Annotated in this window: 108 protein-coding genes, 4 tRNA genes, 1 other RNA gene and 1 pseudogene (2 of these 114 cut by a window edge); 48 read left to right on the forward strand and 66 right to left on the reverse strand. The window is 70.6% G+C overall.

Annotated elements, in window-relative coordinates:
* Positions 1–1095, reverse strand: partial view of a bifunctional polysaccharide deacetylase/glycosyltransferase family 2 protein gene (locus tag GH740_RS08530; RefSeq protein WP_367641179.1) — the 5' portion only. 1059 nt of this gene lie to the left of the window's left edge; 1095 of the gene's 2154 nt are visible here — the first part of the coding sequence; its start codon is at positions 1093–1095; its stop codon lies beyond the left edge, outside the window.
* A gap of 102 nt (positions 1096–1197) precedes the next feature.
* Here GH740_RS08530 and GH740_RS08535 point away from each other — a divergent pair, with 102 nt between their 5' ends.
* Positions 1198–1452, forward strand: coding sequence for a hypothetical protein (locus GH740_RS08535; protein WP_153745689.1), 255 nt, complete (start codon positions 1198–1200; stop codon positions 1450–1452).
* A 202-nt stretch (positions 1453–1654) separates the two neighbouring features.
* Here the strand turns inward: GH740_RS08535 and GH740_RS08540 are convergent, their stop codons facing one another.
* The 3 genes from GH740_RS08540 to GH740_RS08550 form a co-directional block, all read right to left on the reverse strand.
* Complete coding sequence (locus GH740_RS08540) at positions 1655–2152, reverse strand: HNH endonuclease (protein ID WP_153745690.1); 498 nt, start codon at positions 2150–2152, stop codon at positions 1655–1657.
* A 300-nt stretch (positions 2153–2452) separates the two neighbouring features.
* Positions 2453–3349 (reverse strand): M23 family metallopeptidase, encoded by an 897-nt coding sequence (locus tag GH740_RS08545; protein ID WP_153745691.1) that lies wholly within the window; start codon positions 3347–3349, stop codon positions 2453–2455.
* A 225-nt stretch (positions 3350–3574) separates the two neighbouring features.
* Positions 3575–4273, reverse strand: coding sequence for a metal-dependent transcriptional regulator (locus tag GH740_RS08550; RefSeq protein ID WP_153745692.1), 699 nt, complete (start codon positions 4271–4273; stop codon positions 3575–3577).
* A gap of 139 nt (positions 4274–4412) precedes the next feature.
* On the opposite strand from GH740_RS08550, the gene serC reads away from it, so the two are divergent.
* Complete coding sequence (serC, locus tag GH740_RS08555) at positions 4413–5531, forward strand: phosphoserine transaminase (protein ID WP_153745693.1); 1119 nt, start codon at positions 4413–4415, stop codon at positions 5529–5531.
* Positions 5532–5540: 9 nt separating this feature from the next.
* Here serC and GH740_RS08560 read toward each other — a convergent pair whose 3' ends face one another.
* A complete protein-coding gene (locus GH740_RS08560) occupies positions 5541–6296 on the reverse strand; it encodes a DUF3027 domain-containing protein (protein ID WP_153745694.1) in 756 nt (251 codons plus the stop codon).
* Positions 6280–6660 carry a cold-shock protein gene (locus GH740_RS08565; RefSeq protein WP_153745695.1) on the reverse strand — a complete coding sequence of 127 codons (381 nt, stop codon included), beginning with the start codon at positions 6658–6660 and terminating at the stop codon, positions 6280–6282. The genes GH740_RS08560 and GH740_RS08565 overlap by 17 nt, the downstream gene beginning before the upstream one ends.
* Before the next feature lie 121 nt (positions 6661–6781).
* Here GH740_RS08565 and GH740_RS08570 point away from each other — a divergent pair, with 121 nt between their 5' ends.
* Genes GH740_RS08570 through GH740_RS08580 form a run of 3 tightly spaced genes read left to right on the forward strand, consistent with a single transcriptional unit; the run spans position 6782 to position 10455 of the window.
* Positions 6782–7060, forward strand: a complete 279-nt coding sequence (locus tag GH740_RS08570; protein ID WP_153745696.1) for a multidrug ABC transporter ATPase — start codon at positions 6782–6784, stop codon at positions 7058–7060.
* Positions 7061–8803: a helicase-associated domain-containing protein gene (locus GH740_RS08575; RefSeq protein WP_367641184.1), complete on the forward strand. Its 1743-nt coding sequence runs from the start codon at positions 7061–7063 to the stop codon at positions 8801–8803.
* Between the two features lie 11 nt (positions 8804–8814).
* Complete coding sequence (locus GH740_RS08580) at positions 8815–10455, forward strand: DNA repair helicase XPB (protein ID WP_153745697.1); 1641 nt, start codon at positions 8815–8817, stop codon at positions 10453–10455.
* Between the two features lie 181 nt (positions 10456–10636).
* Here GH740_RS08580 and GH740_RS08585 read toward each other — a convergent pair whose 3' ends face one another.
* The 6 genes from GH740_RS08585 to folE all read right to left on the reverse strand — a co-directional run bounded on the left by GH740_RS08585 (position 10637) and on the right by folE (position 16249).
* Entirely contained in the window at positions 10637–12478 is a 1842-nt protein-coding gene (locus GH740_RS08585) for a bifunctional UDP-sugar hydrolase/5'-nucleotidase (protein WP_367641186.1), read from the reverse strand.
* Positions 12479–12618: 140 nt separating this feature from the next.
* Entirely contained in the window at positions 12619–12786 is a 168-nt protein-coding gene (locus GH740_RS08590; protein WP_153745698.1) for a helix-turn-helix transcriptional regulator, read from the reverse strand.
* A gap of 20 nt (positions 12787–12806) precedes the next feature.
* Entirely contained in the window at positions 12807–13511 is a 705-nt protein-coding gene (locus tag GH740_RS08595) for a pyrimidine reductase family protein (RefSeq protein ID WP_153745699.1), read from the reverse strand.
* On the reverse strand, positions 13511–14326 hold the full coding sequence (gene folP, locus GH740_RS08600) for a dihydropteroate synthase (RefSeq protein ID WP_153745799.1): 816 nt from the start codon (positions 14324–14326) through the stop codon (positions 13511–13513). The genes GH740_RS08595 and folP overlap by 1 nt, the downstream gene beginning before the upstream one ends.
* A gap of 77 nt (positions 14327–14403) precedes the next feature.
* Positions 14404–15627 (reverse strand): NAD(P)/FAD-dependent oxidoreductase, encoded by a 1224-nt coding sequence (locus GH740_RS08605; protein WP_153745700.1) that lies wholly within the window; start codon positions 15625–15627, stop codon positions 14404–14406.
* Positions 15628–15649: 22 nt separating this feature from the next.
* The gene (gene folE / locus GH740_RS08610) at positions 15650–16249 is read right to left on the reverse strand and encodes a GTP cyclohydrolase I (protein ID WP_153745701.1); all 600 of its coding nucleotides are present in this window, start codon (positions 16247–16249) and stop codon (positions 15650–15652) included.
* 102 nt (positions 16250–16351) lie between these two features.
* Between folE and GH740_RS08615 the strand changes: the two genes are divergently transcribed.
* From GH740_RS08615 to GH740_RS08630, 4 genes are all read left to right on the forward strand, one after another.
* Positions 16352–17053, forward strand: a complete 702-nt coding sequence (locus GH740_RS08615; RefSeq protein WP_153745702.1) for a metalloregulator ArsR/SmtB family transcription factor — start codon at positions 16352–16354, stop codon at positions 17051–17053.
* 13 nt (positions 17054–17066) lie between these two features.
* Positions 17067–17759, forward strand: coding sequence for a response regulator transcription factor (locus GH740_RS08620; RefSeq protein WP_153745703.1), 693 nt, complete (start codon positions 17067–17069; stop codon positions 17757–17759).
* A gap of 97 nt (positions 17760–17856) precedes the next feature.
* Positions 17857–19515: a sensor histidine kinase gene (locus GH740_RS08625; protein ID WP_367641190.1), complete on the forward strand. Its 1659-nt coding sequence runs from the start codon at positions 17857–17859 to the stop codon at positions 19513–19515.
* A 117-nt stretch (positions 19516–19632) separates the two neighbouring features.
* Positions 19633–19920, forward strand: a complete 288-nt coding sequence (locus GH740_RS08630; RefSeq protein WP_153745704.1) for a WXG100 family type VII secretion target — start codon at positions 19633–19635, stop codon at positions 19918–19920.
* A 53-nt stretch (positions 19921–19973) separates the two neighbouring features.
* Here the strand turns inward: GH740_RS08630 and groL are convergent, their stop codons facing one another.
* The 4 genes from groL to GH740_RS08650 all read right to left on the reverse strand — a co-directional run bounded on the left by groL (position 19974) and on the right by GH740_RS08650 (position 23630).
* The gene (gene groL / locus GH740_RS08635; RefSeq protein WP_153745705.1) at positions 19974–21593 is read right to left on the reverse strand and encodes a chaperonin GroEL; all 1620 of its coding nucleotides are present in this window, start codon (positions 21591–21593) and stop codon (positions 19974–19976) included.
* Between the two features lie 112 nt (positions 21594–21705).
* A complete protein-coding gene (locus GH740_RS14320) occupies positions 21706–22275 on the reverse strand; it encodes a LytR C-terminal domain-containing protein (protein WP_367641193.1) in 570 nt (189 codons plus the stop codon).
* A gap of 68 nt (positions 22276–22343) precedes the next feature.
* Entirely contained in the window at positions 22344–22592 is a 249-nt protein-coding gene (locus GH740_RS08645) for a DUF3263 domain-containing protein (protein WP_367641195.1), read from the reverse strand.
* A 9-nt stretch (positions 22593–22601) separates the two neighbouring features.
* Positions 22602–23630 carry a DUF2332 domain-containing protein gene (locus tag GH740_RS08650; protein ID WP_153745706.1) on the reverse strand — a complete coding sequence of 343 codons (1029 nt, stop codon included), beginning with the start codon at positions 23628–23630 and terminating at the stop codon, positions 22602–22604.
* A 62-nt stretch (positions 23631–23692) separates the two neighbouring features.
* Between GH740_RS08650 and msrB the strand changes: the two genes are divergently transcribed.
* From msrB to GH740_RS08685, 7 genes are all read left to right on the forward strand, one after another.
* Positions 23693–24100 (forward strand): peptide-methionine (R)-S-oxide reductase MsrB, encoded by a 408-nt coding sequence (msrB, locus tag GH740_RS08655; RefSeq protein WP_153745707.1) that lies wholly within the window; start codon positions 23693–23695, stop codon positions 24098–24100.
* Positions 24097–24639 (forward strand): nitroreductase family protein, encoded by a 543-nt coding sequence (locus GH740_RS08660; RefSeq protein WP_367641198.1) that lies wholly within the window; start codon positions 24097–24099, stop codon positions 24637–24639. The genes msrB and GH740_RS08660 overlap by 4 nt, the downstream gene beginning before the upstream one ends.
* Positions 24640–24748: 109 nt before the next feature.
* Positions 24749–25534, forward strand: a complete 786-nt coding sequence (locus GH740_RS08665) for a hypothetical protein (protein ID WP_153745708.1) — start codon at positions 24749–24751, stop codon at positions 25532–25534.
* Positions 25512–25925, forward strand: a complete 414-nt coding sequence (locus GH740_RS08670) for a phage holin family protein (protein ID WP_153745709.1) — start codon at positions 25512–25514, stop codon at positions 25923–25925. Before GH740_RS08665 ends, GH740_RS08670 begins: the two co-directional genes overlap by 23 nt.
* Complete coding sequence (locus tag GH740_RS08675) at positions 25922–26485, forward strand: DUF3618 domain-containing protein (protein WP_153745710.1); 564 nt, start codon at positions 25922–25924, stop codon at positions 26483–26485. The genes GH740_RS08670 and GH740_RS08675 overlap by 4 nt, the downstream gene beginning before the upstream one ends.
* Before the next feature lie 145 nt (positions 26486–26630).
* On the forward strand, positions 26631–27986 hold the full coding sequence (locus GH740_RS08680) for an aminomethyl transferase family protein (RefSeq protein ID WP_216644928.1): 1356 nt from the start codon (positions 26631–26633) through the stop codon (positions 27984–27986).
* Positions 27987–28026: 40 nt separating this feature from the next.
* A complete protein-coding gene (locus GH740_RS08685; protein WP_153745711.1) occupies positions 28027–28860 on the forward strand; it encodes a UbiA family prenyltransferase in 834 nt (277 codons plus the stop codon).
* Here GH740_RS08685 and GH740_RS08690 read toward each other — a convergent pair.
* Genes GH740_RS08690 through GH740_RS08700 form a run of 3 tightly spaced genes read right to left on the reverse strand, consistent with a single transcriptional unit; the run spans position 28802 to position 31826 of the window.
* A complete protein-coding gene (locus GH740_RS08690; protein WP_153745712.1) occupies positions 28802–30013 on the reverse strand; it encodes an NAD(P)/FAD-dependent oxidoreductase in 1212 nt (403 codons plus the stop codon). The two genes, GH740_RS08685 and GH740_RS08690, sit on opposite strands and share 59 nt — an antisense overlap.
* Positions 30010–30708: a methyltransferase domain-containing protein gene (locus GH740_RS08695; RefSeq protein WP_367641202.1), complete on the reverse strand. Its 699-nt coding sequence runs from the start codon at positions 30706–30708 to the stop codon at positions 30010–30012. The genes GH740_RS08690 and GH740_RS08695 overlap by 4 nt, the downstream gene beginning before the upstream one ends.
* Positions 30705–31826, reverse strand: a complete 1122-nt coding sequence (locus GH740_RS08700; protein WP_153745713.1) for a type III polyketide synthase — start codon at positions 31824–31826, stop codon at positions 30705–30707. Before GH740_RS08700 ends, GH740_RS08695 begins: the two co-directional genes overlap by 4 nt.
* A gap of 163 nt (positions 31827–31989) precedes the next feature.
* On the opposite strand from GH740_RS08700, the gene GH740_RS08705 reads away from it, so the two are divergent.
* Positions 31990–32517: a GNAT family N-acetyltransferase gene (locus GH740_RS08705; protein ID WP_153745714.1), complete on the forward strand. Its 528-nt coding sequence runs from the start codon at positions 31990–31992 to the stop codon at positions 32515–32517.
* Positions 32518–32587: 70 nt separating this feature from the next.
* On the opposite strand, the gene GH740_RS08710 is transcribed toward GH740_RS08705, so the two are convergent.
* Both GH740_RS08710 and GH740_RS08715 read right to left on the reverse strand, forming a co-directional pair.
* Positions 32588–32663 (reverse strand) — tRNA-Thr (locus GH740_RS08710).
* Between the two features lie 995 nt (positions 32664–33658).
* Complete coding sequence (locus GH740_RS08715) at positions 33659–34645, reverse strand: thioredoxin domain-containing protein (protein WP_153745715.1); 987 nt, start codon at positions 34643–34645, stop codon at positions 33659–33661.
* 213 nt (positions 34646–34858) lie between these two features.
* Between GH740_RS08715 and GH740_RS08720 the strand changes: the two genes are divergently transcribed.
* Positions 34859–35962, forward strand: a complete 1104-nt coding sequence (locus GH740_RS08720; RefSeq protein WP_153745716.1) for an ABC transporter ATP-binding protein — start codon at positions 34859–34861, stop codon at positions 35960–35962.
* A gap of 75 nt (positions 35963–36037) precedes the next feature.
* Entirely contained in the window at positions 36038–37333 is a 1296-nt protein-coding gene (locus GH740_RS08725) for a DUF4032 domain-containing protein (RefSeq protein WP_153745717.1), read from the forward strand.
* Between the two features lie 12 nt (positions 37334–37345).
* Here the strand turns inward: GH740_RS08725 and GH740_RS08730 are convergent, their stop codons facing one another.
* The 6 genes and pseudogenes from GH740_RS08730 to GH740_RS08760 all read right to left on the reverse strand — a co-directional run bounded on the left by GH740_RS08730 (position 37346) and on the right by GH740_RS08760 (position 43570).
* On the reverse strand, positions 37346–37987 hold the full coding sequence (locus tag GH740_RS08730; protein WP_153745718.1) for an NAD(P)-dependent oxidoreductase: 642 nt from the start codon (positions 37985–37987) through the stop codon (positions 37346–37348).
* 55 nt (positions 37988–38042) lie between these two features.
* Positions 38043–39041, reverse strand: coding sequence for a 23S rRNA (guanosine(2251)-2'-O)-methyltransferase RlmB (gene rlmB / locus GH740_RS08735; RefSeq protein ID WP_153745719.1), 999 nt, complete (start codon positions 39039–39041; stop codon positions 38043–38045).
* Complete coding sequence (cysS, locus tag GH740_RS08740) at positions 39034–40434, reverse strand: cysteine--tRNA ligase (protein ID WP_367641205.1); 1401 nt, start codon at positions 40432–40434, stop codon at positions 39034–39036. The genes rlmB and cysS overlap by 8 nt, the downstream gene beginning before the upstream one ends.
* Positions 40435–40465: 31 nt before the next feature.
* A complete protein-coding gene (locus GH740_RS14325; protein WP_216644929.1) occupies positions 40466–42544 on the reverse strand; it encodes an RNA polymerase sigma-70 factor in 2079 nt (692 codons plus the stop codon).
* A 61-nt stretch (positions 42545–42605) separates the two neighbouring features.
* A pseudogene (gene ispF, locus GH740_RS08755) lies at positions 42606–43022 on the reverse strand (2-C-methyl-D-erythritol 2,4-cyclodiphosphate synthase); the annotation flags it as partial.
* A gap of 65 nt (positions 43023–43087) precedes the next feature.
* Positions 43088–43570 (reverse strand): CarD family transcriptional regulator, encoded by a 483-nt coding sequence (locus GH740_RS08760; protein ID WP_153745721.1) that lies wholly within the window; start codon positions 43568–43570, stop codon positions 43088–43090.
* A 148-nt stretch (positions 43571–43718) separates the two neighbouring features.
* Between GH740_RS08760 and GH740_RS08765 the strand changes: the two genes are divergently transcribed.
* Positions 43719–44213, forward strand: a complete 495-nt coding sequence (locus tag GH740_RS08765) for a DNA modification methylase (protein WP_367641208.1) — start codon at positions 43719–43721, stop codon at positions 44211–44213.
* Positions 44214–44216: 3 nt separating this feature from the next.
* Here the strand turns inward: GH740_RS08765 and GH740_RS08770 are convergent, their stop codons facing one another.
* The gene (locus tag GH740_RS08770; RefSeq protein ID WP_153745722.1) at positions 44217–44900 is read right to left on the reverse strand and encodes a response regulator transcription factor; all 684 of its coding nucleotides are present in this window, start codon (positions 44898–44900) and stop codon (positions 44217–44219) included.
* Positions 44897–46093, reverse strand: a complete 1197-nt coding sequence (locus tag GH740_RS08775) for a cell wall metabolism sensor histidine kinase WalK (RefSeq protein WP_153745723.1) — start codon at positions 46091–46093, stop codon at positions 44897–44899. Before GH740_RS08775 ends, GH740_RS08770 begins: the two co-directional genes overlap by 4 nt.
* Before the next feature lie 175 nt (positions 46094–46268).
* Between GH740_RS08775 and phoU the strand changes: the two genes are divergently transcribed.
* Positions 46269–46925, forward strand: coding sequence for a phosphate signaling complex protein PhoU (gene phoU / locus GH740_RS08780; protein ID WP_153745724.1), 657 nt, complete (start codon positions 46269–46271; stop codon positions 46923–46925).
* A 117-nt stretch (positions 46926–47042) separates the two neighbouring features.
* On the opposite strand, the gene GH740_RS08785 is transcribed toward phoU, so the two are convergent.
* The 4 genes from GH740_RS08785 to GH740_RS08800 form a co-directional block, all read right to left on the reverse strand.
* Complete coding sequence (locus GH740_RS08785) at positions 47043–47783, reverse strand: phosphoglyceromutase (protein ID WP_153745725.1); 741 nt, start codon at positions 47781–47783, stop codon at positions 47043–47045.
* Between the two features lie 50 nt (positions 47784–47833).
* Positions 47834–48928, reverse strand: a complete 1095-nt coding sequence (locus GH740_RS08790) for a folate-binding protein YgfZ (protein ID WP_153745726.1) — start codon at positions 48926–48928, stop codon at positions 47834–47836.
* On the reverse strand, positions 48928–49527 hold the full coding sequence (locus tag GH740_RS08795) for an FABP family protein (RefSeq protein ID WP_367641211.1): 600 nt from the start codon (positions 49525–49527) through the stop codon (positions 48928–48930). Before GH740_RS08795 ends, GH740_RS08790 begins: the two co-directional genes overlap by 1 nt.
* A 138-nt stretch (positions 49528–49665) precedes the next feature.
* Positions 49666–49956: a hypothetical protein gene (locus GH740_RS08800; RefSeq protein WP_153745727.1), complete on the reverse strand. Its 291-nt coding sequence runs from the start codon at positions 49954–49956 to the stop codon at positions 49666–49668.
* A gap of 79 nt (positions 49957–50035) precedes the next feature.
* Between GH740_RS08800 and GH740_RS08805 the strand changes: the two genes are divergently transcribed.
* From GH740_RS08805 to pstB, 7 genes are all read left to right on the forward strand, one after another.
* The gene (locus GH740_RS08805) at positions 50036–50716 is read left to right on the forward strand and encodes a response regulator transcription factor (protein ID WP_172978338.1); all 681 of its coding nucleotides are present in this window, start codon (positions 50036–50038) and stop codon (positions 50714–50716) included.
* A gap of 60 nt (positions 50717–50776) precedes the next feature.
* Positions 50777–52942, forward strand: a complete 2166-nt coding sequence (locus tag GH740_RS08810) for an RNA degradosome polyphosphate kinase (protein ID WP_153745810.1) — start codon at positions 50777–50779, stop codon at positions 52940–52942.
* Positions 52939–53877, forward strand: coding sequence for an NUDIX hydrolase (locus tag GH740_RS08815; protein WP_153745729.1), 939 nt, complete (start codon positions 52939–52941; stop codon positions 53875–53877). Before GH740_RS08810 ends, GH740_RS08815 begins: the two co-directional genes overlap by 4 nt.
* Before the next feature lie 121 nt (positions 53878–53998).
* Positions 53999–55108, forward strand: coding sequence for a phosphate ABC transporter substrate-binding protein PstS (gene pstS, locus GH740_RS08820; RefSeq protein ID WP_367641214.1), 1110 nt, complete (start codon positions 53999–54001; stop codon positions 55106–55108).
* 75 nt (positions 55109–55183) lie between these two features.
* Positions 55184–56137 (forward strand): phosphate ABC transporter permease subunit PstC, encoded by a 954-nt coding sequence (gene pstC, locus GH740_RS08825; protein ID WP_153745730.1) that lies wholly within the window; start codon positions 55184–55186, stop codon positions 56135–56137.
* The gene (pstA, locus tag GH740_RS08830) at positions 56134–57231 is read left to right on the forward strand and encodes a phosphate ABC transporter permease PstA (RefSeq protein WP_153745731.1); all 1098 of its coding nucleotides are present in this window, start codon (positions 56134–56136) and stop codon (positions 57229–57231) included. The genes pstC and pstA overlap by 4 nt, the downstream gene beginning before the upstream one ends.
* Before the next feature lie 23 nt (positions 57232–57254).
* Positions 57255–58034 carry a phosphate ABC transporter ATP-binding protein PstB gene (pstB, locus tag GH740_RS08835; RefSeq protein ID WP_367641217.1) on the forward strand — a complete coding sequence of 260 codons (780 nt, stop codon included), beginning with the start codon at positions 57255–57257 and terminating at the stop codon, positions 58032–58034.
* Positions 58035–58040: 6 nt separating this feature from the next.
* Here the strand turns inward: pstB and GH740_RS08840 are convergent, their stop codons facing one another.
* The 4 genes from GH740_RS08840 to GH740_RS08855 all read right to left on the reverse strand — a co-directional run bounded on the left by GH740_RS08840 (position 58041) and on the right by GH740_RS08855 (position 60665).
* On the reverse strand, positions 58041–58925 hold the full coding sequence (locus tag GH740_RS08840) for an aminodeoxychorismate lyase (RefSeq protein ID WP_153745732.1): 885 nt from the start codon (positions 58923–58925) through the stop codon (positions 58041–58043).
* A gap of 254 nt (positions 58926–59179) precedes the next feature.
* Positions 59180–59818, reverse strand: a complete 639-nt coding sequence (locus tag GH740_RS08845; RefSeq protein ID WP_367641219.1) for a DNA-directed RNA polymerase subunit beta — start codon at positions 59816–59818, stop codon at positions 59180–59182.
* Between the two features lie 9 nt (positions 59819–59827).
* Entirely contained in the window at positions 59828–60247 is a 420-nt protein-coding gene (locus tag GH740_RS08850; RefSeq protein ID WP_153745733.1) for a VOC family protein, read from the reverse strand.
* Between the two features lie 70 nt (positions 60248–60317).
* Positions 60318–60665, reverse strand: a complete 348-nt coding sequence (locus tag GH740_RS08855) for a helix-turn-helix transcriptional regulator (protein WP_153745814.1) — start codon at positions 60663–60665, stop codon at positions 60318–60320.
* A gap of 97 nt (positions 60666–60762) precedes the next feature.
* On the opposite strand from GH740_RS08855, the gene GH740_RS13955 reads away from it, so the two are divergent.
* From GH740_RS13955 to GH740_RS08870, 3 genes are all read left to right on the forward strand, one after another.
* The gene (locus tag GH740_RS13955) at positions 60763–61989 is read left to right on the forward strand and encodes an NAD(P)H-binding protein (RefSeq protein ID WP_153745734.1); all 1227 of its coding nucleotides are present in this window, start codon (positions 60763–60765) and stop codon (positions 61987–61989) included.
* 38 nt (positions 61990–62027) lie between these two features.
* Positions 62028–62100, forward strand: a tRNA-Lys gene (locus tag GH740_RS08865).
* Positions 62101–62163: 63 nt separating this feature from the next.
* A complete protein-coding gene (locus GH740_RS08870; protein WP_153745735.1) occupies positions 62164–63462 on the forward strand; it encodes an NAD(P)/FAD-dependent oxidoreductase in 1299 nt (432 codons plus the stop codon).
* An 18-nt stretch (positions 63463–63480) separates the two neighbouring features.
* Here the strand turns inward: GH740_RS08870 and GH740_RS08875 are convergent, their stop codons facing one another.
* Positions 63481–64059, reverse strand: coding sequence for an isochorismatase family protein (locus GH740_RS08875; protein ID WP_153745736.1), 579 nt, complete (start codon positions 64057–64059; stop codon positions 63481–63483).
* A gap of 18 nt (positions 64060–64077) precedes the next feature.
* Positions 64078–66312 carry an efflux RND transporter permease subunit gene (locus GH740_RS08880; RefSeq protein ID WP_153745737.1) on the reverse strand — a complete coding sequence of 745 codons (2235 nt, stop codon included), beginning with the start codon at positions 66310–66312 and terminating at the stop codon, positions 64078–64080.
* 52 nt (positions 66313–66364) lie between these two features.
* Between GH740_RS08880 and GH740_RS08885 the strand changes: the two genes are divergently transcribed.
* The 3 genes from GH740_RS08885 (at position 66365) to GH740_RS08895 (ending at position 69314) form a co-directional block, all read left to right on the forward strand.
* Positions 66365–67327 carry an EamA family transporter gene (locus tag GH740_RS08885; RefSeq protein WP_153745738.1) on the forward strand — a complete coding sequence of 321 codons (963 nt, stop codon included), beginning with the start codon at positions 66365–66367 and terminating at the stop codon, positions 67325–67327.
* 515 nt (positions 67328–67842) lie between these two features.
* Positions 67843–68046 (forward strand): cold-shock protein, encoded by a 204-nt coding sequence (locus GH740_RS08890; RefSeq protein WP_153745815.1) that lies wholly within the window; start codon positions 67843–67845, stop codon positions 68044–68046.
* A 161-nt stretch (positions 68047–68207) separates the two neighbouring features.
* Positions 68208–69314: a fatty acid desaturase gene (locus GH740_RS08895; protein ID WP_367641259.1), complete on the forward strand. Its 1107-nt coding sequence runs from the start codon at positions 68208–68210 to the stop codon at positions 69312–69314.
* Between the two features lie 52 nt (positions 69315–69366).
* Here GH740_RS08895 and GH740_RS08900 read toward each other — a convergent pair.
* The 3 genes from GH740_RS08900 to GH740_RS08910 form a co-directional block, all read right to left on the reverse strand.
* A tRNA-Thr gene (locus GH740_RS08900) sits at positions 69367–69442 on the reverse strand.
* 296 nt (positions 69443–69738) lie between these two features.
* Positions 69739–71286, reverse strand: coding sequence for an alpha/beta hydrolase (locus tag GH740_RS08905; RefSeq protein WP_367641223.1), 1548 nt, complete (start codon positions 71284–71286; stop codon positions 69739–69741).
* Entirely contained in the window at positions 71283–72473 is a 1191-nt protein-coding gene (locus tag GH740_RS08910; RefSeq protein WP_153745740.1) for a DNA polymerase III subunit delta', read from the reverse strand. Before GH740_RS08910 ends, GH740_RS08905 begins: the two co-directional genes overlap by 4 nt.
* A gap of 102 nt (positions 72474–72575) precedes the next feature.
* Here GH740_RS08910 and GH740_RS08915 point away from each other — a divergent pair, with 102 nt between their 5' ends.
* From GH740_RS08915 to GH740_RS08935, 5 genes are read left to right on the forward strand one after another with little or no spacing between them, the layout of a single operon-like run.
* Positions 72576–73049, forward strand: a complete 474-nt coding sequence (locus tag GH740_RS08915) for a hypothetical protein (RefSeq protein WP_153745741.1) — start codon at positions 72576–72578, stop codon at positions 73047–73049.
* A 32-nt stretch (positions 73050–73081) separates the two neighbouring features.
* Positions 73082–73759, forward strand: coding sequence for a hypothetical protein (locus tag GH740_RS08920; protein WP_153745742.1), 678 nt, complete (start codon positions 73082–73084; stop codon positions 73757–73759).
* Complete coding sequence (locus GH740_RS08925) at positions 73752–74048, forward strand: transcriptional regulator (protein WP_153745743.1); 297 nt, start codon at positions 73752–73754, stop codon at positions 74046–74048. The genes GH740_RS08920 and GH740_RS08925 overlap by 8 nt, the downstream gene beginning before the upstream one ends.
* Complete coding sequence (locus GH740_RS08930) at positions 74045–75031, forward strand: ABC transporter ATP-binding protein (RefSeq protein ID WP_153745744.1); 987 nt, start codon at positions 74045–74047, stop codon at positions 75029–75031. Before GH740_RS08925 ends, GH740_RS08930 begins: the two co-directional genes overlap by 4 nt.
* Positions 75031–75783, forward strand: coding sequence for an ABC transporter permease (locus tag GH740_RS08935; protein ID WP_153745745.1), 753 nt, complete (start codon positions 75031–75033; stop codon positions 75781–75783). Before GH740_RS08930 ends, GH740_RS08935 begins: the two co-directional genes overlap by 1 nt.
* 6 nt (positions 75784–75789) lie before the next feature.
* Here the strand turns inward: GH740_RS08935 and tmk are convergent, their stop codons facing one another.
* Positions 75790–76410 carry a dTMP kinase gene (gene tmk, locus GH740_RS08940; RefSeq protein WP_367641227.1) on the reverse strand — a complete coding sequence of 207 codons (621 nt, stop codon included), beginning with the start codon at positions 76408–76410 and terminating at the stop codon, positions 75790–75792.
* A complete protein-coding gene (gene topA, locus GH740_RS08945) occupies positions 76407–79163 on the reverse strand; it encodes a type I DNA topoisomerase (protein WP_153745746.1) in 2757 nt (918 codons plus the stop codon). Before topA ends, tmk begins: the two co-directional genes overlap by 4 nt.
* A 209-nt stretch (positions 79164–79372) precedes the next feature.
* On the opposite strand from topA, the gene GH740_RS08950 reads away from it, so the two are divergent.
* A complete protein-coding gene (locus GH740_RS08950; protein ID WP_153745747.1) occupies positions 79373–79921 on the forward strand; it encodes a type 1 glutamine amidotransferase domain-containing protein in 549 nt (182 codons plus the stop codon).
* Positions 79922–80035: 114 nt separating this feature from the next.
* Here GH740_RS08950 and GH740_RS08955 read toward each other — a convergent pair whose 3' ends face one another.
* The 5 genes from GH740_RS08955 to GH740_RS08975 all read right to left on the reverse strand — a co-directional run bounded on the left by GH740_RS08955 (position 80036) and on the right by GH740_RS08975 (position 82910).
* Entirely contained in the window at positions 80036–80287 is a 252-nt protein-coding gene (locus GH740_RS08955; RefSeq protein ID WP_253941329.1) for a hypothetical protein, read from the reverse strand.
* Positions 80288–80297: 10 nt separating this feature from the next.
* Positions 80298–80630 (reverse strand): TadE family type IV pilus minor pilin, encoded by a 333-nt coding sequence (locus GH740_RS08960; RefSeq protein ID WP_153745748.1) that lies wholly within the window; start codon positions 80628–80630, stop codon positions 80298–80300.
* Positions 80627–80830 (reverse strand): DUF4244 domain-containing protein, encoded by a 204-nt coding sequence (locus GH740_RS08965; protein ID WP_153745749.1) that lies wholly within the window; start codon positions 80828–80830, stop codon positions 80627–80629. The genes GH740_RS08960 and GH740_RS08965 overlap by 4 nt, the downstream gene beginning before the upstream one ends.
* Before the next feature lie 41 nt (positions 80831–80871).
* On the reverse strand, positions 80872–81705 hold the full coding sequence (locus GH740_RS08970; protein ID WP_367641231.1) for a type II secretion system F family protein: 834 nt from the start codon (positions 81703–81705) through the stop codon (positions 80872–80874).
* Positions 81706–81875: 170 nt separating this feature from the next.
* Positions 81876–82910, reverse strand: a complete 1035-nt coding sequence (locus GH740_RS08975) for a TadA family conjugal transfer-associated ATPase (RefSeq protein WP_153745750.1) — start codon at positions 82908–82910, stop codon at positions 81876–81878.
* A 418-nt stretch (positions 82911–83328) separates the two neighbouring features.
* Here GH740_RS08975 and acs point away from each other — a divergent pair, with 418 nt between their 5' ends.
* Positions 83329–85296: an acetate--CoA ligase gene (gene acs, locus GH740_RS08980; RefSeq protein WP_153745751.1), complete on the forward strand. Its 1968-nt coding sequence runs from the start codon at positions 83329–83331 to the stop codon at positions 85294–85296.
* Positions 85297–85538: 242 nt separating this feature from the next.
* Here the strand turns inward: acs and GH740_RS08985 are convergent, their stop codons facing one another.
* Positions 85539–86000 carry a RidA family protein gene (locus GH740_RS08985; protein WP_153745752.1) on the reverse strand — a complete coding sequence of 154 codons (462 nt, stop codon included), beginning with the start codon at positions 85998–86000 and terminating at the stop codon, positions 85539–85541.
* A 1-nt stretch (position 86001) separates the two neighbouring features.
* Positions 86002–86217 (reverse strand): hypothetical protein, encoded by a 216-nt coding sequence (locus tag GH740_RS08990; RefSeq protein ID WP_153745819.1) that lies wholly within the window; start codon positions 86215–86217, stop codon positions 86002–86004.
* A 98-nt stretch (positions 86218–86315) separates the two neighbouring features.
* On the opposite strand from GH740_RS08990, the gene GH740_RS08995 reads away from it, so the two are divergent.
* The 5 genes from GH740_RS08995 to GH740_RS09015 all read left to right on the forward strand — a co-directional run bounded on the left by GH740_RS08995 (position 86316) and on the right by GH740_RS09015 (position 93267).
* The gene (locus GH740_RS08995; RefSeq protein WP_153745753.1) at positions 86316–88946 is read left to right on the forward strand and encodes a transglycosylase domain-containing protein; all 2631 of its coding nucleotides are present in this window, start codon (positions 86316–86318) and stop codon (positions 88944–88946) included.
* Positions 88943–89875: a metallophosphoesterase gene (locus GH740_RS09000; RefSeq protein ID WP_153745754.1), complete on the forward strand. Its 933-nt coding sequence runs from the start codon at positions 88943–88945 to the stop codon at positions 89873–89875. Before GH740_RS08995 ends, GH740_RS09000 begins: the two co-directional genes overlap by 4 nt.
* A 98-nt stretch (positions 89876–89973) precedes the next feature.
* On the forward strand, positions 89974–92322 hold the full coding sequence (locus GH740_RS14220; protein WP_153745755.1) for a transglycosylase domain-containing protein: 2349 nt from the start codon (positions 89974–89976) through the stop codon (positions 92320–92322).
* A gap of 64 nt (positions 92323–92386) precedes the next feature.
* Positions 92387–92460 (forward strand) — tRNA-Pro (locus tag GH740_RS09010).
* 51 nt (positions 92461–92511) lie between these two features.
* Positions 92512–93267 carry an HAD-IIB family hydrolase gene (locus tag GH740_RS09015; protein ID WP_153745756.1) on the forward strand — a complete coding sequence of 252 codons (756 nt, stop codon included), beginning with the start codon at positions 92512–92514 and terminating at the stop codon, positions 93265–93267.
* Positions 93268–93373: 106 nt separating this feature from the next.
* Here the strand turns inward: GH740_RS09015 and GH740_RS09020 are convergent, their stop codons facing one another.
* From GH740_RS09020 to GH740_RS09085, 14 genes are all read right to left on the reverse strand, one after another.
* Entirely contained in the window at positions 93374–94633 is a 1260-nt protein-coding gene (locus GH740_RS09020; protein WP_153745757.1) for an alpha-hydroxy acid oxidase, read from the reverse strand.
* A complete protein-coding gene (locus tag GH740_RS09025) occupies positions 94633–95394 on the reverse strand; it encodes a FadR/GntR family transcriptional regulator (protein WP_367641235.1) in 762 nt (253 codons plus the stop codon). The genes GH740_RS09020 and GH740_RS09025 overlap by 1 nt, the downstream gene beginning before the upstream one ends.
* Before the next feature lie 179 nt (positions 95395–95573).
* Positions 95574–96209 carry a thymidine kinase gene (locus GH740_RS09030; RefSeq protein WP_367641237.1) on the reverse strand — a complete coding sequence of 212 codons (636 nt, stop codon included), beginning with the start codon at positions 96207–96209 and terminating at the stop codon, positions 95574–95576.
* 20 nt (positions 96210–96229) lie between these two features.
* A complete protein-coding gene (gene mqo / locus GH740_RS09035; protein WP_367641239.1) occupies positions 96230–97690 on the reverse strand; it encodes a malate dehydrogenase (quinone) in 1461 nt (486 codons plus the stop codon).
* A 53-nt stretch (positions 97691–97743) separates the two neighbouring features.
* Entirely contained in the window at positions 97744–98811 is a 1068-nt protein-coding gene (locus tag GH740_RS09040; protein WP_153745759.1) for an aspartate-semialdehyde dehydrogenase, read from the reverse strand.
* A gap of 133 nt (positions 98812–98944) precedes the next feature.
* Positions 98945–100246 (reverse strand): aspartate kinase, encoded by a 1302-nt coding sequence (locus GH740_RS09045; protein ID WP_367641241.1) that lies wholly within the window; start codon positions 100244–100246, stop codon positions 98945–98947.
* Between the two features lie 92 nt (positions 100247–100338).
* Entirely contained in the window at positions 100339–101322 is a 984-nt protein-coding gene (locus GH740_RS09050) for a DMT family transporter (RefSeq protein ID WP_153745760.1), read from the reverse strand.
* 10 nt (positions 101323–101332) lie between these two features.
* Positions 101333–101926, reverse strand: coding sequence for a recombination mediator RecR (gene recR / locus GH740_RS09055; RefSeq protein ID WP_153745761.1), 594 nt, complete (start codon positions 101924–101926; stop codon positions 101333–101335).
* Between the two features lie 3 nt (positions 101927–101929).
* Positions 101930–104080: a DNA polymerase III subunit gamma and tau gene (locus GH740_RS09060; RefSeq protein WP_367641244.1), complete on the reverse strand. Its 2151-nt coding sequence runs from the start codon at positions 104078–104080 to the stop codon at positions 101930–101932.
* Positions 104081–104163: 83 nt separating this feature from the next.
* Positions 104164–106698 carry a glycoside hydrolase family 65 protein gene (locus tag GH740_RS09065; protein ID WP_153745762.1) on the reverse strand — a complete coding sequence of 845 codons (2535 nt, stop codon included), beginning with the start codon at positions 106696–106698 and terminating at the stop codon, positions 104164–104166.
* Between the two features lie 34 nt (positions 106699–106732).
* Positions 106733–107467, reverse strand: coding sequence for an HAD family hydrolase (locus GH740_RS09070; RefSeq protein WP_367641246.1), 735 nt, complete (start codon positions 107465–107467; stop codon positions 106733–106735).
* 375 nt (positions 107468–107842) lie between these two features.
* Positions 107843–109075, reverse strand: a complete 1233-nt coding sequence (locus GH740_RS09075) for an acetate/propionate family kinase (RefSeq protein WP_367641249.1) — start codon at positions 109073–109075, stop codon at positions 107843–107845.
* Entirely contained in the window at positions 109072–111231 is a 2160-nt protein-coding gene (gene pta, locus GH740_RS09080; protein WP_367641250.1) for a phosphate acetyltransferase, read from the reverse strand. Before pta ends, GH740_RS09075 begins: the two co-directional genes overlap by 4 nt.
* Before the next feature lie 36 nt (positions 111232–111267).
* Positions 111268–112458 carry a RimK family alpha-L-glutamate ligase gene (locus GH740_RS09085; protein ID WP_153745764.1) on the reverse strand — a complete coding sequence of 397 codons (1191 nt, stop codon included), beginning with the start codon at positions 112456–112458 and terminating at the stop codon, positions 111268–111270.
* Between the two features lie 23 nt (positions 112459–112481).
* Between GH740_RS09085 and GH740_RS09090 the strand changes: the two genes are divergently transcribed.
* The gene (locus GH740_RS09090; protein WP_153745765.1) at positions 112482–112964 is read left to right on the forward strand and encodes a RimK/LysX family protein; all 483 of its coding nucleotides are present in this window, start codon (positions 112482–112484) and stop codon (positions 112962–112964) included.
* Between the two features lie 129 nt (positions 112965–113093).
* On the opposite strand, the gene ffs is transcribed toward GH740_RS09090, so the two are convergent.
* Positions 113094–113190: signal recognition particle sRNA small type (gene ffs, locus GH740_RS09095), an RNA gene on the reverse strand.
* A gap of 163 nt (positions 113191–113353) precedes the next feature.
* Between ffs and GH740_RS09100 the strand changes: the two genes are divergently transcribed.
* A protein-coding gene (locus GH740_RS09100) for a MoxR family ATPase (RefSeq protein WP_153745824.1) crosses the window boundary here: on the forward strand, positions 113354–113948 show its 5' portion. It continues 371 nt past the right edge of the window; the window shows 595 of its 966 coding nt (coding positions 1–595); its start codon is at positions 113354–113356; the stop codon falls past the right edge of the window.

Genomic DNA, 113948 nt, shown 5'->3' on the forward strand with positions numbered 1-113948 from the left:
GGGGATGATCACGGTGACCGGCTCGCGTGTCACCGCCGGACGCCACCGCCGCCGCTCCCGCGCCGACGCACGCGCGTGGCGGACGGCCGTGGTCATCACGAGGATGACGCGCACGAGCGTGATGGCGCCGCTGATGAGCAGCGCCCATGCCAGGACGGTGACCAGGATGTCGCTGACCCGCACGGCGGTCAGGAGCGCGCCCGCCGCTATCCGCTCCCCGGGGTCGGCCATGCGCATCGTGTCCCGGACCCCGATCGCGTCGCCCACGGTGGTGACGCGGTACCGGTCGGCGGACCACTGCGTGAGTAGGCCGTCGAGGGCGGCGACCGTCTCGGAGCGGTCACCTCCGCCGTCGTGCATGAGCACCACGGCGCCCCTCGCACTGTACGGAAGCACGTTCGCCTCGATCGCGGCGGCGCCCGGACGCTGCCAGTCCTCACTGTCCAAGGTGGACAGCACCGTGAGGTAGCCCTCGGCCGAGGATGCGGCGATCGCCGCCCACGACGCGGGGGTCACCGCACTGTTGGTCGAGCTGTACGGCGGGCGCAGCAGGGACGTCGTCCGTCCGGTCGCGGCGATCACCGCCTGCTGCGCGCCTTGCAATTCGATCGTGCGCTGCCAGGCGGAGACCGCTCCGAGATCGGTGTGGGTCAGGGTGTGGATACCCACCTCGTTGCCGTCCGCGACGATCGCGCGCACGACGTCGGGATGCTTCATCACCTCGTTGCCGACCACGAAGAACGTGGCGTGCACCCCGTGCCGGCGCAGCACCTCGAGAATCTTGGGGGTCCACACCGGGTCGGGTCCGTCATCGAATGTCAGCGCGATGGTGCGCCGGGGCGGTCCGCTGGTGCGCACATCGATCGTGCGCGCATCGATCACGGCCTTTCCGTCGAGCACGGCACTGGGGACGTGACCGATCCCTGATGCCCCCGCTGCGCTGTCGTCGGTGATGCCGGCGTGATGGCGCAGGTAGCCCTGCAGCGTGAGGGCGACCGCGACGAGGACCATCAGGGTGCCCAGGACGATCCAGTGCGCGCGCACCCGGCGGTGGCGGGCACGCGCTCTCCTGTGCGGGCCGGAACGGGTCGTCACGGGCGCGAAGGCGGCGTTGGCTTGCGGGTCTGACCCGGCGCGGACCCGCTCTTGCCGGGGGGATCGGGCGATCGGCCGGGAGCACTGGCCTGCGGTGACGGTGTGGGTTCGGAAGCGGGCACCGCACCGGGTGCCGGTGCGGTGGTGGACGGCGACGGCGTCGCAGCAGGCGGGGAGGCGACCGGAGCCGGGACCGACGTGGTGCGCCTGGGCGCCGGGGACGTCTTCCGAGTCGTGGAGGCGGTCGGCTGCGGCGACGGCGAGGTGGCCTTCTCCGCCGCGACCGGCGGCTGCGGCAGGAAGGGCGCCTCGATGGTCGGACCACCCACCAGGGCGCTCACCAGCAGCACGACGTAGGACAGCACCGTCGTCAGTGTGATGCCGGCGGCCACGCGCACGCCGCGCAGCCTGCGCCCGCTCGCGTCGACGAAGACGGGCGTGTGCTGTGCGGATTCGCGAATGCCGCGACGAGTGCCCGCAGAGTCGGTCATGCCACCTCCGTGCGCCGAGTCTACCGGCGGCCCCATCCACGCGTCCTGCGAGCGGTCCGGGCGGTGCCTCAGGCGGCGAGCGCCAGATACGGCTCCCAGCGCGGGTCGGTGCGCTCGACGCCGCGCACCATCCACTGCGGGCCATGCGGCGGCCGGGGCACGACCTGCAGGTCCCAGGACATCTCCTGCGGCGTCCGGTCGCCCTTCTTGTTGTTGCAGCGCTGACAGCACGCCACGAGGTTCTCCCACGTGTCGGCACCGCCGCGTGACCGGGGCAGCACATGGTCGATAGTGGCGGCGTGCCCGCCGCAGTATGCGCAGTGGAAGCCGTCGCGCCGCAGCACGCCGCGCCGCGTCACCGGCACCCGCCGGGAGTTGGGCAGCCGCACGTACCGGGTGAGGATGATCACCGCGGGTCTGTCGTACGCGCCGCGCGCGGCGAGCACCGGCTCGTCCTCGACGCGCTCGATGATCGTCGCCTTCTCGTTCATCACCAGGACGAGGGCCCGACGGAACGAGACCACAGCGAGCGGCTCGTATCCTGCGTTCAGCACCAGTGTGCGCATGTGTCATCCTCACGAACGGTCCGAGACGGCTTCCCGGACGATCGACTCGAAGACGCGTCGCCTCACACAGGGTATGAAAAAAGGCGCCGCCTCACGGGCGACGCCTTGGTCGCCGCACGCGCGGTGCGGCATCCCGTCTCATGATGCCGGAGGACGAGCAGGCCGAGCGCATCCATGGTGCGGATGCGTGGTGTGCTGCCCATCGGCGTCCCTTTCGCTTGACTCAGCGTCCGGGATTAGAGTAGCCCCAATGACGCACCGCCCGCCGAGGGGGCGGGCGGTGTGTCGAGACGGGATGCCTCAGCCGGCGTTGGCGCGCAGCCATGCGAGCGGGTCGACATGGGTGCCGTTGATCATCACCTCGAAGTGGAGGTGATTCGCGGTGGAGCGGCCGGTGCTGCCGACCAGGCCGATGACCTGCCCCACCTGCACCTTCTGCCCGGACGCGACCTGGCGGCTGCCGTAGCGCATGTGGCCGTACAGCGTCGTGACCTTCTGGCCGCCGATGACGGTGTCGATCGTGACCGCGACGCCGTATCCGAAGTACGACTCGCTGGACACGTTCACGGTCCCCGACGTCGCGGCGAAGATCGGCGTGCCGCCGGCGTCGAGCAGGTCCACGCCCTGGTGCTCGCCGCCGCGCGCCCCGAACCCGTCGCCGATATGGTCGACCTTCGCGAGCGGCCAGCGGATGGCGCCGGTTCCGGGGCCGGTCAGGTTCAGGTTGATCTTCGCAGAGGAGTAGCTGGCGGCGGCAGCAGCGGCCGCAGCGGCTTTACGCGCACGGGCGGCGGCGGCGGCTTGCGCCTCCCGCTTCGAGATCTCCCCCGACGTCGTGGCGGAGTAGCTGCTGCGCGACAGGCTCGCCGGCTGGTCATGGGATGCCACGACCAGTGACTGCGCGTCGTCGAACGCCGCCTGCTGGATGGTGCGGGTCTCCGGGCCCGACGTCGCCGCGGCGAACGCGGGGATCGACACCGTGCCGACCAGCGCGACGATCACACCGACGACGGCGAACCGGCGGGCCGGCGACTTGCGTTTCGCGGCCGGCGCGGAGCGCCGCCCGCCGCGACGCGTCTGCGGGCGAGCCGGCGCCTGGGAGCGGGTGGATGCGGTGCGCAGGCCGCGTCGGGTGGGAATGACCCCTCTCCCGGACTCGTCGGGCACGAGTTCGGTCGAGTCGTTCTCTTCAGCCAAGCTGACCTCCGTAGCCTCCGGGCCCGGCACGCGGCCGACCTCGGGCTCGTCGGATAGCTTCTCGGCACACAGTCGGGACAATGTGCGATTCGACTGCACGGACGACGAGCCTGTGAGGCGATCCGTACAGCATCCGTCGGCGGGCTTCTCGCCTGTGGACCGTTCGAGGCTACCCGAATATAACGAATATGTCACGCGGGGTGACCGGGAATCGCCCGAATGGACTCACGCCTCGTCGACGAGGAACACGTGCGAGGCGACCTCGACAGGCAGTTCGAGCCCTTCGTCGGAGCCGTCCATCTGCACGAGGACGTAGCCCTCGCTGTAGCGGTACTCCCCGGTGGCGCCGGGGACGACGCCGGCGCCGCGCAGCTGCTCGAGCAGCTCGGGGTCGACCTGGGCGGGCTCCGCCAGGCGCCGCACCGTGCCGCGCAACGGCCCGCCGACGGCATCGAGCTTGCGGACAAGACCCACCACGCCCTGCTCGAACTGGATCGACGCCGTCCCGCCCAGCTGGTCGAGCCCGGGGATCGGGTTGCCGTACGGGGATTCGGTCGGGTGGCCCAGCAGCTCGACCAGGCGCCGCTCCACCTGCTCGCTCATGACGTGCTCCCACCGGCACGCCTCTTCGTGCACGTAGGCCCAGTCCAGTCCGATGACGTCCGAGAGCAGGCGCTCGGCGAGGCGGTGCTTGCGCATCACGTCGACGGCTTTCTGCCGCCCGGCATCGGTCAGTTCCAGGCGACGGTCGTCGGAGACCACCACGAGCCCGTCGCGCTCCATCCGGCCGACCGTCTGCGAGACCGTCGGCCCGGAGTGCCCGAGCCGCTCCGAGATGCGCGCGCGCAGCGGGACGATGTTCTCCTCTTCGAGTTCGAGGATCGTGCGCAGGTACATCTCGGTGGTGTCGATCAGGTCAACCATGGTGCGTCTGTGCCCTCCGCGTCGCAGCCGGCGCGTCGCCGTGCGCTCTCCAGCCTAGTCGGCGGGACGACGCCGGACCCGGTCGCCGCCGGCCGTCATCCGGCGGGGACGCGGCATCGGCCGCACCTAGAATCGACCCATGACCAACGTCGCCCTGCCTGCCGACCTTCTCCCCTCCGACGGCCGCTTCGGGTGCGGCCCGTCGAAGGTCCGCTCGGAGCAGGTACTGGCACTGGCGGGGCCGGGCGCGTCGATCCTGGGCACGTCGCACCGCCAGGCGCCGGTGAAGAACCTGGTGGGCAGTGTGCGCGAAGGGCTGGCGGAGCTGTTCCGCCTCCCGGACGGATACGAGATCGTCCTCGCCAACGGCGGGTCGACGGCGTTCTGGGATGCCGCGGCCTTCGGCCTCATCGACGCACGCGCGCAGAACCTCGTGTTCGGCGAGTTCGGCGGGAAGTTCGCCGCCGCCGCCGCAGCGCCCTGGCTGCAGGCGCCGGACGTGCGCCGCGCCGAGCCGGGGACGCGCGCGGCCGCCCAGCCGGTCGCCGGTGTGGACGTGTACGCGTGGCCGCACAACGAGACCTCGACCGGCGTCGCCGCTCCCGTCGAGCGGGTGCGCGGCGATGACGGCGCGCTCACCGTGATCGACGCCACCAGCGCCGCGGGCGGCATCGACGTCGACATCGCGCAGACGGACGTCTACTACTTCGCGCCGCAGAAGAACTTCGCCGCCGACGGCGGCCTGTGGTTCGCGGCGGTCTCCCCCGCCGCGATCGAGCGCATCGAGCGGATAGCGGCATCCGACCGCTACATCCCCGCATTCCTGAACCTGAAGACGGCGGTGGACAACTCGCGGCTGAACCAGACGCTGAACACGCCCGCGCTGTCGACGCTCCTGCTCATGGACGAGCAGGTCCGCTGGATCAACGGCAGCGGCGGGCTCGCCTGGGCCGCAGGCCGTACCCGGGAATCGTCGGAGGCCCTGTACGCGTGGGCCGAGGCATCCGCGTTCGCGACGCCGTTCGCCGCCGACCCCGCCGACCGCTCCCCGGTCGTGGTGACGATCGACTTCGACGAGACGGTGGATGCCGCGGCCGTCGCGAAGAGCCTGCGCGCGAACGGCATCGTCGACACCGAGCCGTACCGCAAGCTCGGCCGCAACCAGCTGCGCATAGCGACATTCGTGGCGATCGAGCCCGACGATGTGCGCCAGCTCATCCGCTGCATCGACTACACGGTCGAGCACCTCGCGCAGTAGCGCGGCAGGTCACTCCTCGTCGTCGTCTGACTGGTCCTCGTCGTCATCCGAGTCGTCCTCGTCGTCATCCGAGTCGTCCTCGTCGTCATCCGAGTCGTCCTCCTCGTCGTCTGACTCGTCCTCGTCGTCGTCCGAGTCGTCCTCGTCGTCGTCATCCGAGTCGTCGTCTGACTCGTCCTCGTCGTCCTCGGCGGACGGGTCGAGCTCGTCGATGTCGACGCCGTCGAGGTCGCCGGCGTGCAGGATCGGCGAGTCGTCCGCGTCGAAATCGACCGCGTCCTCGTCGTCGTCGGCGTCCTCATCGAGGTCGTCATCGTCGTCATCGAAGCCCCCGTCTGCGGCGTCGACATCCTCGTCCAGCTCGTCCGCGGTGTCGTCGGATGTCTCACCCGCGACGGCCGCGGCGGCAGCCTGCTGCGCCTGGTACTCGGCGAGGCGGACCGCCCACGGCACCCATTCGGGGGCCAAGAGCGCTGTCTCACCCGGCAGCAGCTCGGTCTCCAAGACCGTCGGCTCGGCATCCGGGACGACCGCGAGGCTCACCGTCCAGAACCAGCCCGGGTATCCCGGCATCCGGTTCTCGAACAGCAGCGAGACGATCCCGTCACCCTCGACGCGGTAGCCGGCCGGGTCTCCGACGGTCTCCGGGCGGGTGATCTCGTGCAACGCGCGCAGAGCCAGATCATGCGCGGCCAGCAGCCGCTCATCGGGCAGTTCCTCGGTGGGCGCCGGGACGGCGTCGGGCTGCTCAGGCGTCGAAGTCATCGGCGACCTTACGCAGCAGTGCGGCGACCTTCTTCGCGTGCGCGCCGGACGGGTAGCGCCCGCGGCGCAGATCTCCGCCGATGCCATCGAGCAGCTTCACGAGGTCCTCGACGATCACGGCCATGTCGTCGGCGGGTTTGCGGGACCGCTTGGCCAGGCTCACCGGCGCCTCCAGCACCCGCACCGACAGGGCCTGCGGTCCGCGGCGGCCGTCGGCGATGCCGAACTCGACGCGCGATCCGGCCTTGACGACCGCCCCGGCGGGCAGCGCCGTGGCGTGCAGGAAGACGTCCTGGCCGTCTTCCGAGGAGATGAAGCCGAAGCCCTTCTCCTCGTCGTAGAACCTGACCTTGCCGGTGGGCATGAGTACCTCGCTGGAACGGGGCGCGCGCCCGCAGGCGTGCAGACGTGCATGGGAGTGGAAAGGACCCGAAGGTCCTGTCGTCCAGCCTACGGCACCTGCGCGCGGCGGTAGGCTGGAAAGGATGAGCGCTCCCACTCCGTCCGGGGATGTCCCGGTCCGCCGGATCGACCGGATCCTGTCCTTCAGCGCACTCGGGCTGCTGGTGCTGTCGGTCGTCTGCTTCTTCGCGATCATGATCGGCACGGCGACGCACGCGGAGTTCAACCAGGGGATCTGGCCGGTGATCGGCATCATCGTCTACATCGCCCCGATCGTCGCGTTCGTGATGATCATGGCAGTCGTCATCATGAGCTTCGTGCGCAGGTCCCGGGCGAACAGGGCCACCGGCCGGGCGCGCTGAGTGTCCGACACCTCTGACGAGCGCGCGCTGGCGAGAAGGCTGGCGCAGCTGGCCGCGGACGGGCTCGCCGAGCTCCTGCACGTGCGGGGCGTCTCCGCGGGAGCCGCGTGGCGCGACTGCTTCGACGCCGCCGAGGCGCTCCTGGAGGCGTCCTCGATCGACCAGGCGCTCGCAGTGCTGCCCCGGCCGCAGCTGCAGGCGCTCGCCGAGGCGACGGCCGACGACGCGCCGGTGGATGCCGCGGCCCAGCCGGCCCTGGATGCCGTGGCGCTCCTGCATGCTGACGGGCGCCCCCTGGCCGCCGTGGCACAGCGCCTTGTCGCCGTGCTCGACGAGCGACCCGACGCCGTGGCCGCCGTGCCCGCGGTGGGCGACCCCGCCCCGGCCGACGACGACGTCACCGCGGCCTGCGCGGAGCGGGCGACGTCCGCCGTCCGCGCGCTCACCGACCTCGTCGCGCACGCTGCCGACCAGCCCGTGCCCGTCACCGGCGCCGGCGCGGTGACCGCCGTCGAGCGGCGGGCCCTGATCGAGCACCGGATCGTCGCCGACGGGGCCGAGCTCGACGATCTCCTGGCGCTCGCATCCGCTGCCGGGCTGCTGACGCTCGCCGACCGCGCGTGGCGGCTCACCGAGACCGGAGCCGCCTGGCTGCCGGGCGCGGTCGTGGGACGCTGGGCCGCCGTCGCGACCGGCTGGCGCAATGCCCTGCCGGCGGTGCTGCGCACGCGGACCGGTGGCTACCTTCCGCCCGCCGCGTGGGCGGCGGTGGTCCCCCTGGACCCGCAGTGGCCCGCGCTCGTGTCGACGCTGCAGGAGTGCGCCGCGCGCTGGGCTCTGATCGCCGCGGACGGGTCGGAGCCGGCCTGGGCCGCGGCGCTGCGCCGCGGCGACGCCCCCGACGTCGCCGCTCTCACCGCGCTCCTGCCTCGAGAGATCGACCGGATCTACCTGCAGGCCGACCTCACCGCCATCGCCCCGGGGCCGCTGCGATCCGCACTGGACCTGCGGTTGCGGACCATGGCGCTGCGCGAGTCGCAGGCGCAGGCATCCACCTACCGCTTCACCGCCGACACGCTCGCGGCGGCGGTGGCGGGCGGCGAGGATGCCGCGTCGGTGCGTGCATTCCTGTCCGACCTGTCACTGACCGGCATCCCGCAGCCGCTGGACTATCTGATCGAGCAGGCGGCGGCCCGGCACGGCCTGGTCAGGGTGGGGACGGATGCCACCACCGGCCGCACGCGCGTGGTGAGCGCCGACGCGCACCTGCTGCGCACGATCGCCGTGGACCAGTCGCTGCGCTCGGTGGGCCTGGCCCGTGACGGCGACGCCCTGGTCTCCCGCGTGTCACGCGACGCCGTGTTCTGGTCGCTCGCCGACGCCCGCTACCCGGTCGTCGCGGTGGATGCCGCGGGTCTGCCGGAGCCGCTGCGCCGAGGACGCGCGCCGCATCCGACGGCACCCGAATCGGACGGTTTCACCGCGCTGCTGCCGCTGGCCCTGCAGCTGCTCGCCAACAGCGCGGAGGACGCGGACGCCGCCTGGCTCGAGCGCGAGCTGGAGCAGGCCGTGCGCACCCGCAGCGAGATCGACGTCACGGTCCGGATGCCCGACGGCAGCGAGCGCCTCTTCACGATGGAGGCGACCGGGCTCGGCGGCGGCCGGCTGCGCGGCCGCGACCGCGCCGCTGACATCGAGCGCACGGTGCCGGTGGCGAGCATCGTGGGCGTGAAGGCCCGGTAGACTGGACGGTCATGTCCGACGGCCCCCTCATCGTCCAGAGCGATCGCACTGTTCTGCTGGAAGTCGCGCATCCGGACGCCGAGACGGCCCGCCATGAGCTGGCGATCTTCGCCGAGCTGGAGCGGGCTCCCGAACATGTCCACACCTACCGGATCACCCGGCTCGGACTGTGGAACGCGCGCGCGGCGGGCCACGAGGCGCAGGACATGCTGGCCACTCTCGACCGGTGGTCGAAGTTCCCGGTGCCCTCGTCTGTGTCGGTCGACATCCGCGAGACGGTGAACCGGTACGGACGCCTCGTGATCGACCGGGACGAGGCGGGCACGCTCGTGCTGCGCTCGACGGATCCCGCGGTGCTGGTCGAGGTGTCCAAGAACAAGCGCATCCAGCCGCTGCTCATCGGCCACCCCGCCCCGGACGTCTACGTCGTCGACGCGTGGGCCCGCGGCGCTATCAAGCAGGAACTCCTGAAGATCGGCTGGCCGGCGGAGGACCGCGCGGGGTACACGCCCGGCACGCCGCATCCCATCGCCCTGCGCGAGGACGGCTGGCACCTGCGGCCGTACCAGCACACCGCCGTGGACAAGTTCACGGCGGGGGGCTCGGGCGTGGTCGTCCTCCCCTGCGGCGCCGGGAAGACGCTCGTGGGCGCGGCGGCGATGGCCCAGACGAAGACCACGACGCTGATCCTCGTGACGAACACCGTCAGCGCACGGCAGTGGCGCGATGAGCTGCTGCGGCGCACGAGCCTCACCGAGGCGGAGATCGGCGAGTACTCCGGTCAGATGAAGGAGATCAAGCCGGTCACCATCGCGACATACCAGATCCTGACGGCGAAGCGGAAGGGCCAGTATGCGCACCTCGCGCTGCTGGACGCGCTGGACTGGGGCCTTATCGTGTACGACGAGGTGCACCTGCTGCCGGCGCCCGTGTTCAAGCTGACCGCGGACCTCCAGGCCCGGCGTCGGCTGGGTCTGACGGCCACGCTCGTGCGCGAGGACGGCCGGGAGGGCGACGTGTTCAGCCTCATCGGGCCCAAGCGCTTCGACGCGCCGTGGAAGCAGATCGAGGCGCAGGGATTCATCTCCCCCGCCGTCTGCTACGAGGTGCGCGTGGACCTGCCCGACGACGACCGGCTGGAGTACGCGGCCTCCGCCGACGAGGAGCGGTATCACCTCGCGGCCACCGCGCCAGCCAAGATCGGCGTCGTGAAGGAGCTCGTCGCCAAGCACCGCGGCGAGCGGATCCTCGTGATCGGCCAGTATCTCGACCAGATCGACGTGCTGGCCGAGGCGCTGAACGCGCCGAAGATCACGGGCGCCACGCCCGTGGACGAGCGCGAGCGGCTGTATCAGGCGTTCCGCGAGGGCACCATCGACCTGCTCGTGGTGTCGAAGGTCGCCAATTTCTCGATCGACCTGCCCGAGGCATCCGTCGCGATCCAGGTGTCCGGCACATTCGGCTCTCGCCAGGAGGAGGCGCAGCGGCTGGGGCGGCTGCTGCGGCCGAAGGAGTCCGGCCGCACCGCGAGCTTCTACACCCTGATCGCGCGCGACACCGTCGACCAGGACTTCGCGCAGAACCGGCAGCGCTTCCTCGCCGAGCAGGGCTACAGCTACACGATCCTCGACGCCGACCGGCTCGCCGCCTGACGCTCCTCCGCGGCGACCGCCCGTGCGCGGCGTCGGAGACTCTGCCCGCCACGCCGTGCTCCACGCCCCGGCCACCGCGTGTCGCTCACGGTCTCCTGCAGTGGGCACGGGATGCCGCGGGCAGCCGCGGGCACGGAACGGCCGGTGACTCCCCACCGGCCGTCCGCGTCGAACCCGCCTCCTATTGCATCGTGATCCGCTGCAGCGCACCCGGGGTGTACGGGCTGTGCGCGGTCAGGTACGCGGCGAACGCGTCGATGTCCAGCCCGCCGTAGTAGACGTTCTGCGCACCGAGGAACGTCCCGAACCCGTCACCGCCGCCCGCGAGGAAGTTGTTCGTCACCACCCTGTAGGTTGTGGCATCCTGCAGCGGCTGACCGTTCAGCGTCACCGCGCCCAGGGTCGTCCCCGAGTACGTGTACGCGAAGCCCGCGCTCACCTGCAGGATCTTACGACCCGACCCGGCGTTCACACCGCTCCACTGCTCGGTCAGCAGCTGCTTGATCTGCGCTCCGGTCAGGTCGAGTGAGACGAGGTAGTTGTTGAACGGCTGGACCGTGAACGCCTCCTCGAACGTGACATCCCCCGGCGCCTCGCCCCACGACGAGGCGTTGTAGGTGAGGTCGGCACGGATGCCGCCCGGGTTCATCAGCGCGATCACCGGCGTCGCGTACGGACCCACGACACTCGGGTCGGCCAGCTGCGCGTCCGCGATCAGGTCGCCGAGCGCGGATTCGCCCGCGGCGTTCTGCGTGCGCGTCACGTCGCCGGAGATCTGGCCGATCACCCGGCTGGCGATCGGCTTGACCAGCTCCTTGTAGTGGGCGATGATCGCGGTCTCCGCCGGGTCCTTCGCGACATCCCGCGTCACGAGCATGTTCGCGCTGTGCACCGAGGTGCGCACGATGTCCTGCGTGCGGCGGTCATACGTGAGCGTCGTGTCGGTGAACAGGCGCCCGAACGAGGAGGCCGACGTCACCATGCGGTCGTTGCCGGCCGGGTCCTTGATGTCGCACACGTACGGCTGGTGCGTGTGGCCGGAGACGATCATGTCGATCGCGGGATCCAGGTTCTTCGCGATCGGGATGATCGGGCTGGTCGGGTCGAGCTGCGCGCCGTTGGCGCACGCGGCGTCGTACGACGGGTTCACCGTGTACGCAGTGCCGTCGTGGTACCAGGTCTGCTGCCCGGGCACGCCGCCCTGGTGGATCAGCACGACGATGGCGTTCACGCCCTGCTTCTTCAGGACCGGCACGAGCGCGTTCGCCGTGGCGACCTCATCCTTGAACTCGAGGCCGGCGACACCGGAAGCCGTCACTATCGTGGGCGTGTCCTTCAGCGTCATCCCGATGAACCCGATCTTGACGCCCTTGATGTTCTTCACCACGTAGGCGGGCAGGATCGTCTGGTTCGTCCCCTGCTTGACGACGTTCGCGGCGAGGTAGTCGAAGCTCGCACCGGGGAACGTGCCGTCGGGGCACGAGTTCTGGTTGTTCGCGCCGTCTCCGTCGTCGATGCAGCCGCCATCGGCCATCCGCTGCAGCTCCTGGTAGCCCTCGTCGAATTCGTGGTTGCCCACCGCTGACACGTCGAGCTTGAGGGCGTTCATCGCGAGGATCGACGGTTCGTCGTGGAACGCGCCGGACAGCAGCGGCGAAGCGCCGATGAGGTCGCCCGCGGCCACGGTCAGGGAGTACGGATGTCCCTCTCGGGCCTGCGCGAGGTGGGTAGCGAGGTACTCCACACCGCCGACGTCCTTCGTGACATCCGTCGGCTTCGTCGCTCCGGCGGGAAGCGTGTGGTCCACGATCAGCCGGCCGCTGGAGCCGCCGGGCGCCTCGAGGTTGCCATGGAAGTCGTTGAACGACAGCAGCTGGATGTCGACGGTGGGCCCGTTCGGCGGGTGCGGCTTGTTCGGTGCGGCCTGCGCCGGGCCGCCCATCGCGATGGCGAGGGCTGCCGTGAGGGCTATCGCGGCGGCTCCTGCCAGCCGCGGGCCGGAGGGGATCTTGCGAGTTTCCACGGTTGTCTCCGTTCATTCACTCCGCGCGCCGACGGGTTCTGCCGTGCACGATGGGAGCGAAACTAGCGCAGACCGGAGTCCAACTGAACCCTCCAGATGAATTCCCCCAGAACGGGCTGAGTCCTTTTGCCGACGCCGCGTCAGTCGGCGACGTACTGCAGCAGGTCGCCGGGCTGGCAGTCCAGGGCGCGGCAGGTCGCCTCGAGCGTCGTGACGCGCGCCGTGCCGTATGCAGGAGATCGTCCACGCCACGCCGGGAGCATCGGCTGGCACGCGGCGCGTCGGGCACAGTCTCCGACGCCGGGCACGCGCGGGATGCCGACGGCGACTACCGCGCGTAGCGCAGGAACACGAACCCGTCGTCGTCGTGCAGGATGCTGCGCAGGGCGTAGCCGCGGTCGCCCTCGGTCGCCCCCTGGGCGATCCTGCCGGCTCCGCCGCCGACGACGCGGGGCGCCAGGGTCAGGCACAGCTCGTCGACGACATCCGCGTCCAGCAGTGACCCGAACAGGTGCGGGCCGCCCTCGCTGAGCACCTGCGTCATCCCCTGCGCGGCGAACTCCGCGACCATCAGCCCCAGATCCACCGTCGCGTCTCCGCAGACCAGCACATCCGCGACCTCCGCCAGCGCCTCCCGGCGCTCGTGCGGCGCGGACGCGCGGGTCACCACGATCGGCCGGCTGGTCGCATCGGCGAACACCGAGTCGTCCGGCGACAGGTCGAGCCGGCCGCTGACGACCGCCAGGCGGGGCGCCGGCGAGAGCCCGTGCGTGCGCCGCCACGCGGCATCCTCCGCCGTCGGCTGCACGCCGCCGTACCCCTCGACGCGGACGGTCCCGGCGCCGACGAGGATCACGTCGGCCATCGCCCGCAGCACCTCCATGAGCGCACGGTCGGTCTGCCCGCCCAGCGTGCCGCTGCGACCGTGCAGCGAGACCGCGCCGTCGACGCTGGCGACGAAGTTCATCCGCAGGCTCGGGATGCCGCGGTCGCCGAGCGCATACGCGGCGAACAGGTCGTCCCGTGTCGGCATCAGTCGTTGCCCTCCGGCCTCGTGTTGTGCAGCATGTACACCGGCTCGCGCCAGCCGAGGATCGTCTCGACCATCCGCAGCGCGTCCACACTCTCCCGCACATTGTGCACGCGGACAAGCCGGGCGCCCTGCGTCGCGCAGAACACGGCCGCCGCAAGGGATCCGGCCAGCCGCTCGTCCCGGTCCCGGTCCAGCGTCTCGCCGATGAAGTCCTTGTTCGACAGCGCCACAAGCAGCGGCAGGCCAAACACCGCCAGCTCCCCCAGCCGCCGCGTCAACTCGAGCGAGTGCCGCGTGTTCTTGTTCAGGTCGTGCCCGGGATCGATGATGATCCGCTCCAGCGGCACCCCACGCGCCACAGCCAGGTCGACCCGGGCGCGCAGGAACGCCGCGATGTCGCCGATGACGTCCTCATACCGCGGCTGCGGCAGCTGGGTGCGCGGGACGGCGAGGCTGTGCGCGACCACGAGCGTCGCGTCCGAGTCCGCCACGACATCCGCCATCGCCGGGTCGTGCACGCCGGTGGTGTCGTTTATCACGGCAGCCCCTGCGGCGATGGCGGCCTCCGCGACCCGGGGCTCGAACGTGTCGACGCTGACCGGGCCGAACGGCGCGAGCTCACGCACGACCGGGATGACCCTCTCGATCTCCTCGTCCACGGGCAGCGCCGGGCCAGGCGCGAACTTCACGCCGCCGACGTCGACGAGGTCGGCACCGGCGGCGAACGCCGAGCGCCCCGCCGCGACGGCCGCGTCCAGCGCGTACGTCGTCCCGTGGTCGTAGAACGAGTCCGGCGTGCGATTGACGATCGCCATCACCGCGAATCGGCGCGAGAAGTCGATCTCTCGATCGCCGATCCGGCGTGCCGGATGCTCCAGACGGGGAGCGACGATCACGCGGTGACCAGAGCGTCCAGGGCGACCTCCGGGTCGGCCAGCGCGTCCAGATCCACGTCCTCGCCCGAGGCGATCAGCTTCTGCACGGTCTCGTTGACGTCCCAGATGTTGACGTTCATGCCCGCGACCACGCGCCGGCCCTGCACCCAGAACGCGACGAACTCGCGCGCGTCCACGTCGCCGCGGATCACCATCTGCGCGTCCTTCATGAGCGGCGGGTAGCCGCTGAGCTCCATGCCCAGGTCGAACTGGTCGGTGTAGAAGTACGGGATCATGTCGTGCACGGCATCCTTGCCGAGCATGGCGCGCGCGGCGACCGGGCCGGCGTTCAGCGCGTTGGCCCAGTGCTCGCTGCGCAGGCGCTGGTTCAACACTGGGTGCATCGCATTGGCGACATCCCCCGCGGCGAACACGTCCGCCGCGCTCGTGCGCAGCGACGCGTCGGTGAGGATGCCGCGCTCGACCTGAAGCCCGGCGGCCTCGGCGAGACTCGTGTTGGGGATCGCGCCGATGCCGATCAGGACGAGGTCTGCCGGGACGGTCTGCCCGTCCACGAGGACGCCGGTCGCGCGGTCGGTGCCCTCGATCCGCTCGACGTTGACGGATGTGCGCAGGTCGACCCCCTGCTCTTCGTGCAGGCGCCGGAAGACGTTGCCCATCGTCTCGCCGAGCGCTATCGCCAGCGGCACCGCGTCCCGCTCGAGGATCGTGACCTCGTTGCCGAGCTGGCGGGCGGTCGCGGCGACCTCCATGCCGATCCAGCCGGAGCCGATCAGCACGAGCTTCTTGCCGCCGGCGGACAGCTGTGACTTCAGCTGCTCGGAGTCGGACAGGCGGCGCAGCATGTGCACGCCGGGCAGATCGTGGCCGGGGATCGGCAGCACGCGCGGCGACGATCCGGTCGCCAGCAGCAGCTTGTCGTAGGAGAGCGTCGAGCCGTCGGAGAGGGTGACGGTGTGCGCGGCGGGGTCGATGGCGGTGGCCGCGGTCGAGGTGCGCACGTCGATGCGCTGCTCGCGGTACCAGTCGTCGGGGTGCAGGACAACAGCATCCAGGCCCTCGTCGCCCTTCAGGAAGCCCTTGGACAGCGGCGGCCGCTGATAGGGCGTCTGCGCCTCGTCGGCGACGACGGTCACATCGCCGTCGTAGCCCTCCTCGCGCAGCGTCTGGACCGCCGAGCCGGCAGCCAGTCCTCCTCCGATGATGACCATTCCCGCCATGGCGTTTCCTCTCGTCCTTCGTCTAGTGTGCCGTGGGCGCGAAGCGCGCACGCAGCTGGTCGTCGTCGCGCAGCGCGCCGCGGAACGCGCTGGTCACGGTGGTGGTGCCCGCGGAGCGCACACCGCGCAGGGACATGCACATGTGCTCCGCCTGCAGCACCACGCCCACGCCGCGGGGCGCGAGGTGATGCATGAGGTGGTCGGCGATCTGCGCAGTCAGGGTCTCCTGCACCTGCAGGTCGTGGGCGAACAGCTCCACGACGCGGGCGAGCTTGGACAGCCCGACGATGCGCTCCCCGGGGAGGTAGCCGACGTGGGCGACGCCGCGGAACGGCAGTAAATGGTGTTCGCAGACGGAGGTGAACGGGATGTCGCGGACCAGCACGAGGTCCTCGTAGCCGCTGTCGTTGGGGAACGTGGTGAGCATGAACCCGTCGGGCTCGGTCATCTCCCGCAGTGCTGCCACGACGCGGCGCGGCGTCTCGGCCAGGTGCGGATCGGTCACGTCGCGGCCGAGGGCCCGCAGCAGGTCGGCGACGGCGCGCTCGGCGGCGACGACGTCGACCCCCGTCTGTTCGTCCGGGTCTTCGACGGCCGCCAGCGGCGCGGCTGTTGTGGACATGCGCTTCTCCTCCGGGCCCGGTGCGACACGGGGCTCGGTTTCGAGATTAGGACCGCAAAATTCTTTTGTCAAGAAGTGCACTTTTAGAGTATGCTCTCGGGCATGGGCGTCATCTCCGACAACCGCACAGCAGCCCTCGGCGCGCTCGGGGACCCCGTGCGCCGACGCATCTATGACGTCGTCGCCGGGGCACAGGATGCCGTCGGCAGAGACGCTGCCGCGGCCGCCGCGGACATCCCCAGGTCCACGGCGGCCTTCCACCTCGACCGCCTCGTCGAGGCGGGGCTGCTCACCGTCGAATACCGGCGCCTGTCCGGCCGCAGCGGCCCCGGCGCCGGCCGGCCCGCGAAGCTGTACCGGGCGACGTCCGGTGAACTGATGGGCTCGATCCCGGAGCGCCACTACGAGCTGGCCGGCGAGCTTCTCGCCGCCGCCGCGGAGCGCGCCGACCGCGAGGCCGTGCCGATGCGCGAGGCCGTGCCGGCCCAGGCCCGCGAGCTGGGCGCGCAGATCGGCGCGGACTGCGAGAGCGTCGAGGCCGCACTCACCGCCTGCGGATACCAGCCGGATACGGGCGAGGACGGGGCGGTGCGACTGGAGAACTGCCCGTTCCACGCATTGGCCGCCCGGCACACCGAGCTGGTCTGCGGCGCGAACCTCGCTCTCGTGCAGGGCATCATCGACGGCACCGGCGACGCGCGCACCCCGCATCTCGTCCCCCGCGACGGGCACTGCTGCGTGGAGGTGAGGGCTCTCACCGAAGCCGCTCGCCGCGAACATCCCACATCCGCGGCGGGCGGATAAGCATAATGGGCACATGACCGCACCGCGCATCCTTGTCGTCGACGACGAACCGAACATCCGCGATCTGCTCATCACGAGCCTGAGATTCGCGGGCTTCCAGGTGCGGGCCGTCGCCAACGGCGCGCAGACGATCTCAGCCGTCCTCGAGGAGGAGCCGGACCTCATCGTGCTGGATGTGATGCTGCCCGACATGAACGGCTTCAGTGTCACGAAGCGCCTGCGCGGCGCCGGGTACACCGCGCCGATCCTGTTCTTGACCGCGAAGGACGAGACCGAGGACAAGATCGAGGGCCTGAACGCGGGCGGCGACGACTACGTCACCAAGCCGTTCAGCCTCGACGAGATAGTGGCGCGGATCCAGGCCATTCTGCGGCGCACGATGCAGACTGACGAGGAGTCGGTGATCCGCGCCGGCGAGCTGACGATGGACCAGGACACCCACGACGTGTTCGTGGCCGACACGCAGATCGAGCTCAGCCCCACCGAGTTCAAGCTGCTGCGGTACCTGATGCTGAACCCGAACCGGGTGCTGAGCAAGGCCCAGATCCTCGACCACGTGTGGGAATACGACTTCAACGGGGACGCGGGGATCGTGGAGAGCTACATCTCGTACCTGCGCCGCAAGATCGACCCGCACTCGTCCGAGTCGCTCATCCAGACCAAGCGCGGCTTCGGCTACATGCTGAAGGCCGGCAAGTCTGCCTGACGCGCACGCGCCCCCGGGAGCGGAACTGTCCAGACAGAAGCCCGACGCCGTCACCGGGTGGTGGCGGAGCCTGAGCCTGCGCGCGAAGGTCACCGGCGTGACGGTGGCGGTGCTCGCTATCGGACTGTTCACGGTGGGTACCGGCACGATGATCTTCCTGCGCGGGGCGCTGGATGCCAACCTCGACGCGCAGGTGCAGCAGCTGGGCAGCGCCGACCCCGCCAAGAGCGTGTTCGACATCACCGACGGCGCCGCCGGCACGCTCGTTTTCACGCCGAAGCCGTCCGCGTCGCTGGACGTCACCGGCGTGTTCGTCGCGGTGTACGGCGCCGACGGACGGCTGCTGGCCTCGGCGGGGCCGCGGGCCGAGAACACCCCCGTGTTCCCGACCACGGTGACCCTCGCGCAGGCGAACATCCGCGGCACCGCCCCGTACGACATTCCGGGCACCACGGGCGTCGATTTCCGCGCGAGCGTCTCGCCACTGCTGTTGAACACCCGTCCCGACCTGCTGACCCAGCTGGTCGCGCTGCCGACATCCTCGGTGAACCGGATCGTGGGCACGTTCCTCGGCATCTACAGCATCCTCGCCCTCCTGACGATCCTGATCGGCGCGCTCGGGACCCGGCTGCTGGTGACCCTCGCGTTCCGCAGTCTGGGGCAGGTGGAGGCGACCGCGATGTCGATAGCGGCGGGCGACTTCAGTCAGCGGATGACGAAGATCGAGCCCGAGCACACCGAGGTCGGGCGGCTGAAGATCGCGATCAACGCGATGCTGGCGCGGCTGGACGGCGCGCTCGGTGAGCGCGACTCGGCGGTGCGGCAGATGCGGCGGTTCGTCGGCGACGCCAGTCACGAGCTGCGCACGCCGCTGGTCACGGTCCGCGGCTACGCAGAGCTGTACCGGATGGGCGCCATCCGCGGCGACGAGGACGTGAGCCTGGCGTTCGAGCGGATCGAGAAGGAGGCGATCCGGATGGGCGCGCTGGTCGAGGACCTTCTCGCGCTCACGCGCCTGGACGAGCGGCACGAGCAGCTGCAGATCACCCCCGTCGACCTGCGCCCGATAGCCCGGGATGCCGCCCTCGACATCCGCGCCGCCTCGCCGCGGCGGGTGGTGTCCGTGAACGACACCACGACGGCGGTGGCCGATCAACTGCCGGCCCTGCGCCTGCCCACCGAGCCGATAACGGCGGCGACCGGCACCGCCCCGGCGAGGCGGCGCGGCGTGCCCAGTCCGCGCAGCCTGCTGCGGCGCCGGCCCCGGTCGCATCCGGCCCCGGAGCTCGCCGGGCACCTGTCCACGCCGCCGGAGGTCGCCGCGGCGCTCGGAGTGCCGGAGCCGGTGGTGCTCGGCGAGGAGAACCGCATCCGCCAGGTGGTCGCGAATCTGCTCGCGAACGTCCGCCGGTACACGCCCGACGACTCCCCGATCGATCTCGCGGTAGGGGTGGATGCCGCAGCCGGCATGGGCTGGATCGCCATCGCCGACCATGGCGAGGGGATCCCCGTGCAGATCCGCAAGCAGATCTTCCAGCGGTTCTGGCGCGCCGACAACTCACGGACCCGCGAGACCGGGGGGTCGGGCCTGGGGCTGTCGATCGTCGCGTCGATCGTGGACCTGCTGCACGGGACGGTGGATGTCACGGACACGCCGGGCGGGGGTGCCACGTTCCGCGTCTCGCTGCCGCTGGCCGACGGGGGCGCCGCGGAAGACCGGCAGCCGGCGCGCCGGCCCGACGACCCGGCCGACTGAGCGTCGCCTCCTCCCCAGCCGGGACGCGGAGGCACGTTGTCCACGGATGCGCTGCCCGGGCGTCCGCGCGTGCGCGGCGGCCGTAGCGTGGGGCGAAACCCAGCGAAGGGAGCCCTCATGGCCGTGTACTCCGTCGACAGCGACGCCGTCATCGCCACCACCGCCGCGGTTCGCGGCTGTGCCGACCGCCTGCAGGGCGAGACGCAGGCGATGCTCGCTCAGCTCACAAGCCTGCAGGGATCCTGGACGGGTGCGGCCGCCGCGGCGTTCGCGGGCGTCGTCGACCAGTGGCGGGCGACACAGGTACAGGTCGAGCAGACGCTCGCCGCCATCAATACGGCCCTCGCCGCGGCCGGCCGACAGTACGCCGAGGCCGAGCAGTTCAGCGCATCGCTGTTCCGGTGAAACGCGAAGCGCCCCTCCCGGAGGAGGGGCGCTTCGTTCCTGGAACCTGCGACTCAGAAGTCCATGCCGCCGGTCGGGTCGGCCGGGCCGGCGACAGCCTTCTCAGGCTTGTCTGCGACGACCACCTCGGTGGTCAGGAACAGGCCGGCGATGGACGCCGCGTTCTGCAGAGCCGAGCGGGTGACCTTCGTCGGGTCGATGATGCCCTGCGCGAACAGGTCACCGTACTCTCCGGTGGCCGCGTTCAGGCCGTGGCCCGCCGGCAGTCCCGACACCTTGTGCGCGACGACACCCGGCTCCAAACCCGCGTTCTGCGCGATCTGCTTGAGCGGGGCCTCGATTGCGACCTTGACGATGTTCGCCCCGGTCGCCTCGTCGCCCTCGAGCGCGAGCGTCTCGAACGCCTTGGCACCGGCCTGGATCAGCGCGACGCCACCACCGGCGACGACACCCTCCTCGACGGCGGCCTTCGCGTTGCGGACGGCGTCCTCGATGCGGTGCTTGCGCTCCTTGAGCTCGACCTCGGTGGCCGCGCCCGCCTTGATGACGGCCACGCCGCCGGCGAGCTTGGCGAGGCGCTCCTGCAGCTTCTCGCGGTCGTAGTCGCTGTCGGTGTTCTCGATCTCGCGACGGATCTGGGTCACGCGACCCTCGATCTGCGCCGAGTCGCCGGCACCCTCGACGATAGTGGTCTCGTCCTTCGTGACGATCACCTTGCGGGCGCGGCCGAGAAGGTCGAGCGTGGTGTTCTCCAGCTTCAGGCCCACCTCCTCGGTGATGACCTGGCCGCCGGTGAGGATCGCGATGTCCTGCAGCTGCGCCTTGCGACGGTCGCCGAAGCCGGGGGCCTTGACGGCGACCGACTTGAAGATGCCGCGGATCTTGTTCAGCACCAGCGTGGCCAGCGCCTCGCCCTCGACGTCCTCGGCGATGATGACGAGCTCCTTGCCGTCCTGGATCACCTTGTCGACGACGGGCAGCAGGTCCTTGATGTTGCCGATCTTCTGGTTCGCGATGAGGATGTACGGGTCCTCGAACACCGCCTCCTGGCGGTCGGGGTCCGTGACGAAGTAGGGGTTGATGAAGCCCTTGTCGAAGCGCATGCCCTCGGTGAGCTCGAGCTCGGTGCCGAACGTCTGCGACTCCTCGACGGTGACCACACCCTCCTTGCCCACCTTGTCGATGGCCTCGGCGATAAGGTCGCCGATGGTCGTGTCGGCGGCGGAGATCGACGCGGTCGCGGCGATCTGCTCCTTGGACTCGACCTCCTTGGCGGCGGCGTGCAGCTGGTCGATGACGGCCGCGACGGCCTTCTCGATGCCGCGCTTGAGCGAGATCGGGTCGGCACCGGCCGCGACGTTGCGCAGGCCCTCGCGCACGAGCGCCTGGGCGAGCACCGTGGCGGTGGTGGTTCCGTCACCGGCGACGTCGTCGGTCTTCTTGGCGACCTCCTTGACGAGCTCGGCGCCGATCTTCTCGTACGGGTCGTCGAGTTCGATCTCCTTGGCGATCGAGACGCCGTCGTTCGTAATGGTGGGGGCGCCCCACTTCTTCTCGAGCACGACGTTGCGACCGCGGGGACCCAGGGTCACCTTGACGGCGTCGGCCAGCGTGTTCAGGCCGCGCTCGAGGCCGCGGCGGGCCTCCTCGTCGAAAGCGATGATCTTTGCCATGTGTGTGTCGTCCCTCCCGGACGTTGGCTGACGGTCTTTAGCACTCACTCAACGCGAGTGCTAATCCCATTCTGGCACTCGCCCCTACCGAGTGCAAGCCGGACTGAGGCGGCTAGGGCGTGGTCGTCGGCGCGGGCGACGATGCGCGATCGGTGCCGAGGACGAGCGTGAGCTGCTGCGCCTCGGGGTCGCCTGCGGGCTGGTACTCGTCGTTCTGCGCGATGGCGGCGCCGCCGACGGCCTTCGCCAGCCCCGCCGCGGCGGCGGCATCCTCGGGCAGCGCGTAGTAGACGGTGGTGGTCGGGTACGTGGATCCGGCCTCGCCGGGCGAGATCTGCCCCGGCTTGTATCCCGCGCGCACGAGCTGGTCCTTGGCGAGGGTCGCCTTGTCGGGCTCTCCGGTCGCGTTCAGCACGAGCACGGTGTACGACGTGTCCAGGACCGGGGTCACCGTGGACGTCGGCGCAGCGGTCGGCGCCGAGCTCGGCGTGCCGCCCAGCCGTCCGGACACCCACAGGGTGCCGACAGCCCCGAGCCCGATCAGCAGGACCGTCGCGAGCGCCGCCCACGCAAGGAGGACGCCCACCCGCAGACGCGGGTTCTCCGATCGGTGGGCGCCGACCCGCTCGCCGTGGGCGGGCACGTCGTCGAACGCGTCCCGCGGGTAGGTCGGTCTCGGCACGTCACGATGCTATCGGGCGGGATTCTGCGGGCAACCAGGGCGCGCACAGATTTCCGCAGGGTCGGCGGTCAGCGATCGCCGGATGCGCGGGCGAGGCGCTCCCGCGCACGCAGATCGCGGATCCGCCGCAGTCGCTTGACGAGCATCGGGTCGTGCTCGAGCGCGTCGGCGGTGTCGATCAGCCGGCCGAGCAGCTGGTAGTAGCGCGCCGGAGCGAGCTCGAGCTCGAGCCGGATGGCCTCCTCCTTCGCGCCGACGTGCCGGGTCCACCGCGACTCGAAATCCAGGATGGCGCGGGCACGATCGTCGAGGGGCACCCGCTCACGCTACTGCCGCGAGGGCGCGGATCCGGGATGCCACTCCCAGTCGGCGCCGATCGGCCGCACTATGGCGCCCAGCGGGTCGACGGCCGCCATCACCCGCCCGTCGATGGCGAGCGCGAAAGCCCCGTTCGGCCATTCGCCGGCGGCGGCCTGCGGCGCCCACGCACCGGCGACCGCGGCGTGCAGGCCGGGTGCATCCAGCGTGACCCAGCGGCCGAGTCCGCGTGCGGTGGCGGCGATCCGCTCACGCCGGGCGCGCGGCACGTGCGCGAGCACCCCCGGAGTCGTCACCACGAGCGTGGCGCCCCGAGGCGCACGGGCGGCGAGCTCCGGCAGCGCCGTCGCGGCATCCCCGGCCACCAGCAGCGGCGGGTCGGCGGCGGCGACATCCAGCGCCGCCTCGACGCGGGCCGCGCGCCCATCCTCCCCCGGCCACACGAGTCCGGTGAGCCAGGCACGGTCCGCGGCCTCGCGGGCGTCACGCGGCTGCAGGTCGATGCCCGCACGCCAGATGATGTCGGGCATCCGGAGGCGCGGGGCCGGTCCCCGCCACTGCGCCGCGAGCACGACCCGGCTCGGCCCGTCGACCGGGTCGATGGCGACGACGCCGTCGTCGCTGCGGTACCGGTAGGAATAGCGGTCCGGGTACAGGCACAGGCCGGCGCTGGCTCCTACCTCGATCACCGCGAGCGGCCCGGGGATGGCCGCCAGGGCCGGCAGCATCGCCGCACAGCGCAGCGGCTCGTTCGTCTGCACACCTCGGGCGCGGCACTCGGCCACGACGGCATCGGCGTGCGCGTCCAGCCACGCCGCCCACGCCGGGTACGCGACGAGGCCTGATCCCAGCATCCGGGTCACCGCGAAGACGAGGGGTGGCTGCCGGTGCTCGGGCGGGATGCGGGCGAGGATGCCGGCGGACCGCGGATCCCCGGCGACACCGGCCGCCCACCGCGCGTACAGCGGTGATCGGTGCGGCGCTTCGACGCGGGCGAAGCGCGCGTACCGCTCCTGCACGGCGGCTATATCTGACATCCGCCCCATTCTGTCGGAACAGGAGGGCGCGACGTCGGGTTGAATGGTGGTGGAGGATTCCCATGAGTTACACCGTGAACAAGACCGATGACCAGTGGCGCACCGAGTTGGACCCGGACCAGTACGCCGTGCTGCGTCAGGCGGCGACCGAGCGCCCCTGGACGGGCGAGCTGCTGGACGAGCATCGCGCCGGGCTGTACACCTGCGCGGCGTGCGGCGCGGAGCTGTTCCGCAGCGGCACGAAGTTCGAGTCGCACTGCGGGTGGCCGAGCTTCTACGAGTCGATCCGCCCCGAGGCCGTCGTCCTGCGCGAGGACCCGAGCCTGGGCATGGAGCGCACCGAGGTGCTGTGCGCGGCGTGCGGGTCGCACCTGGGACACGTGTTCCCGGACGGGTTCGGCACCCCCACCGGCGACCGGTACTGCATGAACTCGATTTCGCTGCAGTTCAGTCCCGAAGACGACGAGTGACCGCATTCGACGCCGTTCGCGCGCGCCGGTCCTGGTCGAAGGTGACGGATGCCGCGCCCACGCATGACGAGCTGCTGCCACTCGTCGCCGCCGCCGGCCGGGTCGCCGACCATTCGTCGCTGCGCCCGTGGCGACTGATCGAGCTGCGCGGCGAGGATCGCGAGCGGCTGGGCCGGGCCATCAACCGGTCCGCCGGCGAGAAGGGCGCCTCGTCCAAGCCCCTGCGGGCGCCCCTGCTGATCGCCGTCGTGGTCAGCTACCGGCCGAGCGAGAAGGTGCCGCGGTGGGAGCAGGTGGCCGCCGCCGCGGGCGTGGCGCACACGCTGAGCCTGCTGCTGGACGAGGCCGGATGGGGCGTCATCTGGCGCACCGGCCGCTGGACCCGCACCGACGCGGTCGCCGCGCTCCACGGCCTGCGCGACAACGAGCGGCTGCTGGGATGGCTGTATGTCGGCGGAAAGCCCGACGGCAAGTTGGGGGGTACTCGCAAGGAACTGGACGCCGAGCGCTACCTGTCCGCGCTGCCGGCGCCGCGCTGAACCCACGCACATTCTCCGCGGGATGGCAACCCCCACTTCCCATTCTCCCTCCCGGCCTTACAACTGAAGGCCGGCCGACGCGAAACGTCGGCGGACGAGAGGAGAGGCGATGTCAGATGGATTCACAACGGTGCGCGCGGGCGGGACGAGCGGTCCCGTCGAAGGCGGCACCGGAACGATGGACCCGGCCGGACACGGGGTAGGTCAGGTCACCGATACGGCCACCGGCGCCGCCAAGGACGTGGCGCAGGTCGCGAAGGACGAGGGCGCATCGGTGGTCCGCGAGGCGAAGGTCCAGTTGCAGGATCTCTACGCCCAGACGCGGGATGAGCTGGGCGATCAGGCCGCGAAGCAGCAGGATCGCCTCGCGCACGGCCTGCGGTCCTTCAGCGACGATCTCCGGTCGATGGCGCACAACGGGGACGGCAGCACAATGGCGACCGATCTCGTGCGGAGCGCATCGGAACGGGCGGGAGCAGCGGCCACCTGGATCGGGAACCGTGATCCCGCAGACGTCCTGGACGAGGTGAAGAGATTCGCCCGGCGGCGTCCCGGGATGTTCATCACGGTCGCGGCCACGGCCGGCGTCCTCGTCGGTCGACTCACCCGGGCGCTGGCACAGGGGGCAGCCGAATCCGCCCAGCGCACGCAGACCGCCGGAAGCACGACGCCGGGGGTCGGTGGGCGGACCGGCGACGTCACCATGGGTTCCGGCATGCGCACTCCCGGCGCAGCGGGATACGACGGGGTGCCGGCGACGGGCAGGATGCCGGTGACGGATCCCAGCGAGGCGCCGGTCTACTCGGAGACGGCCACCCGGTTCGCCGACGAGCATCCCGAGGGAACACGCGTCGAGGATACGGAGGGTACTCATGAGCGACGCGACACCCTCTGAGCAGCACGCCGCCAACGCGTCACTGGGCGAGCTCGTCAGCGAGGTCATGCGGGACGTGTCGACCCTGATCCGTCAGGAGATGGCACTGGCCAAGGCCGAGCTGAAGGAGTCCGCCGTCACCACGGCCAAGGGCGCCGGAATGCTCGGCGGTGCGGGGTACGCCGCGTCGATGACGGTGCTGTTCCTGTCCCTCGCGCTGTGGGCGGCCCTGGCGACCCTGATCGGCTGGGGATGGTCGGGCGTGGTGGTGGCGGTCGTATGGGCCATCATCGCCGCCATCCTCTTTGCGGTCGGCCGACGGCGCCTGGCCGAGGTCAAGGGGGCCCCGCAGACGGTGGAAACTCTGCAGGAGATCCCCGGAACACTGAGAAGGAATGAGGAGAACCGATGACTGATTCACCAGATGTGCTCCGGGCGGAAACCGAGCGCACGCGCGTGGAACTGGGCCGCGACGTCGACGCTCTCGCCGACAAGGTGACTCCGTCGAAGATCATGGACCGTCAGACCACGAGGGTCCGCCGCGCATTCGCGTCCATGCGCGACACCGTGATGGGTGCCGCGCACGACACGGAGCAGTCCGCGTCGGCGATGGCATCGGATGTCGCCGAAGGCGCGCGCCAGACGGTGCGCAAGGCACAAGGCAACCCGATGGCGGTCGGCTTGATCGCGTTCGGGGCAGGGCTGCTGGCGGCGTCGCTCATCCCGGCATCCGAGAAGGAGAAGGAGCTCGCCCGGTCGGCGAAGGAGCAGGCGCAGCCCCTGGTGGACGAGGTGAGCAACGTCGCCCGGGATGTCGCGTCCGACCTGAAGGAGCCGGCTCAGGATGCGATGGCGGCGGTGAAGGAGGAGGCCGCCGACGCCGTCGAGCACGTGAAGGAAGAGGCGTCCGACGGGGCCCAGGAGGTCAAGGAGCGCGCCCAGCAGGCGCGTGCGGACACCGTCGACCGGTGACGCGAACGGGGCGAGGAGGATCCGAGGGGATCCTCCTCGCCTGCGTGGTACGACGGGTATACGGTGAAACCGGCCGCTGAGCCACCGCACGACATTTCCGACGACGGACCCAGGGGCAGACGTCCAGTTCGCGGAAGAGGTGTCTGTGTCCGAGTCCACTCTCGAAGAACGAATCCAGCGCTATGGCAGCGCCGTCAGGATGCTGCGCAGTGCGCCGGCGCTGAAATTCCCCTTCCTGTACCCACCGGAGTACTCCTCGTGGCATGACGAGCAGCGGGCGTGGAAGACGACATCCGTCCTGTTCGACCAGTCGCATCACATGGCCGACATCCGGGTGAGCGGACCGGACGTGCGCAGGCTCTTCTCGGACGTCGGGGTGAACAGCATGGCCACGTTCGGGAAGGACCGCGCCAAGCAGTTCATCGCCTGCAGCCCCGACGGCCGCTTCATCGGCGACGGCATCCTGTTCGGACTCGACGACGACCAGTACAGCCTGGTCGGCGGACCGCTGGCGTTCAACTGGGTCGCCTACCAGGCCGAGACCGGCGGATACGACGTGGAGGTCGTGAAGGATCCGCCGACCGCGTTCAACCCGGGCCGCCGGCAGATGTACCGCTACGAGCTGAACGGGCCGCGCTCGGGCGAGATCCTGGAGAAGGCGCAGGGGGCGCCGGTCCCGCAGATGGGGTTCTTCCGCATGGGCGAGCTCACCATCGCCGGCAGGCGCGTGCGCGTCCTGAACCACACGATGGCAGGCGCGCCGGGGGCGGACAACACCGGCCTGGAGCTGATGGGACCCGTCGAGGACGGCCCCGCGGTGCTGGAGGCCATCGTCGCCGCCGGTGCGGACTTCGGCCTGCGCCGTGGCGGGTCGCGCGCGTACCTCACGACCGCCCGCGAGTCCGGGTGGATCCCGCTCGTCGTCCCCGCGATCTACACCGGCGAGGAGATGAAGCCGTACCGCGAATGGCTGAACCCGCGAGGGCTGGAGGGGCAGGCATCCCTCGAGGGCAGCTTCGACTCGGACAACATCGAGGACTACTACGCGACGCCCTGGGACCTCGGCTACGGAACCATCATCCGGTACGACCACGACTTCATCGGCCGGGACGCCCTCGAGCGCCTGGCCGATCAGCCGCACCGCCGGAAGGTGTGGCTGGTGTGGGACAGCAGCGACGTGATGGGCGTGTTCGAGCGGAGCCTTTTCGGCGAGGGCACGCAGCCGCGGATCCTGGATCTTCCGAACACCGAGTACGGCACCCTGATCTTCGACAAGGTCCTCGCCGGCGACAGCCTCGTCGGCGTGTCCACCTGGGCCGGGTACACCGCGAACGCGCGGAGCTTCATGTCGCTGGCGATGATCGACGAGGAGGCCGCGCGGGACGGCGCCGCCGTCACCGTCGTGTGGGGACAGCCCGACGGCGGGCAGTCGACGCCGTTCCTCGTCCCGCACGTGCAGGCCGAGATCCGCGCCACCGTCCGCCTGCAGCCGCCGGCCTGAAGCCCCCGGCCCCGGCCCTCTCGGCCGCTACCATCGGCGCATGCGTACGGCAGCCGTCCTGTGGCGCTCGGCCCATCCGGGACCGACGCTCGTGGTGTCGGCGATCGTCGCGGCGCTCGGTGTCGCTGCGGGCCTGGATGCCGCGCGCCTGGCGGTGCTGACGGCGGCGGTGCTGTGCGGGCAGCTGTCGATCGGCCTGTCCAACGACGCCATCGACGCGCCCCGGGACCGTGCGAACAGCCGGCGCGACAAGCCGCTGGCCCGTCCCGGCGCGCCGATCCGGGCGGCGTGGACGGCGGCATTCGCGACCGCGGGGCTGGCCGTCGTCCTGTCCGCGGTGCTGGGCTGGCCGGTGACGGCCGCGCACATCGTGTTCATCGGCTGCGGCTGGGCGTACAACGCGGCGCTGAAGTCCACGCCGTGGTCGGTCGCGTGCTTCGTGGTGGGGTTCGGGGTGGTGCCCTCGCTGGCACCGCTCGCCCTTCCCGACCCCGCGGTCGCGCCGGCGTGGGCCTGGATCGCCGGCGCGGCACTCGGCGTCGCCGTGCACTTCTCCAACGTGCTGCCGGATCTCGAGGATGACGCGCGCACGGGTGTGCGGGGACTGCCGCATCGGCTCGGCCGTCGCCTGTCGACCGTGATGGCGTTCGCGACGCTGCTCCTGGGCGCCGGGGCGGCGCTCGTCGGCAGCGCGGTTCAGGAGGGCAGGGTCGCGCCGGTGACGTGGACGGTCGCCGGAGCCGTGGCCATCCTCGTGGTCGGCGGCGCCGGCGCCGCCTTGGTGCGCGCGCCGGACCGGATGTCGTTCCGGATCGTCATGCTGGCGGGGCTGCTGCTGGCCGTCCAGCTCGTGATCGGGACGTGGGCGCGCTGATCCCGCGGTCGAAGCCCATCGCGTAGGCGCGGGCGAGCACCGGCGCTGCGGGACCGGCCAGGGCACCGCGCAGCAGCGCGGCCATCCCCGCGTGCACGACCGTGGGGTGTGCGCGACCGAGTGCCGTGTTGAGACTGGCGATCCGGGCCGCGGTGCGGGCGGACGCGAGCCGGTCGCACTCCCACCGGGCGAGCGCCTCGGCCGCGCGGCCGCCGCGCACGGCGTCGGCGAGCAGGGGCGCGAGCGCGGCGGCGTCCAGCAGCCCGAGGTTCATCCCCTGCCCGCCGATGGGGCTGATCTCGTGGGCGGTGTCGCCGATCAGCAGGATCCGGCCCACGCGCATCCGCCGGGCGAGCGCACGCCGGATGCCGAACGCCGAGACGCGGGCGATCCGCGCCGCCAGGTCCGGCGCGCCGCGCGCGCTCACGGCGTCCTGCAGCCGGCGCGCCGGGTCCGAGGTCGTCGTCTCCGGATCGGCACCCGGCGGCATCCGACCCACCCATGCGACGAGCCGGCGGCCCCCGCCGGGCAGCGGAAATGACTCGAGCACCCCGTCCGGGTCAAGAGTGACGGTCGCCACGTCGTCGGGTTCGGCGACCGGACCGGCGACGTCCGCCATCAGGTACCGGTCGGCGTACGTCTTGTCGGTGATGGACACGGCGGGCACGAGCATCCGTCCCGCGCGGCCCGCGGCGACCACGACCATCCGTGCGGTGAGGATGCCGGCGAGGCCGTCGGCGGCGATCTCGACGCGGTCGCCGCGATCGCGCAGCGCCTTCACGCGGGCTCCGCGGCGGGGGGCGGGTCCGCCGTGGGCGATGGCGGCCTCGGTCACGGCCTGCGGCACGGCGGCGACGAACGGGAACCGGACCGGCAGCAGGTCGAAGCGGACGTCGCCGAGGATGCGGTCGAGCGTGCGGGCGCGACCGCGGGGGATGCGGACCGCGCCGGTCAGGAGGCGCTCGGTGGCGCCGGAGGGCTCGAGCGCCGCGAGCGTGGGCGGATGCACCCCGATCGCGCGGGTCCCCGGTGCGGCGTCCGTGCGGGCCTCGAGCAGCACCGTGTCGACGCCGAGGCGCTGCAGGAGGGCCGCGAGGAACAGGCCGGCGGGGCCGGCGCCCACCACGACCACGTCGTGCGCGGGGACGGTCATGGGGTCGCCGGCCGGTGGATCGCCAGGACTCGAAACGGCCGTGCCCGCTCGGCGGTCCAGCCGTCCGGGAGCACCGCGGCCAGCTCCGCGGGGGTGTAGGAGCGGCGGATGCTGCGCAGGCCGTCGGTGCGCAGCAGCGAGCCGGGGGCGAGCGGCGTGATGACGATCGCGTAGGCCGCGTACGCGGCACGGCTGCGCGCTATGTCGGCGTGGACGACGAGACGCGTCGCGAGGCGCTCGCTGGCGGCGAGCACGTCCGCGCGGGCGTCCGCCGTGAGGTGGTGGAGGAGGTGGTTGGAGATCACGACGTCGAAGCGGCGCCCCTCGGACGCGAGCCGGCTGCTGTCCGTGTGCCGGTAGCTCACGCCGGGCATCTCCACCGCGGCCTGCGCGGCACGGATGGCCCGGGCGTCAGGGTCGATGCCCAGCCCGGCGACGGTGAGCCCGTCGCGGCGGGCGAGGTGCACGATCCGTCGCAGCACGTCTCCGCCGCCGCAGCCGATGTCGAGGATGCGGGCGGGACCGCCGGCCGCGCGGAGCGCGGGGCGGAGGTGTGTGTGGTAGACGGCATCCCATCCGGCGACGAGGCGGTTCACGAGGCGGAAGCGGTCCAACGTGCGGCGCAGCCGGACCGGGTTGCATGCCGGGTCGTCCATCAACTCGGTGAGCCGGGTGTCGCGTGTCGCGAGGCTCACGCGGCCTCCGCGCGGCGGACGAACGCCGCGGACTCGACGGTCAATCCCGGGCCGAACGCTATCCCGAGGACGCGGGCGCGGTCGCCGAGGATGCTGTCGGCGAGGATCCGCTGCAGGATGAACAGGACCGTGGCGCTGGACATGTTCCCGTAGTCGCGCAGCACGCTGCGGGAGGGCGTCATCGCCGGATCGTCAAGTCCGAGCCCGGTCTGGACCCGGTCGAGGATGCTGCGTCCCCCCGGGTGGACCGCCCATGCATCGACGGCGTCGATGCCGTCCGCGCCGGCGATGCCCGCGACGGCGGCGCGGATTTCGCGTCCCACGATCCGGGGCACCGCGCCGGTGAGGACCATCTCGAATCCCGCGTCGCCGATCGTCCAGTCCATATCCTTCTCGCCGTCGGCGGTGACCGCGGTGGAGAAGCCGCTCAGCTCGAGTGCCGGGCCGGCGGCATCCCGTGCCGGCTCACCGGAGGCGATCACCGCCGCGGCCGCGCCGTCGGCGAACACGGCGGAGGCCACAATCTGCTCGGGGTCGTGCGAGGCGCGCAGGTGGATCGAGCACAGCTCCGCACACACGACGAGCACGACGGCGTGCAGCTGGGCGGCGCAGATGCGGGCCGCCATGCGCAAGGCCGGCAGTGCCGCGGCGCATCCCATGAAGCCGAGGTGGTATCGCTCGGCGTCCGCGGGGATGCCGAGGTCGCGGACGAGACGGAAGTCGGGCCCGGGCGCGAAGAATCCCGTGCAGGAGACCGTGATGATGTGCGTGACGGCCGACGCCGGCATCCCGGCGCGGGTCAGGGCGTCCCGGGCCGCTGCCGCGAACAGCGTCGGCGCCTCGCGCCGGTACACGGCATTGCGGGTGCCGGTCGTCGGGGTGAGAATGCGCCCGGCATCGTCGAGGAACACTCCCCCGCCGCCGGTGTCGCCGAGTTCGGCGAGCACGGTGTGACGGTGCTCGATCGCGGCACCGTCGAATGCCGCGCGAATGACCCGTTCGGTGAGACGGTCGGTGTGGTCCTGCGCGACGAACAGGTCGCGGATCGTTGACTGCGTGAGGCGGGTGCCGGGCACGGCGGTGCCGATGGCGAGGATGCTCGCGTTCGTCGACGCCATGCGCCACCTCCCACGGCTCATGCCTGGACGTCACGATAGGCGCTCGGCGGTGCGGGGAGAAGGGCTTGACATGCAGCGGGAACCGTCGGACGTCGTCACGCGCGCTTAGAATCGGTGACCGGCGACCGACGGCCGCCCGTCATGGAAGTGAGGAAGGTCGGGGATGGCGCACACGTCGCTGCGGATGCTGGAACTCGGCGATGTCCCGGAACTGACCGCCCTCCTGCAGGCGAATCGCGACCACCTGCGGCCGTGGGAGCCGACCCGGAGCGACGACTTCTTCACCGAGGCCGAGCAGGAGCGGCGCGCGCGGGCCGCACTCGCGGATGCGGACGCGAAGACGTCGGTGCCGTTCCTCGTCACCGCGGGCGGCGACATCCTGGGCCGGGTGACGCTGAGCGGCGTCGTGCGCGGCGCCCTGCAGTCGTGCGCGATCGGCTACTGGATCAGGGCGGACCGGCTCGGCGAGGGGCATGCGACCCGGGCGGTTGGCCTCGCGGTGGCGCACGCGTTCGAGAAGCTGGGACTGCATCGTGTGCAGGCCGAGACGGTCCCGGAGAACGTCGCATCGCAGACCGTGCTGCGCCGCAACGGCTTCACCGAGTACGGCGTCGCGCCCCGATACCTGAAGATCGACGGACAGTGGCGGGACCACCGGATGTTCCAACTGCTGTGCGACGACGCGGCATAGCGCGCGCCGCGTGATGGGTTCCGGCGCTCGCTGATCGAGCGTGATGCGGAATGTCAGGCTGTCGATTTCGTGGTGCCGGCTACAGGACTTGAACCTGCAACCCCCGTATTACAAGTACGGTGCGCTACCAATTGCGCCAAGCCGGCAAGCCCCGGAAATCCGCGGCTCTCGAGGTCCTCGCGCGAGTTCGGTGGTAGCCAACCCCGCACAAACCCCGCACATTCGTTTCCGCCGAACGTGCATCACCGAGTCTAGGGCGTCCGCCGCCCCGCGGCCGTGTTGCGCCTGTCCCGGAGCCTGCCGAACGGGTCGGAAGCAGCGGTCCAAGCGGGTGAAAGCTCCGCATCCCATCCAAGAACAGCGCTTGGCGACCCTGCGGGGTGCTCGTGGTCCGAGACGAGCATGCACGGATGCCGGCCGAGTCGACGGCCCGAGTATCGGCTGAGCACGCACCGCACGTACAGAGACTCCACCTGGGGGGTATATCGGGCAGCGGACGCGACGGTTAGCATCACTCCTTACGGGGGGTGTAGGGTAGCGGTTCCGCTCGCATTCGGGGGATGCTTGAGCGGGGCCGCTATTTCGCGTGCGAGAAGGTGCGCGGGGCGTTCCTCCAGGCGCATGGCCCGCAGGGCGGCGCGCTCGGACATTGGGTGAGAGTAGCCACCCCTATCTTTGAAGTGACCTCGGGGAGTAATCTGACCCCTGATCGGCACTTCCGACCCGTCGGCTCCCCAGTTTCGACGAGCGCCCGTTCCCCAGACGGTGCCAGAGTCGTGAGTGTGATCGGCCGGTGGGGTGTCGTGAACGATTGGATCCGGTCAGCGACACCCCATCGGGGTTTCCGCGTGGTGCTGGAACATGCGGGCACCCACCGGACGACACTCCCCAGCGAATCACCCGGCGCGCGGGTGCCCCCGCTCTCCCGCCCCCAGCGACGTTCGAGCGGTCCCACCATATCGGTCATGTCCCCCATTTGGGGGACATATTTCAGAGTCTTGAGGCAATCCTGAGGGTCACCGGTCAAGAGTCCCCAACTACGACGAAGCGCCCCGCGCAGCATCCTGTGAAGGATGCGCGCGGGGCGTTTGAACGTGGCCTGATGAAATGCAACCCCGAGGGCGTGGCTCTCGCCGGGCGCTCACTTCGCCTTGGTCGCGGACGGCGCCGGCGTGGGGGTCACCGTCGGGGTCGGCGCGCTCGACTTGTAGTACGCGTCGCTGGAGAGCGTCAGCACGAACTGGGCGAACTCCTTCGGGTCGTCCAGCGCGCCCGCGTACGGCATGCCGTTGACGAGGACCATCGGGGTGCCGGTCAGGGCCACGCCCTTCGTGTCGGGGATGCCCTCCAGCGCCCGCTCGGTCGCCGACTTCACCCAGGTGGCGTAGTCCTCGCCCTCGATGCAGTCGCGCACGACCTTCGGCTTGTCCGCGCCGGACGCTATCGCCAGGTCGGCGAGCTGCGCATCGGTGAACCCGTCGCTGCCCTGCTCGGGCTGCTTCGTCAGCAGCGCATTGTTGTATGCGAAGAAAGCGTCCGGGGAGTGCGTCGCCACGCACGCGGACGCGCTCGCGGCGCGCAGCGAGTACTTCGTGCCGTTGGACTTCGGCGTGAGCATCGCGACCGGGTAATAGCTCAGATTCGCGGCATCCTGGCTCACCCAGCGCGTGAGCTGCTGCGCGTTCGCCACCTGGAACTGCTTGGCCCCGGGCGCGTAGTAGTCCACATAAACGCGGATGTCGACGGCGCCGGCCGCACTCGCGGTCGCCGACGGGTCGGGAGTCGCGGTCTTCCCCGCCGTCGTGGGCGCTCCGGTCGCGACCGGCGTGGGCGTGCCTGCGACCGGCCGCGCCGGGCCTTCGGCCGCGAAACCGCTGATGCTCGTGACCGCGAAACCGCCGTCGATGAGGTTCGACGGCGCGAGATCGGGCCGTGTCGCCTGCGAGGCGACGGCCATCGTGACCCCCGCCGCGACCACGCCCACGACCGCTACCGCGCCCACGGTCAGCCCGGTGCGCCGGATCATCCGTGCGCGCCGCTGCTGGGCGTGCACCAGCTGCGCCTTCTCGCGCACGGCGCTGCGGCGACCGTTCGGATCGGGAACGTTCGATGAATCGTCGTTCGACATGGGACCTCTTGACAGACTGCGGGCCGGGTGCTCCCGGCATGGCGCGTGGGTGTCGCGACCGGTTCGATGCTAGCCAGGCAGCCTGGGAAATACCCACAGAGCGGCGTCTGGCATACTGAGGAAGCGCCCGATGAAGGGCGTGCGGGTCGCAAGGTCCGCTTCCTATCACTACGGATCGTCCGGCACGTACCTGCCGGTGAAGGAGAAGAATCAATGGCGTCCGTCACTTTCGACAACGCGACCCGCCTCTACCCCGGCGGCACCCGCCCGGCTGTCGACAAGATCACCCTCGAGGTCGCCGATGGCGAGTTCCTCGTCCTGGTCGGCCCCTCCGGCTGCGGAAAGTCCACTACGCTGCGCATGCTCGCGGGTCTGGAAGAGGTCAACTCCGGCCGCATCCTCATCGGCGACCGGGATGTCACCGACGTGCCCCCCAAGGACCGCGACATCGCGATGGTGTTCCAGAACTATGCCCTGTACCCGCACATGACCGTGGCCGAGAACATGGGCTTCGCTCTGAAGATCGCGGGAGTGAAGAAGGAGGAGCGCGCCGCGCGCGTGCTCGAGGCCGCGAAGCTGCTCGACCTCGAGGAGTATCTCAGCCGCAAGCCGAAGGCGCTCTCCGGTGGCCAGCGTCAGCGCGTCGCCATGGGCCGCGCCATCGTCCGCCAGCCGCAGGTGTTCCTCATGGACGAGCCGCTGTCGAACCTCGACGCCAAGCTGCGTGTGCAGACCCGCACCCAGATCGCGTCGCTGCAGCGCCGCCTCGGGGTCACCACGGTGTACGTCACGCACGACCAGACCGAGGCGCTGACGATGGGCGACCGCATCGCGGTGCTCAAGGACGGTGTCCTGCAGCAGGTGGGAACCCCGCGCGACCTGTACGAGCAGCCGACGAACGTGTTCGTCGCCGGCTTCATCGGCTCCCCCGCGATGAACCTGTTCCCGGTGGATCTCGCCGAGGGCGGCGTCCGCTTCGGCAACACGATAGTGCCGGTCGAGGCATCCACCCTGTCCAAGGTCAACGGCTCCAGCGTCACCGTCGGCGTCCGTCCCGAGGACATCCAGGTCGGCCCCGCCGGCGGCCACGGCCTCTCGGTCGCGGTCGACCTCGTCGAGGAACTCGGCGCGGACGGCTACCTGTACGGTCACTCCGAGATCGACGGCACGCGTACCGACATCGTGGCGCGGGTCGACGGTCGCAACCACCCGAACGCCGGCGAGACGGTGGTGCTGACCCCCATCCACGACCACGTGCACGTGTTCGACACCGCCAGCGGCGAGCGCCTCACCGACAAGGCCATAGCGTCGGCGTAACGACGGCATCCTGACGGCGCGGGTTCGGTTCTCCGGGCCCGCGCCGTCTCGCTCGGCGGCAGGGAAGGAGTCGGGATGAGCGAGGCGCTGTCGATCACCGCGAGCGCGGTGGATCCGGGACTGCTCGCCCTCCCCTGGTCGACGCCGCTGGCCGGCTGGTCCAGCCGCGAGATCGTCTACCTGCCCAAGGGCATCTCCCGCCACCTGGTGCGGTTCGCGAGCCTGTCCGGGCACGTGGTCGCGATCAAGGAGACCACGCGCGAGATGGCCCGCCGCGAGTACGACATGCTCGGCAGCCTCGCCCGGCTCGACATCCCGTGCGTGGAACGCGTCGCGGTGATCGCGGGGCGGACGGATGCCGCGGGCAAGGCGCTGCCGGCGGCGCTGGTCACCGCGCACTTGAAGTTCTCGCTGCCCTACCGGGCCCTGTTCACCCAGGTGCTGCGTCCGGACACCGCGGGCCGGCTCGTGGACGCGCTCGCCGTGCTGCTCGTGCGCCTGCACAACGCCGGGTTCTTCTGGGGCGACGTGTCACTGTCGAACACGCTGTTCCGGCGGGATGCCGGGGCATTCGCCGCCTACCTCGTGGACGCGGAGACCGGCGAGCTGCACGAGGGCGGGCTCACGCCCGGCCAACGCGAGCACGACCTCGAGATAGCGCACACGAACATCGCCGGCGAGATCCTGGACCTTGCCGCGAGCGGGCGCCTGGAGGGCGGCGTGGACGCCGTGCAGGTGGCCGACGGCATCATCTCGTCGTACCGGTCGCTGTGGGCCGCGCTCACCGACCGGGAGACGTTCGCGGCGAACGAGTCATGGCGCATCACCGAGCGGGTGCAGCGGCTGAACCGGCTCGGGTTCGACATCGGCGAGATGTCAATCCAGACCGCCCCCGATGGCACGCGCGTGTCGATCCAGCCGAAGGTCGTGGATGCCGGTCACCACCCGCGTCGGCTGCTGCGCCTGACCGGGCTGGACGTCGAGGAGAACCAGGCGCGGCGCCTGCTGAACGACCTCGACGAGTACCGGGCCCGCTCGGGCCGGCTCGACGAGGACGAGGAGGTGCTCGCGCACGAGTGGCTCACTCGCGTGTTCGAGCCGATCGTCCGCGCCATCCCGTTCGAGCTGCGCGCCAAGCTCGAACCGGCCGAGGTGTTCCACCAGGTGCTCGAGCACCGCTGGTACATGTCGCAGGCGCGCGGCGTCTCGGCGCCGCTGGCCGAGGTGCTCACCAGCTACATCGACGACGTCCTGCGCCACCGCCGCGACGAGGCCACGATCATGGGGCCCGCCACCGAAACGATGACTGTCCCGATCGGGCTTGCCGAGGCATCCGGCGACGACGAGGTCGACTGGCGCGACCTGGTCTGAGCCGGCCCCTCGTCAGTAGCCGACGGTGAAACGCGCGCGGCGGTGAGCGGGGTTCTCGATTTCGTCGACGACCGCGATGGCGAAGTCCGCGCCGGAGATGTACGACGAGCCGTCCTCCGCCTTCACGACCACGTCGCCGCCGGTCCGGTAGCGGCCGGTGCGCTCGCCCGGCTCCCACGCCCCGAACACGATCGGCGGGTGCACGAAGAACCAGTCCAGCCCCGCCGGGGACGCCTCGAGCAGTTCCAGCGAGTCGATGCCCACCTTCGCCTCATGCGCGTACTCCGGCGGCACGCCGAGGTCCCATAGGCGCGGACCGCCGGGAGCGCTCAGGCTGCCCATCGCGCCGCCGATCACCCCGAGCCGCGACGGCGTTCCCGCCAGCCGCGCTATCACGCCCTGCAGCGCCTCCTCGACCCGGTCGGTCATGTCGCCCCGGGGCGAGAGCGCACAGACGACGGCGTCGGCGTCGTCGAACACGTCGCCGAGACCGTCCAGATCGAGCACCGACCCCTGCACGTAGGAGACATCCCGGGCCGGCGTCTGCGGGGCCGTGCGCGAGACGGCGACGACGTCGTGCCCGCGTGCGGCGGCCTCTGCGACGATGTGCGCGCCGGCGTAGCCGGTGCCTCCGATGACGACGATCCGTGCCATGAGTGTCCCTTTCGCGTGAATGAATCCTCCCGGTGCAATCACGGTGCAGCGGGATTCATTCCGCCGCGGCCGACCCCGCACGCATCGTCGCGACCTGATACAGCGCCACGGACGTGGCGATGCCGGCGTTCAGCGACTCGGTGGCCGCGGAGATCGGGATCGACACGATCTGGTCGCACGTCTCGGTGACCAGCCGGGAGAGCCCCTTGCCCTCGGAGCCGCAGACGATCACGATCGGCCGATCGGCGAGTTCGAGCGTGGGCAGCGACACGTCCCCGGCGCCGTCGAGCCCGAGCACGAACACGCCCTGCTTCTTGAACTCCTTGAGCGTGGAGGTCAGGTTCGCGGCGAGCGCGACAGGGATGCGTGCGGCCGCTCCCGCGCTCGTCTTCCAGGCGGCGGCGTTGACGCTCGCGGAGCGGCGCTGCGGCAGGATGACGCCCTGTCCACCGAACGCGGCGGTGGATCGGATGATGGCGCCGAGGTTGCGCGGGTCGGTGATCCCGTCCAGCGCCACCAGCAGCGGGGTGCCGCCGTCGGCGAAGATCTCCTCGAGCAGGTCCTGCGGATGCGCATACGCGTACGGCGGAACCTTCAGCGCGACCCCCTGATGCACGCCGTCGAACCCGGCCATCCGGTCCAGCTCCGGGCGGGTCACCTCGAGCATGGGGATCTGGCGGTGCGTGGCGATGGCGAGCATCTCCTTGACGCGGTCGTCCATCTCCACGCGCTGCGCGATGTACAGCGCGATCGCGGGGATCTTCGCCCGCAACGCCTCGAGCACGCTGTTGCGTCCGGTGACGGTCTCGGTGTCGTCACTCTGCTTGGCCCGTGCCGCCCGGTTCATGTCCGTCGGGCGCGGCTTCGCCTTGCCGCCGGCGGCGACGAACCGCTCCTGGGCGGCCTTGCGCTTGCCGGCCACGTGCCAGCCGCGGTCCTCCGCCTTCGGGGTCGGGCCCTTGCCCTCGAGCGACTTGCGGCCGTGCCCGCCGGTGCCCTTCTGCGGACCCTTCTTCCTACTGTTGCCTCTGCCTGTTCCGCCCGGCTTAGCCATGCTGCACACTCCAATGGGTCCCGTCGGGGCCGTCCTCGAGGACGATCCCCGCCGCCGCGATGGCGTCGCGGATCCGATCCGCGCCCGCCCAGTCTTTGTTCCCGCGCGCCTGTGCGCGCTGGTCGATCATGGTCCGCACGAGAGCGTCGAGCGCGGATGCCGCAGCGGGGTCGCCCCGACCCTGCCAGCGCGGATCGAGCGGGTTGACGCCGAGGATGTCGGTCATCGCCGTCACTGCGGTGAAAGCGTCGAACGCGGCATCCCGATCACCGGCGTCCAGGGCCGCGTTGCCCGCCCGCACCGTCTCGTGCAGCACGCCGAGCGCCTGCGGCACGCCGAGGTCGTCGTCCATCGCGGCCGCGAACGCCGTCGGCAGGCCGGCCGATACCACGCCCACGTCACCGCGCGCCCGCAGCACCCGTTCCAGGAACGTGCGGATGCGCTCGAGTGCGGCTTCGGCTTCGTCGAGCGTCTTGGCCGACACGTCGAGGCTCGACCGGTAGTGCGCGGCGGCGAGGGCGTAGCGCACGGTGAGCGGGTCGCGTTCGGCCAGCAGGTCGGCGGCGAGCACGAAATTGCCGAGCGACTTGGACATCTTCTGCCCCTCGACGGTGACCAGACCGTTGTGCACCCAGTACCGGGCGAACCCGTCGCCGGCCGCGGTGGACTGGGCGAGCTCGTTCTCGTGGTGCGGGAAGCGCAAGTCGAGGCCGCCGCCGTGGATGTCGAACGTGTCACCGAGGTAGCGGCGCGCCATCGCCGAGCACTCGATGTGCCAGCCCGGCCGGCCTCGGCCCCACGGCGCGTCCCACGCGGCATCCGCCGGTTCGTCCGGCTTGATGCCCTTCCACAGCGCGAAGTCGTGCGGGTCGCGCTTGCTGCGCGGGTCGGCGTCCTCGGCGGGCTCCATCGCGTCCAGCGCCTGGTGCGTGAGGTCTCCGTAGGCGGCCCAGGACCGCACGTCGAAGTACACGTCGCCGCCGGCGGCGTACGCGTGGCCGACGTCGATGAGCTGCGCGATCAGCTCGATCATCTGCGGGATGTGCCCGGTGGCGCGCGGCTCGTACGTCGGCGGGCGGATGCCGATGGCGGCATATGCCGCGGTGAACTCGAGCTCCATCCGGTAGGCCAGCGCCCACCACGGCTCGGCGTCGGTGGCGTTCGCGAGCACTTTGTCGTCGATGTCGGTGACGTTGCGCACGAGCGTCACCCGCGCGAACCGGTGCTGCAGCCAGCGGGCGAGGATGTCGAAGCTGAGCGCGCCGCGCAGGTGGCCGATGTGAGGCCCGGACTGCACGGTGGGTCCGCACACGTACATCGTGACGTTCTCCGGGTGCAGGGGCGCGAAATCGCGCAGCGCCTGGGCGCGGGTGTCGTACAGCCGGAGAGTCACCCGACAAGACTACCGGCGGGGTCGGCGCGGCTCAGGACAGCGCCAGCGTCACCGGCTCCTCCAGGTGGAGCTTTCGCGGGTTGCGCATGTAGTACAGCCCGGTGACGCGGGATGCCTCGACGCGCGCGGTCACGATGCCGTCCACCTCGCCACCCACCCAGACCACGAGCGCCGGCTGCCCGTTCACGACAGCGGGACGTGTGACCGGCTCGCCGTCGCGGTACGCCACGCCGGCCAGCCAGCGCAGCACCTTCTCGGCGCCCACGATCGGGCGCAGCGCCGCCTTGCGGATGCCGCCGCCGTCGGCGATGAGGATGACATCCGGGTCCAGTACCTCGAGCAGGGACTTGAGGTCACCGGTGTCCACCGCCCGCTGGAACGACGTCATGATCGATCGGATCTCGGCCGCCGGCACCTGCTCGCGGGGACGCCGGGCGGCGACGTGCTGCCGGGCGCGGTGCGCTATCTGACGGACGGCCGCCGGGGTCTTGTCGAGAATCCGGGCGAGCTCATCGAACCCGACATCGAAGACCTCGCGCAGGATGAAGACGACCCGCTCGAGCGGTGCGAGCGTCTCGAGCACGACCATCATGGCCATCGACACGCTCTCGGCAAGCTCGGCTTGGTCGGCGACGTCGGCCGTGGTCAGCAGCGGCTCCGGCAGCCACGTGCCGACGTACGTCTCCTTCCGGCGCCCGAGGGTCCGCAGCCGCGTGAGCGCCAGCCGCGACGCTATCCGCACAAGGTACGCGCGCCGATCGCGCACCGGCGCGACATCCACGTCCGACCATCGCAGCCACGTCTCCTGGAGCACGTCCTCGGTGTCGGCAGCCGAGCCGAGGATCTCGTAGACGATCGTGAATAGGAGGTTCCGGTGCACGACGAACGTGCGCGTCGCCGGGTCCGAGATGGATTCGCCCATCGCAGTCTCCCATCCTGCCGCGACCGGAGCCGGTGTCTGGTCCACCCGCCGGGCCCGGCTGCGATCCCCGATCCAGTGCGTGGACCCGGGCCGGCGCGCCTCGTGCATCATCGTCGACACGGTCTGTCGGCAGATCGACTCCTTGATTCTCGCCCCGGTCCAGCCGGCCAGCCGCATCCTGGTTGCCGTGTCGTCGGAACGTGCGATCTGGAACAGGCCCGCGGCGCGGCCGATGCTCACGCACTGCGCGAAGTACCCCACGGTGACCGGCCGCGGCCGGTCGCCGCGGATCCGCGCGAGCACCGTGTCGGCGGCCGCCGCCCCCAGCGGCAGCGCGGCCTGACACGACATCCGCAGCGGCACGTGCGAGGCGACCATCGCGTCCCCCGCGGCGACGATGTGCTCGTCGTCCACGCTTGTGAGCGTCTCGTCCGTGCGTAGGCGCCCGGCGGCATCTGTCGACAGCCCGCTGCGGCGGGCCAGGTCCGGCACCCCGAACCCGGCGGCCCAGACGACGATGTCGCCGAGCACGGTCCGTCCGTCCTTGAGACGCAAGCCGTCGGCGGTCACCTCGACGACGCCGGCATCCGGTCCGTCCAGGACAGCGACCCCCAGCCGTGCCAGGCCGCGCGAGACGACGCGGCGGCCGGACGCGTGCAGGGCGGGGGCGAGGATGCCGCGGCTGACGAGCGTGACGCGGTAGCCGGCCTCGGCGAGCTCCGCGGCCGTCTCCATGCCGCTGGATCCGCCGCCGACGACGGTGATCCGGGCGTCCGGCCGCGCGCGCACGGCGTCGCGGACCCGGTCCGCCTCTTCGAGGCTCGAGATCGGCAGGGCGAACTGTGTCGCTCCCGGGATCCGCGACGGCTCGGTGCGGCTGCCTACCGCGTACACGAGGTGGTCGTACGCCAGGTCGCCGGCGTCGGCCAGCGCCACCGTCCGGCGGTCGGCGTCGATGCGCTGCGCGGTGTCGACGACGAGCCGGACCCGGTCGGACAGGACGTCACGGTACTCGGCGACCGCGTCGTGGGATCCGCACAGCCGCTGGTGCAACCTGATCCGCTCCACGAAGGCCGGACGCGGATTGACGAGGGTCACCCGTACCCTGTCGTCCTTCGTCAGGCGGTTGGCCGCCATCACGCCTGCATACCCGCCGCCGATCACGACGACATCCACTGGCTTGTCCACGGTGCCTCCCCGGCTCTCTGCCCATACGACGCCGCCGGGGCGTCGGATGTGACAGGCCGGGTCAGGCCGGGACGATCAGGGCGACGGCGTGCGCGACGACACCCTCGCCGCGGCCGGTGAAACCCAGGCCGTCGGTCGTGGTGGCCGACACGGCGACCGGGGCGCCGCCGAGGGCCGCCGACAGCACGGCTTCCGCCTCGGCACGGCGGACCGCCAGCCGCGGCCGGACCGCCTGCACCTGCACTGCGACGTTGCCGATCGCGAACCCCGCCTCGCGCAGCAGGGCGTGCGTCCGGTTCAGGAAGACGTCGGCGTGCGCCCCTGCGTACGCGGGGTCCGCGGTGCCGAAGCGGGTGCCGATGTCGCCGAGGCCGGATGCCGACAGCAGCGCGTCCACTATCGCGTGCGCGACGGCGTCGCCGTCGGAGTGGCCGACCAGTCCCGGCTCCCCCGGCCATTCCAGACCGGCGAGCCACAGCACGCCGTCACCGCCGAAACGGTGGGCGTCGGTGCCGACGCCCACGCGGGGCAGCGCCTGCGGGGTCAGGAGGCGAGCACCTCGTCGAGCAGACCGCTGGCCTTCTCCTCGTCCGTCTTCTCGGCCAGCGCGAGCTCCGAGATGAGAATCTGACGGGCCTTGGCCAGCATCCGCTTCTCACCGGCGGACAGGCCACGGTCCTGATCGCGGCGCCACAGGTCGCGGACGACCTCGCTGACCTTGATCACGTCGCCGGAGGCGAGCTTCTCGAGGTTCGCCTTGTAGCGGCGCGACCAGTTCGTCGGCTCTTCGGTAAACGGCGCACGCAGCACCTCGAAGACCTTTTCCAGCCCCTCCTTGCCGATGACATCCCGAACCCCCACGAGGTCGATGTTGTCCGCCGGAACCTCGATGACCAGGTCGCCTTGAGTGACGCGGAGCTTCAGATAGACCTTCTCTTCGCCCTTGATGACGCGGGTCTTCACTTCGGAGATCGTCGCCGCACCGTGGTGGGGATAAACGACCGTCTCGCCAACCTCAAAAAGCATGCAGTTATATCCTTTCGGCAACCTCAAGACTACCACAGCGGGTATGCACTAAGGTTTGCCCAGCACTTCGCCGCGCGCGGCCGTGACGCGCACTGCATGGGAGACCCCGTAGACTGCAGGAGCACATCGCAAGCCCCCTGGAGGAACCGTGAAATCCCGCCTGCTCGCATCCGTGGCGGTCTGTGCCGCCGTCGTCCTCGGCGCGACGGGATGCGCGATGATCTCACCGCAGGGCACCACGATCGCCTACTCCCCGAGCGACGGCATCAACGTCGCCGACGCGCCCGGTGCGCCGCTTCAGGTGCGCAACGCGCTGGTCGTCGCGAACGACGCCGGCACGGTCGGCAACCTGGTGGCGGGGATCGTCAACACGACCGACGCGTCGCAGACGCTCAGTGTGCAGGTCGGCACGGGGTCCACCGCCATCACGAAGACCGTGCAGGTACCCGCGCACTCGGTCGTCAGCCTCGGTCAGAGCGAACAGCCGCTGCGGCTGGACGGCATCGACGCGAAGCCCGGAAGCATCCTGCCCGTGTACTTCCAATCCGGGACCGTCGAGGGCGCGCTGGCGAACCTGCCGGTGATGGGCAACGGCGAGGCGTACCTGCAGACCCTCGTCCCCACCGACACCGTCACCCCGTAGCGCTCATCCCTCGAAGCGGTAGCCCAGTCCGCGGATGGTGACAAGCATGACCGGGTCGCGCGGGTTCTGCTCGATACGGGAGCGGATCCGCTTGATGTGCACATCGAGCGTCTTCGTGTCGCCGAAGTAGTCGCTGCCCCACACCCGGTCGATCAGCTGACCGCGGGTGAGCACGCGACCGGCATTGCGCATCAGCACTTCGAGCAGCTCGAATTCCCTCAGCGGCATGCTGATCTCGCGGCCGTCCACCGCCACCGTGTGCCGGTCGATGTCCAACCTCACCCGGCCCCCGGTGAGCACGCGATCGTCGAGATCCGCCTCAGCGGCCGCGCTGCGGCGCAGCACCGCCCGCATCCGGGCCAGCAGCTCCCGGCTCGAGTAGGGCTTCGTCACGTAGTCGTCCGCACCGAGCTCGAGCCCCACGACGATGTCGACCTCGCCGTCCTTCGCCGTGAGCATGATCACCGGCACGGCGCTCGTGGTGCGGATCTGCCGGCACACCTCGGTCCCCGGCATCCCGGGCAGCATAAGGTCCAGGAGCACGATGTCGGCGCCACGGGCGTGGAACGCGTCCAGTGCCGACGGCCCGTCCGACGCTATCTCCACCTCGAACCCTTCCCGGCGCAGCAGGTACGCCAGGGGGTCGGCGAGATCCGGCTCGTCCTCGACGATCAGCACCCTCGTCATGCGACGCTGTCCTTCCGTGCGGTGTCGGCGGTCTTCTTCGGGTTCTTCCTGGCCTTCTTCGACCGGCCGCGGGGCGCGGCCCGCGGCTCGGCGCGCGGCAGCCGGATCGTGAACGTGGAGCCCTGGCCCAGGCGCGACCACAGGCGGACCTCGCCGCCGTGCCGCTGCACGGCGTGCTTGACGATCGCCAGGCCCAGGCCGGTGCCGCCGGTGCGCCGGGAACGGGCCTGATCGGCGCGATAGAAGCGTTCGAAGACGCGCTCCTGGTCGGCTTCGGCGATGCCGACGCCCTGGTCCGACACCGCCAGCTCGACGACGCGGTCGACGACCCGGACCCCGATGCCGACGTGCGATCCGCGCGGCGAGTACGCGATGGCGTTCGCGAGGAGATTGCCGACGGCCTCGCCGAGCACTTGCGGGTCGCCGTGCACGTACGCGCCGCGTTCTCCGCCGCGGCGGATCTCCACACCGGCGGAGTCGGCCTGCGTGGCGTGGGCGGCGATCGCGGCGACGACCAGCTCGTCGACGGCGACATCCCGCATCGCCGCGGGCTGCTCGGACTGCAGGCGGGACAGGCTCATGATGCGGGTGGTCAGGGTGCCCAGCCGCGTCGCCTCGGCGAGCAGCCGCTTGGCGAAAGCGCGGACCTGCGCGGGATCGTCGGCGGCGGAGTCGATGGCCTCCGCGAGCAGGCTCACCGCCCCCACCGGGGTCTTCAGCTCGTGGCTCGTGTTCGCGACGAAGTCGCGGCGCATCTGCTCGACCCGCTCCTGCTCGGTGACATCCCGCAGCACCACGAGGACGAGCCGCGACGTGATCGGCCGGGCCCGCACCGACACGACGCGCTCCTCCCCCGCGCGCGGCAGGCGCAGAGTCGCCGCATCCGTCGCGGTGCCCACGCGGGCGGCGTTGGCGAGCAGGAGCACGTCGTCGCTCGGCGGCACCGCCCCCTCGGCGAAGCCGTATGCCGCGGCGGGAATGGATGCCGCGAGCACCGTCCCGGACGGGTTCAGCACTACCGCGGGGTCGTCCATGCCGGCCAGCACGTCGCGCACGCCGTCGGGCACCTCGGTCGACCCGTGCTCGATGGCCCGGTCGCGGGCCCGGTACGCGGCGATCACGACCAGGGCGACCGAGCCGCCGAGGATCACGCCGATGAGCAGCGCGAGCAGGGCGAGCTGCGCGGTGTCCATGTCACCAGCGTAGGGTGCCGACGGTGCGGCGACCGCACGGATCCGACCTGCGGCGTGTGCGGCGGCAGGAGTTCACCCGCGCGGCACCGTCCGTTAACCTTCGATGACGAAGATCACTGTGACCGGGATGCGCGAGCCGTCGACATCCCCCGACCCGCAGGAACGGTGAAGACCCATGCGCGAAGTGTTCCACCAGTCGCTCGAGGACGTGCAGGAGCGTCTCGTCGAGATCGCCGAATTGGTCACCTCCGCGATGGAGAAGGCCACCGCGGCGTTCGGCACGAGTGACGTGATGCTCGCCGAGGAGGTCATCGACGCCGACAATGTGATCGACGAGAAGGCGGTGGCCCTCGACGAGCTGGCGATCCAGATCCTCGCCCGCCAGCAGCCGGTCGCTCGCGATCTGCGCATCGTTGTGATGAGCCTGCGGGTGAGCGCGTCGCTGGAGCGGATGGGTGACATCGCCGAACACATCGCGCAGCTCACCCGGATGCGGTTCCCGGAGCGGGCGATCCCGAAGGGCCTGCGCTCGACGTTCACGAAGATGGGGGCGCTGGATGTCGAGGTGGCGCGCATGCTCACCGAGTTGCTGCGCACGGAGGACCTGGCCCTCGCCGAGCGGATCCGCAACCTCGACGACGACGTCGACGGCCTGCACATCGCCGTGTTCGAGAAGGTCCTCAGCGACAGCTGGCAGGGCGAGGCATCCGCGACCGTCGACGCGACCCTCGCCAGCCGCTACCACGAGCGGTTCGCCGACCACGCCGTGTCGGTCGCCAAGAAGGTGGTCTACCTCGCGACCGGCGACTGGACCGGCGACGAGGACGACTGAACCCCGCCGACTCCCGTCGGAAGAACAGGCGATGGGGCGAGAACAGGCTGATTCGAGCGGCATCCTGCCTGTCCTGGCCGCACCGCCTGTTCTCGCGACGCCCGCGGCGTCTGAGCGCTAGCGACCCTGGCTGGCCACGGCGGCGGCACCCGCGGCGGCGGCCTCCGGGTCCAGGTACTCCCCGGCCCCCAGCGGGGCGAGGTTCTCGTCGAGCCGGTACACCAGGGGGATGCCGGTGGGGATGTTGAGCTCGGCGATGTCCGCGTCGCTGATCCCGTCCAGGTGCTTCACGAGCGCCCGCAGCGAATTGCCGTGCGCGGCGACCAGCACCGTCTTGCCGGCCAGCAGGTCGGGGACGATCTCGGCGTGCCAGTACGGCAGCATCCGGTCGATGACGAGCTTGAGCGACTCGGTGCGTGGCACGTCGATGCCGGCGTAGCGCGGGTCGCCGACCTGACTGTACGTGTCGTCGTCGGCGAGCGCGGGCGGCGGCACGTCGAACGAGCGGCGCCAGAGCATGAACTGCTCCTGCCCGAACTCGGCCAGCGTCTGCGCCTTGTCCTTGCCCTGCAGCGCGCCGTAGTGGCGCTCGTTCAGACGCCACGACCGCTTCACCGGGATCCACAGCCGGTCCGCGGTGTCCAGCGCGATGTCGGCGGTCTGGATCGCACGGCTGAGCACCGACGTGTGCACGACGTCCGGCAGCAGCCCGGCCTCGGCGAGCAACTCGCCGCCGCGCGCCGCCTCGGCCTCGCCCTGCTCGGTGAGGCGGACGTCGACCCAGCCGGTGAACTGGTTCGACTTGTTCCACTCGCTCTGGCCGTGGCGGAGCAGGATCAGCGTGTAGGGCGCGGTCATGCCTGCCAGTTTACCGAGGCTCCCCACCCCCTCCTTCCACCCGCGGGGGGTCAGCGGCGGCGGCCGAGGCGCGGGATGCGGGGGACGGATGCCGTCGCCCCGGCCTCCGGCGGCACGATGACCTCCTGCGCGGCGGCCACCGCCCCCTCCGCCGTGTCGACCACCAGATCTGTGCCGACGGGGGTGTTGCGGCGCACGAGGGCCAGCGCGATCGGCCCCTGCTCGAAGTGCTGCGCGGCGGCGACCACGGCGCCGACCACCGTGTCGCCCGCGCGCACCGCGTCGCCCGCACGCGCCTCGGCCCCGTCCAGCTGCAGCGCCACCAGGCGCCGCGGCGGATGGCCGAGGTTGTGCACCTTCGCGACGGTCTCCTGGCCGCGGTAGCAGCCCTTGTCCAGGTGCACGGCGCTGCGCATCCAGTCGACCTCGTGCGGCAGCAGCCGCTCGTCGGCGTCGCTCATCCGCGGTCGCCACGCGGCGATCCGCAGCGCCTCGACAGCGAGGCTGCCCGCCAGCCGGATGCCGCCGGCCGCGGCGTTCCGCGCCAGCCGCTCCGCCTCGTCCGGTGCCACGAGCGCCTCCGCCCAGTCCCGGTCGGCCCCGGGATGCGGCTCCGCCGTGCTGTATGCCCAGCCGCCGACGGTGACACCCGGCCACGGGTCGCGCCAGACCAGCGGCACACCGTTCGGTGCCGCCGCGTGCACGGCCCCCAGCGCGGCGACGGTGCCGCCGACCACGGCGAGTTCGCCCGACGCGTCCCGCGGGTCGACCCGGAGCCGGAACCGCATCCGTTTCAGCCATGCCAGCAGCGGCTCGGCGTCGGCCCGGTCCACGATCAGCCACGCCGTCTGCCCGTCGTCGACGACGGATGCCGCGTGCTCCACGTGCCCGTTCGGGTCCAGGATCAACAGCTCCGCGCCATCCCCCGGCGCCAGCACGCTGACCCGCTGCGTGGAGATCGACTCGAGCCAGGTCAGCCGGTCCTCCCCCGGCACCGCGAGCACGGTCCGGTCCCCGAGCGGCGCGATCGCCGCGCCCCGGGCGAGCTCCCGCTGCTCCGCGAGCGGACTCCCCAGGTGCTGCAGGACGCCGTCCGCGACGATGGCGCCGCCTCCCGCCGTCAGCAGTCGTGCGAACGCGTCCATCACTGCACCTTCGCCAATCGTGCCGAGGCGTGCGAAGCCAGCTCGCCGCCGAGGGCCGCGATGTCCCACGCCCACAGCAGGTGTCCCTCGACGAGCCCGTACATGCGGGATGCCGCAGTGTACGCCTTCGCGCCGGCGGGCCGCACCACGGCATCCGTGGCGATGTCGATGCGCGGGCCCTGGATCCGGCCGAGGTACAGCTCGGTGATGCCGTCCGAGTGGACGAGCGACACCTCGATGTCGAACCCGCCCTCGGGGGTGCGCAGCGTCTCCACGTCCTCGGGGGTGCGGGCGGCTCCGGCGGTGCGGGCCGGCAGCAGCCCGGGGCCGGCCTCCGCGTCCGTCTGCGCACGCGACAGGCGCCAGTACCCGATCTCCGACACGAGCGCCGTGCGGGCGTCGCCCTCGCCGGTCCACGCGTCGGCCGAGTAGTTCAAGAACGCGCCGCCGTCGTGGCTGAAGCTGACCCGCTGCCCGAACTCGCCGGAGAACCGGTGCTCACCGGCGGTGTAGTCGATGACGCCGGACCCCTCCCAGACGCCGAGCAGCCACGCGAACGGCGTGAGATCAGCGGGAAGGCCGGCGGGGATCTCGATCACGTGTCAACGCTGGCCGCGATACAGGTTCTTTATCACGACCACCGAGATGAAAAGGATCGCCAGCGAAGCAAGGCCCAGCAGCCCCACGAAGAAGAGTTCCAGCGCCATGAGGTCCATGGCATCCACTCTAGACCGGATCTATCCGGTGATCAGAGCGGCAAGTCCGATGCCGGCGCTGATCACGCCGAGCACGAGGAGCGAGCCGCACATGCCCGCCGCGACCCGGGAGGTGAACCGGCGGGGGCGCCCGTATCCCAGCTGCACGGCGAACGACAGCACTATGCAGCCGGCGAGACCTGCACCCATCCACACGGCCCGCTGATCGACGGGCGTGAACACGGCGATCGCGATGCCGATGAGCGCGGCCACCACCCAGACGGCGACGACCCCCGCGAACGTCCCGCGTGGGGCCAGCTCAGGCGTCGACATGAGGCCATTGTCGCATGCCGCATAAGATGGGCTCGCGGCGCTGCGAGGGCCGCGCCCCTCCACTCCGCTCGGAGGACCTTTGGCACAGCTTCTCGTCATGAGCTCGGCGAGCGATCCCGCCCTGCCGTCGCTCGAGCTGCTCGCGCACCGGGTCCGCACGATCCCGGCCGACCCGGCCGAACTCGTGTCCGCACCGCCCGCGGACCTGCTGGTCCTGGACGCACGCACCGACCTCGTCGCCGCGAAGTCGCTGTGCCGGGTGCTCACCGCCACCGGGTTGGAGGCGCCGCTGCTGCTCGTGGTCACCGAGGGCGGGATGGCGGCGGTGGGCGCCGACTGGGGCATCAGCGACGTCCTGCTCACGACGGCAGGCCCGGCCGAGACCGAGGCGCGCATCCGCCTCGCGGTCGGGCGCGGGATCGGCGGCGCGCCGGAGCCGGTCCGGGTGCAGACATCCGGGCTCACCATCGACGAGTCCTCCTATTCCGCGCGGCTGCGCGGGCGGCCCCTGGACCTCACGTATAAGGAGTTCCAGCTGCTGCACTTCCTGGCCACGCACCCGTCCCGCGTGTTCACCCGCGAGCAGCTGCTCAGCGAAGTGTGGGGGTACGACTACTTCGGGGGTACCCGCACCGTCGACGTGCACGTGCGGCGGCTGCGCGCGAAGCTCGGCGAATCGGAGCAGCTGATCGGCACCGTGCGGAACGTGGGATACCGGTTCAACGTCGCCGAGGACGAGAGCGAGACCGTCCCGTCGTAGCCGCGGCGGCGGCATCCGACTCGTCGCCCGCATGCCACATCACCCTGCAATGATGTGATGATGATCGAACACCAGATCCTCGACACCGGGCTCGACGACGGCGAGGACGACGACTTCGATCTCGACGAGGTCTACGATTCCGAGTTGCCCGAGGGGCGCTATCTCGACCGCGAACTGAGCTGGCTGGCGTTCAACCAGCGGGTGCTGGAACTCGCCGAGGACCCGTCGTTGCCGGTCCTGGAGCGGGCGAACTTCCTGGCGATCTTCGGCAGCAACCTGGACGAGTTCTTCATGGTGCGGGTCGCGGGCCTGCGCCGCCGCATCGTCACCGGTCTCGCGGTGCCCACGAACGTGGGCCGCGCCCCGCAGGACGTGCTCGCCGACATCTCCGACGAGGCGCACCGCCTGCAGCTGCGCCACGCCGCCGTGTGGACCACCCAGGTCAAGCCCGCCCTCGCCGACGCCGGCATCGACTTCCTCTCGTGGGCGGATGTCAGCGAGCAGGAGCGCGCCGACCTGTACCGGTACTTCCAGGAGCAGGTCTTCCCGGTGCTCACGCCGCTGGCCGTCGACCCCGCGCACCCGTTCCCGTACATCTCCGGCCTGTCCCTGAACCTCGCTATCCGCATCCGCAACGCGCGCACCGGCCGGCAGGAGTTCGCCCGGCTCAAGGTGCCGCCGATGCTCCCCCGGTTCGTGCGCGTGGACGACGGGTCCGGGCGGTTTCGGTTCCTGCCGCTGGAGGACTTGATCGCGAACAACCTCGCGGACCTTTTCCCCGGTATGGAGATCCTCGACCATCACACATTCCGGCTCACCCGCAATGAGGACATGGAAATCGAGGAGGACGAGACCGAGAACCTCATCCAGGCGCTGGAGGCCGAACTGCTCCGGCGCCGCTTCGGGCCGCCGATCCGCCTGGAGGTCACCGAGGACATCGACGACGTCACCCTCGACCTGCTCATCGACGAACTCGCGATCAACGAGCAGCAGGTCCACCGTCTGCCCGGCCCGCTGGATCTGCGCGGGCTGTTCGACCTGAACCGGATCGACCGCCCCGAGCTGCGGTATCCCGCGCACGTCCCGGTCACGGCCCTCGCGTTCCAGCCGGCGGACCAGAACGGCCGGGCGGACCTTTTCGCCGCGATCCGCAAGGGCGACGTGCTCGTGCACCACCCGTACGAGCCGTTCGCGACAAGCGTGCAGGCGTTCCTCGAGCAGGCCGCGAAGGACCCGCACGTTCTGGCCATCAAGCAGACGCTGTACCGCACCTCCGGCGACAGTCCCATCGTGCAGGCGCTGATCGACGCGGCCGAGGCCGGCAAGCAGGTGCTCGCCCTGGTCGAGGTGAAGGCCCGCTTCGACGAGGCCAACAACATCACCTGGGCCCGCAAGCTCGAGAAGGTCGGCGTGCACGTCGTGTACGGACTGGTGGGTCTGAAGACGCACGCGAAGCTCGCCCTGGTGATCCGGGAAGAGGACGGGATGCTGCGCAGCTACGCGCACATCGGCACCGGCAACTACAACCCCAAGACGAGCCGCATCTACGAGGACCTCGGCCTTTTCACCATCGACGAGCAGGTGGGCCGCGACCTCATCCGCCTGTTCAACGAGCTCAGCGGCTACGCGATCGAGAAGAAGTTCAAGCGTCTGCTGGTCGCCCCGCGGCACCTGCGCAAGGGCCTGCTGCGGCTCATCGACAAGGAGCGCCGCAACGCGCTGGCGGGGGTGCCGGCGCGCATCCGGATCAAGGCGAACTCGATGGTCGACGAGCAGATCATCGACGCCCTGTACCGGGCCAGTCAGGCCGGGGTGATCATCGACGTGTGGGTGCGCGGCATCTGCAGCCTGAAGCCGGGCGTGCCCGGGATGAGCGAGAACATCACCGTGCGCAGCATCCTCGGCCGCTACCTCGAGCACTCCCGGATCTTCACGTTCGCCGGTGGCGGGAACCCGCAGGTGTACATCGGCAGCGCCGACATGATGCACCGTAACCTCGACCGCCGGATCGAGGCGCTCGTGCGGGTCGGCTCTCCCGCGCACATCAAGGCCCTCGAAGACCTTTTCACACTCGCGATGAGCGACGGCACCAGCTCGTGGCATCTGCAGTCCGACGGCGAGTGGGTGCGGCACAGCGTCGGCGAGAACGGCCGCCCCCTCATCGATCTGCAGGACCGGACGATGCAGAACGTGCAGCGGCGGCGGCGTGCCAGGGCGGTGCGATGAGCGAGACCGCCGTGTACGCCGGCGGCGGCGTGGTGTGGCGTCTTGTCGACGACAAGCTGAAGGTGCTGGTGATCCACCGCACCGCGTACGCCGACATCACGCTGCCCAAGGGCAAGGTCGACCCGGGCGAGATGCTGGCGGAGACAGCGGTGCGGGAGGTGTTCGAGGAGACCGGGATCCGGGTGAACCTCGGCGTGCCGGTCGGGGTGTCCCGCTACACGCTGCCCAGCGGGCGCACGAAGATCGTGCACTACTGGTCGGCGTTCGCCAGCGACGACGCCATCCGCGCCTCCGGGTTCGTGCCCAACAAGGAGATCGCCGCGCTCGAGTGGGTCTCGCCGAAGAAGGCGCGCGCACGACTGAGCTACCCCGTGGATGTCGAGATCCTGGACAACTTCCTCAGGCTCGTGGATGACGGCATCCTGTACACGTTCCCGGTGATCGTGCTGCGGCACGCGAAGGCCGCCCCGCGCGGGGACTGGAACGGCGAGGACGCGCTGCGGCCGCTGACAGTGCGCGGGACGAAGCAGGCGCAGACCCTCACCGGTCCCCTGCGTGCGTTCGGAGCCCGCAAGATCATCACGTCGGATGCCGTGCGCTGCGTCGCGACGGTGACCCCGTTCGCCGCGGCCGCCGGCCGGCAGGTGCACGGCACCCCCGCCATCTCGCAGGACGCGTGGGAAGAGGGCACGGCCGACGTGCGCGCCGTCGTCGGCCGGCGCGTGCGCTCAGGCAAGCCCGCGGTCGTCTGCAGTCACGGGCCGGTCCTGCCCGACATCCTGCGCGAACTCGCGCTGGCCACCGGAACGGTCCGCGGCTCGTATCTGGATGACGCGGCGGCGCTGCCGGTCGGCGCATTCTCCGTCGTGCACCTGTCCTCGACGAATCCGGGCTCCGGGATCATCGCGATCGAGACGCACGAGCCCAAGGCCTGACCCGCCGCCCTGTTCACCTTCCGTTCACCCGTACAGCGCATCCTGGTCACCAACGCGCTCTACGGTCATGCCGAGCCCCGCACCAGGGGCCGACAACCCTGACACGTGAAGGATTCACACAGTGAAGCTCACCCGCATCGCACCCCTCGGCGTCCTGGCCCTGGCCGGCGCTCTCGTCCTCGCCGGCTGCGCCTCGAACGAGACCGCCGCCGACGGGGGCAGCAGCACCGCACCCTCCGGCGACAGCACGGCGAAGCTGTCGGGCACGATCAACGGCATCGGCTCGTCGGCGCAGGGCACCGCACAGCAGACGTGGATCGCGGGCCTGCAGACGGCGAACCCCTCGCTGAACATCAACTACGACCCGCAGGGCTCGGGCGCGGGCCGCAAGAGCTTCATCTCGGGCGCGGCGGACTTCGCCGGCTCGGACGCGGCGCTGAAGGACTCCGAACTGGCCGGCACTTTCGCGCTGTGCGTGGACGGCACCAAGGCCATCGACCTGCCGGTCTACATCTCCCCGATCGCGATCGCGTACAACGTCGAGGGCCTGAACGACCTGAAGCTTGATGCCGCGACCATCGCCGGCATCTTCTCCGGCAAGATCACGAAGTGGAACGACGCGAAGATCGCCGCGCTGAATGCGGGCGCCGCACTGCCGGACGCGGCGATCACCGTGGTGCGCCGGTCGGACGACTCGGGCACCACGCAGAACTTCACGGAGTACCTGGCCGCGAACGCGAAGGACGTCTGGACCGAGCCGTCGGGGCAGACCTTCCCGTATCAGATCGGGGATGCCGCGAAGGGCACCTCGGGTGTCGCCGAGGCCACGAAGAACGCGAAGAACTCGATCACGTACATCGACGAGTCCGGGTCGGCGGGTCTGTCGATCGCGCAGCTGAAGGTCGGCGACGCGTTCGTGAAGCTGTCCGCCGAGGGGGCGGCCGCGGTGGTCGCCGACTCGCCGCTGGTGTCCGGCCGCGCCGAGAACGACCTGGCCGTGAACATCAACCGCACCGACACGCAGGCGAACGCCTGGCCGCTGGTGCTGGTGTCGTACATCGTCGCCTGCCAGCAGTACCAGGATGCCGCGAAGGGCGCCCTGGTCAGCAACTACATCCAGTACCTCGCCAGCGCCTCCGCCCAGCAGGCGGCCGCGCAGCAGGCGGGCTCGGCGCCGCTGTCGGCGGAACTGTCGGCGAAGGTGATCGCCGCCGCGAAGTCGATCAAGTGACCGACCGGTCCGGTCCGGGGCCCGCCCCCGGACCGGACCGTCTGCCGTTTCGCACAGCACCAGGAAGAGAGCAGGATGACCGCAGCCACCGCCACCGGCCCGGCACGTCCCAAAGCCAGGGTCCGGGTAGGGGATCGCGTGTTCGCGACCACCACGATCGTCGCCGGGTCCCTGATCCTGGCGACGCTGGCCGCCGTCGCCATCTTCCTCGTCATCCAGAGCATCCCTGCCCTGGTGGCCGGCGCCGGCGAGCTGCCGAACGACGCGACGAACTTCTGGCAGTACGTGTGGCCGCTCGTGTTCGGCACGGTGTGGGCGGCGTTCCTCGCCCTCGTGTTCGCCACCCCGCTGTCGATCGGGATAGCACTGTTCATCACGCACTACGCGCCGCGGCGGGTCTCGCAGATGCTCGGCTACATCATCGACCTGCTGGCCGCAGTGCCGTCGGTCGTGTTCGGACTGTGGGGCATCGTCGCGCTGGCACCGTTCGTGCAGCCGTTCTACCAGTGGCTCGGTGAGAACCTCGGCTGGTTCCCCCTGTTCACCCCGCCGGTGTCCGGCACCGGCCGCACCATCCTCACGGCGGCGATAGTGCTCGCTGTCATGGTCATCCCGATCATGACCGCCATCTGCCGCGAGGTGTTCCTCCAGGCACCCCGGCTGCACGAGGAGGCGGCGCTGGCTCTCGGCGCCACGCGCTGGGAGATGGTGAAGATGGCGGTGCTGCCGTTCGCGCGCAGCGGCATCGTCTCCGCGATCATGCTGGGCCTGGGCCGCGCCCTGGGCGAGACGTTCGCGGTCGCGATGGTGCTCTCCCCCGCGTTCGTCGTCAAGTTCGCGGTCCTGCAGTCCCAGAACCCGAACACGATCGCCGCGAACATCGCGCTGCAGTTCCCGGAGGCCACCGGCGTCTCCGTGAACGCCCTCGTGGCATCCGGTCTCGTGCTGTTCGCCGTCACCCTGATCGTCAACGTCCTCGCCCGGTGGATCATCGCCCGCCGCGCGGCCTTCTCGGGAGCCAACGGATGACCCTCACCGCACCCCCGGCGCTGCGCACCATCCGGGTCACCAACACTCTCGCGTCGGGACGACTCCCGCGCGGCACCGCGTGGATGGTGCTCGCCGGATCGTTGGCGGTGTCCGTCGCTTTCTTCGCGCTGCTGGCGATCGCCGGGGCCACCGAGGGCTTCACGATCGTCGGCGCAGTGTTCGCGGGCACCGTGCTGTTCGACATCGTCCTCTACGTGCTCTCGCGCATCGTCGAGGGCGGCCGCCGCGCCGTCGACCGGCTCGTGACATCCCTCGTGTCCACCGCGTTCGTGATAGCGCTGCTGCCCCTGATCTCCCTGGTCTGGACGGTCATCGTCGGGGGCCTGGGGCGCCTGGATGTCGCGTTCTTCACGCAGTCGATGCGCAACATCGTGGGCGAGGGCGGGGGCGCCCTGCACGCCATCATCGGGACGCTGCTGATCACGCTGATGGCCGCGGTGATCTCGGTGCCGATCGGGCTGCTGACCTCGATCTACCTTGTCGAATACGGGCGGGGGCCCCTGGCGAAGGCGATCACCTTCCTCGTCGACGTGATGACCGGCATCCCCTCGATCGTGGCGGGCCTTTTCACGTTCGCACTGTTCGCCCTGATCCTCGGGCCGGCGGTGCGCAACGGCTTCATGGGAGCGATAGCACTGTCGGTGCTGATGATCCCGGTCGTGGTGCGCTCCAGCGAGGAGATCCTACGCCTGGTGCCCAACGAGCTGCGCGAGGCGTCCTACGCGCTGGGCGTGCCGAAGTGGCTGACGATCCTGCGGATAGTGCTGCCGACGTCGCTGGCGGGCATCGTGACCGGCGTGATGCTGGCGATAGCGCGCGTGATCGGCGAGACGGCGCCGCTGCTGCTGGTGACCGGGTTCACGTTCAGCATGAACTACAACCTGTTCCAGGACCGCATGATGACCCTGCCGGTGTTCGTGTACACGCAGTACACGCAGGCGGCGGGAGTGCACGCGCAGGAGTCCATCGACCGGGCGTGGACGGCCGCGCTGACCCTCATCCTCATCGTGATGGCGCTGAACCTCGTCGGCCGGCTCATCGCCAAGATCTTCGCGCCCAAGCGCGGCTTCTAGAATTCTGCAAACGAAGGAACCCTGTGTCCAAGAGCATCGATGTCACCGACCTGAACGTGTACTACGGCGACTTCCTCGCCGTGGAGGGCGTCTCGCTGCACATCCCGCCGCGCAGCGTGACGGCGTTCATCGGCCCGTCCGGCTGCGGCAAGTCCACGTTCCTGCGCACCCTGAACCGGATGCACGAGGTGATCCCGGGGGCGCGCGTGGAGGGCCAGGTGATGCTGGACGGCGACGACCTGTACGCCGCGGGCGTCGACCCGGTCGCGGTGCGCCGCAGCGTGGGCATGGTGTTCCAGCGCCCGAACCCGTTCCCGACGATGTCGATCAAGGAGAACGTGCTGGCGGGGGTGCGCCTGAACAACAAGCGCATGTCGCGGTCGGACGCCGACGCGCTCGTGGAGAAGTCGCTGCGCGGCGCGAACCTGTGGAACGAGGTCAAGGACCGGCTCGACAAGCCGGGGTCGGGGCTGTCCGGCGGCCAGCAGCAGCGCCTGTGCATAGCGCGGGCCATCGCCATCGAGCCGCAGGTGCTCCTGATGGACGAGCCGTGCTCGGCGCTGGACCCCATCTCGACGTACGCGATCGAGGAGCTCATCGCGCGGCTGAAGACCGAATACACGATAGTGATCGTCACGCACAACATGCAGCAGGCGTCCCGGGTCAGCGAACGGACCGCGTTCTTCAACATCGCCGGCACCGGCAAGCCCGGCAAGCTCATCGAGTACGACGACACCGCGACGATCTTCACCACGCCCACCGAGCAGGCCACCGAGGACTACGTCTCCGGCCGCTTCGGGTAGACGGGGTCAGTCGCGCGGGCTCAGCAGGTACCGGTTGATGGATGCCGTGAGCTCGCCGTCCACGGCGAACGCGGCGCCGTCGACAGCGGCGATGGGCGCGGCCAGTCGCACGCTCGAGACGAGCCATGCGGCATCCGCCCGCACGAGCGCGCTCACCGGCACCGTCTCGTAGGCGACATCGTGCCCGGCGCCGCGCAGGTGCTCGAAAAGGCTCATCTGCGTGGTGCCGTGCAGGATCCCGCTCCCCGTCGCCGGGGTGACGAAGCGGTCGCCGATCCGCAGCACGACGGAGGAGGTCGGCCCCTCCAGCACAATGCCGTCGCTCGTGACGAAGATGGCGTCGTCGGCGCCGCGCCGGTGCGCCTCGCGCAGCGCCGCCATGTTCGTCGCGTACGAGAGCGTCTTCGCGCCCAGCAGCAGCCACGGCGCACGCTCGGACGCGCCGCTGTCGATCCCGCGGTCCAGGGTGACCACCCGCACCCCGCCGGTGCGCGGGCCGGAGTTGTCGGGGGCGGCGGATGCCGTGGCCCACGCCGTCGGCGCCGGCCCGTGCTCGACGCCGCGGCTGAGGATGAGCTTGACGGCGCTCTCCCCCGGTCCGCACTCGGCCGCGACGCGGGCGACCGCCTGCCGCCACTGGCCGGCATGAGGGGCGGGCAGGTCGCACAGCGCCGCGGAGTGCGCCAGCCGCTCGAGGTGCGCGCCCACCTCCTGTGGGTGGCCGTCGACGACCCCGATCGTCTCGAAGATGCCGTCGCCGCGCTGCGTGCTGAGCTCCCCGACGCTCAGGGCCGGCGCCGACGGGTCCACCGGCGCGAAAGTGCTCATGTAGTCATCCCGCACGTCGTCGGCGGGGACGGGGGCGATGAGCAGGGCGAAGTGGGCGGCCATGGTCCGAGCTTAGGGCGCCCCGGGCCGCCGTTCAGGTCGCAGGAACTCTTGGCTTCCACGCCCGTGGCCGGCCCGGGACGGCCGGATTCCGCGCGATCGTCCTGCGAGCCGGACACCGCCGGGCGCGAGGGAATACCGGCCGGATGCCGTCGGTTACACTTGATCGGCCGGGCCGCGGTAACCCCGGGCTCCATCTTCTGCCGCCGCGAGCGGCCACGCGCCGAGAGGCGTTCTGCGGCCCGGCACTTCTTCGCTCAGCTGAGGGCATCCAGCCGCCACAGCGCCGCGCAGCCGGACAGGTCGCCGGCGAACGTCGACAGGCGCAGTGCTCGGCGGGTCAGGGTCGTCGCGCGCTCCGGCTCCGTGCCCTCGTAGTCGTCCGCGAGGTGCGTGGAGCCGGATGCCTGGACCCGGCAGAACGCCGCGGCGCGCTCGAGCGCCACGGCGAAGTCACCCTCGAACACGCCCCGCAGGATGCGGTCGATCAGCGCCACCAGCTCGTCCGGGCCGGCGGGGACGGGGGCGCCGGCCACCACGGGGTCCACCGAGTGGATCTCGACCCGACCGCGCTCGTACAGGAGAGCCGAGGTCTGCGGGTCGTCGTGGATCATCAGCTGCACCAGGTACAGCCGCCACAGCGCCCCGGGCAGCGACCGCGCCGGCGCCTGCGACCACAACTCGGCGAGATCGTCGATGCCGTGGCGGCGCGTGAATTCGACGAGCCGGTCCACGGTCGCGGCATCCGGGTCCTCGGCCACCCGGGACAGCAGCGCGGCGGCGGTGGAATGCGCCACCCGCGCGGCCTCGGCCGGATCGTGCGCACCGAACAGGCGATCCATCCGCCCGGACGGTCGGCGCACCGGCTTGTGGAAGTCCCTGCGTGGGTCCGTCACCCGTCCAGGCTACGCCGTCGCCGCGACCCCGTTGATCCGGACGTGGTTGCCGGCCGGGTCGCGGAACGCGCAGTCACGCGGCCCCCACGGCTGGTCCATCGGCTCCTGCAGCACCTCGGCGCCGGTCGCGCGGATGCGCTCGAACGTCCCGTCCAGGTCGTCGGTGGCGAACACTATCGGCCCCGGGCCGGCGCCCTTCGCCACGAGCCGGTGCAGGGTGTCTGCGTCATCGGGCGAGCGCCCCGCCTGCGGCGCTGACAGGACGAGCGCGACGCCCGGCTGGCCCGGGGTGCCCATGCTCAGCCAGCGCCAGCCGTTTCCGGTCACGTCGTTGAGCACGGTGAGCCCGACCGCGTCGCGGTAGAACTCGAGCGCGGTGTCGACGTCGTCCACGGTGAGGGGGAAGAATCCGAACCTGATCTCTGTCATGCGTCAACGGTAGGCCGATGCCGCGGGCCGGCGCTTCTCCGATCCTGCTCCGTTCGACCTTCGCCGGGTTTCACGGATAGCGCGTCGGCCGCGTCAGTAACCGGGCGAAGCACTCCGGCAGCGCCTCCGCGTCGTCGTGCGGCCGCGCCCGATACGCGCTCGGGGTTTCGCCGACGATGTCGGTGAACGTCGAGCTGAACGACCCCAGGGATGTCGCGCCGACGGCCGTGCACGCGTCGGTGACGCTCGCCCCCGCACGCAGCAGCGCCATGGCCCGCTCGATACGGCGTGTCATCAGATACGCGTACGGGGTCTCGCCGTACGCCGTCTTGAACTCACGGGAGAAGTGCGCCGGCGACATGAACGCGCGGGCGGCCATCGTGGGCACGTCCAAGGGCCGCGCGTACTCGCGGTCCATCAGGTCGCGGGCGCGGCGCAGGTGCGCGAGCGTCTGCGGCGACTGCGGGGTGGATGCCACGCGTCGAGGCTACCGGGTCGCACAGTACGCTCGGACCATGGCCACGAGGATCGCTGTCGCGGGCGGGACGGGCACCGTCGGCCGGCTCGTCACCGAGTTTGTCCGGCAGCGCGGCCATGACGCGGTCGTGCTGTCGCGCTCGACCGGGATCGACCTCGTCACCGGCGCGGGGCTGGACACGGTGCTGGCCGGCGTGGACGCCGTGATCGACGTGAGCAACACCCTGTCGATGTCGGCTGCGGCATCCGTCCGCCACTTCGAGACGACGGCGCGGGTCCTCGCCACCGCGGAGCTGCGCGCCGGAGTGCGGCATCACGTGCTGCTGTCGATCGTCGGCGTCGACGCGCCGCACACCTCCGGCTACGGCTACTACCGCGGGAAGCTCGCGCAGGAGCGTGCGGTCGCCGCCGCCGGCGTGCCGTGGACGCTGCTGCGGGCGACCCAGTTCCACGAGTTCGCGCAGCAGTTGTTCCAGCGGACGCGGTTCGGGCCGTTCGTGCTGGTGCCGGCGATGCGCGCGCAGCCGGTGGCGGCGCGCGAGGTGGCCGCGCAGCTGGTGGAGCTGGCCGAGGGCGCACCCGCCGGGCGGGTCTCGGACGTCGCGGGCCCGCGGGTGGAGCGGATCGCCGAACTGGCCCGCCGGTACGCGCGCGCGGCGGGCGCGTCCGGCGTGGTGGTCGAGCTGCCGCTGCCGGGCGCCGTGGGACGGGCGATGCGTCAGGGCGGCCTGCTCCCCGCGCCCGATGCCGACGTGCGCGGCCCCGCCTACGCGGACTGGCTGTTCGAGCAGACCGGGTCGGACGGGGTGGCGAGGATGCCCCGGACCGTCGGCATCGCCGGCATCCCGATCATGCGCTCGCCGCTGCCCGCCCCGCCGGAGCCGTCGCTGTCCAACGCGCGGGAGCTGGTCGCGCGGCTGCGGACCGCGGGGATGCCGATCGCCCTCACGGTGCACGGCGACGAGCGGCGCCTTCCCGCCGCCGTGGACCAGGCAGCGTTCCGCGCGCTGCAGGAGGCCGTGTCGCTCGTGCTGATGCGGACCCGCGGGGTGGAAGCCGATGCCGTCGTGCGCTATCTGCCGCACGCGGTCGAGATCGAGGTGACGCACGGCGCGGCGCGGCTGACGCCGCAGGCGAGCCGGTCGGAGACGCTGAACCGGTCTCGCGCCCAGGTGCGCCGGCTCGGCGGGGCGGTCTCGTCGGGGCCGACCACCGAGGGCGGCTTCCGGCTGGCGGCGACGATCCCGATCCCGACACCGACGTGATGCCACAGGCGCGACAGGCCCAGTAGTCTTGAATCCAGGGGCCTGTAGCTCAGTTGGCAGAGCATCGGACTTTTAATCCGCGGGTCGAGGGTTCGAGCCCCTCCGGGCCCACTCCGCTGCGGATGCGCGTGCAACCCCCTTGTCGCCCGCGGGAAGCGACCTACACTGCCGATCATGGACGAGCACACGTATGACGTCGTGGTTGTCGGAGGTGGATTCGCGGGTGTGGCGGCGGCGCGCACCGCAGCGCAGCGCGGCCTGCACGTGCTGCTGATCGACAGCAACCCGTTCCACCAGTTCCAGCCGCTGCTGTACCAGGTGGCGACCTCGCAGCTGTCGGTTGCGGCGGTCGCACGTCCCCTGCGTTCGATCTTCCGTCGCCGGCCACGGGTGCAGCTGAGGATCGCGCGGGTGACGGCCATCGACCTGACCGATCACGCGGTGACCACCTCGGACGGCGCCATGTTCCGCGGCCGCAGCCTTGTCGTGGCGGTGGGCGCCGAACCCAACTTCTTCGACACCCCCGGCGCGAAACAGCACGCCTATCCGCTGTATTCGGTCGCCGACGCGACGGCCCTGGCCTCGCGCCTGCTCGGGCTCATCGACGGGGCGACCAGCGGTGAGACGGCGCAGCCGTTCGACATCGTCGTCGTGGGCGGGGGCCCCACCGGCGTCGAGACCGCCGGGGCGATCGCGGAGAACCTGGACTACGTGGTCTCCCGCTACGTCTCGCCGGACTTCGCAGCGTCGTGCACGGTCCACCTGGTGGACATGGTCGACCAGGTGCTGACGCCCTTCTCGGTGCCCTCCCAGCAGTACGCGCAGCGCCGTCTGAAGAAGGTCGGGGTGAACCTGAAGCTGGGCAGCGGCGTCACCGCAGTCACCGAGCACGGGGTCTCCCTGGCGGACGGCACCACCATCGACACGCCCGTGGTGGTATGGGCGGGGGGACTGAAGGGAAGCGCGCTGCTGGCCGAATCGGGTCTGCCGGTCGGCCGTGGCGGACGCGTGGACGTGGCACCCGACCTGTCCGTGCCCGGGTTCCAGCGCGTCTACGCGCTGGGCGATGCCGCCAACATCCCCGGACCCGACGGCACGCCGCTGCCTCAGCTGGGCTCGGTCGCGCAGCAGTCCGGCGCGTGGGCGGGCCGCAACGTCCACGCCGAGCTGTCCGGAGCGCAGCCCACACCATTCGCCTATCGCGACAAGGGCATCATGGCGATGATCGGACGCGGCGCCGCCGTGGCTGAGCTGGGCCGCCGGCATCGTGGGCTGCGCGGACCGCTCGCGTTCGCCGCCTGGCTCGTGGTGCATGTGATGCTGCTGTCCGGCATTCCGCAGCGGGTGAGCGCGATCGTCTCGTGGGCGTGGGACTACTTCACCCACCGACGGCCGCACGTCGTCGTGTATCGACCGGAGGAGTACGCCCGCGGCCACCTCGCCACGGCGAGATCCGCGGACGGCACCGGCTGACGCTCGGCGGCCGAACCGTCATTGCGCGGACACGAGCTCCGCTCCGGCGTGCGCGAGCTCGGCCAGCGCCGCGTCGCTCGAACCGGCATCCACCCCGGCGACCAGATCGGTGAACACGCGCACATGCCGGCCCCGCGCGATCGCGTCCAGCGCCGACGCGCGCACGCAGTAGTCGGTCGCGATGCCGGTCACATCGATGTCGACGATGCCGTACCGGTCGAGCAGCTCTTCGACGGTCGTTCCGTCGTCCGTGGTGCCTTCGAACAGCGAGTACGCAGGGCTTCCCTGCCCCTTCTTCACGTGGTGGGTGACGGATGCCACGTCCAAGCCGGGGTCGTAGTCGGCCCCCGCGCTGCCGGCGACGCAGTGCACGGGCCACGTCTGCACGTGATCGGGCTCCCCGCGCGCGAAGTGCCCGCCGTTGTCGCTGTCGGGATCGTGCCAGTCACGGGACGCCACGATGATGTCGTAGTCGGCCGCGTGCGCCAACAGCATCCGAGAGATTCCTTGCGCGACGGCATCCCCGCCCTCGACGCCGAGAGCCCCACCCTCGGTGAAGTCGTTCTGCACGTCGACGATGAACAGTGCGGTGCCCATGCATCGAGGGTACGCAGTTCAGCGGCGCGTAGGGCCGTCGACGTCCCGCCGCCACAGCCGCGACGGCCACCAGATGGCGCGCCCGATGTCGTACGACAGCGCGGGCACCAGCAGCGATCGCACGAGGAACGTGTCCACGAGCACGCCGAACGCGACGATGAACGCTATCTGCGCGAGGAACAGCACCGGGATGACACCCAGCGCCGCGAACGTCGCCGCCAGCACCAGGCCGGCGGAAGTGATGACCCCGCCGGTGGCGACCAGTCCACGCAGGATGCCGGACCGCGTGCCATGCGCCCGCGACTCCTCGCGAACGCGGGTCATCAGGAAGATGTTGTAATCGACGCCCAGCGCGACGAGGAACACGAAGCCGTACAGCGGCACCGCCGGGTCCGCGCCGGGGAAGCGCAGCAGGTTGTTGAACACGAGCGCCGCGACGCCCATCGCCGCGGCGAACGACACTATCACCGAGCCGATCAGCAGCAGCGGCGCGAGCACCGCGCGCAGCAGCAGCATGAGGATCACGAAGATCACCGCGAGCACGATGGGGATGATCAGCGTCCGGTCGCGGATCGACGTGTCGTTCGTGTCGATGTCGGTGGCGGTGACGCCGCCGACGACGGCATCCGGCGCCGCATCCGCAAGGGCTGCCCGCAGGTCCCGGACGGTGTGCTCGGCGGCGAGGGAGTCCGCCGGCTGCGACAGGGTGCCGGTGAGCAGCACATCGCCGTCGGAGACGGTCGGGGTCGGCGCCGGCGCGCCGGGAGGGCCGGGCGCGCTGAACACCGGTGCGCCGTCGGTCAACGTGATGGCCGCCTGGCCCGATGGGGAGTCGGCGGATGCCGCGGCGAGCGATTCGATGCCGTCGGCGGCATCCATCGCCCCCGCCGCCGGGGCGAGTTGACCCTCCGGGACCAGCACGTACACGGGGCTGCCGCTGCCGGCGTCGAAGTGCGCGCCGAGGACCGCCTGGCCGTCGCGCGCCTCGGAGTGGCCGAGCACGAGATCGCTGGAGGGCACGCCGTCCGCCTTCAGCTGCAGGATGCCGGTGCCCGCCGCCAGCAGGACGACCAGACACACGATCCACACCGGGCGCGACCGGCGGGCGACCAGGCGCGCCTGACGCTGCCAGAACCCGGTCACGGGCCGGCTGAGGTCGTCGGGGATCATCTCGATCGGCCGGTGCGGGATGAAGGGCCAGAACGCCGCGCGACCGAACAGCGCGAGCAGTGCCGGCAGGAACGTGAGGGCCGAGAGCATGGCGAACGCTATCCCGATCGCCGCGATCGGGCCGAGCGCCCGATTCGTGGCGAGGTCGCTGAGCAGCAGACACAGCAGCCCGGCGATCACGGTGCCGCCCGATGCGAGGATCGGCTCGAACGCGCCCCGCCATCCCCGCGTCGCCGCGTCCCACCGCGTGCGTCCCTCGCCGATCGCCTCGCGGAACCGGGCCACGTACAGCAGCGCATAGTCGGTGGCCGCGCCGATGACGAGGATGAACAGGATGCCCTGCACCTGGCCGTTCAGCAGCACTACCCCGGTCTTCGCGAGCCACCAGACCACGAGCAGCGCCACGCACAGGGCGAAGGATGCCGTGGCCAGCACGAGAATCGGCAGCAGCGGCGACCGGTACACGATCACGAGGATGAGGAACACGGCGACGAGGGCCACCCCGAGCAGCAGCCCGTCGATGCCGAGGAACCCCGCGACGAGGTCGGCCGTGAATCCCGCCGGGCCGGTGATCCATGCCGAGACACCGGCGGGGAGACCCTGGTCGAGAGCCGCGCGCAGTGCGCTGACGCTGTCGGCCACCTGTCCGCTGCGCAGCGGGACGAACAGCTGCGCCGCCTCACCGTCGTCCGAGACGATCGGGGGCGAGACCGCACCGTTGACGCCGTCGACGTTGCCGAGCGCATCGGAGAGGGTGCGCAGCGACGCGACCTGCGCGTCGCCGAGCGTCGCGCCGCCGTCCGCGGCGACCACGACCACGGCGGGGATGCTGTCGCTGCCGGCGAAGTCGGCCAGCCGGTTCTGGACGACCGTGGATGCCGCGGAGCTCGGCAGGTACGCGGACTGCGTGTTGGTCGAGACCTCATCGACCTTGCCGAAGTACGGGCCGCCGACGGCGCCTGCCACGAGCCAGACGAGCACGAGCAGGACCGGGATGCCCACGCGCAGCCACCGCGTGGGCTGCGCGTGCGCGGACGGGCGGCGACGCTGTCGCCGCGCGGGCCCAGACGATCGGGTCATCATGACGTGGCCCAATCTACCGATACCGGAAGCGCCGAAGCCATAGGCTGACCAGATGCCCGCCGCCGCCATCGCCCTCGTCGGTGCTCTGGTGTTCGGGTCGGCCGACTTCCTCGGCGGGCTGTCCGCCAAGCGTCTGAGATCGATCGTCGTGACCGCTGTCGCGGCCGGGTCGGGACTGGTCCTGCTGGTGGTGCTGTACCCGCTGCTGGGCGGTGTCTGGTCGCTTGCGGATGTCGGGTGGGGCGCTCTGACCGGGATCACCGGCGCCATCGCCATCGCGCTGTTGTACGCGTGCCTGGCAATCGGTCCGATGAGCATCCTGTCGCCACTGACGGCAATCGTCTCGGCGATAGCCCCGATGCTGTGGGGCCTGCTCGTCGACGGCGAGCAGCTCAGCGCGATCGGCTACACCGGACTCGGTATCGCCCTCGTGGCGGTGATCCTGGTGGGATTCATCCCGGGGGAGAAGGTGGTGCGCCCGGCTCCGCGGGGACTGGCGATGGCGCTGGGCGCCGGGTTGGCGATCGGCGCGTTCATGATCATCCTCGACCAGACCTCGCCGGGCAGTGGCATCGTCCCGCTGATAGTGAACCGTGGCGCGAATGCCCTGATCACCGCGTCGCTCGTCCTGATGCTGCTGCTGCTGGCGCGCAGTCGCGGAACGGCTCCGTCGCGAGTGCTGGCGGTGCAGGGGCCGATGCTGGGTGCGACGCCGACCGGACACGCCGACCTCGAACACGCGGTCGAGAATCCGCCGGCTGCACCGGTCGTACGGGTTCCCGCGAGCGCGTGGTGGCTGGCGATAGCGTGCGGCGCCGTCGACGCCGGGGCCAATGCGATAATGCTCGTCGCGCTGCGAATGGGTGATCTGTCGATAGTGTCGGCGCTGACGGCGATGTATCCCGCCGGCACTATCCTGCTGGCCGCGGTCGTGCTGCGCGAGCGCATCGCGGGGTTGCAATGGGTCGGACTGGGCCTCGCCTTGGCGGCCGGCGCGATGTTGGCAGTGTCGTGACACCAACCTGTGCTACGCTTATGCGTCCCCTTCCGGGACTCCTCGTACGTCGTGAAAAGCCGCCTCGCCCTCGCCGCAGAGCAGCAGTGTGCCGCATCGGCAGCAACCCCACGACCTTTCCTGGCCAACATCGCCACTTCCGTTTCTCTTGTTCGCGCACATCTTCGTCCGCGCTCCGCATCTCTAAGGCTCCCGTGCTCACCCCCGATCTCCTGTCCATCCCGGCCGTCGACTGGCGGCAGGCCGCCGACGACGTGTACGTCGCCGGCCGCGCCGGCGAGTACGCCGGCTTCGTCGGCGTCACCGACCGCGGCTATGAAGCCCGCGGAGGGCGCGGCGAAGATCTCGGGCTCCACGCGAGCCGCGATGCGGCGATGGCCGCGGTCGCGGCATCCGTGTGCCCCTCCCCCGAACTCCCGGCGCGTGAACGCCGCCGGTCCCACCGTCCGCGCCGGAGTCTTCGGCGCGGCACCCCTGGTCGCTCCGGCGGCCCGAACAACAGAAGGAAAGACACGATGGCCACTGGCACCGTGAAATGGTTCAACTCCGAAAAGGGCTACGGCTTCATCGCGCCGGACGACGGCTCGGCTGACCTGTTCGCGCACTTCAGCGCGATCGAGGGCAACGGGTTCAAGGAGCTGCGCGAAGCGCAGAAGGTGGAGTTCGACGCCGAGCGCGGCCCGAAGGGCATGCAGGCAGCCAACATCCGCCCGCTGTGATCCACACGACGGCCGGGGCCCCGACGGGCTCCGGCCGTCGTCGTCTTCGCGCATATGCCGTCCGGTGCACATGAGGACGCGTAGGGTGGGGCGCAAAAGCGATCGGCAACCGCCGCCTGCTCACCCCGGCCTCACGGTCCCGACAAGAGAACTGGTGCACCATCTCCTCCACCACCCTCGAGCCTCGGCTTGGGCCCGTTCGGCAGACGTACGCCAGGACCGGTGACTTCCCGTCCCTCACCCGCGCTTTCACCGACGTATCCCGGGTGGCGCGCGAGAGTGGACTGCTCGCGCGCACGCCGTGGTTCTACGCGTTCGTCGGCCTGGCGATAGCGCTGGGGTTCGGCGGTGCGGTGACCGGGTTCATCCTGCTGGGCGACAGCTGGTTCCAGCTGCTGATTGCCGGCGCCCTCGGCATCCTCTTCACGCAGGTCGCGTTCCTCTCGCATGAGGCCGCGCACCGCCAGATCCTGGCATCCGGTCCCGCGAACGATCGCCTCGCGCGGGTGCTGGGCAACGGGATCGTCGGCATGAGCTACTCATGGTGGGCGTCCAAGCACACCCGGCACCACGCGAACCCGAACCGCGTCGGCCGTGACCCGGACATCGAGATCGACACCATCTCGTTCATCGAGGAGGACGCGGCATCGGCCCGCGGCATCCGTCGCCTGATCACCCGCCGCCAGGGGTGGCTGTTCTTCCCGCTGCTGACGCTGGAGGGCCTCAACCTGCACCTGCTGGCGTTGCGTCATCTGTTCGGCCGCGAGCCGATCAAGGGACGCTGGCTGGAGCTGGTCCTGCTCGTCGTGCGATTCGCGGTGTTCGTGGTGCCGGTGTTCCTGCTGCTGCCGATCGGGATGGCGTTCGCGTTCCTCGGTGTGCAGCTGGCGGTCTTCGGCGTGTACATGGGGGCCACGTTCGCGCCCAACCACAAGGGGATGCCGGTGATCGACCACGACGCGAAGCTGGACTTCTTCACGAAGCAGGTCCGCACGTCGCGCAACATCGGCGGCGGCTGGTGGGCGACGTGGCTGATGGGCGGGCTGAACTACCAGATCGAGCACCACCTTTTCCCGAGCATGCCCCGGCCGCACCTGGCGCGGGCGCGGGAGATCGTCCGGGACCAGTGCCGTTCGCTCGACGTGCCCTATGTGGAGACCACGCTGTGGCGGTCGTATGGCATCGTCATCCAGTACCTGAACCGGGTGGGGCTCGCGGCCCGCGACCCGTTCGAATGCCCGATGGTGGCGACGCACCGCCGCGTGTGAGTGCCCTGCACGAACGACGGAAGCCCGGTCAGATCCTGACCGGGCTTCGTCGTGGAGCCACCTAAGGGAATCGAACCCTTGACCTATTCATTACGAGTGAATCGCTCTGCCGTCTGAGCTAAGGTGGCGCATCCGCGGCAGCGGTGCACGATCATCGATCTTACATGGTGGGAACACGCGCCGCGAACCGCGCGGGCGGCCGCGACGCCCCCGGAGCGGGCCGCCACGCGCTGCCGCGCGCCTCATCGTGGCGCACGACCCGCGGCGCAGCAGCGACGCGCTTGGCGCGGCGCCGCGCGCTACACGAATCCGCATCCGCGCCAGCGAATCCGTGGCGCGAACGCAGAATAGTGCAGCGCGAGCGGATGGCACGCGCGAACTGTGGACGCGGACCGTGATCCGCGCCCGTCCCGCGCCGCGTGCGTCAGCGCGTGCAGCGGATGTCGCCCGAGGGCACCGTGCCGTCGACGAAGTAGTCGTTGACGGCCACGTCAACACAGCGGTTGCCCTTGTTGAAGCCGGTGTGCCCCTCGCCGACGCGGGTGACGAGGATACCGGAGTCCAGCTGCTTCGCGAGCGAGACCGCCCATTGGTACGGCGTGGCGGGGTCGTTCGTCGTGCCGATCACGAGAATCGGCGCCGCGCCGGCGGCGTGGATCTGCTCGCGCACCCCGGTCGGACGCTCCGGCCACACGGAACACGTGTCGAGGTCGACGCCCCAGTAGGGGGCGATCGTGGGCGCCTTCGCCTTCAGTTCGGCCACGGCCGCCTGCTTCTGGCTGTCGGTGGCCGTGTCGGGATAGTCCATGCAGTTGTACGCGGTGAACGCCTCGAACGAGTTGTCCTTGTATTTCCCGTCGACGCGGTTGTAGTAGAAGTCGGCGAGCTGGAACGCGGTTGCGGGGTTCCCCCGCGCCACGTCCGACAGCGCCTGCGTCAGGTACGGCCAGCTCTGCTGCGAGTACAGCGCCGCGACGATCGCGGTCATGAACGCGTCCGCGCCCAGCCGCCGCCCGTCCTGATTCCGCTCCGGCGACCGATCTGCCTTCGCCAGCAGCATCCCGAGGTCGCCCATCCCGTCGTCGACTGTGCCCGAGAACGGGCATCCGCGCGTGCGCAGACACGACGCCATGTAGGCGCGCAGCGCCGACTCGAACCCGATGCCCTGCGCGAGGCTCACCTGCAGCCCGGACACCGCCGGGTCGATAGCCCCGTCCAGGACGAACCGGCCCACCCGCTCCGGGTACAGCTTCGCATACGTGGCGCCCAGGAACGTCCCGTACGAATAGCCGAGGTAGTTCAGCTTCTTGTCACCGAGCACCGCGCGGATCAGATCCATGTCGCGCGCGGCGAACTCCGTGGTGACATCCGGCAGGATGCCGTCGCTGTTGCGCGCGCAAGCCTTCCCGAACGCCGCGGCCGAATCCATCACCTCGGCGCGCCAGGCGTCGGTTCCCCGCTTCGACTGCGGGATGTCGAACAGGTACGCGTCCATCTTCGCGGCGTCATAGCAGGTCACCGCGGTCGAGGCGCCGACCCCGCGCGGGTCGAAGCCGATCACGTCGTAGTCGCGCGCCAGCTCGTCGCCCACGGCGAACGTCAGCGAGTCCCGGATCAGCTCGACGCCGCTCGCCCCGGGCCCGCCCGGGTTGACCAGCAGCGACCCGAGCGGTGTGCCGTCCGTAGCGCGGTGCCGGATAATCGACAGCTCGAGGCTGCCGGCAGCCGGGTCCGCCCAGTCGCGCGGCGCCTTCACCGTGGCGCAGTCGAAATCGCTCGCGCACGACGACCAGTCCACGCTCTGGCCGTAGAACGGGGCGAGGTCGGTGGCCACGCCGTCGGTGTCGGGCGCAGGGGATGCCGCCGGAGTCGTGGTCTCGTCGGGGATGACCGTGAACAGGCAGCCGCTGAGGGCGATGGATGCCGCAGCCAGGCCCGCGATCACGGCGAAAAGGCGAGTCGTGGTGTTCACGGGATCCTTCCGTGGGCGACGGTGATGAGCATGCTCTCCAGTGCGAGGACGGGAGCGACGTTCTGCTCAACGCGCGTGCGGGTCTCGGCGATGTCGTCCAGCACCGCCAGCGTGCGGTCTGGCGCCCAGGCGTGCGCGATAGCACGCAACGGGCCGTCGAGCTCCCTGTTGATGAGGTCATCACTGCGCCCGTACTGCAGCATCAGCACGTCCCGGTACATCGACTGCAGATCGGTGAGCACGCGGTCGATGCCGTCGCGCAGGCTTCGCGTCGCGCGGCGTTTCTGGTCGTCTTCGAGCGCCTTCAGCTGCGAGCGCACGGCCGGTGGCACGGCCGCGCCGGGTGGGATCCCGACGGTGGTCAGCAGCGCGCTGCGCTCGGCCTCGTCACGCTCCGCAGTGAGCGCCTTCGCGTCGTCGGTCGCCGCCGCGACGATCTGCGCGGCCGCCTCCACCGCCGTGGAAACTCCGCGCACGCCCAGCGCGACCTGCAGCGTCTGCGCCCGTCGCTGCCGTGCCGCGGGGTCCGTCGCGAGCCGCTGCGCCATGCCGATGTGCCGCTGCGCGTGCCGGGCGGACTGCTCGGCGACCGCAGGGTCGACACCGGTCCGCGCGGCGATGAGCCCCGCGACATCGGCGACCTCGGGGTCGCGCAGCCGCAGTGTGCGCACGCGGGAGCGGATCGTCGGCAGCAGGTCGGCTTCGCTCGGCGCGCACAGCACCCACACGGTGCGCTCCGGCGGCTCTTCGAGCGCCTTCAGGAGCACGTTGGACGTGCGCTCGGCCATGCGGTCGGCATCCTCCATCACGATCACGCGATAGCGGCCCAGCGACGGTGCGAAGTAGGAGCGCTCCACGAGCGCGCGCGCGTCTTTGATCGTGATGATCACGCCCTCGGTGCGCAGCACGGTGCAGTCCGGATGCGTGCCGGCCAGCACCTGACGCATCACGATCTCGTCGTGCGGGTCGGCGATCAGCGCCGCGGCGAACGCGCGCGCCAGTGTCGACCGTCCGGAGCCGGGCGGGCCGGTGATCAGCCACGCATGGGTGAGTCCGGCGGGGTTGGATGCCGCGGTCTGCAGCGCGCGGACGGCATCGTCCTGCCCCCAGACGTCGCCCCACGGCGCAGGCCTCGTCACCGTCGGGGCTGCGGCCACGATCCGGTCGGCGGGGGCGGCGGCATCCATGCCGACCAGCCTAACCGGCGGCGCCGACGCCGACGGTGCCGGACCGCGGATCTCGACGTCGCCCGCACGCGCTGCGACATCCCGCGCACACGGTCCCAGAAGATGCTGGTTCAGAGCCGTCGATCCCGCGAGTTGTGCGACCCCCGCTCGATCGCGTCACACAACACGCGGGTGAGGGCGCCGCGCACCCGCATCTTCTGCGACGGGCTCTCGGTCGCGTCTCACAACATGCGGGTGAAGGCGCCGCGAACCCGCACCTTGTGCGACATCCCGCACCTTGTCGCAGAACAGGTCGGTCCGGAGGCGTCGAGGCCGCCATCCGAGCATCACGTCACAAAAGATGCCGGTCCGGAGGCGCCGAGGCCGCATCCGAACATCGCGTCACAAAAGATGCCGGTCCAGGACCGCGGATGCCGCACCTTCCGCGACATCCGCTCGATCGCGTCGCACAACATGCGGGTGAAGGCGCCGCGCAGCCGCATCTTCTGCGACATCCCCTCGACCGCGTCTCACAACATGCGGGTGAAGGCGCCGCGCAGCCGCATCTTCTGCGACATCATCAACCGCGCAACTTGACCCCCAAATAACTTTGAACTACAAAGTTCTTTATGGAACCGACGAACGACGAGACGCCGCTGACCCCGGCGCAGATGCTGGCGCTCCTGGAGGATCAGCAGCGGACCGTCGCCGGCCGGATGGCGTCGTTCGTGCCGTGGATCTTGCTGTCGTGGGGCGTGGCCTGGCTCGCCGGCTTCCTCATACTGTGGGTCGACGTGGTCCTGTACGACGGGCCGACCGTGCCGAGCGTGCCCGCCGGCGTCATCTTCGGCGGCCTTCTCGCGGCGGCGGCCGTCGTCTCGATGGTGCTCGGCATCCGCTCCGGCCGGGGACTGCGCGGCACCCGCGAGTCCGCGTTCGTCGGGATCGTGTACGGCAACATGTGGTGGATCGGCAGCATCGCGCTCATCGTGATCGGGCGCGCCCTGGTGGACCGCGGCATGCCGGTTGCGCTGCTGGCGGTGTTCTTCCCCAGCGCGTACTTCTTCTACGCGGGCGTGATGTACGTCATGTCCGGACTTGTCTGGCGTGCCCGACCCATGGTGCTGCTCGGGATCTGGTCGGTGGCCATGAGCGCGGTCGGCGCCTTCGTCCCCCTGCCGACGCACTACCTCTTCTACGCGATCGCCGGCGGCGGCGCGTTCCTGCTCGTCGCGGCCTGGAGCACATGGTGGGTGCATCTGGCCCGGCGGCGCGTGGCACGGGCTGCGGGACCGGATCATGCATGACCTCGATCCGGTGATCCACGCGCAGGCGCGGCTGCGGATCGTCGCCGCCCTCGCGACGCTCGACGGCTCCGACCAGATCACCTTCCCCCGACTGCAGGAGGTGCTGGACATGACCGCCGGCAATCTCTCCACCCATCTGCGCAAGCTCGAGGATGCCGCGTACGTGCTCGTCGAGAAGACGCACAAGGGGCGGACCCCCGTGACCTACATCGCGCTCACGAGACAAGGCCGCCGCGCCTTCGAGGACTACACCGCGCAGCTGCGCGACGTACTGAGAGGAAACCCATGACCATCGCCTCCTTCGACCGCGTCACACGACGCTTCGGCGACCTCGTCGCCGTCGACGACGTGACGCTCGACATCCCCGAAGGCCAGATCGTGGGCCTGCTGGGCCCGAACGGCGCCGGCAAGTCGACCCTGCTGTCGCTGCTGCAGGGACTGCGTCGCCCCACCAGCGGCACTGTCGCCCTGTTCGGCGGCGACCCGGGCGACCCGCGCCGCCGCGTGCGCCTGGGCTGCACCCCGCAGGAGACGGCGCTGCCCGAGACGCTGCGCGTCGGCGAGGTGCTCGACTTCGTCGGGCGCCACTTCCCGAGCCGCGTCGACACGACCGAGCTCGCCGAGCAGTTCGGGTTCGCGGACCTGCTGCGGCGTCAGACCGGCGGACTCTCCGGCGGGCAGAAGCGCCGCGTGAGCGTCGCACTGGCGTTCGTCGGAGATCCGCGCCTCGTGCTGCTGGACGAGCCCACGACGGGGCTGGATGTCGACGCCCGGCGCGCCGTCTGGGACGCGATCCGCGACCGGCACGCGCGCGGCGCGACAGTGGTGGTCACGAGTCACTATCTGGAGGAGATCGAAGCGCTCGCGCAGCGTGTGGTGATCGTCGACCGCGGTCGCGTCATCGCCGACGACGCGCTGCACGGGGTGCTCGGCCGGGTCGCCCGGTCGCGGGTCACCCTGCGGACATCGGATGCCGCGGCCGTCACGGCCCTGGTCGACAACGCCGCGGTGGTCGGGGCCCGGCGGCGCACGGATGAGGCCCGGGATGCCGAGGAGCTGGCCCTGATGGTCAACGACGCGGACGCTTTCGTGCGTCGCCTCGTCGCCAGCGGCGCCGACTTCACCGGCCTCGGTGTCCGCGGCGCGACGCTCGAGGAGGCGTTCCTGGCGCTGACGTCGCGCGCGCAGCCCGTCGCGCCCGCGACATCCGTCCCGACGACATCGCCCGCGACATCCGTCCCCGCCGCAGCCACGACGAAGGGAGCCCTGTGATGAGCATCGCCTCGCTGACCGCCGTCCACACGAAGTACAACCTGCTGGAGACGCTGCGCGTGCCGATCGCGGTGATCGGCACCGTCGTCTTCCCCGCGCTCGCGCTGCTGTTCTTCGTGGTGCCGAACCGCACCGTCGCCGAGAACCCGGCCTATGCCACGCAGGCCATCATCTCGATGGCGGTGTTCGCGGTGATGGTGAACGGCCTGTTCTCGTTCGGGCTCGCCATCGCGGAGAACCGCGAGAAGCCGTGGGATCCGTATCTGCGCACGCTGCCGGCCCCGGGAATAGTGCGCGTGCTCGCGCACATCTTCTCCACCGGCGCGCTCGGGCTCGTGGCGCTCCTGCCGATCGTGCTGATCGGCGGGATGCTCACCTCGGCGCAGGCGTCCGCGTGGCGGGTGCTCGCCGGGCTCGTCGCCGTCGCGGTCGCGGCCCTGCCCTTCATGTTGATCGGCATGGCGATCGGCTTCTCGATGACGCAGAAGGCGGCGATCGCCGTCATCCAGGTCGTGATGTTCGGCCTCGCGTTCGCCGGCGGGCTGTTCCTGCCGCCGATCATGTTCGCCGACTGGCTCGACCGGATCTCGATGTTCTTCCCGTCGCGTCAGGCGCGCGAACTCGTGATCTGGGCCGTGCAGGGCGGCGAGCTGCCGTGGTGGGCGTGGGTCGGCATCGTGGTGTGGACGGCGCTGTTCCTGGCCCTCACGCTGCTGCTGTTCCGCCGGGACGAGGGGCGCCGCTTCCGCTGAGCCGCGTCAGCCGAGTCGGTCGGCGACGCGCGCGCGCACGAGCGCCGCGATCTCGTCGACCGGCAGGCTCGCGTCCACGACCAGGAACCGCGCGGGCTCGGCGTCCGCGAGCGTGAGGAACGCGGTCCGGACGCGGGCGTGGAACTCGGCCTGCTCGGCCTCGAGGCGGTCGAACGGCTTGTCGTCGGCATCCAGCCGGCGGCGGGCGGATGTCTCGTCCAGGTCGAGCAGGACCGTCACATCCGGCAGGAGCCCGTCCACCGCCCACAGCGACAGGTCCCGCACCTGCTGCGGATCCAGGACGCGGCCCGCGCCCTGGTAGGCGACCGACGAGTCGAGGTACCGGTCCTGGATCACGACGTCACCGCGCGCGATCGCGGGACGCACGACCGTCGCCACATGGTGGGCGCGGTCGGCGGCGTACAGCAGGGCCTCGGCACGCGCGTCGATGTGGCCGCGGTGGTGCAGCACAATCTCGCGGACCCGCTGCCCTACGTCGGTGCCACCCGGCTCCCGGGTGCGCACGACGTCCCGGCCCTGCGCGCGCAGCCAGTCCTCGAGGAGGGCCGCCTGGGTGCTCTTGCCGACGCCGTCACCGCCCTCGAACGTGACGAACAGGCCGGTCACTTCTTCTTCGCCGCGGTCTTGCGGGTCGTGCCGGTCCGAGCGCTGCGCTTGGGAGCCGGGCCCTTCGCGCGCTTGTCGGCCAGCAGCTGCACGGCGCGGTCGAAGTCGACGGCCATAGCGTCCTCACCGCGGGGCACGGTGGCGTTGGTCTCACCGTCGGTGACATACGGGCCGAAGCGGCCATCGCGCAGCTTGATCGCCTTGCCGCTGACCGGGTCGGCGTCGAACTCCTTCAGGGCACTGGAGGCGCGCCGCGCACCGTACTTCGGCTGCTTGTACCGCTCGAGCGCCTCCTCGAGCGTGATGTCGAAAAGCTGCTGCTCGGAGTCGAGGGTACGCGAGTCGGCGCCCTTCTTCAGGTACGGGCCGTACCGCCCGTTCTGAGCGGTGATCTCCTCACCGGTCTCGGGGTCGGCCCCGACCGTGCGCGGCAGCGACAGCAGCTTCAGCGCGTCATCGAGACCGATGGTGTCCACCGACATGCTCTGGAACAGCGACGCGGTGCGGGGCTTCGGGGCGGCGGCGGCCTTCTTGGCGCCCTTCCCGGCGGTGGCCTTGTCGGCACCCTTCCCCGCGGCGGTCTTCTTGGCACCCTTCTTCGGCGCGGGCGACTCATCGAGCACCTCGCCGGTTGCGGCATCCACCGTCGTGGGGTCGTCGGGCTCGATCTCCTGGACGTAGGGTCCGTAGCGGCCGTCCTTGACGACGATGAGCTTCCCGTTGTCGGGATTCTCCCCCAGCACGCGGTCGCCGGCCACCGGCGCGTCGATGAGCTCCTGTGCACGGGCGGCGGTCAGCTCGTCGGGCGCGAGCTCCTCCGGGATGTTCACGCGGCGCGGGTCGGCGTCCGGCTGGGCCGGGTCGGTGACCTCCAGGTACGGTCCGTAGCGGCCGATGCGCAGCACCGCGGTGTCGGTGATCCGGGTGGAGTTGATCTCGCGGGCGTCGATCTCACCGAGGTTGTCGACGATGTTGCGCAGCCCGGTGTGGCCCTCGGAGCCGAAGTAGAACTCGCGCAGCCAGTCGACGCGCTTCTGCTCGCCGCGGGCGATGGCATCCAGGTCATCCTCGAGCGCGGCGGTGAAGTCGTAGTCGACGAGCTCGGTGAAGTGCTGCTCGAGCAGCCGCACGACGCTGAACGCGACCCAGCTGGGAACGAGCGCCTGCCCGCGCTTGGTGACGTAGCCGCGGCCGAGGATCGTGTCGATGATGCTCGCGAACGTCGACGGGCGGCCGATGCCCTTCTCCTCGAGCGCCTTCACCAGCGACGCCTCGGTGTACCGGGGCTTGGGCGTCGTGGCGTGGCCCTTGGGCTCCACGTCGCGCAGGCTCAGGATGTCGCCGACCGCGAGCCGCGGGAGGGCCTGCTCGTCCGGCTTCTCGGCGTCCGAGCGCTTCTCATCGCGGCCCTCCTCGTACGCGTCGAGGAACCCCTTGAACGTGTAGACGGTGCCGGATGCCGTGAACTCGGCGGTTCGCTCGGCCAGCGCCACCGCGAGCGTCACGGTCGTGGTCTCGTACGTCGCGTCGGACATCTGGCTGGCGACGGTGCGCTTCCAGATCAGTTCGTACAGGCGCAACTCGTCGCGGTCCAGGGCGCCGGACACCGATGAGGGCGTCCGGAAATGCTCGCCGGACGGGCGGATCGCCTCGTGCGCCTCCTGCGCGTTCTTGCTCTTGCTCTTGTACACGCGCGGGTTCAGCGGCACGGCCTTCTCGCCGTACAGCTGGACCGCCTGCTCCCGCGCGGCGCGCACCGCCTGGGTGGACAGCGCGGTCGAGTCGGTGCGCATGTAGGTGATGTAGCCCTTCTCGTACAGGCGCTGGGCGACGCTCATGGCGTGCTTCGCGCTCATCGAGAGCTTCCGGCCGGCTTCCTGCTGCATCGTCGAGGTCGTGAACGGCGCGTAGGGCCGGCGCGTGCCGGGCTTGGACTCCAGTGCGGTGACGGATGCCGCACCCACCGCGGTGACCTCATCGGCGAGGGTACGTGCGGCGGCCTCGTCGAGCCGGACCACGGCCTTCTTCAGCGCGCCGCGGTCGTCGAAGTCGGAGCCGCGGGCGATCGGCGCGCCGCCCACGCGGGCCAGCTGCACCCCGAACGCGTCGCCCTGCGTGGCGGCGGTGGCCGCGACATCCCAGTACGAGGCGGAGACGAACGCCATCCGCTCCCGCTCCCGGTCCACGATCAGTCGGGTCGCCGCGGACTGGACGCGGCCCGCCGACAGGCCCTGCTGGACCTTCAGCCACAGCACCGGCGAGACATCCCACCCGTACAGCCGGTCGAGGATGCGGCGCGTCTCCTGCGCGTCGACGAGGTCGAAATCGAGCTCGCGAGTGTTGGTCACGGCCGCCTGGATGGCGTCCTTGGTGATCTCGTGGAAGACCATCCGCTTGACGGGAACCTTCGGCTTGAGCGCCTCGAGCAGGTGCCAGGCGATGGCCTCGCCCTCACGGTCCTCATCGGTGGCGAGCAGGAGCTCGTCGCTCGTTTTCAGGGCCCGCTTGAGCTCGGCGACGGTCTTCTTGCCGCGCTCGGACTCCACATAGTAGGGAGCGAAGTCGTTCTCGATGTCGACCGAGTAGCGACCCACCGACGTCTTCTTCAGCTCGGAGGGGATCGCCTTGCGATCGGCGAGGTCGCGGATGTGACCGACCGAGCTGAGCACCTCGTAACCGTCGCCCAGGTAGCCCTGGATCGACTTCATCTTCGTCGGCGACTCGACGATCACGAGCTTCTTGCCGTGTGCCAAAGGGGTGGTCCTTTCTTCGAAGCACACCATACACACCCTGAACGCCTGTCCGACGCGGCGAAGATTCAGACAACGCCGCTAGACGCCCGTGCGCGTCCGCGCGAGGTGGCACGCGTGCCGGTAGCACGCGGACCGGATGGGGGCCAGCCCCTCGCCCTGTCCGCCATGCGGCCGGATGCTGGCGGCTTTCGAATGAAAGGAAACAGAAGATGGCGAAGCTCACCGACCGCACCGTGGCGTTCCTCGCGACCGACGGGTTCGAGGACGCCGAATTGACCAGTCCCTGGGAGGCGGTGACCCGCGCGGGTGCCGCGGCGACGATGGTCGCTCCGGACGGCGGCCAGATCACCGGAAAGCACGGACACGTGCAGGCCGTGGACCTGCGCGCCGACGAGGCCGACGCCGGCGGCTTCGACGCGCTCGTGCTGCCGGGCGGCGTCGTGAACGCCGACCACCTCCGCATGGACGAGGCCTCGATAGCGTTCGTGCGCGCGTTCTTCGACGACCATAAGCCGGTGGCGGTCATCTGCCATGGGCCGTGGATCCTGATCGAGGCGGGCGTCGTGGACGGTCGCACACTCACGAGCTACCCGAGCCTGCGCACGGACCTGCGCAATGCGGGTGCCGCGTGGGTCGACGAGGAGGTGGTCGTCGATCAGGGTCTCGTCTCCAGCCGGACGCCCGGCGACCTGCCCGCGTTCAACGCGAAGGTGATCGAAGAAGTCGCCGAGGGGCGGCACGCTGGCCAGACGCCGTGAGCGTCACGGCGGGGTCGGGTTCCCCTCCCCCGCCGGGTTGAGGTTCTGGGTCCGGCGGCGGGCCGGCCCGGGCCGACGCTGTCGCGTGCAGCGGCCCCGCCGAGATGCTGACGGTCACCGTCGCGACGAGCCCGTCGAGGGCGCACGCGTCCAGTCCCGCGCCGCCGGCGGCGGCGAGCTGGTCTGCGCGGTCGCACGGGAGCCGGTAACGGCGCCGGATGCCGCATCTGCGGCGGCGAGCGCTGCGGCGTCCGCCGCCGCGGCGGCCCGTTGCGACTGCACGGCGGCCAGTCCGGACGCGGCCAGCCCCACGCCGAGGGCCGCCGCGCAGCCGATGACCCCCACCGCGAGCACCGTCCCGGGCACTGGTGCACGCTCACTGCCCGCCGGCGAGTGCGCACGATGCGACGCGCAGCTCGGGGATCGGGAGCCGGGCGGGCGCCACGGCGTCGACGCAGACGAGGTCGCCGCGGTGCACCACCGTCGCCGACGCGCCGTCGACGGCGCCGGGCAGCAGAGCGAGAGCCCGGGCTTCGGGCTCGCCGCGGGCCACCAGACGCGCCGCGTCGGCGGCGGCATCCTGCAGTCGCACCTGCCGGCCGCACGCCGCGAGCACGCCCACCCCCAGCGCGAGGACCAGCACAATGGCGGGCAGCGCCACCGCGAACTCGGCGGTCACCGATCCGCGGTCGCCTCGCTGACCGTTCATGACACGGTCAGCGCCCGCCGGACGAGGTCGGTGAGGATGCCGCGCACCTCGTCCGATCGCATGATGACGACCAGCAGGCCGGCGAACGCGACGGCCGCCATTGTGGCGATCGCATATTCCGCGGTGGCGGCACCGGCGTCGTCGCCGGCGAGGAACAGCCGGCGCGCGCGGCGGCGCGTCAGCGGGGGAAGGGTGTTCATGGTGTCGCTCCTTATCCATGGGACGGTGGGCACGATCGCTCTCACACCGACAGCGGCGTCGAGGTGAGGATGCCGAGGAGCGTGGGGGCCACGCCCAGCAGTAGGAACGCGGGCAGGGTGCACACCCCCAGCGGCACAAGCAGGCGCGACGACAGCCGCGCCGCGCGCAGCCGACCGTCGGTGCGCGCTCGGTGCCGCGCGAGCGCGGCGGACGCGCGCAGCAGCTCCGCGGCGGGCACGCCGGCCGTCTGCGACAGGGTGAGGATGCCGACGGTGTCGGCGTCGGCAGCGCCGCCACCGGTCCGCGCGACGATCGCCTCGGCCCGTGCCCGGTCGACGCCGCCGGACAGTGCTATCGCCATGAGGTCGGCGGTCATGCCGGGCACCCCACCGTCCGGGTCAGCACGTCGCACGAGCGCCGCGTTCCACCGGCGTGCGGCCACGATCAGTCCGATGCCGGCGGCTGCGCACACGAGCCCGACCGGGTCGGCGAACACCACATGCAGGGTGTCGAAGCCCAGGCTCGCACCGAGCGCGACGGCGACCAGTGGCAGCCATGACATCAGCCGCGCGGTCCCGGCCGGCTCGGCGAGCGCCACCCGCACCTCGTCACGTGTCTGCGCGGCATCTTGCAGCGCAGACGCGATGCCGCGCAGGCTGTCGGCGAGCGGCGCGCCGACGGTCTGCGCGATGGTCCATGCGGCGCCGACATCCTCCCACCCCGCCCCTGCATCGGTGATAGCGGCCGCGACATCCTGCCCGGCATCGACCCGCGCGACCACCAGCGCCGCGTGCGCGTCGCCCACCGCGGCGAGATGCCGCCATGCCCGATCCGGTGAGACCCCCGCCTGCAGCAGCACCGCGAGTCGCAGCACGGTCGCGGGATCCGGCGCGGCCGGCTTCGGCGTCGGTCGGCGCCATGGTGTCCGGATCCGCGGCGCCGGTGCAGCGACTCGGCCAGCCCGCGTGCGCGACACGGCGGTCGCGCCGCAACGGCCCCGCCTCCCGAGCAGCCCTGTCGGGTGCCGGGCGGCCCGCACCCGGATCACCACGGCTGCGTCTCCATCGCGAGGCGCCCCTTGCGCACGACCGGCCGGCCGATCGCGGCGACGCGGCGGCGACCGGCCGCGTCGCGGTCGAGGTGCACGACCCAGCCGATGGCGCTGGCAACCTGGCGGGCGAGGGCCCGGTCGCCAAGCCCCGCCAGCGCCCCCAGCGCCTCCAGGCGAGCGGGCACGTCGTCGAGCCCGTTCGCGTGAAGGGTTCCGGCGCCCCCGTCGTGCCCGGTGTTCAGGGCACCGAGCAACTCCCGCACCTCCTCGCCGCGGCACTCCCCCACGACCAGCCGGTCCGGTCGCATGCGCAGCGCCTCGCGCACGAGCCGCGCCAGCCCGATGCCCCCGGCGCCCTCGAGGTTCGCCTGCCGCGCCTCCAGCGCCACATGGTGGGGGTGGTCGATCTGCAGCTCCGCGACATCCTCGATCGTGACGATCCGCTCGGCCACCGGCACGCACGACAACAGGGCACCCAACAGCGTCGTCTTCCCGGTTCCCGCCGCTCCCGTGATCAGGACGTTCTCGCGCGCGGCGACGAGCTCCTCGAGTCGGGCGCGGGCCGCGGCATCCAGTGCCCCCGCCTCCTGCAGCCCGTCAAGGCCGAACGCGTGGGCGCGCGGGATGCGGACCGAGATCATCGTGCCGTCCCGGGCGACCGGCGGGAGCACGGCGTGCACCCGGATGTCGCCCTCCAGCCGGACATCCACGCACGGCGACGCGTCGTCGAGGTGCCGCCCCCCAGCGCCGATAAGTGCGACCGCGAGCGCTCGGACGTCGGCCTCGCCGGCACGCCACTGCGGCACGCGCTCGGCGCCGCGACCGCGGTCCACGAAAAGGCCGCCGCCGCCGTTGACGAACAGGTCCGTGACGGCGGGGTCGTCCAGGTGCGTGGCGAGCGGCGTGAGGGCGGGATGCCGTGGCCGCTCACGCACGACACGCGTCGGCGCGACCGCGGCCCCGGCGTGCGGGGCGGGCGCGACGGCGGCGGCCCCGACGCGGGGGCGGACGACGAACGGCTCAGGCATGTCCCGAATCTAGGGACGCCGGGGCCTCGCCGGGGGCCCGGGGCGACACCCGTGGACAATGCGAGCGCTGTCGCCGGCTGGGGAGGAACCGTCGTGGGAAAAGAGGGGCGGCATCCCATGGGGGGAATGGGATGCCGCCACACGCAGCACCGCAATCGGGGGTGGTCGGGTGCCGCAATGCCAGAATCGAATGTTCGGCCGATCCCGAGCATACGCACGTTCCGACGGGCGGACAAACAGGACACCGCCGGAATCGTGATATATCGAATGACGATTTCCTCATCCGGAGAATCGCGTGCGCGGCATCCCGTGGCCACCCACTATCGGAGGTAGTGGGGGTCAGACGCCCGGAGTAGATTGACCCCGGCCGGGGGCCGTTACCCGCCCGCGTGCACCGACCACCGCAAAGGAGCGCACAATGAGCAGTCAGATCGATCACCTCCTCGACGAGGGCCGGCGATTCGCGCCGTCCCCAGCGTTCGCGGCGCAGGCCAACGGCACCTCCGACCTGTACAAGCGCGCGGCCGCGGACCGCGAGGAGTTCTGGGCCGATCAGGCCCGCGATCTGCTGCACTGGCACACTCCGTTCACGCAGACCCTCGACTGGTCGAACCCGCCGTTCGCAAAGTGGTTCGACGACGGGCAGCTGTCGGTCGCGTACAACTGCCTCGACCGGCACGTCGAAGCCGGCAACGGCGACCGGGTGGCGATCCTGTTCGAAGGCGAATCGGGGGACGAGCGCCGCATCACCTATGCCGAGCTGACGGCGGAGGTGAAGAAGGCCGCCAACATGCTGGAGAGTCTCGGCATCGGCCACGGCGACCGCGTCGCCATCTACCTGCCGATGATCCCCGAGGCGGCCATCGCGATGCTCGCCTGCGCCCGGGTGGGCGCCATCCACTCCGTGGTGTTCGGCGGGTTCTCCGCCGACAGTCTGCGCTCCCGGGTCGATGACGCAGCGGCCCGCCTCGTGATCACGGCGGACGGCGGCTATCGCAAGGGCAGAGTGTCACCGCTGAAGCCGGCCGTCGACATGGCCCTGGCCGACCGCGGCACCGGCCCGCAGGAGACGGTGGAGCACGTTGTGGTCGTCAAGCGCGGCGGCAACGACATCGACTGGACCGAGGGCCGCGACCTGTGGTGGCACGACATGCTCGAGCAGGCCGACGCCGAGCACGAGGCGCAGCCGTTCCCCGCCGAGAACCCGCTGTACATCCTGTACACCTCGGGCACCACCGGAAAACCCAAGGGCGTCGTGCACACGTCGGGCGGATATCTCACCCAGGCCGTGTTCACGAACAAGTACGTCCTCGACATCCACCCCGACTCGGACGTGTTCTGGTGCACGGCGGACATCGGCTGGGTGACCGGGCACACGTACGTCGTGTACGGGCCGCTCGCGCTCGGCGCGACACAGGTGATGTACGAGGGAACGCCGGACACGCCGCATCCGGGCCGCTGGTGGGAGCTCATCCAGAAGTACGGGGTGTCGATCCTCTACACGGCGCCGACGGCGATCCGCTCGTTCATGAAGCAGGGCCGGCAGATCCCGCAGCAGTTCGACCTGTCCAGCATCCGGCTGCTGGGCTCGGTGGGCGAGCCGATCAACCCGGAGGCGTGGATCTGGTACCGCGACATCATCGGCGGCGGCGAGGCGCCGATCGTGGACACGTGGTGGCAGACCGAGACCGGCGCGGCGATGATCGCGGCGCTGCCCGGCGTGACCGACGCCAAGCCCGGGGCCGCGCAAGTGCCGCTGCCGGGCATCTCGGTGGATGTCGTGGACGAGACCGGCCACCAGGTGCCCAACGGCAAGGGCGGCCTGCTCGTGCTGACCGAGCCGTGGCCGGCCATGCTCCGCGGTGTGTGGGGCGATCCGGAGCGGTTCAAGGAGACGTACTGGGAGAAGTTCGCCGACCAGGGCTATTACTTCGCCGGCGACGGCGCACGCAAGGACGAGGACAGCGAGATTTGGCTCCTCGGCCGGGTGGACGACGTGATGAACGTGTCCGGCCACCGCCTGTCGACCACCGAGATCGAGTCCGCGCTCGTGGCGCACGAGTCCACCGCGGAGGCCGCGGTCGTGGGCGCGAAGGACGACACGACCGGCGAGGCCGTGGTGGCGTTCGTGATCATCAAGGAGAGCTACCTGTCCGCGCACTCCCCTGAGGGGCTCGCCGGCACCCTGCGGCAGTGGGTGAGCCAGCAGATCGGGGCCATCGCCCGCCCGCGCGACATCTACATCGTCAGCGAGTTGCCCAAGACGCGGTCCGGGAAGATCATGCGCCGCCTGCTGCGGGATGTCGCGGACGGCCGCGAGGTCGGCGATACCACGACGCTGGCCGACACCGCCGTGATGAGCATCATCTCCGCGCAGGTGAAGTAGCCCGCCCGAGCAGCGCATCGAAGGGCCGGCCCGCGATTCGGGCCGGCCCTTCGCGCTCAGCCTTCCGCGAGGCATCCCCTAACTCCGCGAGACATCCCCTAAGTCCGCGAGGCATCCCGTAAATCCGCGAGGCATCTTCCAAGTTCCCGAGGTTCCATCGCCGAGTTCGGGGATGCCTCGGAGAGTTAAGGGCTGCCTCGCGAAGTTCGGGGCTGCCTCGCGGGGATGCGCGAAACGCGGGGTCAGCGGGCGAAGGAGAAGATGACCTCGACCTCGACGGGGGAATCCAGGGGAAGCACGGGGGCGGCCACGGCCGAGCGGGCGTGACGTCCGGCCTCGCCGAACACGTCGCCGAGCAGTTCGCTGGCGCCGTTGATCACGCCGGGCTGTCCGGTGAAGTCCGGGGTGGATGCCACGAACCCGACGACCTTCACGACACCGGTGAGCCGGTCCACCCCGCCGACGGCGGCGGCCGCCGCGGCGATGGCATTGAGCGCCGACTGGCGCGCATACGCCTTGGCGTCCTCCGCGACCACCTCGGCACCCACTTTGCCGATCGCCGGGAGCGCACCCTCGACCATCGGGAGCTGGCCCGCCGTGTAGACGAGGTCGCCGTGCACGACGGCAGGGACGTACGCGGCCACCGGCGGGACGACCGCGGGAAGGGTGATGCCAAGCTCGGCGAGCCGCTGCGAGACGGTCATCTCAGTTCCCCTCGAACTGGCGGGCCGCCTCGGCCGCGGCATCCAGCCCCACGTTCGCGGATCCGCCGCCGGTCGGACGCTTGAGGTACGCGACGAGACCGCCTTCGGGCCCCTGCACCACCTGCACGAGCTCCCAGCCCTGCTTGCCCCAGTTGTTCAGGATGGCCGCGGTGTTGTGGATCACCAGCGGTGTGGTGAGGTACTCCCAGGTGGTCATCGCGGGTTCGGCTCCTTGGTCTGCGGGGGCGAGCGTCATGCCGGTCTCCGGGGCGGTGCCTGGAGGCTTCATCCAGCAATCTCCTTTACGATCACCCTATGCCCCACTCGAAACGCACGGCCACGGGTGTGGCCGGCGGTCTGCTGGGCCTGGTCGGCCTGAGTGCCGTCGCCGGTGTCCTGGTCACCGCGACGATCACCCCCGCGGTCGCCGTGACCAGTGCCGCCGCGACCAGCGCTATCGACATGTTCAACAACCTGCCGAGCGTGCTCACGATCGACAAGCTGATCCTGCCGTCGACGATCTACGCGAAGAACGACAAGGGCAAGAACGTCATCATGGCGACGTACTACGACCAGAACAGGTCGCCGGTGAAGTTCGACCAGATAGCGCCGGTGATGTACGACGCGCTGCTGTCCAGCGAGGACCCCCGCTACTACGAGCATGGGGGCATCGACCTGATCGGAACGACCCGCGCGATCCTGTCCAATGTGAAGGGCGGCGCGCAGACGCAGGGCGGCTCGTCGATCAGCCAGCAGTACGTGAAGAACGTGCTCGTGCAGCAGTGCGACTGGGATGCGAAGACCGACAAGGAATTGAACGATTGCTGGGTGAAGGCGACCGACTCCCACGGCGCCGACGGCTACCAGCGCAAGCTGCAGGAGATGCGGTACGCGATAGCACTCGAACAGCGCTACTCGAAGAACGACATCCTGCTCGGGTACCTGAACATCGCGAACTTCGGGGGCACCACGTACGGGATCGACGCCGCAGCGATGCGGTATTTCGGCGTGCGTGCCAGCAAGCTGAATCTGTCCCAGGCGGCGACGCTGACCGGCATGGTGCAGAACCCGAACATCTATCGGATCGACTTGCCCAACGGCACGACGACCAACAGCAAGGGCGAGGGCGTCAACTCGAAGAAGGACGGCTACTCGCTGACGAAGAAGCGCCAGGAGTACGTCCTGGACCGCATGCTGGCCGACGGGAAGATCACCCAGAAGCAGCATGACGAGGCGTACAAGGCGCCGATCGTTCCGAAGATCACGAGGGTCCTGACGGGATGCGCCGCGAGTTCCGCCCCGTACTTCTGCCAGTACGTGACCGCCACCGTCCTCAACGACCCCGCGTTCGGAAAGACGGCGGAGGATCGTCAGCAGCTGCTGAAGAAGGGCGGACTGAGGATCTACACGACCCTGGACCCCAAGGTCCAGAAGGCCGCGCAGGACGCGCAGGACAAGTATGTCCCGACCTATGTCGACGGCAAGGACCGTGACGGGACCAAGTGGGAGTTCGGTTCCACCTCGGTGAGCGTCGAGGCCTCAACCGGCCGCGTGCTGGCCATCGCACAGAACACGGACTTCACGCCCGGCGCGGCGACGAAGAAGGGCGAGACATCCGTCGTCTACGCGGGAAGCAAGCAGATCGGCGGTTCCGGCGGGTTCCAGGCCGGATCGACGTTCAAGCTGTTCACCCTGCTGGACTGGCTCGAGCAGGGCAAGTCACTGAACCAGATCGTCGACGGCCGCAACAAACCCCGATCGACGTGGAAGGACTCCTGCGTCCCCGGGGGCGTGTGGACGGCGACCGACAACATGCACAACTTCGACAAGGTGCGCGGCTACTTCGGCACGCCGACGAACTTCACGAAGGTGTCGCTGAACACCGGCTTCATGGGCATGGCCAGCGAGCTCGACCTGTGCGACATCGGCAAGGTGGCACACAGGCTCGGCGTGACCGTCGGCAACGGAAAGCCGATCCCGTTGACGACCACGACGCCCGCTCCGTCCGAGATCATCGGCATCGACAACGTTTCACCGATGGCGATGGCCGGCGCGTACGCCACCGTGGTGAACAAGGGTGTGTTCTGCCAGCCGCGGGTGATCGACAAGGTCACCGACTCGGACGGCCAGGAGATGAAGCTGCCCGAGCGCACGTGCAAGCAGGTGCTCGACCCGAAGGTTGCGGCAACCGCTGCGTTCGCGTTGAAGGGGCCCCTGCAGCCGGGCGGCTCCGGACAGGGCGGCAACCCGTGGGACGGCACCGCGTTGATCGGCAAGACCGGTACCAACGAGGAGTTCCAGACCTGGTTGATCACCTCGAACACGAAGGTGACCACCGCCAACCTGGTCGGCAGCGCCAAGGGACATATCGATCTGTTCCACAACTACGGGAAGGGGAACCGGCTCGCCGACATCCGATTCGTCCTGGGCCGCACCATCCAGGGCGCTATCGACCGGATCTACCCGGGCGGTGCCTTCCCCGCACCTGACTCGAACCTCACTCGTCAGGTGCTCGTGGACCTGCCCAGCGTCATCGGACTGTCCGTCGAGGATGCGACGCAGACGCTCGAGAGGGCCGGCTTCGAGGTGACGGTCGGTGACCCCGTGGACTCCGACCAGCCGAAGGGCATCGTCGCCGCCCAGGATCCTGGGGCCGGGCGGATCGCCGGCGGCACGAACGTGACGATCAACCCCAGCACGGGCAAGGGCATCGCGGTGCCGGACGTGACGGGCGAGAAGCCCGACGCGGCCGTCGCGGCGATCCGCGGCGCCGGGTTCGGCAACGTCGACACGAAGTGCACGCAGCGTGACGACGCCGATGGCACGGTGACCGGGACCGACCCGTCGGCCGGGACGGTGGCCGGTCCGAACACGAAGGTCACCGTCATGTACGCGGCACCGGACTGCGGCAAGCCTGGGAAGCCCGGCGGCAAGGCTGGCGGTTGAGCGATCGCGCTGCCGTGACCCGCACCGCCCTCACCGTGCTCGGCGCAGTGGGGGCGGTCGGTCTCGGCGCGGCGGTGTGGGGCATCGGCGTCGAAAGGCACCTGTACACGGTGCGCCGGCACGAGCTGCGCATCCTGCCCGACGGTGCGGCGCCGGTCCGCGTGCTGCACCTGTCCGACGCGCATATGGCGCCGTGGCAGCACCGCAAGCAGCGGTGGATAGCGTCTCTCGCGGCGCTGCGGCCGGATGTCATCGTGAACACCGGCGACAATCTGGGGCACCGGGCGGGACTGGCGGGCATACGGCGGGCGTTCGCGCCGTTCCGCGGCATCCCGGGCCTGTTCGTGCACGGATCGAACGACCACGTCTCACCCACGCCGCGCAACCCGTTCTTGTACCTGATGGGCCCGTCCCGTCACGTCGCCGAGGGTGAGCCGCTGGATGCCACGGCGCTGGACCGGTTCCTTTCGGACGAGCTCGGGTGGGCCGATTTGAACAACGCCGCGGCGTCGATCGAGGTCGGCGGGCTGCGGCTCGATGCATTCGGCGTCAGCGACGCGCACCGCGCGTGGGACCGGCTCGACGTCCTGCCCGATGCCATCGCCGCACTCGGCGACGGCGCCGATCTCACGTGGGGCGTCACGCATGCGCCGTACCGCCGCGTGCTCGACGAGTTCGTCGACCTCGGCGCGGAAGCCCTGTTCGCCGGGCACACGCACGGCGGCCAGGTGCGCATTCCCTTCTCACCGAGCGCACTCGTCGCGAACTGCGACATCCCGCTCGACCAGGCTCGGGGCCTCAGCTCCTGGACCCATGACGGCCGCACCGTGCCGCTGAACGTCAGTGCAGGCATCGGCCACTCGATCTACGCGCCGGTGCGCTTCGCGTGCCGGCCCGAGGCATCCCTCATCACGCTGCTGCCGCGATAGCACGCCCTGCCGCGGTGACCCGGTCGGGCTCCGTATCATCCCGTTGGATATCTGGCAACGCCCATCTCGCATCCAGGGTGCTGTCATAGCGTCACAATGTGCGGGGAGCGCTGGAGTGGGACGGAAAACGGCATCTGGGCGGCGTGCTCGGCGGCCTGGTCGGGCTCGTGGCGCTCAGCGGCATCGCCGGTCTGCTGATCACCGCCGCCGTCACGCCGACCGTCGCGATCACGAGCATGGCCGCCGCGGGTGCGATTGACGGGTTCGACAATCTGCCCAGCGAACTGCAGATAAACGCGCTGCAGCTTCCGACGACGATCTACGCGAAGAATCCCTCCACCGGCAAGCAGGAGCCGATCACCCGGTTCTACGACCAGAACCGGGTGCCCGTGAAGTGGACGCAGATAGCGCCGGTGATGTATGACGCGATCATCTCCAGCGAGGATCCGCGCTTCTATGACGAGGGCGGCATCGACCTGGTGGGCACGACGCGTGCGGTCCTGTCCAACGTCCAGGGTCGCAGCACGGTGCAGGGCGGGTCGACGATCAGCCAGCAGTACGTGAAGAACGTGCTCGTGCAGGACTGCTACGGATCCGTCGACGACCAGAGCCTTCCGCAGGATGAGAAGGATGCCGCGATCCAGGCGTGCTACAACGAGGCCACGAACACCGACGGGCCGGCTGGGTACGCGCGCAAGCTGCAGGAGATGCGCTACGCGATAGCCCTGTCGCAGAAGTACTCGAAGGACGAGGTCCTGCTCGGGTATCTGAACATCGCGAACTTCGGCGGCGTGACGTACGGCATCGAGGCGGCGTCGGAGTACTACTTCGGCGTGCACGCCGCCGCGCTGAACCTCTCCCAGGCCGCGACGCTGGCCGGCATGGTGCAGAATCCGAACACCTATCGCATCGACCTCCCCAACAACGCGGCCAATGGCACCGCCAATCACTTCGCCCTGACCAAGCAGCGACAGGAGTATGTCCTGGGGAGGATGCGGGATGCCGGCAAGATCACAGCCGCGCAGTACAGCGACGCGATGAAGGCACCGATCACGCCCAAGATCACCGCCCCCAAGACCGGGTGCGCGAAGACGACCGTCCCGTACTTCTGCGAGTACGTGATCTCCATCGTGCAGAGCGACCCAGCGTTCGGAAAGACGGCGCCGGATCGTGAGCACGCGCTGCGGCAGGGCGGGTTGAAGGTGTACACGACCCTCGATCCGCGGCTGCAGAAGGTCGCGCAGGCAACGGTGGCGAAGTACGCGCCGTCGCGATGGCCGAGCTACGGCTACGGGTCGACGATCGTTAACATCCAGCCCTCCACCGGCAACATCCTCTCGATCGCGCAGAACACCCACTTCACCACGACCCCGTCCGCCCGCTACTCCGGCCTCACGAGCATCGTGTACGCCGGCGACCACGTTCAGGGCACGTCCGGCTTCGAGGCGGGATCGTCGTTCAAGCTGTTCACCCTGCTGGCCTGGCTGCAGGCCGGGCATTCGCTCAACGAGGTCATCAACGGGAACCTCCGCGTCATCCCGCACATCACGAACTCGTGCCAGGGCGACTGGACGAACCAGGACAACACCATCATCCAGAACTTCCGGCACGAGCCGGGCTACTACGGCACCCCGATGCAGTTCACCGCGCAGTCACTGAACTCGGGATATCTCGCCATGGCGAGCCAGCTCGACCTGTGCACGGTGATGAAGAATGCCACGAAACTCGGCGTGACGCGCGCCAAGGACGACAAGCCCGTCCAGATGACCGATCTTTTCTCGGTGCTCGGCTCGAACTCGGTGTCGCCGATAGCGATGGCGGGCGCGTACGCGGCGATTGCCAACCACGGGAAGTTCTGTCAGCCGCGCGTGATAGCGCGGGTGACGGATGCCGCAGGCCATGATCTGCCGGTGCCCAAGCGCACCTGCACCCAGGCGATCGACCCGGGCATCGCCGCCACCGCGGCGTACGCGCTCCAAGGGGTCCTTCGCCCCGGCGGGACCGCGGCGGTCGCGAACCCGTACGACGGCACTCCGCTGTTCGGGAAGACGGGCACGCACAACGGGGAGCAGACGTGGCTGATCACCTCGAGCACGGCGATGACCTCCGTCGTCTGGTCGGGCATCACCGACAACCACGCCGACCCGGACCTCGACCTGTACAAGGCGTACTACCGCGGCATCGATCTCGCCGAGATCCGCTACCCGATGTCCGAGCGCATCCAGCGCGCCGCCGACGAGTACTACCCCGGCGGGCCGCTGCCGCAGCCCGAGGCGAGGCTGATGATCTACACCGGCCACTACCCCAGCTACAGCCACCACACCACGAAGAGCGACAAGAAGAAGCACTCCTCGCCGGCGCCGACGGCCACCGCGAGCCCCGCCCCGCCACCACCGACGCGGCCCTCGCCCACGCCGCCGTCGAAGCCGCCGCGCAAGGGTCACTGACCCGATCGCCGCCGCGCGCGTTCGGAGCAGGTCGTCGGATCGGGTAGACTCGAACAGTTGCCACCGGGGTGTGGCGCAGCTTGGTAGCGCGCTTCGTTCGGGACGAAGAGGCCGCAGGTTCAAATCCTGTCACCCCGACATCTACAAGGGCTCCACTGCGGTGGAGCCCTTGCCGGTGAAAGGACCACGATGCCGACACCCCGCCTGGTTGCGTTCGATCTGGACGACACGCTCGCCCCGTCGAAGAGCCCGATCGACCCGCGCATCGGCGAGCTGCTGATAGCGCTCGCGGAGCGCGTGGTGGTCGCGATCATCTCCGGCGGACAGCTCGCCCAGTTCACCGCGCAGGTGGTGGATCGGCTGCCGGATGCCGCTCCCGCCGTGCGCGAGCACATCCACCTGCTGCCCACCTGCGGGACGCAGTACTACCGGCTCACCGGCGACGGCGTGCACACCGTGTACGCGCACGCGCTCAGCGACGACGAGAAGACGCGCGCGCTGACGGCCGTCGAGCAGCAGGCCCGCCGGCTCGGATTCTGGGAGTCCGACACGTGGGGCGACATCCTCGAGGACCGCGGTTCGCAGATCACGTTCTCCGCGCTCGGGCAGCGGGCGCCGCTGCACGCGAAGAGCGCCTGGGACCCCACGGGCGAGAAGAAGAACACGCTGCGCGCGGCGGTGGCCGAGCTCATCCCCGACCTCGAGGTGCGCTCGGGCGGATCCACGAGCGTCGACATCACGCATCGCGGCATCGACAAGGCATACGGCATGCGGCAGCTCGCCGAGCAGACCGGCATCCCGCTGGACGACATGCTGTTCGTGGGCGACCGGCTCGACCCGGACGGCAACGACTACCCGGTGCTGGCGCTCGGGGTGCGCTGCCATGCCGTGACCGGGTGGGAGGACACCGCCGCGTTCCTCGAGGAGCTCATCCCGACGCTGTAGCGGCGGGCTCTGCTCGGGCCGCATCGTTCCGCGAGCGGAGGGGATGCCGCCCGGCGGAGGGCATGGGAGCGTACACACGCCCTCCCCTCGGCGGGAAGCCCTCGTCTCAGCGTCTCGCGGATGCTCCGGCGGGAGCGGCCACCGGCGCCAGCCGGGTGAGCTGCGTGACGTGCTTCGGCGCGAGCTCCGCCAGCGACGAGACGCCCAGCAGCTTCATGGTGCGCTCGATCTCGCCGCGCAGGATAGCTATCGTGCGGTCCACGCCCTGCCGGCCGCCGGCCATCAGCCCGTACAGGTACGCGCGGCCCACGAGCGTGAACTTCGCGCCCAGGGCGATGGATGCCACGATGTCGGCGCCGTTCATGATTCCCGTGTCGACGATGACCGTGGCATCCTTGCCCACCTCGCGCACGACCTCGGGCAGCAGCCGGAACGGGATCGGCGCCCGATCCAGCTGGCGCCCGCCGTGGTTGGACAGCACGATGCCGTCGACCCCCTGGTCGATCAGCCGCTTGGCGTCCTCGACGTTCTGCACGCCCTTGACGACGATCTTTCCAGGCCACATGCCGCGGATCACGTCGAGGTCGTCGTACGAGATCGTCGGGTCCATCGCGGCATCCAGCAGCTCCCCCACGGTGCCGCCGGTGGTCGACAGCGACGCGAACTCGAGCTTCGGCGTCGTGAGGAAGTCGAACCACCACCACGGCCGCGGGATCGCGTTCAGGATCGTGCCCAGGGTCAGCTGCGGCGGGATCGAGAAGCCGTTGCGCTTGTCGCGCAGCCGCGCTCCGGCGACGGGGGTGTCCACCGTGAAGAACAGCGTGTCGAAGCCCGCGGCGGCCGCGCGGCGGGTCAGGCCGTATGAGATCTCGCGGTCGCGCATGACGTACAGCTGGAACCAGTTGCGCCCGCCGGGGTTGGCCGTGCGGACGTCCTCGATCGAGGTGGTGCCGAGCGTTGAGAGCGTGAACGGGATGCCGGCGGCCCCCGCCGCACCGGCGCCGGCCGTCTCGCCCTCGGTCTGCATGAGCCGCGTGAACCCGGTGGGCGCTATCCCGAACGGCAGGGCGGAGCGCCCGCCGAGGATCTCGCACGACATGTCCACGGACGGCGCCGGCCGCAGGATGTCGGGGTGGAACTCGACATCCTCGAACGCCTGGCGGGCACGGGCGATCGACAGCTCGCCCTCGGCGGCGCCGTCGGTGTAGTCGAATGCGGCCTTCGGGGTGCGGCGCTTCGCTATCGTGCGGAGGTCCTGGATGGTGAGGGCGGCCGCAAGCCGGCGCCTCCGCCCGTTCAGCTCGGGCGTGCGGAACTTCATCAGTTCGAAGACATCCGCGGGCTTCGGCAGCTGCCTGGTGACCATCAGCGGTCCTTTCCGTCGTGCGTGAGTCCGGCGTGCGCGTAGTAGCCGGTGATGTGGTCGGCGACCAGCCGCCGCGCCCGCGCGGGGTCGCCGAGCTCGAGGGCGGCGACGATCTCCCGGTGCTGAACGCGCAGGCGCGCGACGGTGTCGTCCCAGTCCGCGATGCGGGCGGCGCCGGCGAGCACATACGACTCGATGCCCTCGCGCAGGCCCGTCATCATCGCCGCGACGACGGTGTTGCCGGATGCCTCCGCCAGCGCGAGGTGGAACTGGGCATCGAGCGCGAGGAACTCCGCCGCGGTGAGGCCGGGTGCGTCCATCGCGTCGAGCGCGACGCGCGCGGGCGCGAGCGGCTCGGCCGCGGCATCCCGCTCTCCGGGGGCGCGACGCTCGGCGGCGATCCGCGCGGCGAGACCCTCGGCCACGGCCGTCTCCAGGATCAGCCGGGTGCGCACGACGTCGTCGATGGGGAAGCCCTGCGCGGCCACCTGGAGGCGCAGCAGCGCCGACATCCCGCCGCGCGGGGTCGCTATCACGATGGCCCCGGCGGTCGGTCCGGAGCCGGTCGCCGTGCGGATGAGCCCGAGGACGTCGAGGACCCGCAGCGCCTCGCGGACGCTGGACCGGCCGACGCCGAGGGTGGAGGCGAGTTCGCGTTCGGGGGGCAGGTGGTCGCCGGGCGTGAGGATTCCGTCCAGCAGATCCGTCTCGATGCGATCGAGCACGACGCGCCATGCGCGCGCCGGCGCGGCTTCGGTCACGCGCACCTCCTCTGTGGTCTGACCACAGTACCGCCGTGCGGCCCGACCACGCAAGAGCGCGCGGCAGCGACACGACGCCCGCGCCGCACCCGCGAAATGCCGTCCCTTCCTGCCGCATCACCGGCGCGAAGCGACACGACGGGACGGCGATTCGCCGGGCCCGCCCCCGGCCGCGGCGCTCAGCCGAGGCGGCCGCCGGACTCGCGCAAGTAGCACTCCGCGCACATCGACTCGTACGTGACGCGCTCGGCGCTGAGCTCATCGATGGCGACTTGGTCGCCCTCGAACACGAACCGGCCGCCGACGAGCCGCGCGTTGAACAGCGCCTTGCTCCCGCAGCGGCAGATGGTCTTCAGCTCCTCGAGGCTGTGGGCGAGCTCCATGAGCCGCCGCGACCCGGGGAACGCCTGCGTCTGGAAGTCGGTGCGGATGCCGTAGGCCAGCACCGGCACGCCGTCCAGCACCACTATCCGCAGCAGATCGTCCACCTGCTCCCGGGTGAGGAATTGCGCCTCGTCCACGAGCAGGCATGCGACGTCGCCGGATGCCGCCGGGATCAGCGCTCCGGCATCCCCGCGCACTCTCGCGCGATGCTCCGCGAACACCGCCCGCAGATCGTCGTCGGGGCGCACCAGGAAGTCCACCGGGCGCGTCATCCCGAGCCGGCTCGAGATGCTGCCGGCGTCCTTCGTGTCGATCTCGGGCTTGGCCAGGAGTACCCGCTGCCCGCGCTCCTCGTAGTTGTACGCGGCCTGAAGCAGAGCGGTGGACTTCCCCGAGTTCATCGCCCCGTAGCGGAAGTAGAGTTTGGCCACGAGCCGAGTCTACGGTCCGCTCAGTGCGTCAACTGCAGGTCCTGAGCCGTCTGCGCCATGGTCTGCTCGGCCAGCTGCGGCTGCGGGTTCAGCTGCTCTCCGTATGTCGGGATGAGGGTCTTCAGCGTCGGCTCCCACGCCGGGAACTGCTCCGGGAAGCACGTCTTCATGAGGTTCAGCATGATCGGCACGGCGGTAGATGCCCCCGGCGACGCCCCGAGGAGCCCTGCGATCGTGCCGTCGGCTCCGGAGACCACCTCGGTGCCGAACTTGAGCTGTCCCTCGTGCATCACCTGGGCCCGCTGGCCGGCCTGCAGCAGCTTCCAGTCCTCGTCCTCGGCCGACGGCATGAGCTCGCGCAGATCGTTCACCTTGCGGTGGTGGTTCTTCAGCAGTTCGCTGACCAGATACCGGATGAGGTCGAGGTTCGTGACCGCAACCTTGAGCATGCTGAACAGGTTCGAGAAGCGCACCTGTGTGACGATGTCCCACATCGACCCGTTCTTCAGGAACTTCGGGCTGAACGTGGCGAACGGCCCGAACAGCACGGAGGCCTCGCCGTCCACAACCCGGGTGTCCAGGTGCGGCACCGACATCGGCGGCGCGCCCACGGTGGCCTTCGAATAGACCTTGGCGTGGTGGAGGGCGACGATCTTGGGGTCGGATGTCATCAGCCACTGTCCGCCGATGGGGAAGCATCCGTAGCCCTTGATCTCGGGGATCCCGGAGCGCTGCAGGAGCTTCAGCGCCCAGCCGCCGGCGCCCACGAACACGAATCGCGCCTTGATCTGGCCGGGCATCCGGCCGATGGTGCGACGGTACTTCACCAGCCAGGTGCCGTCCTTCTGGCGCTTCAGCGACCGCACCTCGGTGTCCGTGCGGACATCCAGCCCATCGGAGCGCAGGTGCGCGAACAGCTGCCGGGTCAGCGAGCCGAAATCGACATCCGTCCCCCCGGACACGCGGGTCGCGGCGAACGGCGCGTCGGCCTTCAGCCGTTGCTTCATCAGCAGCGGCGCCCAGGAGTGGATGACGCGCGAGTCCTCGCTGTACTGCATGTCTGCGAACAGCGGCTGCTCCTTGAGCAGCTCGTAGCGCCTCTTCAGGAACGCGACGTTCTTCTCGCCGCGCACGAACGTCATGTGCGGCGTGGGGTTGATGAACGTCTCGGGCTCGCTGAGGATGCCGCGGTCGACGAGGGTCGACCAGAACTGGCGGGACAGCTGGAACTGCTCGTTGATCGAGATGGCCTTCGAGATGTCCACGGTGCCGTCGGCGGACTGCGGCGTGTAGTTCAGCTCGCAGAGGGCAGCGTGGCCGGTGCCGGCGTTGTTGAAAGCGTTCGAGCTCTCCTGGGCGACGTCGGAGAGTCGTTCGATCGCGGTGATCTTCCAGTCCGGCTGCAGTTCGTGGAGGAAGGCACCCAGGGTGGCACTCATGATGCCCCCACCGATAAGGACGACGTCGACGGTTTCAGTCACAATCCCTCAGTCTAGTTCGCCGGGTGAAACGGGCCGTCCACAGGGGACGCCGCTCAGACGGCCGCGGAGAGCCGCGCGGCGACGACCTCGGCGATCTGGACCGCGTTCAGCGCGGCGCCCTTGCGGAGGTTGTCGTTGCTGACGAAAAGCACGAGACCGCGGCCCTCGGGAGCGGACTGGTCGGCGCGGATCCGTCCGACGAAGCTCGGATCCTTGCCGACGGCGTGCAGCGGCGTGGGGACCTCGTCGAGCACGACGCCCGGCGCCGCGGCGAGCACCTCGCGGGCACGGTCGGGGGTCAGCTCCCGCGCGAACTCGACGTGGATCGACAGCGAGTGGCCGGTGAACACCGGCACACGCACACACGTGCCCGCGACCCGGAGCTCGGGCAGTTCGAGGATCTTGCGGCTCTCGTTGCGCAGCTTCTTCTCTTCGTCGGTCTCGTTGTCGCCGTCGTCGACGATGCTGCCGGCGAGCGGGATGACGTCGAACGCGATCGGGGCGACGTACTTCTCCGGCTGCGGGAAGTCGACCGCTCCCCCGTCATGGACCAGGCCGATGGCATTCTGACCGACGGCCGCCGTCGCCTGTTCCAGCAGCTCCTGCGCGCCGGCCAAGCCGGAACCGGACACCGCCTGGTACGTGCTGACGATGAGACGCTGAAGGCCCGCCGCGGCATCCAAGGGCTTGAGGACGGGCATCACAGCCATCGTGGTGCAGTTCGGGTTGGCGATGATGCCCTTGTGCGCCTGCTCGATGGCGTCAGGGTTGACCTCGCTGACCACGAGCGGCACGTCCGGATCCATCCGCCAGGCGCTGGAGTTGTCGATCACGACCGCGCCGGCCGCGGCGAAGCGCGGGGCGTGCGCGCGGCTGCCGGTGGCGCCGGCGGAGAACAGTGCTATGTCGATGCCGGCCGGGTCGGCGTCGGCGATGTCTTCGACGATGACGCTGTGGCCGGCGAAATCGACGGTCGTGCCGGCCGAGCGTGCGGTCGCGAACAGCCGCAGCTCGCGGACCGGGAACGCGCGCTCGGTGAGGATCTCGCGCATCACGGTACCGACCTGTCCGGTCGCGCCGACGACGGCGACGTTCAGTCCTGCTTCAGAGATACGGGTCATTGTGGTGTCCTCGAGGTGCGGGCGCGCCCATCCTGCGAAGCGCACGAGGCGGTTCGGGATGCGGCGTCGCAGGGTTTCGCTGAGTCTACCCGCGCGGCCTGCGCCACACCGCCAGATTGCGGGGGTTCGCGGGTCAGCGGCCGGTGCCGGCGTAGACGGTGGCGTCCACCTCGCCGTCGAGGCCGAACGCCGTGTGCACCGCGCGCGCCGCCTCGCCGAGATCGTCGCCGCGCAGCACCACCGAGATCCGGATCTCGGATGTCGAGATCATCTCGATGTTGATGCCGGCCGCGCTCAGCGCCTCGAACAGCGTCGCCGAGACGCCGGAGTTCGTGCGCATGCCCGCCCCGACCACGGAGAGCTTGCCGATCTGGTCGTCGTGCACGAGGCTCTCGAAGCCGACGTCGGACTGGTGGGCCGCGAGCGCCCGCAGCGCTGTCGCGGCGTCGGCCTTGGGCAGCGTGAACGAGATGTCGGTGCGGCCGGTGGCGGCCGCCGAGATGTTCTGCACGATCATGTCGACGTTCGCGCCGGAGCGCGCGACGATCTTGAAGATCTCCGCCGCCTTGCCGGGAACGTCCGGCACGCCCAGGACGGTGATCTTCGCCTGGCTGAGGTCGGTGGCGACCCCCGCGACGACGGGCTCTTCCATATGGTCCCCCTTGAGCTGCGGGAAGGCGGCGGAAAGCTCGGCGCGGCGGCTCTCGTCCACGACGAGAGTGCCTTCCGCGGAGCTGAATGTGGAACGCGCATGGATCACGACGCCGTGCCGGCGGGCGTATTCCACGGCGCGGATATACAGGACCTTTGCGCCATTCGCGGCGAGCTCGAGCATCTCCTCGCTGGAGATCACGTCGAGCTTGCGGGCCTTCGGCACCACGCGGGGATCGGCCGTGAAGACGCCGTCGACGTCGCTGTAGATCTCGCAGACGTCGGCATCCAGGGCCGCCGCCAGTGCGACGGCAGTGGTGTCCGACCCGCCGCGGCCGAGCGTGGTGATGTCGCGGGTGTCGCGGTTGAAGCCCTGGAACCCGGCGACGATCACTATCGCGCCCTCGTCCAGCGCCTCGCGCAACCGCACGGGCGTGACGTCGACGATGCGGGCGGCGCCGTGCCGGGCGTCGGTGATCATCCCGGCCTGGCTGCCGGTGAACGAGCGGGCCTCGAACCCCATCGAGTGAATGGCCATCGCCAGCAGCGCCATCGAGATGCGCTCCCCGGACGAGAGCAGCATGTCGAGCTCGCGCGGGGCGGGGATTGGGGCGACCTCGGAAGCAAGTTCCAGCAGCTCGTCGGTCGTGTCGCCCATCGCGCTGACAGCCACGACGACGTCGTTGCCGGCGCGGCGGTTGTCGACGATGCGCTTCGCGACCCGCTTGATGCCCTCGGCGTCGGCGACCGACGATCCGCCGTACTTCTGGACGATCAGCGCCACGTTCGAACTCCCGCGCTCTGGACTGCGGCGCGGATGCCGCGCCTGGCATCCATCTTACGGATCCGCCGATGCGGGCCCGGCCATGTGACGCGTCAGGCCCGCCGGTCGCCAGTGTCCGTGGATGTCTTCGTGGATGGGACCGCGAGATCGGCCGCCTCGACGACGGCTCCCGGCACGACCTCCGCGGGGGCGGCGCGACCACGGCGCCGTATCCATCCGCCGGTGGCCGCCACCCAGCAACCCACCAGCACGAGAGGGAATCCCAGCAGCAGCCACGGGGTGAGCTGCTCGCTGAGGATGACGGTGCCCAGCGCTATCGCCACGACCGGGTTCACGTACGTGAACAGGGGCGCAGTCACCGGGCCGACCTCCGCGATCAGCGCGAAGAACGCGATGAACGCTATGGCGGTGCACAGCACGGCGAGCGCGGCCAGGGACACCGTGCTGCGCAGCGTCGGCAGCTCATGCTGGGTGGCCAGCGCGATCGGCAGGTAGACGAGCCCGACCGCGGCCAGGGCCAGCGTGATCGAACCCAGCGAGGGCACGTCGTTGAGCTTCGCCGCCACGATGAACGGCGCTATCGCATACATCACCGCCGTCAGCAGCACCTCGGATACCGCGATGAGAGTGGATGCCGCGTCCGTCACCGCAAGTCCCTGGCCGGCGACGACGACGCCGACGCCGCCGAAGCCGACGAGCAGGCCGACGATCTTCATGACCCCGACAGTGCGATGGCTGCCGATCACGAACCCGATCACGGTTGCCCACAGGGGCACGGTCGCCACGAGCAGGCCGGTCAGTCCCGACGGGACGGTCTGCTCGGCGTGGCTGAGCAGGAAGAACGGGCCGCCCATCTCGATCGCGGCGAACGCCAGCACCCACGGCCACTTCCGCAGCGCCGGCCGGAGCGCCTTCCGGTGCAGGGCGAGCGGCAGCAGAAGCAGAGCACCCACGAGTGTGCGCCCGGATACGACCGCGGCGGGCGAGAACGACGCCACCGCCTCACTGATGAACAGGTACGGCACGCCCCACAGCAGCGCCATCGCGGCGAACAGCCACCAGCCTTTTGCACTCATCCGTGCATTCTCACATCGACCGCCGACCCTCGAACGCGCGCCCGAGCGTGACCTCGTCGGCGTACTCCAGGTCGCCGCCCACGGGGAGCCCGGACGCCAGGCGCGTCACGGTGATCTTCAGCGTGTGCAGCAGGCGCGACAGATACGTCGCGGTGGCCTCGCCCTCCAGGTTGGGGTTCGTGGCGAGGATCACCTCCTGCACGGTCCCGTCCGCCAGCCGCTGCATCAGCTGCGCGATGCGCAGTTCGTCGGGCCCGATGCCCGCGATCGGGCTGATGGCGCCGCCGAGCACGTGATACAGGCCGCGGAACTCGCGCGTGCGCTCGATGGCGGCGACGTCCTTCGCGTCCTCGACGACGCAGATGAGCGTCTGGTTGCGGCGCGGGTCGCGGCAGATGGCGCAGCGGTCCTGCTCGGAGACGTTGCCGCAGACCTCGCAGAAGCGCACCCGTTCGCGCACTTCGCCGAGCAGCGTCGCGAGGCGGGCGACGTCGAAGCCGGGGGTCTGCAGGATGTGGAACGTGATGCGCTGCGCCGACTTCGGGCCGATGCCGGGCAGGCGGCCGAACTCGTCGATGAGGTCCTGAACGATGCCGTCGTACATGGGCTACTGGAACCTCGTAGGCGACTCGTACGGCTCCTCGCGCACGAACCGTGCACCGAGGATCTGGCGGACGACGGCCTCGCCCACCCGCTCCACGCCGCCGCCCCGGACACTGGACGCGGGCAGCGGGGTGGCGACCACGGGGACGTCGGCGATGTCCAGGTCGGTCTCGTCGGGGTCGTCCTCGTCGGGCGCCGCCGATGTCTGGACATCCCGGGCGGGCAGCACGTCCCCTTCCCGGGGCGGGGCGAGTGTCGCGGTCCGGATGGCGGCGGATGCCGCATCCTCCGGCTCGTCGTCGACGGCCAGCGGCGCGGGCGACTCGTCCGAGGGCGAGCCCTGCGGGATCGCCACGACGGCCCAGTCCGTGACCGGTGCCGCCGGCGGTGCACCGGCGGCCGGCGAGGCGGTACGGGGTGCCGATGCGGGATCTGCGGCGGCGACCTGGGGTGCCGGGTCAGGGGCGGGGTCGGCGTCCGGCGGCGCCGGACCGTCGCCGTGCCCGCCGGCGGGGCCTGCGGGGCCGCCGCCGTGCCGCGCGATGTACTTCACGCGGACGCCGAGCACCGTCTGGATCGCCTGGCGCAGGTCCTCGCTCGGGCCCTTGCCGGCCTGCAGCTTCTTGAACTTCGCGACGTCGGTCGCACTGCCGAAGCTCAGCGTGAGCACGTCACCCGCGAAATCGGCGACCCGGGCGGTCGTCGCGACAAGCCACGACGTGCGGTCGATGCCCTCGAGCATGACGAGGATGTCGGGCCAGGCGTGCTCGATCCGCTCGAGCGTCACGGGACCGGCGGGGGCCCCGCGCGGCTCCGCGGGCGCGGCCGGAGCGGGCGCTTCGTCGTGCGGCTGCGGTCCTCGCTCAGCGACCGGAGCCGGCGCGGCGTCGGGCTGCGGCGTGGCGGTGACGGGCTGCGGCGTGGCTGGCGCGGCGTCGGGCTGCGGCGCGGCGGTGACGGCGGAGGGCTGCGGCGTTGCGGGCGCAGGCGCGGCGGGCGCGGCGGCGGGCTGCGGCATGGCAGGCGCGACAGCGGCGAGGTGCGATTCCGCCGCGGCGCCACGAGCGAGAACGCGCGCGACCATGAGCTCGAGCTGCAGGCGCGGCGAGGTCGCGCCGGTCATCTCGTCGAGGGCCGCCACGACGATGTCCGCGATGCGCGAGAGCCGGTGCGCGCCGAACACGGCGGCCTGGCGCGACATCCGCTCGAGCTCCTCGGCGGGAATGCCGCGCAGCACTGCCGCGGCCCCGTCGCCGGTCGCGGCCACGACGATGAGGTCGCGCAGCCGCTCCAGCAGGTCGTCCACGAAGCGGCGCGGATCCTGGCCGGTCTGCACCACACGGTCGATGGCCGCGAACGCGGCCGCGGCATCCTGGCCCCCGAACGCGTCGACGACCTCGTCCAGCAGCTCCGCGGGGGTGTAGCCGAGCAGCGCGACGGCCCGCGCGTATGTCACGGCGGAGTCCTCGGAGCCGGCGATCAGCTGGTCGAGCACCGACAGGGTGTCGCGCGGCGAGCCGCCGCCGGCGCGCACGACGAGCGGCAGCACGCCCGGCTCGACCCGAACGCCCTCCTGGGCGCACAGCTGCTCGACGTACTCGAGCATCGCCGCCGGCGCGACGAGCCGGAACGGGTAGTGATGCGTGCGCGAGCGGATCGTCCCGATGACCTTTTCGGGTTCGGTCGTCGCGAAGATGAACTTGACGTGATCGGGCGGCTCCTCGACGAGCTTGAGCAGCGCGTTGAACCCCTGCGGCGTGACCATGTGCGCCTCGTCGAGGATGAAGATCTTGAAGCGGTCGCGGGCCGGCGCGAACACGGCCCGCTCGCGCAGGTCGCGGGCATCGTCGACGCCGTTGTGGGATGCCGCGTCGATCTCCACGACATCCAGCGACCCGCCCCCGCCGCGGCCGAGCTCGATGCAGCTGTCGCACGTGCCGCACGGCGTGTCCGTGGGCCCCTGGGCGCAGTTCAGGCACCGCGCGAGGATGCGCGCGGAGGTCGTCTTGCCGCACCCGCGAGGACCCGAGAAGAGATAGGCGTGGCCGACGCGATCACCGCGCAGCGCGGTCATCAGGGGCTCGGTCACCTGCGCCTGCCCGATCATCTCCGCGAACGTCTCGGGCCGGTAGCGGCGATACAGGGCGGTGGTCACGCGTCCAGCCTACGGTGTGGCCACGACGTCGGGCAGCGGCAGGATGCCGTGCCCGTTCGGCGGTCCCGCGAACGCCCGACCCGTCATCCCGGGCCCCGAAGAGCGCCCACCGGGTCGATCACCGGCACCTCCCCGGTGGCGATCACCGGGATCGTCGTGGTGACCGACGTCGGGACGGATGCCGACAGGAGCGTGCCATCCTCACGGCGTTCGCCGATGAGCTCGCGCAGCGTGGGCCGGCCGGCGATGGATGGACCCTGATCTTCGAGGGGCACCGTGACGGAGCCGCCGGGCTCCACCGTGTAGCGGGCGCCCCGTACCGTGAACGAGACCGGTCGCCCCTCCCCCGCCCGCATCGTCATCGCGTCGGAGCGGAGCGTGACCCGCAGCGATGTGCCGTGCCACTGGATCACGTATTCCAGCTCATCCCACGTCGCCGGCAGGCGCGGGTCGAACGCGAGCTCGCCGGTGTGGTCCCGCATCCCGCCGAACCCGGAGACCAGCGCCGTCCACACGCCGCCGGCCGATGCCACATGCACGCCGTCGGCGGCGTTGCGGTGCAGGTCGCCGAGATCGACGAAAAGCGCGTGCTCGAAGTAGTCCAGCGCCAGGTCCTGGTATCCCACCTCGGCCGCGAGGATCGCCTGCACCACGGCCGACAGCGTCGAGTCCCCGGTGGTCAGTGGGTCGTAGTACTCGAAATCGGCGAGCTTCTCCTCGGCGGAGAACTCGTTGCCCTGCAGGAACAGGGCCAGCACGACGTCGGCCTGCTTGAGCACCTGGTAGCGGTAGATCACCAGGGGGTGGAAGTGCAGCAGCAGCGGACGCTGTTCGGGGGGCGTCCGCTCCAGGTCCCACACCTCCTTCTCGAGGAAGACCTCGTCCTGCGGGTGGATGCCCAGCTGCGGACTGTACGGGATGTGCATGCACTCGGCCGCCCGCTCCCACGAGTCCGGCTCGGTGGGATCGAGGTCCAGACGGTCCACCATGCGGCGGTACACGTCACCGTCGAGCGTCGCCATCGCCCGCACCGTCTGCGCGGCGAAGCGGAGGTTGAAGCGCGCCATCACGTTCGTGAAGAGGTTGTCGTTCACGACGGTCGTGTACTCGTCGGGGCCGGTGACGCCGTGGATGTGGAACTCCTCGACGCCGTCGTGCGAGCGCCAGAACCCCAGCGTCGCCCACAGCCGCGCGGTCTCCACCGCGATGTCGACGCCGTCGCGGTACAGGAAGTCCACATCGCCGGTGGCGCGCACGTACTTGGCGAGCGCGTAGCAGACGTCGGCATTGATGTGGTACTGCGCCGTCCCGGCGGCGTAGTACGCGGATGCCTCTTCACCGTTGATGGTCCGCCACGGGTACAGGGCCCCCGCCTCGGTGAGCTGATGAGCGCGGCGACGGGCCGCGGGCAGCATGAGCACCCGCATCCGCAGCGCGTTCAGCGCCCACTGCGGCGTCGTGTACGCGAGGAACGGGAGGACGTAGATCTCGGTGTCCCAGAAGTAGTGCCCCGAGTACCCGGACCCGGTGACCCCCTTCGCGCCGATGCCCTTGCCGTCGGCCCGGGCAGCCGCCTGCGCGAGGTGGAACAGGCACCAGCGCACCGCCTGCTGCAGGTCGTCACGGCCGCCGATGCGCACATCCGAGCGCTCCCAGAACGCGTCCATCCACGCCCGCTGCCGGACGAAGAGGGTCGCGACACCGTCATCCATCGCCCGATCCAGGCTCCGGCGGCAGCGGTCGACGAGCTCGCGCGCGGGAACGCCGGCCGGGGCGGTGTGGTAGCTGACGAGCTTGACGACCTTCACCGGGACGCCGGCCTTCGCCTGCACCCGGAAGATGTTCTTCGCGATGTCCGGCTCGACGAGCGTGCGCATCGTGTACGGGTTCTCGGTCTCGATGATGTGGTCCGCGACGACGGCGAGCGTCATCCCGGACTGGCTGACCCGATAACTCAGGGTCGACCGGTTCTTGTCCTGCCAGTACTCCTGCGGTTGTAGCACCCGTTCCGCGAAGCGTGCGGCGCGGCGCGGGTCGAACCCGGCCCGGCGGGGGGCGATCGGGGTGCCGCCGTAGACGTCCTCGCCGTCCTGGCGGTTCACGATCTGGCAGCTGATGGAGACCGGGGCGTCGGAGTCCAGCACCGTCACCTCGACGCTCATCACCGCGAGGTGGCGCTCGTCGAACGACACCAGCCGCGTGTAGTCGACCTGCACGCTCTTGCCACTGGGGGTGACCCACACCAGGCTCCGGCGCAGCACGCCGTCGCGGAAGTCGAGCTCGCGCTCGTAGTCGCGGATGTCGGCGTCGTCCAGCGTCAGCGGCTCGTCGTCGACGTAGACGCGCATGACCTTCGCGTCGGGCGCGTTGATGATGCTCTGCCCGACCTCGGCGAATCCGTACGCCTGCTCGGCGTGATGGATCGGGAACGTCTCGTGGAACCCGCCGATGAATGTGCCCTGCTCGTGGGCGTGCCGCCCCTCGGGATGGTTCCCGCGCATGCCCAGGTAGCCGTTGCCCACGGCGAACAGGGACTCCGAGACGCCGGCGTCGGCGAGCTCGAAGGTGGTCTCCACCAGACGCCACGGGTCGATGGGGTAGCGGTCGCGATCGATCATGCTGGTCCTTCCGGGCGGATGCGCTCCGTCGAGTCTAGAAACCGTCGGACGAGGGTTCGACCAGGTCGCCGAGATCCTCGACGACGAGGGATGCTCCGGCCTGCGTGAGCGCCGCCGCCCCGACGCCGCGGTCGACGCCGACGACGAGGGCGAAGCCGCCGGCCGCCGCCGAGCGGACGCCGCTGATGGCATCCTCCACCGCCGCGGAGCGAGCGGGGTCGACGCCGAGCATCCGCGCGGCGGAGGTGAACATGTCCGGGGCGGGCTTGGACGCCATGTGCTCGCGCTCGGCCACGACGCCGTCGACGACGACGGTGAACCGGTCACGGATCCCGGCGCTGCGCAGCACCTCGTCTGCGTTCTTCGAGCTGGACACGACGGCGACCGGGGTCCCCGCGTCCCGCAGCCGGTCGAGCAGCCGCAGCGAACCGGGGTACGGGGCGATGCCGTCGGCGCGCAGCGCCTGTTCGAAGTACGCGTTCTTGCGGTTGCCGATGCCGCAGACGGTGTCCTTCTCCGGCGGGTCGGCCGGGTCGCCCCACTTCACCTCGACCGAGCGCGAGCGCAGCACGGCGGCCACCCCGTCATACCGCTTCTTGCCGTCGACGTGCTCGAAGTAGTCGCGGTCGGTGTAGGCCGGCGTGATCCCCCAGTCGGCGAAGAGCCGGTCGAACAGCCGCTGCCAGGCGTGCATGTGCACCTGCGCGGTCGGGGTGAGCACACCGTCCAGGTCGAACAGGACGGCATCGTATGCGCGCAGATCCGTCACCGCACACCCTTTCGTCGCCGTGGTTCCAGGGTAACGAGTCGGCGGCAGCAGGTCGCCCCACCCCCCGCACCGCATGCTCCCCGCGAGACATCCCCTAAATCCGCGAGACATCCCTGAACTTCGCGAGACATCCCCCAAATCCGCGAGGCATCCCCTAAATCCGCGAGGCAGCCCCCAAATCCGCGAGGTCCGCATTGCTTGACTCCAGGGATGCCTCGGGAAGTTCAGGGAAGCCTCGGGAAGTTCAGGGATGCCTCGGGAAGTTCAGGGATGCCTCGGGAAGTTCAGGGATGCCTCGGGAAGTTCAGGGATGCCTCGGGAAGTTCAGGGATGCCTCGGGAAGTTCAGGGATGCCTCGCGGAATGCGGGTGCGGGTTACGCCTGCGTCACCGCGAGGGTCTGCCGGGCTATCTCGAGCTCCTCGTTCGTCGGCACCACGAGCACGGTGACCTCGGAGGCATCCGTCGAGATGACGCGGATGCCGCGCCCGCGCGCCGCGTTGCGCTGCGGATCGATCTCGACCCCTGCAAAGCCGAGCGTGGCCATCGCCGCGGCGCGCACCTCGGCGGCGTTCTCGCCGACGCCCGCGGTGAACGAGATGACGTCCACGCCGCCGAGCTGCGCGATGTACGCGCCCGCATAGGCGCGCAACCGGTGCACGTACACGTCGAAGGCAAGGGATGCCGCGGCCTCGCCGCGGGCACGCCCGGCCAGCACGTCGCGCATGTCCGAGAAGCCGGTGAGCCCCTTCAGGCCGCTGCGCTTGTTGAGCAGGTCGTCCAGCTGCTCGACATCCAGCGCCGCCCGGCGGGCGAGTTGGAACAGCACGGCAGGGTCGATGTCGCCGGACCGCGTGCCCATGACGAGGCCCTCGAGCGGGGTGAACCCCATCGACGTCTCGACCGAGCGGCCCCCGTCCACCGCGGTGACCGACGCGCCGTTGCCGAGGTGGAAGATGATCTGCTTCAGCTGGGTCGTCGGGCGGTCAAGGAACGCGGCGGCGGCCTGGGAGACGAATTTGTGGGATGTCCCGTGGAAGCCGTACCGGCGGATGCGGTGGTGCGCGGCCAGCTCCGCGTCGATCGCGTACGTATAGGCCGGGGCGGACAGCGTCTGGTGGAACGCGGTGTCGAACACAGCCACGTGCGGGATGTCGCCGAACGCCCGGCGCGCCGCGACGATCCCGGCGAGGTTCGCCGGGTTGTGCAGGGGGGCGAGCACCGCGAGGTCTTCGATGTTTATCTCGACCAGGGGCGTGATCAGCGTCGGCTCGAAGAACCGCGCGCCGCCGTGCACGACACGGTGGCCCACGGCGACGGGAGGGTTCTCGGCAAGGCTCGGCCCGCTCCGCGCGAACGCGTCGAGCATCGCGGCGAACCCCGCGAAGTGGTCGGGGATCGGCAGCTCGCGCTCGCTCGTGGCATCCAGCACCGTGGGGATCGCGGTGCCCGGCGCGGCGTACGGGCCGTGCACGGTGTGCCGGCACACGCCGACCGGCTGCCCGATCCGCTCCACGAGTCCGGTCGCGAGGACGTGCTCGTGATCCATGTCCAGCAGCTGGTACTTGAACGAACTGGACCCGCTGTTGACGACGAGGACGATGCTCACGCTGCCTGCGTTCCCTGTGCCTGGATCGCCGTGATGGCGATCGTGTTGACGATGTCGTCGACGGCGGCGCCGCGCGAAAGGTCGTTGATCGGCCTGCCGAGTCCCTGCAGCACCGGTCCTATCGCGACCGCCCCGGCCGAGCGCTGCACGGCCTTGTACGTGTTGTTGCCGGTGTTCAGGTCCGGGAACACGAACACGGTGGCCCGCCCCGCCACCTCAGAGCCGGGCATTTTCGCGGCGGCGACCGCGGCGTCGGCAGCCGCGTCGTACTGGATCGGCCCCTCCACCGGCAGCTCGGGGGCGCGCTCCCGCACGATCGCGGTCGCCGCGCGCACCTTCTCGACATCCGCTCCGGCCCCCGACTCACCGGTGGAATAGGACAGCATCGCCACCCGCGGCTCGATGCCGAACTGGCGGGCGGTGGCGGCGGAGGAGACGGCGATGTCGGCGAGCTGCTCCGCCGTCGGATCGGGGATGACCGCGCAGTCGCCGTAGACGAGGACCCGGTCGGCGAGCGCCATCAGGAACACGCTGGAGACGACGGAGACGCCGGGCTTCGTCTTGATGATCTCGAACGCGGGCCGGATCGTGTGCGCGGTCGTGTGCGCGGCCCCGGAGACCATGCCGTCGGCCATGCCCAGGTGCACCATCATCGTGCCGAAATACGACACGTCGGTGACCGTGTCGGCGGCGCGGTCGTACGTCACGCCCTTGTGGGCGCGCAACCGTTCGTACTCGCGGGCGAACCGCTCCACGTGGGCCGGGTCGAAGGGGCTGAGGATGTCGGCGGCCTGGATGTCGATGCCCAGCTCGATCGCGCGGGCACGCACCTCGGACGGCTCGCCGAGGATAGTGATGTCGGCGATCCCGCGGGCCAGGACCGTCGCCGCCGCGCGGAGCACGCGGTCGTCCCCGCCCTCGGGCAGGACTATGCGCCGGCGGTCCATGCGGGCGCGCTCGATGAGCTGGTAGCCGAACATCAGCGGTGTGACCACGCGGGAGCGGGCAAGACCCAGGGCGGTCGTCAGCTCGCCGATGTCGATGTGCTGCTCGAACAGCGCGAGAGCGGTGTCGTAGCGGCGCTGCGAGTCGGCCCCCAGCCGCCCCCGGGTGCGCATGATGCGCAGCGCCGTCTCGTACGTGCCGAATCCGGTGGTGATGATGGGCAGGGACGAGCCGAGTCCGTCGATAAGCCGCTCCACGGAATCGGGCAGGTCGAACGGGCCGTTCAACACGATGCCCGCCAGCGACGGGAACGTTCCGGATGCGTTGGCCAGCAGAGTGGCGAGGAGAACGTCGGCGCGGTCGGCGGCGACCACGACGACCGCCCCCTCCTCCAGGCGCGGCAGGACGTTGACCATCGACATCCCGGCCACCACGACATCCAGCACCTCGCGCGTGAGGAGCTGCCCGTCGCCCTTGAGCAGCGTCGCGTCCAGCGACCGCATCACGCCGCGCATCGACGGGGCCACGAGGAAGCGGTCTTCGGGCAGCGCCCAGACCGGGATGCGGGGCGTCGCCGACGGCCGAGCGGCGCCGCTGCGCACCGAGGATGCCTGCACGACGTGGTCTATGGCGCCGATCGTGGCCGCCAGCGCGTCGGGATCGGTGCGGTTCGCGACGACGGCGAGGAGCTCAGCACGGCCGTGCGCAAGCTCGGCGAGCGCGAGCGCCGCCATCTGCCCCATCTGCTCGGGGGTGCGCGCCTGCGTCTTGCCGAGCTGCTCGCCCAGGCCCTGCTGCGAGCGCCCGCCGAGCACGAGCAGCACCGGGGCGCCGAGGTTCGCCGCGATCCGGGCGTTGTAGCCGAGCTCGGCGGGGCTGCCGACATCCGTGAAGTCACTGCCGAGCACGACAACGGCGTCGCACCGCGCCTCGACGGCCTTGTACCGCTCGACGATCACGCTCAGCGCGCCCTCGGGGTCTGCGCGGACGTCGTCGTACGTGACGCCGATGCACTCGTCGTAGCCGAGGTCGACGCCGTCGTGCTCGAGCAGCATCTCGAGGACGTAGTCGCGCTCGAGCGTGGAGCGGGCGATCGACCGGAACACGCCGACCCGGGGGGTGGCGTGGCTCATGGCGTCGAGCACCCCCAGTGCGATGGTGGACTTTCCGGAGTGGCCCTCCGCGGACGTGATGAAGATGCTCTGCGCCACGGATCCAGCCTAGGCAGACTCTGGCACCGCCGGCGCTCAGCCCTCGGGGATCGGCTCCTTCGGGAGCTTGCGCACGCGCTGCCGGCGCCGCCGGCGCTCGGGGATCATCGTGCGCATCTCCTCGAGCTTGCCGAAGCACAGCAGTCGGTCGCCCGCCTCGAGCATCACGCCCTTGCGGGGATTGGGGATGACGGTGGTGCCGCGATGCAGGGTGAGCACGGTGATGTCCCGCTCCCACAGCCCGGATGCCCCGAGCGACTGGCCGACGAGCCCGGCATCCGCGTGCACGAGCAGCTCCGCGACGCCGTACCCTGTGGAGACCGTGAGCCGCTGCCGCACGTCGATCTCGGGGAACGCGACCTGGTCGGCGATGTAGTCGATGATCGCGCCCGCGACATCCAGCTTCGTCGCCGTCTCGATGCCCTGCAGGCCCGGCGACGAGTTCACCTCCATCACGAGCGGGCCGTCCTCGCCCTCGAGCATGTCGACGCCGGCCACGCGCAGCCCCATGATCTGGGCGCTGCGCACCGCCGCCTGCTCGAACGCCGGGTCGAGCGCCACCGGTTCGACGCTGCCGCCGCGGTGCACGTTCGAGCGGAATTCGTCTCCGGCGGCGACCCGCCGCATCGCCGCCACGACGCGATCGCCGACCACGAGCGCGCGGATGTCGCGCCCGCGGCTCTCCGCGATGAACTTCTGGATCAGCACGTTCTGCTTCGTCGAGTGCAGCGTCTCGATGATCGCCTCGGCGACCTTCACCTGCGGCGCGAGGATCACGCCGATGCCCTGCGTGCCCTCCAGGAGCTTGATCACGACCGGCGCGCCGCCGACCCGCTCGATCGCGGGCCGCACGTCGGCGCGGTTGCGCACGAACGCGGTCGCCGGCAGCGCAATATTGTGCCGGGAGAGGATCTGGTTCGCGCGCAGCTTGTCGCGCGCGTTCACGATGCCGTTCGCGGTGTTCGGCGTGTAGACATCCATCTGCTCGAACTGACGGACCACGGCCGTGCCGAAGTACGTGATCGAGTTGCCGATGCGCGGCAGCGCCGCGTCGTAGTCGCTCAGCGGCCGCCCCCGGAACCACAGGTCGGGCTCGTCGCTTGACAGGTCGATGGCGAAGCGCAGCGTGTTCAGGACCTTCACGTCGTGACCGCGCTGCCCGGCGGCGGCCTTCAGCCGCTGGGTGGAGTAGGCGTGGGGGGCGCGGGAGAGGATCGCAAGCTTCATCGTGCTCCTGCCAAGATGGACGAATGACTCACGATTCCCATCCAAGCATCATCGCTGGATGGCGCGAGTGGGTCGGCCTTCCCGGGCTCGGCCTGCCCTGGGTCAAGGCGAAGCTCGACACCGGCGCGCGCTCGTCGGCGCTGCACGCGTACGACATCCAGCCGATCCCCGGACTCGGCGGACCGGACCGTGTGCGGTTCGGGGTGCGGCCGTGGCAGGACTCGGACGAGGACGAGGTCGTGCACGAGTGCGACATCCACGATGTGCGGGTCGTGCGCAGCTCGTCCGGGCACGCGCAGGAGCGGTACGTCGTGCTGATGGACGTGGTGCTGATCGGGCGGACGATCACGGCGGAAGTCACCCTGTCGAACCGCGACGAGATGGGCTTCCGGATGCTGGTGGGGCGCGAGGCGCTGCGCCAGGGCTTTGTCGTGGACTCGGCGCTCTCGTTCGCCGGCGGCCGGCCGCCGCGGCGCACCCAGCGGCGCAACCGCGGCCGGGACTGACGCCGCCGCGCCGTGCCGCGGTCGCCGTGTCCCCAGAACAGGCGATGCGGCGAGAACAGGCGGATTGCGGCTCGAAACAGCCTGTTTCGACCCCATTGCCTGTTCTCGCAACAGGCCCAGGTCCGGGCATGAAAAGACTCTCCGCGAACCCGGCAGAGCCTGGTTACCCTTGCTACGTTTCCGTCCTGGGGGAGTTGGCCTGGATGCCGCCTCGCGGAGAGCTCCCACCAGTCTAACGGCATCCGGAAGATGCCCGGTCCCCTCACAGGACGGGGCCCGGGCAACCGGGCTACGATCGGAGGACACCGGCCAAGGACGGCCGACCCGGATCCCGGAGGACTGCCGCGATGGAGCAGACGACGACATCCACCACCGCCGCGCCGGCGGGCATGAGTCCGACGGCCTTCGCGGAGTTGACCACGGCCATCGCCACCGAGGTCTCGCGGGTGATCGACGGCAAGCCGGAGGCCGTGCGCGGCGCGCTGGTGACGCTGCTGGCGGAGGGGCATCTGCTCATCGAGGACGTGCCCGGGGTGGGCAAGACGATGCTCGCGCGGGCGCTTGCGGCGACGGTGGATGCCACGGTGCGGCGGATCCAGTTCACGCCCGATCTGCTGCCCGGCGACGTCACCGGCGTGAGCGTGTTCAACCCCGTCGACCGGGAGTTCGAGTTCAAGCCCGGGGCGGTGTTCGCGAACATCGTGATCGCCGACGAGATAAACCGCTCCTCCCCCAAGACGCAGTCGGCGCTGCTGGAGGCGATGGAAGAGGGGCAGGTCACGGTCGACGGCCACACCCATCCGCTCCCGGACCCGTTTCTCGTGGTGGCCACACAGAACCCGCTCGAGATGGAGGGCACGTACGCCCTGCCGGAGGCCCAGCGCGACCGCTTCATGATGCGCATCTCGATGGGATACCCGGACCCCGCGGCCGAGGCGCAGATGCTGCGCGAGCGCGACACCGCCAACCCGCTGACATCCCTGC

This window comes from Microbacterium sp. SYP-A9085 (genome assembly GCF_009649635.1).
Taxonomy (GTDB): domain Bacteria; phylum Actinomycetota; class Actinomycetes; order Actinomycetales; family Microbacteriaceae; genus Microbacterium.

Coding starts and splice junctions, on each gene's coding strand:
- GH740_RS08870 (WP_153745735.1), top strand. CDS start 62,164: ATGGACGAGCACACGTATGACGTCGTGGTTGTCGGAGGTGGATTCGCG.
- acs (WP_153745751.1), top strand. CDS start 83,329: ATGAGCAGTCAGATCGATCACCTCCTCGACGAGGGCCGGCGATTCGCG.
- GH740_RS08790 (WP_153745726.1), bottom strand. CDS start 48,928: ATGGACGCGTTCGCACGACTGCTGACGGCGGGAGGCGGCGCCATCGTC.
- GH740_RS09015 (WP_153745756.1), top strand. CDS start 92,512: ATGCCGACACCCCGCCTGGTTGCGTTCGATCTGGACGACACGCTCGCC.
- recR (WP_153745761.1), bottom strand. CDS start 101,926: ATGTACGACGGCATCGTTCAGGACCTCATCGACGAGTTCGGCCGCCTG.
- GH740_RS09020 (WP_153745757.1), bottom strand. CDS start 94,633: ATGGTCACCAGGCAGCTGCCGAAGCCCGCGGATGTCTTCGAACTGATG.
- GH740_RS08760 (WP_153745721.1), bottom strand. CDS start 43,570: ATGCTTTTTGAGGTTGGCGAGACGGTCGTTTATCCCCACCACGGTGCG.
- GH740_RS08675 (WP_153745710.1), top strand. CDS start 25,922: ATGACTGATTCACCAGATGTGCTCCGGGCGGAAACCGAGCGCACGCGC.
- msrB (WP_153745707.1), top strand. CDS start 23,693: ATGAGTTACACCGTGAACAAGACCGATGACCAGTGGCGCACCGAGTTG.
- GH740_RS08960 (WP_153745748.1), bottom strand. CDS start 80,630: ATGAACGGTCAGCGAGGCGACCGCGGATCGGTGACCGCCGAGTTCGCG.
- phoU (WP_153745724.1), top strand. CDS start 46,269: ATGCGCGAAGTGTTCCACCAGTCGCTCGAGGACGTGCAGGAGCGTCTC.
- GH740_RS09040 (WP_153745759.1), bottom strand. CDS start 98,811: ATGACCCGTATCTCTGAAGCAGGACTGAACGTCGCCGTCGTCGGCGCG.
- pstC (WP_153745730.1), top strand. CDS start 55,184: ATGACCGCAGCCACCGCCACCGGCCCGGCACGTCCCAAAGCCAGGGTC.
- folE (WP_153745701.1), bottom strand. CDS start 16,249: ATGTCCACAACAGCCGCGCCGCTGGCGGCCGTCGAAGACCCGGACGAA.
- GH740_RS08670 (WP_153745709.1), top strand. CDS start 25,512: ATGAGCGACGCGACACCCTCTGAGCAGCACGCCGCCAACGCGTCACTG.
- GH740_RS08700 (WP_153745713.1), bottom strand. CDS start 31,826: ATGGCGTCGACGAACGCGAGCATCCTCGCCATCGGCACCGCCGTGCCC.
- GH740_RS08995 (WP_153745753.1), top strand. CDS start 86,316: ATGCCCCACTCGAAACGCACGGCCACGGGTGTGGCCGGCGGTCTGCTG.
- GH740_RS08915 (WP_153745741.1), top strand. CDS start 72,576: ATGCTGGTTCAGAGCCGTCGATCCCGCGAGTTGTGCGACCCCCGCTCG.
- GH740_RS08875 (WP_153745736.1), bottom strand. CDS start 64,059: ATGGGCACCGCACTGTTCATCGTCGACGTGCAGAACGACTTCACCGAG.
- GH740_RS09065 (WP_153745762.1), bottom strand. CDS start 106,698: ATGATCGATCGCGACCGCTACCCCATCGACCCGTGGCGTCTGGTGGAG.
- GH740_RS08540 (WP_153745690.1), bottom strand. CDS start 2,152: ATGCGCACACTGGTGCTGAACGCAGGATACGAGCCGCTCGCTGTGGTC.
- pstA (WP_153745731.1), top strand. CDS start 56,134: ATGACCCTCACCGCACCCCCGGCGCTGCGCACCATCCGGGTCACCAAC.
- GH740_RS09050 (WP_153745760.1), bottom strand. CDS start 101,322: ATGAGTGCAAAAGGCTGGTGGCTGTTCGCCGCGATGGCGCTGCTGTGG.
- GH740_RS08725 (WP_153745717.1), top strand. CDS start 36,038: ATGAGCGAGGCGCTGTCGATCACCGCGAGCGCGGTGGATCCGGGACTG.
- GH740_RS08925 (WP_153745743.1), top strand. CDS start 73,752: ATGCATGACCTCGATCCGGTGATCCACGCGCAGGCGCGGCTGCGGATC.
- GH740_RS08705 (WP_153745714.1), top strand. CDS start 31,990: ATGGCGCACACGTCGCTGCGGATGCTGGAACTCGGCGATGTCCCGGAA.
- GH740_RS08950 (WP_153745747.1), top strand. CDS start 79,373: ATGGCGAAGCTCACCGACCGCACCGTGGCGTTCCTCGCGACCGACGGG.
- GH740_RS08920 (WP_153745742.1), top strand. CDS start 73,082: ATGGAACCGACGAACGACGAGACGCCGCTGACCCCGGCGCAGATGCTG.
- GH740_RS08565 (WP_153745695.1), bottom strand. CDS start 6,660: ATGCCCACCGGCAAGGTCAGGTTCTACGACGAGGAGAAGGGCTTCGGC.
- GH740_RS08785 (WP_153745725.1), bottom strand. CDS start 47,783: ATGACCGCGCCCTACACGCTGATCCTGCTCCGCCACGGCCAGAGCGAG.
- GH740_RS08880 (WP_153745737.1), bottom strand. CDS start 66,312: ATGATGACCCGATCGTCTGGGCCCGCGCGGCGACAGCGTCGCCGCCCG.
- GH740_RS08560 (WP_153745694.1), bottom strand. CDS start 6,296: ATGACTTCGACGCCTGAGCAGCCCGACGCCGTCCCGGCGCCCACCGAG.
- GH740_RS08930 (WP_153745744.1), top strand. CDS start 74,045: ATGACCATCGCCTCCTTCGACCGCGTCACACGACGCTTCGGCGACCTC.
- GH740_RS08855 (WP_153745814.1), bottom strand. CDS start 60,665: ATGGACCGCGAGTACGCGCGGCCCTTGGACGTGCCCACGATGGCCGCC.
- GH740_RS08775 (WP_153745723.1), bottom strand. CDS start 46,093: ATGGACACCGCGCAGCTCGCCCTGCTCGCGCTGCTCATCGGCGTGATC.
- GH740_RS08595 (WP_153745699.1), bottom strand. CDS start 13,511: ATGCCGACACGGGACGACCTGTTCGCCGCGTATGCGCTCGGCGACCGC.
- GH740_RS08715 (WP_153745715.1), bottom strand. CDS start 34,645: ATGTCGAACGACGATTCATCGAACGTTCCCGATCCGAACGGTCGCCGC.
- GH740_RS08570 (WP_153745696.1), top strand. CDS start 6,782: ATGAGCGCTCCCACTCCGTCCGGGGATGTCCCGGTCCGCCGGATCGAC.
- GH740_RS08685 (WP_153745711.1), top strand. CDS start 28,027: ATGCGTACGGCAGCCGTCCTGTGGCGCTCGGCCCATCCGGGACCGACG.
- GH740_RS08935 (WP_153745745.1), top strand. CDS start 75,031: ATGAGCATCGCCTCGCTGACCGCCGTCCACACGAAGTACAACCTGCTG.
- serC (WP_153745693.1), top strand. CDS start 4,413: ATGACCAACGTCGCCCTGCCTGCCGACCTTCTCCCCTCCGACGGCCGC.
- folP (WP_153745799.1), bottom strand. CDS start 14,326: ATGGCGATCGTCAATCGCACGCCGGACTCGTTCTACGACCACGGGACG.
- rlmB (WP_153745719.1), bottom strand. CDS start 39,041: ATGGCTAAGCCGGGCGGAACAGGCAGAGGCAACAGTAGGAAGAAGGGT.
- GH740_RS08910 (WP_153745740.1), bottom strand. CDS start 72,473: ATGGATGCCGCCGCCCCCGCCGACCGGATCGTGGCCGCAGCCCCGACG.
- GH740_RS08665 (WP_153745708.1), top strand. CDS start 24,749: ATGTCAGATGGATTCACAACGGTGCGCGCGGGCGGGACGAGCGGTCCC.
- GH740_RS08550 (WP_153745692.1), bottom strand. CDS start 4,273: ATGGTTGACCTGATCGACACCACCGAGATGTACCTGCGCACGATCCTC.
- GH740_RS08810 (WP_153745810.1), top strand. CDS start 50,777: ATGATCGAACACCAGATCCTCGACACCGGGCTCGACGACGGCGAGGAC.
- GH740_RS08850 (WP_153745733.1), bottom strand. CDS start 60,247: ATGACAGAGATCAGGTTCGGATTCTTCCCCCTCACCGTGGACGACGTC.
- GH740_RS08800 (WP_153745727.1), bottom strand. CDS start 49,956: ATGTCGACGCCTGAGCTGGCCCCACGCGGGACGTTCGCGGGGGTCGTC.
- GH740_RS08885 (WP_153745738.1), top strand. CDS start 66,365: ATGCCCGCCGCCGCCATCGCCCTCGTCGGTGCTCTGGTGTTCGGGTCG.
- GH740_RS08690 (WP_153745712.1), bottom strand. CDS start 30,013: ATGACCGTCCCCGCGCACGACGTGGTCGTGGTGGGCGCCGGCCCCGCC.
- GH740_RS13955 (WP_153745734.1), top strand. CDS start 60,763: ATGGCCACGAGGATCGCTGTCGCGGGCGGGACGGGCACCGTCGGCCGG.
- GH740_RS09085 (WP_153745764.1), bottom strand. CDS start 112,458: ATGAAGCTTGCGATCCTCTCCCGCGCCCCCCACGCCTACTCCACCCAG.
- GH740_RS08730 (WP_153745718.1), bottom strand. CDS start 37,987: ATGGCACGGATCGTCGTCATCGGAGGCACCGGCTACGCCGGCGCGCAC.
- GH740_RS08615 (WP_153745702.1), top strand. CDS start 16,352: ATGGGCGTCATCTCCGACAACCGCACAGCAGCCCTCGGCGCGCTCGGG.
- GH740_RS08620 (WP_153745703.1), top strand. CDS start 17,067: ATGACCGCACCGCGCATCCTTGTCGTCGACGACGAACCGAACATCCGC.
- GH740_RS08815 (WP_153745729.1), top strand. CDS start 52,939: ATGAGCGAGACCGCCGTGTACGCCGGCGGCGGCGTGGTGTGGCGTCTT.
- GH740_RS08605 (WP_153745700.1), bottom strand. CDS start 15,627: ATGGCGGGAATGGTCATCATCGGAGGAGGACTGGCTGCCGGCTCGGCG.
- groL (WP_153745705.1), bottom strand. CDS start 21,593: ATGGCAAAGATCATCGCTTTCGACGAGGAGGCCCGCCGCGGCCTCGAG.
- GH740_RS08770 (WP_153745722.1), bottom strand. CDS start 44,900: ATGACGAGGGTGCTGATCGTCGAGGACGAGCCGGATCTCGCCGACCCC.
- GH740_RS08580 (WP_153745697.1), top strand. CDS start 8,815: ATGTCCGACGGCCCCCTCATCGTCCAGAGCGATCGCACTGTTCTGCTG.
- GH740_RS08975 (WP_153745750.1), bottom strand. CDS start 82,910: ATGCCTGAGCCGTTCGTCGTCCGCCCCCGCGTCGGGGCCGCCGCCGTC.
- GH740_RS08985 (WP_153745752.1), bottom strand. CDS start 86,000: ATGACCGTCTCGCAGCGGCTCGCCGAGCTTGGCATCACCCTTCCCGCG.
- GH740_RS08650 (WP_153745706.1), bottom strand. CDS start 23,630: ATGTCAGATATAGCCGCCGTGCAGGAGCGGTACGCGCGCTTCGCCCGC.
- GH740_RS08965 (WP_153745749.1), bottom strand. CDS start 80,830: ATGAACACCCTTCCCCCGCTGACGCGCCGCCGCGCGCGCCGGCTGTTC.
- GH740_RS08890 (WP_153745815.1), top strand. CDS start 67,843: ATGGCCACTGGCACCGTGAAATGGTTCAACTCCGAAAAGGGCTACGGC.
- GH740_RS09090 (WP_153745765.1), top strand. CDS start 112,482: ATGACTCACGATTCCCATCCAAGCATCATCGCTGGATGGCGCGAGTGG.
- GH740_RS08990 (WP_153745819.1), bottom strand. CDS start 86,217: ATGACCACCTGGGAGTACCTCACCACACCGCTGGTGATCCACAACACC.
- GH740_RS08630 (WP_153745704.1), top strand. CDS start 19,633: ATGGCCGTGTACTCCGTCGACAGCGACGCCGTCATCGCCACCACCGCC.
- GH740_RS08840 (WP_153745732.1), bottom strand. CDS start 58,925: ATGGCCGCCCACTTCGCCCTGCTCATCGCCCCCGTCCCCGCCGACGAC.
- GH740_RS08720 (WP_153745716.1), top strand. CDS start 34,859: ATGGCGTCCGTCACTTTCGACAACGCGACCCGCCTCTACCCCGGCGGC.